We start from the raw sequence: 115343 nt of genomic DNA on the forward strand, positions 1-115343 counted from the left end.
CTGGACCCGGTCAAGCGCGAGGACGTGTGGAACATGGTCCGGTCGCTGCTCGACTCCGGCGTGACCGTGCTGCTCACCACCCAGTACCTGGACGAGGCCGACGCGCTGGCCGACGAGATCTCGGTGATCGACCACGGCTCGGTGATCGCCCACGGCACCCCGGCCGAGCTGAAGCACAAGGTCGGCGGCCAGACCATCGTCGTACGCCCGTCGGACCCGGGTCGCTTGGACGAGGTCGACCGGCTGCTGCGCGAGACCACCGGGCACGAGACCGAGTCGTCCGGCCGCGGCGTGCTGACGGCGCCGGCCGACGACGACCGCGTCTTCACCACCCTGGTACGCCGGCTCGACGAGGCGGGGATCGGCGTCATCGAGCTGTCGCTGCGCCTGCCCAGCCTGGACGAGGTCTTCTTCACCCTGACCGGAGCGCCCGTACCGCACCAGAACGCGCACGACTCCCTGGAGATGGCCGTATGACCACGATCACCCTCGACGTACCGGCCGGGCGGCCGTTCGGGCTGCTGCGGCACAGTCTCGCCCTCGGCAAGCGGAGCCTGATCAAGACCCTGCGTACGCCGGAACAGCTGCTCGACGTCACCCTCCAACCGGTGATCTTCATCCTCGTCTTCGTCTACCTGCTGGGCGGGGCGATCGCCGGGTCGACGCACGCGTACCTGCAGTTCCTGCTGCCGGCGATCACCGTGCAGACGTTGATGTTCGCGTCGATGGCGACCGGCACCAATCTCAACAGCGACGTCAAGAAGGGCGTCTTCGACAGGTTCCGCAGCCTGCCGATCAGCCGGGCGGCACCGCTGGTGGGCGCGGTCTTCGGCGACCTCATCCGGTTCGTCGTCTCGATCACGGTGTCGTTCGGCTTCGGTCTGATCATGGGCTTCCGGTTCCAGACCAACCCGGTCGAGGTGATCGGCGCGATCCTGCTGATGCTGTTCTTCGCGTTCTCGCTGTCATGGATCTTCGTGCTGGTCGGCGTACTGGTGCGGGAGCCGGGGGCGGTGCAGGGCATCGGATTCGTCACGCTGTTCCCGCTGACCTTCGGCACCAACATGATGGTCAAGACCGACACCCTGCCGAGCTGGCTGCAGGCCTGGGTGAAGATCAACCCGGTCACCGACGTGATGGCCTCCGTACGCGCCCTCACGCTCGGCGACGGCCCGATCGCCGGCCCGGTCACGCACACGCTGCTCGTGTCGGCCGGCATCCTCGTGGTGTTCGCGCCGCTGGCCGTGCGGGCGTACCGCCGCCGGGCCTAGGAGTAGGAGTTCAGACGGGGTCGGCCAGGGCGAGCGCGTCCTGCCGGCCCCGTCGGCGTCCCCGCGCGTACGCGGCCGCGTAGGCGTCCGGGCCGAGGGCGACGGTGGCACCCGCGATGACCTCCCGCGCGTCGGCGTTGGACTGGTCGGCCGTGCCGCGCAACGCCTCGGACGCGCCGATGAGCTCGGCCGCCGCCGCCGGATCGCCCTGGGCCAGCCGCAGGGCCGCCGTCGCGACCGCCACGTGCGCGGCGACCGGCATGTCCTTGCCGTCCAGCGCGAACTTCATCGCCTCGCGGATCTCGTCGCGCGCCTCGTCCAGCCGGCCCTGGTGGATGGCCACGTACGCGCGCCCGCTCTGCATCAGGGCGTGCAGCTGCGGGCCGACCATGATCGCGTCCTGCAACCGTGCCTGCGCCTGGTCGTAGTACTCGAGCGCGGACGCGTGCTCGCCCGCCTGCCGGTCGATCTCGGCCAGGGTGAGCAGCGCGAACGCGGCCTCCCGTCCGTTGCGCGAGGTCGGGGTGTTGCGGGCGAGGTCGAGCAGCACGGCCCGGGCCTCGGCCACCTCACCGCGCTTGGCCCGCAGCGCGGTGAGCCAGACGAGCTGGTGGTCGGTGCTCTCGTCCGAGTTGAGCTCCGCGGCGAGCCGGACGGACTCCTCCAGCGCCTCGATCGCCTCGTCGACACGCCCCCGCTTGCCGTACGCGTCGGCCAGCGCGGTCAGCGACATCGACAGTCCCCACCGCTCGCCCTGCTCCCGGAGGAGTTCGACGGCGTGGGTCATGTCGCGCAGCATCCCGTCTGCGTCGCCCTCGTTCTCCTCGATGCTGCCGCGCATCGAGATCAGGACGGCGCGTACCCACGGGTCGGGATGGCCGAGGCCGAGCTCGATCGCGGCCAGTCCGGCCTCGGTGGCGTCGGTGAACAGCGAGATGATCGGCTGGATCAGGGCCGCGAGCGGGTGCGAGGTCGTGACGTCCACCCCGGACATGATCACCGCGAGTTCGCGGGCCCGACCCATCTGGGAGAAGTCGCCGCCGAAGGCCAGGTGCACGATGTGCATCGCGAAGCAGACCGCCCGGACGTCGGCGGGCGCCTCGCCGGGCGTGTCCAGGGCGCGTTCGAGCCACTCCGTCGCGTCGGCCCGCCGGCCCATCACGTTCCAGTAGAACGACAGGTTGGCCGCGATCGTCAGCGCCGTCGCGGCGTCGCCGGTCTCGCAGGCGTACTGCAGGGCGGCCAGGATGTTCGGCTCCTCGGCGGCCGTCAGGTCGATCGCCCGCAGCTGGCCGGCCTGGCGCAGCAAGGGTTCCAGCTCGCCGGTCAGCGCGAGGTAGTACGCCGTGAACCGGGCGCGTACCGGTTCGGCCGTGCCCTCGTCGGCCAGCCGCTCCGACGCGTACTCGCGGATGGTTTCGAGCATGCGGTAGCGCGCGGCCGTGAGCGGGCCGGTCTCCTCGATGGGCTGCAGCAGCGACTTGTCGACGAGCGCGGCGAGGAGGTCGTCGAGGTCCTCGGGGCGGCGGCCGGCGATGCCGGCGGCGCTGTCGTGGGTGATCGTGCCGGGGAAGACGGCGAGCCGGTCGGCGAGGTGGCGCTCGTCCTCGGTGAGCAGCTCCCAGCTCCACGCGACCACCGCGCGCAGCGTGCGGTGACGCGGCATGGCGGTGCGGCTGCCCCCGGTGAGCAGCCGGAACCGATCGTCCAGCCGCGACGCGACGGCCTCCGGCGGCAGCGAGCGGAGCCGGGCCGCGGCGAGTTCGATGGCCAGCGGCAGGCCGTCGAGCCGCCGGACGATCTCGATGATCGCGGCGATGTTCTCGTCGGTGACCGCGAAGCCGGGGCGCACGGCGGCCGCCCGGTCGCGCAGCAGCTGCACGGACGGGTACGCGAGCGCCTGCGCGGCCGTCAACCCGGGGGCCGGCGGCCGCAGCGGCGCGATCGGGCAGAGCGTCTCGCCGAGGATGCCGAGCGGCTCCCGGCTGGTCGCGAGGATGCGCAGATCCGGGCAGCGGGCGAGGAGTTCGTCGGCGAGCCGGGCCGCCGCGTCGACGATGTGCTCGCAGTTGTCGAGGATCAGCAGGGCGGGGCCCTCGTCGAGGAAATCCGCCAGCCGGGTCACCGGATCGCGGGGCGCCTCGACCTGCGCCACCCGCGAACCCTGGACGCGTTCGCGCAGGTCCAGACCGCGCAGGACGGCCAGGGCCAGCTCGTCGGCCTCGCCGACCGGGGCCAGCTCGACCAGCCAGATGCTCGCCGGCCGCCAGTCGGGCCCGTGCGCCGCGCCGGCGGCGACCGTCGCCGCGAGCCGCGTCTTGCCCGCGCCACCCGGTCCCACCAGGGTCACAAGCCGCCCATCGCGCAGCATCCGGCCGATGCGCTCCAGATCGTCGGCCCGCCCGACGAAGCTCGTCAGCGCGGCCCGCAGGTTGCCGCGGGCGCGTACCTCCGGGCGGGCGGCGAGATCTCCGCGCAGCAGGGCCAGGTGGGTCGCCCGCAACTCCGGGCCCGGGTCCGCGCCCAGGTCGTCCGCGAGCCGCCGGCGGGTCCGCTCGTACGCGGCCAGCGCCTCGGCCGCCCGCCCGGACGCGGCCAGCGCCCGCATCAGCAGGTCGGCGAGACGCTCGCGCAGCGGCTGCGCGGCGATCAGCTCCTCCAGCTCGGCGACATCGGCGGTACGCCCGCACGCGAGCTCCGCCTCGATCCGGTCCTCGGTCGCGGCGAGCCGGAGTTCGTCGAGGCGTACGACGGCGGATTCGGCGAACGGCGTGTCGGCCAGCGCGGGCCCCCGCCACAGCGCCAGGGCCTGGGTCAGCAGCCCGGCCGCCCGTTGTGGATCGCCGCCCCGCAACGATGCGCGGCCCTCCCGCGCGAGCCGTTCGAAGACCTCGGCGTCGACCGCCTCCGGCGGCAGGTCCAGCCGGTAACCGCCGGGCACGAGCTTGACCGCGTCGGCGGGCAGGATCCGGCGCAGCCGCGAGACGACGGACTGCAGCGCGTTGAGCTGGTCGGCCGGAGGCGCCCCGGACCAGAGCGCGTCGGCGAGGGCCTCGGTCGACACCATCCGCCCGGGCGTGAGCGCCAGCCGGGCCAGCAGTACGCGCAGCCGGGCGCCGCCCAGTTCGGCCGGCCGCCCGTCGACGACCACCTCCAGCGGCCCCAGGATGTTCACGCGCACCCTGCCACTCTCCCATGCGCGTACCAGGGCGGGTGCTCCTCGGGTACGCGCGGCGCGGGGTGACCCGGCCCGTGATCGGGGATCACGACCACGGACCGGGATTCTCCGACACCCCGCGGGGGTGTTACACCTGTGCGAGGAGCAGGATCGCGCGGAACGGGTCCCCGCTGAGCTGGGCGTGGTCCGCGTCGGCGATCAGGCTGCGCCAGTTCGCGGCGCCGTGCCCGGCGACCACCTTGGCCTGCGCCCGGTCGCGGACGGTGGCGACCAGCTCGTCGACCGGCGAACCGCCGCCCCCGTGCCCGGTACGCAGACCCCAGCCGAACGGGAACAGCGGCTGGTAGTTCGCATCGCCGACGTTGATCGGGAGCTGGCCGGCACCGGCCGGCCAGGAGACGGACAGCCGTCCGGTGAACGGCCGCCGGCCGAACAGGACGTCGGCCACGCCGCCGCCCTCGCTGCCGGGCAGCCAGGAGGCGACCAGTCCGTCGATCTCTCCGAGCCGGTCGGTGACCAGCTGCGGCCGGCCGGAGACGACCAGCACGACGCACTTGGGCAGCTCGGTGCAGACCTTGTCGATCGCCGCCTTGTCCGCGGCGGACAGTTCGAGCGACTTGGAGACCTGCTGCGACGGGGAGCACCAGCCGCACTCGGGACCGCCGACGTCGCCGTAGCCCTCCGCGTACGCGGATTCGCCGACGACCACCACGCCGACGTCGTTGCCCGTCGTCGGGGCGGACGCGTCCGCGCTGTAGGTGATCTGCGCGTTCGGGGCGTCCTCACGCAGCCCGGCCAGGATGCTGGTGCCGGGGATGGCCGGGCCGGACTCGCCCTGCCAGCTGATCGTCCAGCCGCCCGCCTGGTGGCCGAGGTCGTCGGCGTTGCTGCCGGCGACGTAGATCTTCGCCTTCGGCGAGAGCGGGAGCGCGTGGTCGTTCTTCAGCAGCACCTGCGACTCGGCGGCCGCCTGGCGGGCCACCGCCCGGTGTGCCGCGCTGCCGACCTCGTCGCCGCGGTCGGTGGCCGCGTACGGGTGCTCGAACAGGCCGAGCTTGAACTTCTGGGTGAGGATGCGGCCCACCGCGTCGTCGATGCGCGCCTGGCTGACGTGCCCGGCGTTCACCTCGCCGAGGAGTAGCTCCTCGAACTGCGGCGCGGAGTTCGGCTCCATGGCCATGTCGATGCCGGCGTTGACCGCGGTCGCCACCTTGTACGCGGTCAGCCCCCCGTTGCCGGGCGCGGACGGGTCGGGGATCTGGTGGATGCCCTCCCAGTCGGAGACGACGAACCCGTCGAAGCCGAAGTCGTGCTTGAGGGTGCCGTTGATCAGATCGCCGTTCGCGTGCATCTTGACCGGGTTGCCGACGCCGTCGTCGGTGAAGTCGACGCTGGAGAACGACGGCATGACGCTGCCGACGTCGCGCTTCTGCACCGCGACCTTGAACTGCGGCAGGTCGATCCGGTCGAAGTCGGCGCGGCTCGTGACGGTCACGCCCTGATCGATCGTGTACGCCTTCTCCCACCAGTTCTTGCCGACGTTGGCGGCCGCCTTGGCGTAGTCGTAGCCGGTGTCCCCGTCGCCCGCGAAGTGCTTGGCGGTGGCGAGCACGTGATCGCCGTCGGCCAGCTGGGCCGGCCGCGTACCCTGCAGGCCGTCGATGACCGTGGTCATCTGCACGGCCAGGGCCGGGTCCTCGCCGAAGGACTCGTAGGACCGGCCCCACCGCTCGTCGCGCGAGACGCAGATGCAGGGCGCGAAGTCCCACGGGATGCCGGTCGCCCGGACCTCGTCGGCGGTCACCGCGCCGATCCGCTGCACCAGGCCGGGGTCGCGGGTCGAGCCGAGGCCGACGTTGTGCGGGAAGATCGTCGCGCCGTAGACGTTGTTGTGCCCGTGCACGGCGTCGACGCCGTAGATCATGGGGATGTGCAGGCGGGTGGACAGGGCCTGCGCCTGGTACGAGTTGACCATCGTCGCCCAGGCCTCGGCCGTGTTCGGGGTCGGCACCGAGCCGCCGCCGGACAGCACCGAGCCCAGGTTCCAGGTGGCGACCCGGGTCGGATCGTCGACCACGGCGAGCCGCTCGGCCTGCGTCATCTGGCCGATCTTCTCTTCGAGCGTCATGCGGCCGAGCAGGTCGGCGACGCGTACGGGGATGGGCAGTCTCGCGTCGAGGTACTTGGGCTGGGCGCCAGAGGTGCGGTCGGCCTGGGCGGCCTGCGCCGGGAGCATCGCCAGGGCCAGGGCGGCGGCCGCGACGACGGTCAGCTTCCTTCGGATCTCCATCAGGGAGTGGGCCTCCTCGGTAGCGGCGCGGGCGGGCCGCGCCCCGGGACGACACAGGATGGGAGGGGAGCGACCGGGCGGTGCCCACGCAGGAATCGACTGAAGGCTATTGCGACTTCCTGCGTTAGTCAATCTAAGTATTGAAAAAAGCCCCTCGCCTCAGCTGGGGAGCTTGCGCGCCTTGCGTTCCAGGTAACGCTGCTCCGGAAGACTCGTCGTACGCTTCGCCGCCAGCAGGTACTGCTCGCGCGCACCGGCCGCGTCCCCGGCCAGCTCCAGCAAGTGGGCCCGGACGGCGGCCAGCCGGTGATGACGGGCGACCCGGTCGTCAGCATCCAGTGTGGACAGAAGCTCCAGACCCCGTTCCGGCCCGGCGACCATCGCCAGCGCGACCGCCCGGTTGAGGGTCACCATCGGGCCGGGCGCCAGCCGGTCCAGGACGGCGTACAGGCCGAGGATCTGGGGCCAGTCGATGTCGCCGGGCTGGGCGTACACGGCCGCGATGGCAGCCTGGAGCTGATAGGGGCCGGGGGTCGCGTACGGGAGGGTCTGTTCGAGCAGGCGCTCCCCTTCCGCGATCGGCGCCGGGTCCCACCGGGTGCGGTCCTGCTCGGCCAGCGGGATCAGCTCCCCCTCGGCCGTCGCCCGCGCACCCCGCCGGGCATCGGTCAGCAGCATCAGCGCGAGCAGCCCGGCGGCTTCGCCGTCGGCGGGCAGCAGCCGGTGCACCGCACGCGCCAGCCGGATCGCCTCCGTGGTCAGCTCCACCCGCAGCAGATCCGCCCCGCTGGTCGCGGTGTAGCCCTCATTGAAGATCAGGTAGAGCACGTGCAGCACCACCGCGATCCGGCTCGGCAGCTCGGCCTCGGGCGGCAGGGTGAACACCGTGCCGGTGGCCTTGATCCGCTGCTTGGCCCGGCTGATCCGCTGCGCCATCGTCGCCTCGGGCACGAAGAACGCCGCCGCGATCTCCGCCGTGGACAGACCGCCGACCGCGCGCAGGGTCAGCGCGGCCTGCGACGCGGGCGTCAGCGCCGGATGGCAGCACAGGAACAGCAGTTTCAGCGTGTCGTCCCGGCCCGCGCCGTCGTCGGCGTCCGCGGGCGGGCTCACGAGCCGGTCCGCGGGGTCCATCAGCGCCACCGACTCCTCGCGCCGGCGCCGCGCGCTGTCACTGCGCCACTGGTCGGTCAGGCGCCGGCCCGCGACGGTCACGAGCCAGCCCCGGGGATTGTCCGGTACGCCGTCCGCCGGCCACTGCAACGCGGCGGCGAGCAGCGCTTCCTGGGTGGCGTCCTCGCACTCGTCGAACGAGCCGTACCGGCGTACGAGGGTGCCGAGGACCTGCGGCGCCAGCTCGCGCAGCAGACCCTCGACGGCGTGCCCTGCGGTCACATCTCCAGCCCGGAGGCTTCCATCAGCGGCCGGACCTCGATCGCGGTGAGCTTCGCGTCGGGCAGCTGCCCGGCCAGCTCGACCGCCCGTTCCAGGGTGTCGGTCTCGATCGCGTAGTAGCCGGCGAGGAACTCCTTCGCCTCGGCGTACGGGCCGTCGGTCGCGGACAGGACGTCGTCGCGTACGCGGACGGTCGTGCTGTTGGAGGGGTCGGCCAGCGCGGCGAACCCGATCAGCTCGCCGGACTCCTTGAGCGGCTGCTGGAAGGCGTCGTGGGCGGCGAAGACGCCGTCACGCTCCTCGTCGGTCAGGTTGGCGAAGATCTCCGGGTTCATGTAGATCATCAGCAGGTACTTCATCGTGCACCCCTCGGCCGCGGCCCCCGGTACGGGCGCCTCTCACACACTGGTCGGAGCGGACGCGGCGGTCTCGACACGTCCGACGGACCAACCTAACCGCGCCGGCGCCGGTACGCCGCGGACGCCATCCGGTCGTTGCAGAGTTCGCAGCAGTATCGCTGGCGGTTGGCCCTGGTCCGGTCGACGTAGACGCAGCGGCAGGGATCCGCCACGCAGGTGCGTACGCGGTCCGCGCCGCCGTCGGCCACGACCCGGGCCAGCGCGCCGGCACACGCCACCGCCAGCCGGCCGACCGGCCCTTCGCCGCCCGTCGCGCCGAGCCGGGGCGCCCCGCCGTCGTACGCCGGGATCAGCCGGAGTTCCGCCTTGTACTCGGCCAGCAACCCGTTCAACGCCTCGATCTTGGCGGCCGGGTCGGGATCGGCGAACACCGCGTACAGGGCCGTCCGGACGCGCCGGACCTCGGACAGGCGACCGGCGAGGCCGGCCAGCTCGGGCCAGTCCAGCCGGTCGGCGAGCCGGGGCAGGCTCTCCGGGCGCAGCCGGTCCGGCGGGTCGTCGAGCAGGTCGTACGTGTTGCACAGGGCGACCGCGAGATCCAGCCCGGCATCAGGGGACGGCACCCCGCTCACCCGCGACCTCCTTCGGTCGTCCGCGCCGGCACCGCGCTCGTCCGCAGGTCAGCGAACCGACATCTTCTCCTGCTTGACCAGGTGGCGTACAGCCGCCTACCGTCATCAGTTGTCAACCTCAGTTTAGCAACTGATTACTCTGTTCGTTGGAGGTGGAATGTGCTCACTCGTACCGTCGCCTTCCTCGGCGTGGCGACCGTGCTGCTCGGCGGTGGGGCCGTCGCCGCGGCCGGCGGGAACCCCGGCCGCACCCGGCCCGGCGGCGCCGTCGTCACCGAGATCGAGATCCCCGTTCCGGGACAGGCCGCCGTGGTGGCGTACCTGGTCCGGCCCGTGACCCCCGCGCCGCACCGCAGCCGCGCCGGCGCGCTGTTCCTGCACTGGTTCGAACCCCCGGGCAGTACGCAGAACCGCACGGAATTCCTCGCCGAGGCGGTCGACCTGGCGAACCGGGGAGCCGTGGCGGTCCTGCCCCAGCTCACGTTCCCCTGGGACGGCGACCCGGCCGGCGACGCGACCGACCGCACCAAGATCACCGCACAGCTCGCGGCGGTCGAATCCGCGTACGCGTCGCTGGTGAACCAACCGGACGTGGACCCGCACCGGACCGCGGTGATCGGCCACGACTACGGCTCGATGTTCGGCGCCCTGCTGGCCGAGCGGCAGCCCTTGGTACGCGCGGCGGTGTTCATGGCCGGCGACGCGACCTGGGCGAACTGGTTCGACACGTACTGGCTGGACCTGCCCGACGAGCGGAAGGCGGCCTACCGGGCGGTGTTCGCGGGGCTGGACCCGGTGGACAACGTGAGCCGGCTCGGGGACCACCTGTACTTCCAGTGGGCGGGCCGCGACCAGTTCGTCACCCCGGCGGTACGCGCGGCGTTCAGCGCGGCGAACCCGCGGGCGAAGGTGAGCCTCTACGACCGCGCGGACCACTTCCTGACGCAACCCGCCAAGGACGACCGCGAGGCCTGGCTCACCACCCAACTCTCCCTCTGACCCCCCTCCCCTCTCCCGACGCGCCCTCTCCCCTCCTTCGGCGATCTTGCGCGAATGTCCGGGCGTATCAGGCAATCCGGACGGAAATCGAGACATTCGCGCAAGATCGCCGGGAGGGGAGGGCGGGGCGCCGGGGGGAGGGCGGCGGGAGGGGCGGGCGGGTCAGTGGAAGAGGGTGGCGACCAGGTCGCGGAAGGCGGCGTGGTGCGCGTCCACATCGGATGGACGGGTCGCCGGGCACATCAGCGCCATGTTGTGGAACGGCGTCAGCAGGACACCGCGGTTCGCGAGCCCGACGTGCAGGTAGTCCTCCAGTTCGGGATCTCCCGCCGCCGCGGCCGATCCGCCGTCGCGCGGGGCCGGCGACGCGAACCGGTACTCGGTACGCGCGCCCAGCTGCACGACCGACCACGGCAGCGCGTACTCGTCGATGACGGCCTGTACGCCGGCCGTGAACGTGGTCGCCAGCGCGATCATGTGCTCGAACGCCGACGGGGTCAGGACGTGTTCGAGCGTCGCCCGGGTCGCCGCCATCGACAGCGGGTTGCCGGCCAGGGTCCCGCCGACGCCGCCCATGTCCACGAGGTCGAGGCCGGGCAGTTCCTCGATGCGCCGGGCGACCTCCGCCGTCAGCCCGTACGCGCCCACGGGCAGGCCGCCGCCGATCGCCTTGCCGAGCGTGACGATGTCGGGGCGCAGTCCCCAGGCGGCCGTCGCCCCGCCGGGACCGGCCGAGAACGTGTGGGTCTCGTCGTTGATCAGGAGCACCCCGTGCTCGCGCGTCAGCTCGCGTACGCCGTCCAGGTAGCCGGGTTCGGGCAGGACGATCCCGATGTTGGTGAGCGCGGGCTCCATGAGGACGGCGGCGACGTCGCCGCCGGCCAGCTCGGCGGCCAGCCCGGCGAGGTCGTTGTACTCGGCGACCCGCGAGGTGATCGTCGGGTCGACCGGCGCGCCGACGTTGCCGGCCCGGCTCTGCGGCTTGCCGTCGGGGCCGACCACGATCAGCGATTCGTCGACCGATCCGTGGTAGCAGTACGAGTTCACCAGGATCTTCGGCCGGCCGGTGATCGCGCGGGCCAGCCGGATCGCCCAGCGGTTGGCGTCCGTGGCGGTCAGCGCGAAGCTCCACAGTGGAAGTCCGAAGCGCCGCGCCAGGTGCGCGCCGACCTTCGCCGCGTCCTCCGTGGGCAGCATCGCGGTCGCGCCGCCGCGCGCCTCCAGCTGCTCGCGTACCGCCCTGACCGTCGGTTCCGGCGAGTGGCCGGCCATCGCGCCCGTGTCACCCAGGCAGAAATCGGCGTACTCGCGGCCGTCGAGGTCGGTCACGCGGGCTCCGTGCGCCCCGGCCAGGTACAGCGGGAAACCCGCCGCGTTCTTGTTCATCCAGGTCATGGGTACGCCGCCGAAAAGCCGCGACCGGGCCTGCCCGTAGGCGGCCCGGGAACGCGGATGGTTCTCGGCGAACACGGCGCGCTCGCGCGCGAGGAGGTCCCGCAACCGGTCCCGGTTCATCGGGACAGCATATTCACGCTTCCTGCTGGAGCTTGCGTACGCGGAAGGCCATGATGATGTCGGTGATGCCGCGGGCGAGGCAGATCGCGGCGACCAGCACGACGAGGGTGTAGAGCGAGCGGCCGAACCGGCCGGCGGCCCAGAAGCCCAGCAGCACCTCGAAGATGCCGATGACGAGGCCGAGCCACCACGCGTCGTTCTCCGACTTGGTGAGGAACGCGAGGATGATGTCGGCGACGCCCTTGAACAGCAGGTACCAGCCGATGAAGGCGGCCAGCCAGAACACGGTCCGGCCCGGGTTGACCCAGGCGAAGATGCCGGTGAACAGGAACAGCACGCCGAGGATGGCGTGCAGCCACTTCCAGCCCGGCGCGATGAACGCCTGGACCAGTTCGGCGACGGCCGCGACGAGGATGACCGCCCCGGCGAGGACCGCGATCGAGACGACACTGCGGGAGTCGAAACCGAGGACGAACCAGCTGGCGATGATCCAGCACGGCCCCGTGATCAGGAAGAGCCACCACGGTACGCCGAGCTTGTGCGAGTTCTGTGCGCTCACTGCGGTCATGGGACAAATATGACCGGCTTTCACTGGTTACGGGGCGAAATTCACGGTTTTGTGTCGACGGTCCGTTCCGGCGGTGGGCGTACCGCGGGTTCGGCCAGAGAGCGCTCCCTGACAGGGCTCCGCCGACCGGCTCCGAAGGTCGGCGCGCCCGGCTGCCGGACAGCCGCGTACAGCCGAGTTCATCGATGTTCCCCCAGGTCATCGGCCCAGCGGGCGAGCCCGCCGAAGGTGGCCTCGGCGCACCCATTGACATCCGACCGCGTCGGTAGAATGCTCTCTCCAGAGAGCGCTCCCTCACGGAGATCGGCAGGCCGGGCGTGTCGCCTCCTGCCGAAATCTAAGCGCTGAGTGAGGAATGTCGCCGTGCGGGAAGGGACGCCCGCACGGCGACGCCTTTCCCTTTCCTGCCCGGCCGATCGGCCGCCCTGTTTCCGGGAAGCGCTCCCACATCCGAACGACTCCCCGCCTGCCCCACGGCCGAACCGTAGCGACCTCCGTTCGGCATGATTCGAGAGAGCGCTCTCTCAGATCGGTCAGCGATCAGCATCCATCGCTGAATGTTGATATGTCAGCGACCGAGGACGCGGCGGCAGTCCTGGATCAGGCCGTGCCGCTGCACCGCCAGGTAGCGCAGTTCGTCGACCGCCCGCCGGACGGACTCCGCGGCCGCCGACCGGTCGGTCCAGACCTGCCCGAGCACCGGCCACACCGCCTCGATGACCCGCTCCCCCGGCGCGCCCACCGGGACGGCCGCGAGTCCGCGTACGAGGGCGTCTATCGAGCCGGACAATCGTTCGTGCTGCTCGGCGGCGGGATCCTCGACGCCCGGAAAGCTCGCATCGTGCTGGTACGCGTACCAGGTGGTCACTACCGCGGTGGCGGCGGCGTGCACGTCGGCGGCTTCCTCGTCATCGGAGATGGCCGCCAGTTGCTCCACGTTCTCCCGGGGCAACTGCGGACCGTGATCTGAGGGGAGTATCACCGTCACATTCTCGCCCATCACAACGTTCCGCGCCCGGCTCGCGACGGGTTCGCTCCGGAATCACCCAGAATGAATCAGCCATGAGAGATCCTCACGATCTCCTGAGCGTCCCGCCGCCACAGATGATCTCCCCGGGCCTGCGAAGGGTTGCACCCGCCGGAGCCCCATCGGCGCTGGACCGGGTCTGATAGGAAGACGGAGTCCCCGGCCGGGTGATGGGGACACCCGGCCGGGGTCCGGCCCGGTGCGTTGGGCCGGCGGCCCACAGGGGCCTGACCCGACAATATTCACATCTCTAAGTATTGGCAACAGTAGGTCTACAGTAGATCCGCTCAGCCCGCCCGTTCCGCCTTCCGGGCGATGTTGCGGGCCATGCCGCCGAAGATGACCGCGTGGAACGGCGAGATCGCGCGCCAGTACAGGTGGCCGGAGAGCCCGCGCGGCAGGAACACCGCCCGCTGCTGGTAGCGGCTGCCGTCCGGCCCGTCGGCGACCCGCATCTCCAGCCAGGCCCGGCCGGGCAGCAGCATCTCGGCCCGCAGCCGCAGCAGCCGGCCGGGCTCGATCTCCTCGACCCGCCAGAAGTCGAGCGCCTCGCCGACGAAGAGCTCCTGCGGATCGCGGCGGCCCCGGCTCAGGCCGACCCCGCCGGCCAGCTTGTCCAGCCAGCCGCGTACGGACCAGGCCAGCGGGAGGGAGTACCAGCCCGACTCGCCGCCGATGCCGATGATCACGCGCCAGAGGTCGGACCGGCCGGCGTGGACGTCGCGTACGCGGTTGTCGAGGTAGACGGTGCCGCCGGACCAGTCCGGATCGGTCGGGAGTGGATCGGCGGGCGCGTTGACCCAGGCGGAACTCGCCCAGCGCGTCTCGACCTCGGCGTCGCGGATCTTCGTCAGGGCCAGCCGGACGGCTTCCCGGAAGCCCTTGAGGCCGCGCGGCGGATCCGGCACGTACGCGGCCACGTCGTGCTCGTGGCACACGGCCTCGTGGATCAAGCTGGCCACCAGCGGTTTCGCGAGCGCTCCCGGTACCGGGGTCACGAGGCCGACCCATTGCGAGGACAGCCACGGGGACAGCGTGCGTACCGGCAGGATGATCCGCGGCGGCAGGCCGGCCACCCGCGCGTACTCCCGCATCATGTCCACGTAGGTGAGCACGTCTGGTCCGCCGATGTCGAAACCCCGGCTGACCTCGTCGGGGACCGTGGCCCAGGCGAGCAGGTAGTGCAGGACGTCGCGTACGGCGATGGGCTGGATCCTGTTGTCGACCCACCGCGGCGTGACCATGACCGGCAGGCGCTCGGTGAGGTGGCGCAGCATCTCGAAGGACGCGGAGCCGGAGCCGATGATCACGGCCGCGCGCAGCGTCACGACCGGTACGCCCGCGCTCGCGAGCAGGTCGCCGACCTCGGCCCGGGAGCGGAGGTGGGCCGACGCCTCGCCGGGGCCGGGCAGCGGGCCGCCGAGGTAGACGATCCGCCGGACCCCCGCCGTACGCGCGGCGGCGGCGAAGTTGCGCGCGGCGCGGCGGTCGGTCTCCTCGAAGTCCGGCGCCCCGAGCGAGTGCGCGAGATAGTAGGCGACCTCGATCCCGTCGAGGGCGCGCGCGAGATCGTCGGGCTTCAGCAGGTCGCCCTGGACGACCTCCGCTCCGGCGGCCCACGGCACGTCGCGCAGCCGGGCGGCGGAGCGGGACAGGCAGCGGACCTCGTGCCCGGCTTCGATCAGCCGGGGCGCCAGCCGCCCGCCGATGTAGCCCGTCGCGCCCGTGACCAGGCATCGCATAAGATCAGCGTAGACGTGGTTGCGTCGGTACGCGCGTCGAAACCCGGATGGTGAAACCCGGATGGTGCGGCTATGACGGAGACGGTGAGCGCGGGCGAGGCGGCGCACCGCCTGGGCATCGCCGTCACCACGCTGCGGACCTGGGACCGCCGCTACGGTCTCGGGCCGACCGGCCACGAGCCCGGCCGGCACCGCCGCTACGGCCCCACCGACCTCGACCGGCTCGCCGAGATGAACCGGCTCACCGGGCAGGGCGTACCGGCGGCGCAGGCGGCCGCCTGGGTTCTCGGGCAGGATCGGCGGGCCGCCAGCCGGGCCGGGGGCGGCCACGCGGTCGCGGTGGGTGCCGACGGCCCCGCCGTCCGCGGTCTCACCCGCGCCGCGCTGCGCCTCGACGCCGCCGAACTCCAGGCCGTGATCAGCGCCGCCGTCGCCGCCCGCGGGGTCGCCGCCGTCTGGCCGGCCCTGCTCGCCCCCGTCCTCATCCACATAGGACGCAAGCAGGCGGAGACCGGCCGGCTCATCGAGGTCGAGCACCTGCTCTCCGGCGAGATCTCCGCGGTTCTGCGTACCGTGGGGCGGCCGGCGGGTCCGCCGCGCATCCTGCTCGCCTGCGCGGACGAGGAGCAGCACACCCTCGCCTTCGAGGCGCTCGCGGCCGCGCTGGGCGAGGCGGGCGTACCGGTCCGCGTCCTGGGCGCGCGGGTGCCCGCATCCGCTCTTCTCGACGCCGTACGCCGCACCGGGCCGGACGCCGTCGCCGTGTGGTCGCAGACATCCTCCACAGGGGACGGTTCACGGCTGCGGGGGCTGCTGGATCGGCGGCCCGCGCCGAAACTCGTCCTCGCGGCCGGGCCCGGGTGGCACACGGTCCCGCCGGAGGTGGCCCGCCCCCAGAGCCTGGCCGAAGCCCTCACCCTCCTCACCCGGTGATGCGGTGGGCGGCCAGCTTGCCGGAGATCAGGACCATCGGTACGCCGACGCCGGGCTGCGTACCGGAACCGGCGAAGACGACGTTCTCGATGGCCGGATGCAGGTTCGGGGAGCGGAACGGGCCGGTCTGGCCGAACGTGTGCGCGGCGGCGAACGGCGTACCGGCGGCGAGACCGTCGGCCGCCCAGTCGTCCGGGGTCACCACGATCCGCTCCTCGACCGCCTCGCCGAATCCCGTGTAGCCGCGCTGTTCGAGCGTCGCCACCAGCTCGTCGGCGTAGCGGTCGGCCAGGCCGTCGCGCCACGCGTACGGTGCGGTGACGAGGTTGGGCACGGGGGCGAGGACGTAGTACGTCTGCCGGCCGGCCGGGGCCGCCGCCGGATCGGCCCGGCTCGGGTTCGTGACGAGCAGCGACGGGTCGCTCATCAGCTCGCCCCGGCGGATGACCTGGTCGAACGTGCGCCGCCAGGCCCGGCCGAAGTGGATGTTGTGATGGGCGGTACGCGTGTACGCCTGCCGCGAGCCGACGTGCAGCACGACGCAGCTCGGCGAGTACCGCAGCCGCCGGCGCCGGCCGGTCGCGGGCAGCAGCGCGAGGGCGGCCGGGATGTCGGGGTTGAGCACGACCGCGTCGGCCGGGATGCGCTCGCCGGCGGTGGTGACGACGGCGGTGGCCCGGCCGTTGCGGACGTCGACGCGGGCGGCCTCGGTGCCGTACCGGATCTCGACGCCATGGCGTTCGGCCGCCCCGGCCAGCGCCCGCGGCACCGCGTGGATGCCGCCCTCCGGGTAGAAGACGCCGGCGACCGAGTCCAGGTACGCGATCACGGCGTAGATCGCGAGCGCCCGGTGCGGGGCGAGGCCGGCGTACATGGCCTGGAACGAGAAGACCCGGCGGGTACGCGGATCCGCGAAGTACCGGTCGACCCGGTTCTGCAGCCGGCCGAACGCGCCCATGCCGAGCAGCCGGACGAGGTTGAGGGTCAGGAGGTCCCGGGGCCCGTCCACGTTCCGGTCGATGAAATCGGTGCGTTCGAGCTCCCACAGCCGCCGCGCGTACGCGACGAACCGCCGGTAGCCCTCGGCCTCCCGGCGGCCGCAGACGTTCTCGATCTCGGCGGCCATCCGGTCGGGGTCGGCGATCACGTCCAGCGACGACCCGTCCGGGAACCACGCCCGGTACGCCGGATCGACCGGCCGGAGCCGCAGCCAGTCCTTCAGGTCCTCGCCGACGGCCGCGAGGGGCTCGGCGATCAGCTCGGGCATGGTCAGGACGGTGGGCCCGGTGTCGAAGGTGTAGCCGCCGACCGCCAGCCGGCCCGCCCGGCCGCCCGGGATCGGGGCGCGTTCGAGGACGGTCACCCGCCGGCCGGCCCCCGCGAGGTGCAGCGCGGCCGCCAACCCCCCGAGCCCGGCGCCGACCACGACGACATGACCGGTACGCCCGGGGACGGTTCGAGGATGTGCCACGCAGCGAACATAGCGGGAGTGCCGCTCGTCTCTTACCGGCCCGTACCGCCACACCCGGAAAGCGGGGCTGAGAAGCTTCGCTGGCGATATGGCGTAGACTCAAGAATTGCGTCGTTTGGTGAAACGATTTGGGGGATGCATGGAGTCGCGGCTGGTCGCCTCCTACGAGCGCTGCCGGGAGCTGCACAAGCAGCACGGGCGCAGCTACTACCTGGCGACCCGCCTGCTGCCGGCGGCCAAGCGCCCGCACGTGCACGCCCTCTACGGCTTCACCCGCTACGCCGACGAGATCGTCGACCGGACCGACGCGGGCGCGCCCGCCGACCGGGCGGCCGCCCTGCGGGACTGGGCCGGGCGGTTCGAGGCGGGGCTCTCCGGCGAGCCGGTCGACGACCCGATCCTGCCCGCCGTCCTGCACACGATCGAGGCGTGCGACCTCGACCGGTCCGACTTCACGACGTTCCTGCGCAGCATGACCATGGACCTCGACGTCCACGCGTACGCGACCTATCCCGACCTGCTGCGCTACATGGAGGGCTCGGCGGCCGTCATCGGGACGATGATGCTGCCGATCCTGGAGCCCGCCGATCCCGCCGCCGCCCGGGAGCCGGCCCGCCAGCTCGGGCTCGCGTTCCAGCTCACCAACTTCATCCGGGACGTCGCCGAGGATCTCGACCGCGGCCGGGTCTACCTGCCGCAGGAGGATCTCGCGTCGTTCGGCGTCGACTCCGGCGACCTGCGCCGGGCGGCCGCCGAGGGCCGGGCGACCCCGCGTATCCGCAGCCTCATCCGGTTCGAGGTCAGCCGGGCCCGGGAGCACTACGCGCTGGCCGCTCCCGGCGTACCGATGCTGGCACCGGGGTCGCAGGCGTGCATCCGGACCGCCTTCCACGTGTACGCCGCGATCCTGGACGAGGTCGAACGGCTCGGCCACGACGTGTTCGCCCGGCGGGCGGTCGTGCCGACCGCGCGCCGCCTCCGGGTCGCCGCGCGGTGCCTGCTCACCCCCGCCGGCACCCAGGTCGTCCCGCCGGTCCCTCAACCGGTCGCCGTGGGGGTGTAGATGCGTACGGCGGTGGTGCTGTTCACGCGTGACCTGCGGGTGCACGACAATCCCGCGCTGCACGCCGCGTGCGCCGCCGCCGACCGCGTGGTCCCGCTGTTCGTCCGGGACCCGTCGGTGCCCTCGTCGCCCCACCGCGACGCCTTCCTCGCCGAGGCCCTGGCCGACCTGCGCGCATCGCTGCGCCAGCGCGGCGGCGACCTCGTCATCCGCACCGGCGATCCGGTCCGCGAGGCCGTCTCGCTGGCCACCGCCGTCGGCGCGTTCGGCATCGCGGCGGCGTCGGACGTCAGCGCGTACGCGGCCCGGCGGCAGCGGCGGCTGGCGGACGCCTGCGCGGCGGAACGCCTGTCCCTCAAGCTGTTCGACTCGCTCACCATCGTGCCGCCGGGGCAGCTGCGGCCCGGCTCCGGCGGCGACCACTACAAGGTCTTCACGCCCTACTGGCGCGCCTGGCTGGCCGCGAAGCACCGCGCCGAGCTCGCCGCGCCCGGCCGGGTGACGCTGCCCGACGGTGTCGCATGTGGACGACTGCCCGGCCCGACCAGGCCCGGCGGCGGCGAGACCGCGGGCCGCCGGCGGCTTCAGGCCTGGGCGCCCGATTCCCCCGCGTACGCCGACCACCACGACGATCTCGCCGGCGACCGGACGTCGCGGCTGAGCGCGTACCTCCACTTCGGCTGCGTGTCGCCGGTCTCGGTGGCGGCCGCCGTCGACTCCGACGCGCTCGTCCGGCAGCTCTGCTGGCGCGACTTCTACCAGCAGGTGCTGCTGGGCTTCCCCGAGTTGCCCGCCAAGGCGTACAGGCCGGGTGTGCGGGAGGAGTGGAAGGCCGACCCGGAGGCGCTCGCGGCCTGGCAGGCCGGTCAGACCGGGGTTCCGATCGTGGACGCGGGCATGCGGCAGCTCGCGGCCGAGGGCTTCATGCACAACCGGGCGCGACTGATCACGGCGTCGTTCCTGACGAAGCACCTGTGGGTGGACTGGCGCGACGGCGCCGCCTGGTACGCGAGCCTGCTGCTGGACGCGGACATCGCCAACAACAACGGCAACTGGCAGTGGGTGGCCGGGACGGGCAACGACAGCAGGCCCTACCGCCGGTTCAACCCGCTACGGCAGGCCGACCGGTACGACCCCGCGGGCGACTACGTGCGCCGTTACGTCCCCGAGCTGGCGGGTCTCGCCGGCGCCGCGGCGCACCGGCCCTGGGAACATGGCGGCGCGAAGGGCTATCCGCGGCCGATCGTCGACATCTAGGGCTTTCCCACGGTGTTTCGCTCGCACCCATCCGGGTATCGGGGCAGCATCGAAGTAAGGGCACAACCCTTATGGAGGTGAGCGCACATGGCCACCCATCTGCCGATGAACCACCGGCTGCGGCCGTACTACCGGGCTGTGGCCGGGGCGACCGGGGTGTTCCTGATCGGTTTCGGTATCGCCAGCCTGGTCGCGGCCTGGGGTGATCCGTTCTTCGCCCAGGGCGACACCAAGGCCTGGGGGCTGCACACCAACCTGGCGTTCGGGGTGCTGTCGGTCGTCGTGGGGGCGATCATCCTGGTCGGCGTGATCATCGGAAACAACGTCGACCGCACGATCGACCTGGTCGGCTCGCTGGTCTTCATCGTCGCGGGGCTGATCATGCTGCCGCTCTCGCGGAGCAGCCTGAACTTCCTCAACTATGACGTCACTGCCGCGGTGGTGTCGTTCTTCATCGGCAGCGTCCTCGGCATCGCCGGCCTCTACGGCCGCGTCGGTACGCGCGACCGCCAGGAGCACGAGGACGGCTTCCGGCACGGTTCGGACCGGGACCCGGTGCGGCACAACTGGAGCAAGCTGCCGCCGAAGCGGCCCAAGGAGTCGAAGTTCGCCTGACGCCCTTCCTCAGGCGCGGTGCTTCTCGATCGCCTCGGCGATGGGGTCGAGGCTGTCGAGGATGACGCGGCCCGGGACGGCGGGGATCTTCTGGACCTGCGGCACGGCAATGGTCCGGCACCCCGCCGCCTCGGCCGCGTGTACGCCGGCCAGCGAATCCTCGACCGCCAGGCAACGCTCCGGGGCCACCCCGAGCAGGCGGGCGGCGGTCGCGTACGGGAGCGGATCGGGCTTGTGCCGGACGACGTCGTCGGCGGTGACCGTGACCCGGAAATACGATCGGCCGAGCACGTCCAGCGCGGGTTCGGTCTTCTCCCGGTCCGAGGACGTCACCAGCGCGCACGGCAGCCCGGTACGCGCGACCGCGTCGAGCAGCCGCCGCGCACCCGGCCGCAGCTGGATGCCCGCGACCGCGATCTCCTTCTCGACGGCCGCGCCGATCAGGTCCTTGACCTCGGCGTAGTCGGCACCGCCCGGAATCGCCGCCAGGACGACAGCCATGATCGTCTCGACCGATCCACCGGCCAGCAGGTCCTCGTCGATCGGCGGCGCGCCGAGGGCGGTCGCCACCTTCTGAATCGCGATCAGCCAGTAGCGCTCGGTGTCGACGAGAGTCCCGTCCATGTCCAGCAGGAAGGCGTCGACGTCGGCCATGAGATCCGGTTCCACGGCCGCCACCTTAGCGCCTCGATCCCGCCGGGCCTCGCCTGCTGGGTTCCGCCGCCCCAAGATCCCGCTTGGATCACGGTTGTCACCCGAATCTTGGGCCATGATTCGGGTGCTTTCCCTGATCCAAACGGGATCTTGGCGCGTGTGGGCTTGCGGGATCTTGGGGCGCGCGGGAAGCGGGCCGGGGAGGGCTGGTCAGGAGCCGTAGATCTCCAGGGCGTAGATGCGGGTGACGGCGGCGCCGCCCTGCTCCCCCGCCGAGACGTCGAGGCGTACGTAGCGGGCTGAGCGGGCGGCGATCTGGTGCCAGGTCACGCCGTCGGCGTTCGCGGTCACGGTCACCGCGGTCGACCAGGTCACCCCGTCGACGCTGGTCGAGATCGCGTACGCGCGGGTGTCGTAGGCAGCGTCCTCACCCCCGGTCACCGCGTGCCGCACCACGATCCGCTGCACCGTCGCCGTCCGGCCGAGATCCACCTGCGCGGTCACCGGCGCCGCGCCCGAGCACCACTTGCTGTTGCCCGCCGTCGTGCCGTCGACCAGGTTCGCCACGGCCTCCGCGGTCGCGCACGGCGCGCTGCCCGTGACGGGCCGCCGGAACGCGAGATCTTCTCCGGCGTACGCGCTGTGCCGCTCACCGAGGACGATGTCGTCGAAGTAGCCGCGGAACTGGCCGGTGGCGGCCGGCTGGTCGTAGCCGATCCGGATCTGGTCGATCGTCTTCCCGGCGGCCACCGCTCCGATCTGCGAGCGGACGTGGTTCCACTGGTTCACCGCGAGATGCCCGCCCTGCCCCTGGAACTGCGGGTGTACGCGTACACCGAACTGGTCGACCGCGCCCGAGTCGCGCAGCGCGCTGCCGTCGGTGAAGAAGAGGTCGACGGCCGCGTACGTGCCCATCGCCTGCTGCGGATAGATCCAGTAGGACAGCTCGGTCGCGGCCGACACGGGCAGGTGGACGTCGAAGATCCGGGCGTACGCGTACGACTGCGTCGCGCTCGTGTCGTTGCCCGAGTACATCAGCGCGCGTACGCCGCCGTGCGCGGTCTCCTGCCGGGGACCGGCCTCCATCGCGGTGAGGGCGCAGCAGTAGCCGCCGACGTTCACCGCGTTGGCGATCGAGTCCGACCACGTCGGGACGGCGTCGACGCCCGCGCCCTGCTCGAAGCCGCTGGTGAACATCGGGGCGTCCCGGCCGTCGTCGAGCACCGAGGCCACCGCCGGAGCGAAGATCGCGGCCATCTTCGCGTACCCGGCGTCGGAGGGGTGCAGGGTGTCGGCCAGATCCGCCGCGGTCAGCGTACGCATGTCCACGAAACGCACCTTCTTGCCGGCGGACGCGCGGGTGGAGACGAGACCTGGGACCGCGGCGTTGAAGGTGTCGATCCGCGACTGGATCGCGGCGTCGTTGGCCGGGATGAGCGAGGCGACGATCACGGTGGCCTGGGGCAGGTCGGCGGTGATCTGGTCGATGAGCGCGCCGAGCCGGGCCGGCGCGGTGCCCACCTGGTAGTTCTGGTTCATGTCGTTGGTGCCGATGTGCAGCGTCACGATCGAGGGCTGGTAGGTCGCGAGCCAGCCGTCCAGGCTCGCCGCGATCTGGTCGATCCGCCAGCCCGAATGTCCTTCGTTGTCGGGGTCGGGCAGGCTGCCGGACACCTGCGAGCCGACGAAGTCGATCGCGTGCCCGACCTGGCGTACGAGGGTGGTGTAGAGCGCGGCCCGATAGCTGGAGCTGGTCGGCGAGCCGACGCCGTAGGTGATGGAGTCGCCCAGCGGCATGATCTTCACCGCGCCGCCGGCCAGGGCGGCCTGCGCCGTCGACCTCGACGCGGGCGGGGCGCTCGGCGGGGCTGACGGGGCGGCGTGGGCCGGGGTCGCGATACCGGCCAGGGCGAGCGTGAGCAGGAGGATCGCCCCGGGCAGGCGGGAGAGACGAGGCACGGCGGCCTCCTTCCGGAGTGGGAGCGGCGCCGTGACAACGTTGTCATGGGCACGCAAAGTATCGACATTCTTCGACACATGTCCGGACGGGTCAAGAACGTCGGTGGTTCTGGGTACCGTGACTGCATGGCCAAGGCCGACGAGGAGCGGGACGGCGTACCGCTCACCAATCTCGATCAGGAGCTGTTCGCGGGGGCCGGCGCGACCAAGCGCGACCTCGTGGACTACCTCGACGCGATCCGCGACCGGATGCTGCCCTACCTGCGCGACCGGCCGCTATCGGTCATCCGGTCGCTGCGCGGCCAGGATCCGTTCATGCAGAAGAACCTGCCGAAGTACACGCCGGACTGGGTCGAGCGCGCCTCCCTGTGGGCCGACAGCTCCCACCGCCAGGTCGCGTACGCGTTGTGCAACGACCGCAGGACGCTGCTGTGGTTCGCCAACCAGCGGGCGATCGAGTACCACGTGACGCTCGGCCGGGCCGCCGCCCTCGATCACCCGACGCATCTCATCCTCGACCTCGACCCGCCCGAGGGCGCCCCGTTCGGCACGGCGGTCGCGGCGGCCCGGCTCGTCCGCGAGGTGCTCACCACCGCCGGGCTGACGAGCGCGGTGAAGACGAGCGGGTCGAAGGGCGTACACGTCTTCGTGCCGATCGACGAGCGGGCCGGCATCGAGGACGTGGCGGCGGCCACCCGCGCGGTCGCGGCCCGGGCCGAGCGGCTCGACCCCGGCCTGGCGACGACGGCGTTCATCCGGGAGGACCGGGAGGGCAAGGTGTTCCTCGACTCGACCCGGGCCGGCGGCGCGACCGTCGTCTGCGTCTACAGCCCCCGCCTGCGCCCCGGTACGCCGGTCTCGTTCCCGGTGCCGTGGGACGACCTCGACGACGTGACGCCGGGCGACTTCACCATCCACAATGCACCGTCACTGCTGGCGGACGGCGACCCGTGGGGAGCGGCGCTGCCCGAACCGCAGACGATCCCGGCGGACCTCATCGAGGAGGGGCACACGATCCCGATCGCCCGGGTCCAGGCCATGCACGAAGGGAAGCGGCGCGCCCGCGCGGCCCGCGAAAGCTGAACCCGCCCGCCTGCCGCGACCGCGCCGCCAAGATCCCGTTTGGATCAGGGAAATCACCCGAATCTTGGGCCATGATTACGTGCGGAAACCTGATCCAAACGGGATCTTGGCGAGCCGCGAGCAGCGCGGGATCTTGGGGGCGCGAGCAGCCGGCTGGGGTCAGCCGCGGGACAGGTAGACGGGGGTGTCGGTCACGGTGAGGCGGGCCGTGCCGTCCGCCACGGCCACCGGGACGGCCGTGCCGAAGGCGTCGACCGCCGACGCCGGGCCCTCCCAGGGAAGGGCCACCGAGACGGCGGGCTCGTCCTCTCCGTCGAAGGTGTCGCGGCGGTCCCAGATGATCCAGACCTGGCCGCGCTCCCGCCGTTCCGCGACGAAGACCCACGCCGCATCATCCATCCGGCGCACGGACTCCACATCGGACAGCAGCTCGGCCAGCCGGGCGAAGGCGTCGGCGGCGGGGCTGCGTACGGAGAGGGTTCCGTCGAGCAAGGGCAGCCGGCCGAAGAGCAGGTCCATCATCTGGTAGGGATCGTGGAACCCGGCGATCTCGGGGGCGAGGTTCCAGTACGCCGTACGCCGGATCCCGCTCGCCAGCGCCAGCACGGTACGCACGACCACCTGCCGGGCGTCGATCCGGTCCCGTTTCGCGGCCAGGTCCGCCGGGGCGTCCGCCATCAGCATGCGCAGCCGGGGCGGCAGCTTGTCCGCGCGGGCGTACAGGCTGCGCAGAGCGCGGCGTTCGGGGGTCTCGGTCGACGCCCGTTCGGCCAGCTCGGCGGTGCTCTGCGACGAGGGCGGCACGTCGGCGGTGAACGCTTCCGCGAACACCTGGGCGAGGATGTCGTCGAGCTCGGGGAACTCGAACAGCAGCGGGCCGCCGTGCTCCCCGGCGACGATCGGCTTCTCGTACCCGTGCCGGGCCATGATCTCCCGGGCGGTCGCCACGAACTCCGGTACGCGGTACGGGTCGGCGTACAGGTGGACGTCGAAGAGGTCGAAGGAGTCCCGGGAGAGGGCGGCGACCCGGTCGAAGAACTTCCGCGGCTCGCCACCGGACAGGGCGTCGTACCCGCAGCCGCCCAGAACGACCAGGGCCGCCGGGTCGGCCGAGCAAACCGCCTCGTGGAAGACCGCGAGCTGGGCCGCGTACTCGTCGGCGGTTCCGGCCCAGAGCAGGCCGGTGTTGCTGGGCTCGTTGTCGCACTGCCAGAACCTGATCCGGCCGGCACAGCGCTGCGCGAGGCGTCGGATGCTCTCGGCGTACACCGGGAGGGAAAGAGCGGGCGACGGGGGCAGGAAGTCGGTCGCGGACCTGGTGGCCCACGGCGAGCTGGAGCAGACGGTGAGCCAGAGCTCGGTGTCGCCGTCGAGCTGCGCGAGCAGCGAGTCGACGGTGCTCCAGTCGTAGCGGCCGGGTTCCGGCTCGAACTGCGACCAGTAAAGGTAGGCCCGCACGAGCCGGGCACCGAGGGCTCGTGCCGGCGCCACGAAGGGTACGGGCGGGGCGAACAGGCCGTAACTGATGCCGCGCACGACACCGAGGCGGGTGTCCTCCATCATCGTTCCTCCCGAGGTCGGCGGCTCCCGCGTGATCATCAGAGCGGAAGTATATGACGTATACGAAGACTATAGCTCGTATACTCGACCCGTGACCGTGATCTGGAACCAGCCGCCGCCCCCGGCCCGGCAGCGCACGCTCGGCCGGGCGGAGATCGTCGCGGCGGCGGTCGCGCTCGCCGACGAGCAGGGCGCGCCCGCGATCACCATGAAGGCGGTCGCCGCGCGCCTCGGCCCGGTCACGCCCATGGCCCTCTACCGCTACGTCCACAGCAAGGACGGCCTCGTCGACCTCATGCTCGACGCCGCCACCGCCGGCGTCCCGGTCCCGGCCGCACCCGGGCCGGACTGGCGCGAGGACCTCTTCGAGCTCGCCGTCGCCACCCGATCCATGATCACAACGCATCCCTGGTACGCCGAACTCGTCCACACGCGACCGCCGGCCGGACCGGCCACGATGCGGCGTACGGAGTTCATCCTGCGGGTGCTGGCCGGGCAGGGACTGGCCGTCGGCGCGGCGATGACGTACGCGGCCCTGCTCGACCGGCACGTCTACGGCAGCGGGCTGCAGGAGGCGCAGGAGGCCCGGTTCAACGCGGCGCACGGCATCGACAGCCCGGCGAAGCTGCTGGCCGCGATCGAGGAGGTGCACGCCCTGGCCGTGGCCGACGGCACGGTGCCGCTGCTCACGAGCTGGCTGGCGGCACCGAGCGGCCCGGGACCGGCGGAACAGTTCGAGCTCGGGCTCGCGATGATCCTCGACGGCATCGCGGCCAGGCTGCGGCCCGGCTGGTGATCAGCGGAAACGGGTGATGGCGACCGGGATCAGCCCCTGGTCGCGGACGCCCGCGCGCAGGTGCTCCAGGAGCGCGCCGAGACTGGCACCGTCGCCGACGGCCGTGACGTCGACGGCCCACAACCCGGCGGGACCGACCCGGCGCAGATCCCACAGGTACTCGTCGCCGCCGAGCTCGTAGCGCGCCGAGCCGAGCACCCGCGGGTCGTCCCGCAGCGTCATGGGCCAGATCATCGTGAGGTTGACCAGCCCGTCCGGGGACAGTTCACCGGTGCACAGGATCCGGTAGACGCGTACGCCCTCCTCGGCCGCGGTGAGCCGCAGCGGCTCCTCCACCGGCAGGTCGTAGCGGGTCATCAGGCTACGCAGGACGTCCTCGGCGGGCAGCGCGCACACGCCGGCCGCGTCCGCCCGCTTGATGGGGGTCGCGGCCGCTGTGCGGCGGATCTCCCGGCTCACCTCGGCCCCGCCGGACCAGCCGGTGCCGGGGTACCAGACGGCCGCGTCCACACCGAGGGTCGTGTGATCGGTCGCCAGCGCGTACGCCTCGACGAGGAGGGCACCGCCGGGGACGGCGTAGTAGTCCAGACGCATCCGGCCAGATTAGCCCGGATCGGCGGGCGACGACGACATAGACATACGTTAGTGGGAGCGCTACCATTCTCCCGAATTGCGACGTTCCACGCCGATCACCGGACGTGCCCGCTCCCAGCGCTCACCGGGACGCCAGCGATTCGGCCTTCGTGGGGCGTGTCCGCTCCCGGCGCCCACCGGGAACACACCACTGTGGAGGATCTGCATGTTGTCCCGCAGAACCGCCGTCCTGATCGCCGCGACGAGCGTGGCCGCCCTCTCCACGGGCTTCCTCGCCGTCACGGACGCCCAGGCGGCCACCGGATGCCGCGTCGACTACGCCGTCACGAACTCGTGGGCGGGTGGTTTCGGCGCGAGCGTCACCATCACCAACCTCGGCGACCCGGTCAACGGGTGGAACCTGGGCTGGACGTTCACCGCCGGGCAGACCGTGACCCAGATCTGGAACGGCGCCGTCAGCCAGTCCGGCTCCCAGGTCACCGTCACCGACGCCGGCTACAACGCGGCCATCGCGACCGGCGCGAACACCGCGTTCGGCTTCAACGGCAGCTGGAACAACTCGACCAACCCCGCACCGGCGACCTTCACCCTCAACGGAGTGGCCTGCACCGGCGCGCCCGCCTCGGCGTCACCCTCCGCGCCGTCGTCGCCCTCCGCGTCCGTGTCACCGTCGGCGTCCGCGTCACCGAAGCCTTCGCCGTCGCCGTCGACCTCACCGCCGCCGTCGACCAACGGCAAGCAGATGGAACGGCTCAACCGCGGGCTGATCAGCGTACGCTCGGGCAGCGGGAACCTGGTGAGCTGGCGCTGGCTCGCCACCGACCCCGACAACGTGGGCTTCAACGTCTACCGGGGGACCACCAAGGTCAACTCGTCGCCGATCACCAACGCGACCGACTACCTGGACTCCGGCGCAGCGGCCGGGGCGGCGTACACGGTCCGGGCGGTCGTGAACGGGGTGGAGCAGGCATCCTCCGAATCCGCCCTGCAGTTCGCCAACGGCTACCTCGACGTGCCGATCCAGAACCCGAACTCCTCGCTCTACTCGGCCAACGACGCCAGCGTCGGCGACCTCGACGGGGACGGGCAGCTCGACATCGTCCTCAAGTGGGACCCGTCGAACTCCAAGGACAACTCGCAGGCCGGCGTGACCGACGTCGTGTACGTGGACGCGTACAGGCTGAACGGGCAGCGGCTCTGGCGGATCAACCTCGGCCGCAACATCCGCGCCGGCGCGCACTACACCCAGTTCCAGGTCTACGACTACGACGGGGACGGCAAGGCCGAGGTCGCCATGAAGACGGCCGACGGCACGGTCTCCGGCACCGGGCAGGTGATCGGCGACGCGAACGCCGACTACCGCAACTCCGACGGCTACATCCTGTCCGGCCCCGAGTACCTGACCATGTTCAACGGGCAGACCGGCGCGGCCATGTCCACGGTCGGCTACGTCCCGCCCCGCGGCACCGTCTCGGCCTGGGGCGACAGCTACGGCAACCGGGTCGACCGGTTCCTGGCCGGCACCGCGTACCTCGACGGGAAGCACCCGAGCCTGATCATGTCGCGCGGGTACTACACGCGTACCGTGATCGTGGCCTGGGACTTCCGCAACGGCGCCCTCACCCGCCGCTGGACCTTCGACTCCGACGTGTCCGGCAGCCAGTACAAGGGCCAGGGCGACCACCAGCTCGCCATCGCCGACGTCGACGGGGACGGCAAGGACGAGATCGTCTTCGGTGCCATGTGCATCGACGACAACGGCTCTCCCCTCTGGAACACCCAGAACGGCCACGGCGACGCCCTGCACGTCGGCGACCTCATCCCCAGCCGGGCCGGTCTCGAAGTGTTCAAAGTGGACGAGGACGGCACGAAGCCGTCCTCGTGGCTGGCGGACGCGCGTACCGGCCAGGTCCTCTGGACGACGACGCCCAACGGCGACAACGGGCGCGGCGTGTCCGACGACATCTGGGCCGGCAGCCCCGGCGCGGAATCGTGGTCCGCGGCGGACGGGAGCCTGCGCAACACCGCCGGCACGGCGCTCGGCCGCAAGCCCGGCTCGACCAACTTCCTCGCCTACTGGGACGGCGACCCGGTACGCGAACTCCTCGACAGCACCCACATCGACAAGTACGGGACGTCGTCCGACACCCGCCTGCTCACGGCATCCGGAGTGCACTCGAACAACAGCACGAAGTCGACGCCGTCGCTGTCGGGCGACCTGTTCGGGGACTGGCGGGAAGAGGTGATCTGGCCGACCACCGACAACACGGCACTGCGGATCTACTCGACGCCGATCACGACCGACCGGCGGATCACCACGCTGCTCCAGGATCCGATGTACCGGGTGGGGCTGGCCTGGCAGAACACGGCCTACAACCAGCCGCCGCACACCAGCTTCTTCATCGGGGACGGGATGGGTACGCCGCCGCGACCGGTGATCTACCAACCGTGAAGTCCCGGAAAGTCATGATCACGCGCTAGGCCGCCAACCGGCCGTCCGGGTCGCGCTCGCCGAAAGGTCGTCTACGGCCGGGTGGGCACGACCCGGGCGCCCTGTTCCCGCCCCGCGGGCGGACGGGAAGCCAGTCCTGGCATCGCAGGTGATCGCTCGGCGATGATGACCTGGAACGCCCGGGAGGTGACGACCGTGTCGATGATCGACACTGTGCTTTTCGACGTCGGCGGTGTACTGACCTTCGATCCGTGGGAGACGATGGTCCTGACGCCGACGCAAGGACTCGCGGACCGGCTGCGGATCCCACGACCGACCGCCGAGGCCGCCGGCGTCCGGCTCTGGCCTCGTTTTTCACTCCGAAGTGCATCCGAGGCCGACTACTGGCGGCAGTTCTCGGCCCTGGTCAATCGGGATGTCGAGATGGACATCGTGGCTTCTGTCCGGAAGCTGATAGTCGCCAACCCCTGCACGGCGGAGGCTCTTGCCATCGTTCAGAGTCGAACGATGCGATGGGGCGTCATCTCGGACAACACGGCCTTCTGGTTTCCCCAGCAGCTGGCTCTCCTCGGGATTTCCATAGAGGACGACGCTCTGACGCTCCTGTCCTACGAACAGGGAAGATCCAAGAGCAGCGAGGGCATCGGGCTCTTCGAGCTGGCCGCAGAGAAGACGGTCCCGCGGCGCACCTTGGTCATCGACGACCGCGACCACAATCTGCGGCGCGCGCAGGCAGTCGGGTTCGCTACCGCCCGATACTCGTTCTACGACGATCCCGACGGCCGCGGCCTGCTGGAACTGGTCAAGAACTCCACGGAGTAACCATGACGGAAGCGAGCTTGCCGCCCACTCCCCGGACGCCCGCCACCGTGGCCGAGGCCGTTCCGCCGAGCAAGTCGCCCCGTGCGCTGGACGCGATGCTTGCCGAGTACTCCTCGCTGCGGACCGAAAGCCTCGCGTCGATCACCAATCGCATTACGGTGGCGAACTTCGCGTTCGGCGCGGTGGCCGTGATCGTGGCCGCGATCCTGGCCAACCCCGAGCCGAATCTGACCAAGGGCCTCATAGCGGTCTTCTTCGTCCCGCAGATCGCGAAGGCCGGCCTGCTCATCTGGCTCGGCGAGTACGAGCGGTCACAGCGTGCCGGCAAAGCGATCAGCAGCCTCGAGACCAGAATCAACGACGAACTCGGTCGCGGTGAGCGCTCCAAGGCGATGAGCTGGGAGAGCCGGTTGATCGATGGGGGAACGCACATGAGCTACCCCTACAAGTCCGCGATCTACCTGCTCCTCGGAGCCGGTTGGGCCAGCACGTTGTTGGGCGTCTACAACGTGGCCTTCTCGACCCACCATCACATAGGCGCCTTCGGGGCAACCGGTCTGGCGGTGGTGCTCCTGATCGGCGCGGCCGTCCTGGAGACCCGCTTCCGACGATTCGTCTACGCGAAGTGGGATCAGATACGAGCGTCCTACAAGAAGGATGCCCCCGATCCTCCGATCCTGTGAGTGGACGTCACCGGTCGAGGCGATGGTTGATCGGGCGCCCGCTCGGGCCGGAGTACTCCGTGGGGGCGAAATGTCCCGGATGGCCGGCGGCCTCGACGACCACGTAGAGGTCCCATTCCCCGTGCCCGTTCTGGGCTGGACGAGCCCGGAACACCGGATCGAGCGCGCATCGGCACAAGCTGAGAAGATCCTGCCCACCTTGCTCGGGTAGCCTGCGGCATATGACCAACGGGGAGCGCGACTACGACGATCCGCTGCAGCGGCTGGCCGCGGAGGAGGACTGGGACCGGCGGGCGCGGGCCGTCGAGCAGGACGTCGCCCGGCAACGCCGCAAGGCCGCCGTACGCGGAGCCGCCACCTTCCGCCGCCGGTCGGTACGCGTACCGGGGAATCCGCGGGGGATCTCCTGGATCTTCGTCGCGCTGCTCGCGCTGACGGGCGGGAGCGCGTACACGCTGTGGGCGGGGCTCGGGCCGGCGCAGCTGTCGATGTTCGTCTTCATCCTGGCGGCGTGGCTGGTCTCGTTGTCGTTGCACGAGTTCTCGCACGCGCTCACCGCGCACCGGGGCGGCGACGACACCGTGGCCGAGAAGGGCTACCTGCGCCTGAACCCGTTGAAGTACGGGCATCCGGTGTTGACGATCATCCTGCCGCTGATCTTCCTGATGGCCGGCGGGCTGCCGCTGCCGGGCGGTGCGGTGCTGATCGAGAGCCACCGGCTGCGGAGCCGGTGGCGGGATTCGATGGTGTCGGCGGCCGGGCCGCTGATCAACATCGTGCTCGCGGCCGGTTTGCTGACCGCCGTCGCCACCCTCGGTCCGGACGCCATCTGGACGCTGGCCGAGCCGCATGCCGCGTTCTGGGCGGGACTGAGCTTCCTCGCGTACCTCCAGGTGGCGGCGGCCGTGCTCAACCTGCTGCCGATTCCGGGCATCGACGGCTACGGCATCATCGAACCGTTCCTGCCCGACTCCGTACGCGCCACGGGGCGGAAGATCATGCCGTTCGGCGTGCTGCTGTTCTTCCTGGTGCTGTCCATCCCGTTCCTGCGCAACGGATTCAGCGATCTGCTCCAGTCGATGGTGGACGCGGCCGGCGTACCGGTGAACGGGGTGGCGTACGGCGACCTACTGTTCGAGTTCTGGCGGTAGCCACGCCGGGTCCCGGCCGACGTAACCCAGGAACCGGTCGAACTCGGCGGCGTCGTCCGGCACCGGGAACATCAGGCCGAACGCCTTGTTGGGCCGGTTGACCGGGAACTCGCGCATGATCGCGTACGCGTCGCGGACCAGGTCGGCGTCCGCGGCCACGGGTACGCCGATCGACACGCCGACGTCCCAGCCGTGGATGACGAAGTCCACGATGTGCATGCTCAGCGCGGTCCGCGCCGGGACCGTCCCGAACCCGAAGACCTCCATCTTCTCGGGGAGGTCCGGCGCCTCCCAGGCCGCGGTGACCAGGGCGGCCGACTCCGCGTACGCGGGAAGGGTCTCATCGGTGACGAGGTCCCAGATCTCGCCGCCCACGGGCCGGCCCGAGGCGGCGGCCGCGAAGCCGACGTTGTGGGCGGTCATGTGAGCGAGCAGCTCGGCCACGGTCCAGCTGCCGCAGGGCGTGGGCTTGCCGAGGTGCTCGGGGCGGACCTGGGCGACGATGTCGCCGGCGTACGCGAGAGCGCGCCGATCGAGCGCGAACCGATCCATGCCCCGAGCCTATCCGGCCGACGATCACCCCAGTCGTCGACCGCCCGTCTGCTCGATCCACAGCGGCCTGCGCCTTGGCTTTGTCCCGACTGTCCGATGTGCGGATTCGGGATCCGTAATGCTTCGGATCTTGGGTAGGGCCGGATTTCTACAACTCAGCCGCCGTGGATCACATCCAAGCCGCCCCCTGCCGCCGATTGTCCGCGATGCGGGAAGGATCTTCCGCCAGATGAACCGCAGTCGCCGTTTCCTTGATCGTTTGCGGCTGGGGTGTCATTTCCGGCCCACCTTGCATGATCGTTTACGCGTCCGGTGTAACCAGGAGCCTTCTACGTACTCCGGAACCGTAAACGATCATGCAGTAGCCGGCCGATTTCACACCTCACCCGTAAACGATCACTCCCTCCAGGACCGGGACTGGGACCGGGACCGGGACCAGGGCCAAGGCCAGGGCCAGGCCGGGGCGGACCGATCGCCGAGCGCCCCACTCTCCGACGATCTTGCGCGAATGTCTCAAATTTCGTCCGTAATGCCCGAAAAGCCCGAACATTCACGCAAGATCGCCGCAAAGAGCAGCCCGGGAAGGCGGGAGGGGCGGGTCAGTGGGCGGTGAGGACGGTGCCGTCGAGGTCGTCGTCGTGGTCGACGGTCGCCGTGAACCCCGCCCCGCGCAGGATCCCGAGCGCCACCCCCGACTGTTCCACGCTCGTCTCCACATGGAGGACGCCGCCCGGCGCCAGCCACCGCGGTGCCGTCTCCGCGAGCCGTCGCAGGTAGTCGAGGCCGTCCGCGCCGCCGTCGAGCGCGACCATCGGTTCGTGCAGGCGTGCTTCGGGCGGCATCAGCGCCACGGCGTCGGTCGGAACGTAAGGCGCGTTCGCGACCAGGACGTCGATGCGGCCTCGCAGGTCCTCCGGCAGAGCATCGAGCAGGTCGCCCTGGTAGACCGGAACATCCAGGTTGCGCCGGGCGCACGCCACTGAGGCGGGGTCGATGTCCGCGGCGTACAGGTCGATGTCGCCGAGGGTCAGCAGCGCCGCGCCGACCGCGCCGGTGCCGCAGCAGAGATCGACCACCACCGCGCCCGGCCGGAGGCTCGTCGCGGCCCGCGCCACCAGGAACTCGGTCCGGCGCCGCGGCACGAAGACGCCCGGCGCCACGAAGATCCGCAAGCCGTGGAACTCGGCCCAGCCCAGGATCTGCTCCAGCGGGTCGCCCGCCACGCGGCGCCGCACCATCTCCCGCAATTCTCCGGGCGTACGCGCGGCCGCGTGCAGCAGGTCCGCTTCGTCCTCGGCGAAGACGCAGCCGGCGGCCCGCAGGGTCGCGACGGTGGCGGTGGGGTCGGCATCGGAGAGGCTCACGAGTCGATCACTCTAGCAACCCCAATTACCCGGCATTCCGGGCATCGTTGGGAACATCATGAGGCACTGGTGGCGTGTGGTCGGGGCGATGGCGGTCGTCCTGCTGGTGGGGCTGGGCGTACCGGCGCCCGCGTGGGCGGCGACGTTTCCGATCGACGAACCGTTCAGCGGCGCGACGACCAACAATCCGGACTGGGTCTTCACCGACCAGGCGCACCTCACGAACGAGGGCGACGGCTGGCTGCGGCTGACCAGCGCCAGCCCCACGTTCCAGGCGGGCACGGCGGTGCTCAACGACGCCTTCCCCACCGACCTCGGCGTCACCGTCGAATTCGAGTACGCGACCTGGGGCGGCACCGACCTCGGCGGCCACCGGGGCGACGGGTTCTCGTTCTTCCTCATCGACGGCACCTTCCCGCCCTCGATCGGGCAGTCCGGCGGCGGGCTCGGGTACACCGGCATGCAGGGCGGCTACGTCGGGGTGGGCTTCGACGAGTTCGGCAACTTCTCCGGCGGTCTCGGCGGGCCGGGCCAGGCGCCGGACACGATCGCGATCCGCGGCTCCTACGCGGCCACCCCGAACTGGGCCTGGCTGACCAACGCGCCCGGCCCGGGCGGGACCGTCGAGACCGGTGACCGCGCCGGTTTCCGGAAGGTACGCATCACGATCACCCCGAACGCGCCGCACGAGACGATGATCTCGGTGCTGTCGAACCAGGGCGGCGGCACGGACCTGGAACCGGTGATCACCGATTTCAACGTCGCGACAGCTCCCGGGCAGCCGGTGCTCCCGCCCACGTTCAAGCTCGGCTTCAGCGGTTCGACCGGCGGCGCGACGAACAACCACGAGATCCGCAACCTGCGCGTGACCGTGCCGACCGATCTCGCTATCACGAAGACCGGTCCGGCGACGGCGAACCCGCGGCAGCGGATCGCGTACACGCTCACGGCGACGAACAAGTACCCGAACCCGGTCTCGGGCGCGCGGGTCACCGACACGCTGCCCGCCGGGATCACCGACGTCCGCTGGACCTGCACGGCCGGGGCCGGCGCGGCGTGCCTGCAGGCGTCCGGCAGCGGCACCGTGGACGTCCCGGTGTCCATGGAGGAGAACACGGGCGTCACCGTCACGGTCACCGGGACGGTTCCGGAAGAGGCGGCTGAGACCACCATCCACGACTCCGCCGAGATCGTGCCGCCGGAGGACCGTACGGACCTGGATCCGAGCAACAACACGTCCACGTGGGACACGGACGTGAACCCGTTCATGGATCTCGTGACGGCGAAGGAGCTCACCAGCACCTCGCCGCTCGTCTTCGGCAAGTCCGCCGCGTACACCGTGCATGTGGTGAACAAGGGGCCCGACGTGGCGCGCGGGGTCGTCGTGACCGACGACCTGCCCGCCGCCTTCGCGACGGCGAGCGCGCCGGGGTGCGCGCTGAGCGGGCGGAAGCTGACCTGCGAGGTCGGCGACCTGGCCGTGGACGAGACGCGGACCTTCGCCGTCACGGCCTCGGTGACCGGCGACGCGGACGCGTGCCGCGGGGGCGTGACCCAGACGGCGACGGCGGCCGGCACGAACTCCGACCGTACGCCGGACGACGCCACCGCCTCGGTCACGACGCCGTGCACCGTGCCGATCAACGCGGCCGTGACGATCCCCGTCACCGGTACGCCGCTCCTCCCGCTCCTCTACGCGGGACTGGCCCTCATGGTGCTCGGCGCCCTGCTGCTGTACGCCCTGCGGCGCGGCTGAGCTCAGGCGGCCGCCTCGCGGGCGAGGGCGGTGAACTCGGCCCGGCCGCCCGCGAACAGGAAGTCGGAGTTCTGGGTGAGCGCGATCGCGGTGAGATCGAGACTCGGATCGTTGAACCAGACCGTGCCGTAGCCGCCGTCCCAGCCGTAGTGGTTCGGGACGGCGGCCATGCCGAGCCCCCAGCCCTTGGGCTCCAGCAGGAGATCCGCCGAGGCGATCTGCTCGCGGGTCAGGCGGTTGGTCGTCAGCGCCGCGACCGACGCCTCGGCGAGCAGACGCCGTCCCTTGTGGACACCGTTACGCGCCAGCAGCCGGCCGAAGGCGAGGAAGTCGTCGGCGGTGGACAGCAGCCCGGCCGCGGCCGACGGGAACACCGGCCGGTCGAGCCAGTCCTGCGGGGGTGAGGCCGGCTGCAGGGTCACCTTGCCGGTCGCGAAGTCGGTCATGTAGTAGCCCGGGATCCGCCCGATGTTCTCCGGCGCCGTGAAGAACCCGGTCTCCGTCATGCCCAGCGGCTCGAAGAGCTTGTCCCGCAACAACTCCGGCAGCGGTACGCCGGCCGCCCGGGCCAGCAGCACGCCGAGGACGAGCGCGCCGGTGTTGTACTGCCACCGTTCCCCGGGCTGGTACATGAGCGGCAGCGACCCGAAGAGCTTGATCCACTCATCCGGCGGGTGCGGCGTACGCGGGTCCGGCTCGGCCAGGGTCAGCCGCATCTCCTCGGCCGCCGTCACGATCGGGAACCGCGGGTTGTACTCCGGTTCCATGAGCAGGCCGTGGCCGAGCCGGAAGGTCAGCAGGTCCTCGACCGTGATCGGCCGCCGGGCGGGCACGGTCTCGTCGAGCGGCCCGTCCACCCGCGCCAGTACGCGCCGGTCCGCCAGTTCGGGCAGCAGCCGGTCGACCGGTTCGTCCAGAGTGAACAGTCCGTCCTCGACCAGCATCAGGGCGACGGTCGCGACGACGGGTTTCGTGAGGGACGCGATCCGGAAGACGGTGTCGCGGGCCATCGGGCGCTCGTCGCCGAACGCGTACGCGCCGATGGCGTCGACGTGGACCTCGTCGCCGCGGGCGAGCACCGTCACGAGCCCGGGCAGTTCCCCGCGCTCGACCCGGCCGGCCAGGGCGTCGTGCAGCCGGGCGAGCCCGGCGGAGGTGAAAGCCTCGGTCATCTCCTGACCGTAGCCTGACCCGGGACGGTCTTCAGCGCTTCCTTCACCTCCGCGGCGGGTACGGGGTGGACCGGATCGTCGTCGTTCGCGAAGTGGTGCGCCCACCGCGCCGCGTCGAGCACCCGCAGGAAGGGCACGTAGCGCAGCTCCAGGGTGAGCAGCACCAGCGCCGTCGCGACGATCGCGATGAGAGTGTCACCCTGCCCGGCGGCCGCTCCGATCGCGGCGCAGGCGAGGATCGCCGCCGCCGTGGTCACGCCGTGCACCACCGGGTACGCGATCTCGCCCTGCCGGAACAGCACGCCGGCCCCGATGAAGCCGACGCCGGTGATGGCTCCGGTGAGGATGGTCGGCGCCCCGTTGGCCGACAGTACGCCGATCACGGCGGCCCCCGTGCCGATGAGCGCGAAGGTGCGGTCGCCCGCGACGGAGCCGCGCAGCTGCCGCTCGAAGCCGAGGACGAACGAGAGCACGAAGGCGAGCAGGACGTGCAGGCCGATCAGAACATGGGCGTGGGAGAGCATGGGCCGATTCCACTCGGGGTACCGGGCCGGGATCAAGCCACCGAACAGGCATCATCGGTGACGATTCCCCGACCGTCCGCGTGGGTAAGCCCGCGGACGGGAGGTGACCGTCGATGCTCACACAGTACGAACGAGACCGTCTCGCGGAGATCGAGCGGTTTCTGGTGACCGAGGACCCGGCCTTCGCCCGGCGCATGCGTACGCCGAGACGGCCGGTGTCCCTCGTCCTGCTCGCGGTCGCGCTCTGGGCGGCCGCGCTGATCGTCTCCGTCCTCGCCGGCGTGGTCGCCGTGGTGGTCACCCTCGGCGTCCTGATCACGGTGGAGGTGGGCTGGCAGCTGTACCGCCGAGCCCACCGCGCACCGTGATCCCGCTCAGCTCGGCGGGTTGGACGAAACCCCGAACACCGCCCGGGCGGCCGCCGAGATGAAGCGCTCGATCTCGCTGCCGAACGGGTTCTCGTGGACCATGTAGGTCCAGGTGGTGGAGGGGCGCACGAGGCCCTCGTCGTCCGGCGTCCAGCCCTCGCTGAGATCCGCCTCGGCGAACGTCTCGACCGTCTTGGTCTGCGTGTCGTCCAGGAACTCCTTGAACGCCGGGATCGCGACCCGGTGGAACTCGTCGAGCGGGTCCTGCCGGCCGAGCGCCCGCAGGTGCACGCCCTCGCGCACGTCGGCGAGCATCGCCAGGTGGTCGGCCCAGCCGCGGTCGAGGTGGGCCAGCCCGATCAGCCGGGCCGCCTCCTCCGTCCGCTCCTCGCCGAGCAGCTCGACGACCTCGTCGTAGCGCTCCTTGTCCGCGTCGCGTACCCACTGGGCGGCCAGGTCGCCGGCGAGGATCTCCAGCCGCCGGAACGCCAGCTGCTGGCGCTGCCGCTCGATGAGTACGCCGTACCGCCAGGTGTTGCGGTGGATCTCGAAGGCGACGCCCTCGGAGACCTTCTGGGCGTGGCTGACGGCACGGTCCACGGCCGGCCCGGTCATCCGCCCGTCGCCCGCGGTACGCCCGTCGAACGGCTCGCCGTTGCGCACGATCAGGGTGTCCTCGGGGCTGACGAAGAAGACCGAGCCGCCGGGGTCGCCCTGCCGGCCGGCGCGGCCGCGCAGCTGGTCGTCGACGCGGCGGCTGTTGTGCCGGCCCGACCCGATGACGAGCAGGCCGCCCAGGTCGACGACGGCGTCCCGGTCGGTCTCGCCCCGGCCGCCGAGCCGGATGTCGGTACCCCGGCCGGCCATCTGGGTCGAGACGGTCACCCGGCCCAGGCCGCCGGCCTCGGCGATGATCTTCGCTTCGCTCGCGTCGTTCTTCGCGTTGAGCACGACGCACTCGATGTCCTTGGCCCGCAGCGCGGCCGCGAGGCGCTCCGACTCGGCGACGTCCAGCGTGCCGATGAGCACCGGCCGGCCCACCTCGTGGGCGGCCGCGACCTCGGCGATGATCGCGTCTTCCTTCTCCTCGGCCGTGACGTAGACCCGGTCGGCCTCGTCGATGCGGATCGAGGGCGTGTTCGGCGGGATCACGGCGACCTCGAGGCGGTAGAACTCCCGCAGCTCGTCACCGATGTTCACGGCGGTACCGGTCATGCCGCAGACCGTCGGGTAGAGGCCGATGAACCCCTGCACGGTGATGGTCGCGAGGACCTCGCCCTCGGCGGTGGGCGTCAGGCCCTCCTTCGCCTCCACCGCCGCCTGCAGGCCGTCCGGCCACCGGCGGCGCTGGGCGATCCGGCCGCGGAAGCCGTCGACCAGCTGCACCTTGCCGTCCCGGACGATGTAGTCGACGTCCAGCGTCAGCAGCGCCCGCGCGTGCAGCGCCAGGTTCACCGCCGTCAGCTTCTCCAGGTTCTCCGGGGCGTAGAGGTCGATGCCGCCGTACGCCTTCTCGACCATCAGCGCGCCGGCCTCGGTCAGCTGGACGTTGCGACCGTCCTCGATCCCCTCGAAGTCCCGGCCGGGCTGCATCGCGGCGACGAGCGTGGCCGCCGAGGCCGCCGGGGAGACCGAGTCGTCGAAGCTGCCCGCCAGCACCAGCGGTACGCGTGCCTCGTCGATGAGCACCGAGTCGGCCTCGTCCAGGATGAGCGTCGGCAGGCCGGGCATGACCTCGTCACCGGCGTCGAGGACGAGTTGGTCGCGCAGGAAGTCGAAACCGACCTCGCTGACCGATACGTAACAGACGTCCCGCGCGTACGCCTCCAGGCGCTCGTCGTGGGTGCTGTCCTCGCCGACCGAGCCGACGCTCAGGCCGAGCAGCCCGTAGACCGGGCCCATCCATTCGGCGTCGCGGCGGGCGAGGTAGTCGTTGACCGTGAGGATCTGCACCCGGGAGCCGCGGGCGACATAGCCGTACGCGGCGATCGCGGCCGCCAGGGTCTTGCCCTCGCCGGTGGCCATCTCGACGATCGTGCCGGCCAGCATGGCCATGGCGCCGAGGAGCTGGACGTCGAACGCCCGCTCGTCGAGGGCGCGGCGGCCGGCCTCGCGGCCCAGCGCGCAGATCTCGACGAGGTCGTCGTCGTCGATGAGGACCGCCTGACGGCGGCTCGTGGCGTCGGTGTACGCCTCCATGTCCGTTCCGGCGCCGCTCCTGTGCACGTCGGCGGCTTTGGTGAGGCGTTCCCGCAGCGCGCCCGCGCGCTCGGTCAGCTCCTCGTCGGACAGCGCGCCGAGCTCCTCCTCCAGGGCCTCGATCCGGGGCAGGAGTGCCTCCGAGGGCGCGAGGCTGACGGTGGCTCCGGGGCGCTGCATGAATGTCTGCAGCTTCTGCTTCAACTTGTCGGCGAGACCCATGCCACACACAGTACCGAGCCTTCCTGGAAACGACCGCCCCCGGCCGGGCCAGTCCAGCGACCGGGAACGATATGACCCCTCCCCCGCCCTCCCGTCCGCTTCGCCCGCCCAAGATCCCGTTTGGATCACGGTTGCCGCCCGAATCATGGGCCAAGATTCGGGTGATTTCCCTGATCCAAACGGGATCTTGGGGCGGGGCACGCGGGAGCCCGAGCGGGGCACAGGGTGCCCCGGGGGTTCACAGGCGGGGGTCGACGGGTTCGGACTCGCAGGCGAGGACCGCGAACACCAGCTCGTGCACCCGCCACGGCGGCGTACCGGGGCGGAGGGCTTCGAGGCCGAGGGCGTGCTCGCGCAGGGCCAGCCCCCGCTTGCGGCCCAGGCTGCGGCCGCGCAACCGGTTCAGCTGGGCCTCGGCCGTGTAACCGGGCCCGTAGATGATCCGGAGGTACTCGCGGCCGCGTACCTTGAGGCCGGGCTGGTGCAGGCCGCGGCCGGCCCGGGCGGTGAGGCCCGCGTACGGCTTGACGACCATGCCCTCGCCGCCGGACTCGGTCAGCTCCCGCCACCACGCTGTGACGCGGTCGGCATCCTCGGCCGAGCGGGTGTCGGCCACGATCCGGCGGGTCGGCGTGAACAGCCCGGGGTCCGCCGCGACCAGCGCGTCGGCCTGTTCGAGGTGCCAGCCGTGGTCGCGGTCGGCGTACCCGCCCGCGGACGAGGCCAGCACCATGAACGGGGCCAGCGTGGTCGCGCCGGGCGGGCCGACGTAGCGCCGGTACGCCTCGGCGAATGCCGTGACCTCCGACAGCCGCGTACGCAGATCGGCGCCGAGCCCCCCGACGTCGAGTCCCCGGGACCGGGCCGCCTCGACGACGTCCAGGGCCGCCGGCAGGACCGCCCGGCCGGCCGCGCCGACCGCCGCGTACTGCCGGATGAGGGTTTCCGCCTTGGCCGACCACGGCAGGAGCTCGCAGTCGAGCAGCAGCCAGTCGCAGCCGAGGCTGTCCCAGAGACCGGCCCGTTCGACCGCGGCCCGTACGCCGCCGAGCAGTTCCTCGGTGCGGCCGGGCTCGAAGAACGGCCGCCCCGTACGCGTGTACACCGCCCCGGTACTGCCGTCGTCCACAAAGGAGCGGGCGGCGACGTCCCGGTCCTTGCAGACCAGGACGACCGCGCGCGAGCCCATGTGCTTCTCCTCGCAGATCACGCGCTCCACGCCGGCCGACGCGTAGTCGGCAAGGGCCGACGTGGGGTGCTCCAGGTAGCCCTCCACACTGGACGTTCCAGCGGGCGCCATCGTCGGCGGCAGCCAGCGCAGCCAGCGCGGGTCGACGGCGAACCGGCTCATGACCTCCAGCGCGGCCGCCGAGTGCTCGGCCTGCACGGTGATCGTGCCGGTCGCCGTCTCGACGTGCCGCCGCCCGGTGACGCGCTTGAGCTCGAAGGCCCGCGCGGCGGCCGGTACGGGGGCGGCCGGCGGCTTCGCGGGCGCGTAGTGCTCCCGCAGCGCGGGCACCGAGACCAGCTCCCGCTCCGGGTAGCGCAGCGCCGTCAGCGTGCCGCCGAAGACGCAGCCGGTGTCGAGGCAGATCGTGTTGTTGACCCACTCCGGCTCGACCGTCGGCGTATGGCCGTAGACGACCGTCGCCCGCCCGCGGTAGTCGTCCGCCCACGGGTAGCGCACGGGCAGGCCGTACTCGTCCGTCTCGCCGGTCGTGTCGCCGAACATCGCGAACGCGCGCACCCGCCCCGACGCGCGGCCGTGGTACTCCTCCTTCAGACCCGCGTGGGCCACCACCAGCCGACCCTCGTCCAGCACGTAATGGCTGACCAGCCCGTCGAGGAAGGCCGGCAGCCCGTCGACCGGGTCGGCCTCCAGCTGCGCCAGCGTCTCCGCGAGGCCGTGGCGTACCTGCACCTCGCGGCCGTGCAGCTTCTTCGCCAGCTTGGCCTCGTGGTTGCCCGCCACACAGAGCGCGTGGCCGCGCTCGATCATGCCCATCACCAGCCGCAGCACTCCCGGGGAGTCCGGGCCGCGGTCCACCAGGTCGCCCACGAAGACAGCGGTACGCCCACCGGGGTGCACCGCGTCCACCGGCCGCCCGGCGGCATCGGCGACCAGCTCCCAGCCGAGCTTGACGAGCAGCTGGGACAGCTCCTCCGCGCAGCCGTGGACGTCGCCGACGATGTCGAACGGGCCGGTCAGGTCCCGCCGGTCGTTGAACAGCTTCGCGTACCGAAGCTCCACATCGGACAGCTGCTCGGGGCCGAGGACGGCGACCTTGCGGAAGCCCTCGCGGGCCAGCCCGGAGATCGAGCGCCGCAGCTCGCGGGTCTGCCGCCGGACGACCTCGCGGCCGAACAGCCGGTCGGGCCGCGCCTGCGTACGCTCCCAGCAGAGGGATTCGGGCGTGTCCAGGACGACGGCCACGGGCAGGACGTCGTGCTCCCGGGCCAGCTTCACCAGGGAGGCACGGGCGTGCTTCTGCACGTTGGTGGCGTCGACGACGGTCAGCCGGCCGGCCCGCAGCCGCTTGGCCGCGATGTAGTGCAGCGCCTCGAAGGCGTCGCCCGTCGCGCTCTGGTCGTTCTCGTCGTCGGCGACCAGGCCGCGGAAGAAGTCGCTCGACAGCACCTGGGTCGGCAGGAAGTGCTCCCGGGCGAAGGTCGACTTGCCGGAACCGGTGGCGCCGACGAGCACGACGAGCGCCAGCTCCGGAATGTCCACTGTGGTCGTCATCGGTTCTCCTCCCGGATGAACAGGGCCAGCTGGGTCGGCGTACCCAGGTCGGGGTCCTCGTCGCCGACGCCGCTCAGCTCCACGCGGTACGCGTACTCCTCGGTGATGCCCGAAGCCCAGGCGGCGAACTGCGCGCGGGTCCACTCGAAGCGGTGGTCCTCGTGGCGGTGACCGCCCTCGGGCAGCGACTCGTAGCGGGCGTTGTACTCGACGTTCGGCGTGGTGACCACGACGGCGCCGGGGCGGGCGTGGCCGAAGACGGCGTCCGCGAGCGCGGGCAGTCGCGGCTCGTCGACGTGCTCGACGACCTCCATGAGCACGGCCGCGTCGTAGCCGCGCAGCCGGTCGTCGCGGTAGGTCAGTGCGGTCTGCAGCAGCTTCACGCGGGCGCGCTGGCGGTCCGGCAGCCGGTCGAGCCGGATGCGCCGGGCGGCGATGTCGAGCACGACCGGCGACACGTCAGCCCCGACGATCTCGGTGTACCGCTTGTCCCGCAACAGATCCGCGACGAGCGCGCCCGGACCGCAGCCGAGGTCGAGCACGCGGGCCGCGCCGGTCGACGCGAGCGCGGCCAGCACGGCCGTCCGCCGCAACGCGTTCAGCTTCGGCTTTCCGCTCTCCTTCTCGGGGCTCTCGTCCACCACCTCGGCGTCGTCGGGCGCCAGCTGGGACAGGGCACGGTCGGTCAGCGCGCGGCTGTGCGCCAGGTACCGCCGGACGATCAGCCGCCGCTCGGGGTGCTGGGAGAGCCACCCGTCCCCGGCGCGTACCAGCTTCTCGATCTCGTCGGGGGCGACCCAGTAGTGCTTCGCGTCGTCCAGCACGGGCAGCAGCACGTAGAGGTGATTGAGCGCGTCGGCCAGGCGTACGCGGCCGGTCAGGGTCAGGTCGACGTAACGGCTGTCGCCCCACTCGGGCAGCGTCTCGTCCAACGGGATCGGCGTCGCGGCCACCTGCCAGCCGAGCGGCTCGAACAGGCGTACCGCCACCTCCGGGCCGCCCTTGCAGCGCAGCACCGGTACGCGTACCGCCAGCGGGATCGCGATCCCGGCCAGGTCCGGCCGGTCCTTCGAGGTGCCGCGCAGGGCCGACCGGAACGACCGGTTCAGCGCGGCGGCGAGCAGGCTGGACGCCGCGTACGGGCGGTCGTTGACGTACTGGTTCAACGACTGCGCGCCGTCCCAGCGGCCCTTCGCCTCGGCCAGCTTCATCGGGTCGACCTCCAGCAGCAGCGCGGCCGTGCATCGTTGCGCCGACGCCTCCGGATAGAAGACGGTCGCCGTGCCCCAGGGCAGCTCGAACGGCTGCACCCGGTCGGGGTGCTTGACGAGCAGGTAGCCGAGGTCGGTGGCGTCGGGCAGGATCTCCGGGTCGCGCGTGGCGGTGAGGGTCAGTAGCACAGGATCATGGTGGCAGCCGCGAACACCGCGCCCAAAACGGTTTTGCCCAGCTCAACGGGGCCGCTATGGTGGCCGCGTGATGCACGACGGCGAGGTTCCCACCGACGTATCGCTGGTCCGCCGCCTCCTCGCCGGCCAGTTCCCGGCCTGGGCCGCGCTGAGCATCGAGCCCGTCGCCTCGGCCGGCACCGACAACGCGATCTACCGCCTCGGCGACGAGCTGTCCGTACGCCTGCCCCGCATCGGCTGGGCCGACGGACAGGTCGCCAAGGAACGGGAATGGCTGCCGATCCTGGCGCCGCACCTGCCCGTCGCCGTGCCCGAGGTGGTCGCGGTGGGCCGGCCGACCGCCGAGTACGCCTGGGACTGGGGTGTCTACCGCTGGCTGCCCGGTTCCCCGCCGACCTCGCCCGACCCGGCGCTGGCCGCGGACCTGGCCGGATTCGTGCGCGCCCTCCGGGCGGTCGACCCCGTCGGCGCCCCGGTGGCCGGTCGCGGCAAACCTCTGTCCACACGCGACGTCGGCGTACGCGGAATCCTGGCGGACTGGCGGCAGGAGCACGACGCCGCCCGGCTGCTGGAGCTGTGGACGTCCTGTGTGGACGCGCCCGCCTGGACCGGCCCGCCGACCTGGAGCCACGGGGACCTGCTGCCCGGCAACCTCCTGGTACGCGAAGGGCGGCTGAGCGCGGTCATCGACTTCAGCCCGGCCGGGGTCGGCGACCCGGCCTGCGACCTCATTCCGGCCTGGGCGTTCTTCGACGGGCCCGCCCGCGCCGCCTACCGGGAGGCACTGGACGTGGACGACGCGATGTGGCGGCGCGGGCAGGGCTGGGCGCTGGCCTTCGCGGTCACGGCGCTGCCGTACTACGTGGTGACGAACCCGGTCCTCGCGGGGATCGCCCGCACAACCCTCGGCAATCTCCTCGCCTGAGCCTCCATGATCTGGTTTGGATCAGGGAAATCACCCGAATCATGGTCCATGATTACGTGCGAAAACCTGATCCACACGGGATCAAGGGCGGGTCAGGCGGGTTCCCAGAGGAGGAGCTGGCGGTGGTGGCTGAAGCCGTTGCGCAGGTAGAAGTCGACCGCGCGCCGGCCGGAGTGCACCGTCACGTGCAGCAGGTCCCTGGCCCGCGCCTCGGCCAGGATCGCGGCCATCAGCGCCGCACCGACCCCCTGGTTGCGGTGCTCTTCGCGGACCATGACCGACTGGACGTCGCCGTACCGGCGCTCCAGCGAACCGTTGCCGGGCACGCGTTCCGCGACGAGCAGCCAGGCCGCACCGATGATCTTCCCGTCGACCTCGGCGACGAACGGCAGGTACGTTTCCGCGTGGTCGGCGACCCATTCCGTGAACGCTGCGACCTGGTGCGCTTCGATGTCGCGCAGTTCCGCGAGCGCCGCCGCGTCCGCCACACCGCCGATGCGTACGATCATCCGCCGGAGTCTAGATCAAGATGCGGTAGCCCACGCCGGGCAGCGTCGTGATCACGGCCGGCGGCCCCAGTTTGCGGCGCAGCCGACCGATCGTCACCGTCACCGTGTTGGTGAACGGATCCGCGTTCTCGTCCCAGACCCGCTCCAGCAGCATCTCCGCGCTCAGGTACGCCGGGCTCGCCGAGAGCAGCGCCTCCAGCAGCGCGAACTCCTTCACCGACAGGTCCAGCGGGCGGCCGTCGCGGGTCGCCGTGCGGCGTACCGGGTCGAGTTCGAGGCCGCCGGCGCGCAACGTCCGCGGCTGCGCCGACGGCCGCCGCCGGGCCAGCGCCCGCACGCGCAGGACCAGCTCCGGGAAGTGGAACGGCTTCGCGAGGTAGTCGTCCGCGCCGAGGGTCAGCCCGCTGACGCGGTCGCCCGGCGTACCGGCCGCGGTCAGCATCAGCACCATCGGCCGGTCCGCGCGCTCCGTGATCATCTGGCAGAGCGTGTCCCCGTGCAGGCCCGGAAGATCACGATCCAGGACCACCACGTCGTACGCGACGAGATCCACTTTGGCCGCCGCGGCCAGCCCGTCGAACGCCAGGTCGACGGCCAGACCCTGATCGCGCAGGCCCTCTGCGACCACCTCCGCGAGGCTGCGCGCGTCCTCGACGACGAGTACCCTCACCGCGCCTCCTCAGGTGAGGCGGGCTCCGCCCGGCTCGGCTGGACGATGCGGGGCAGCAGGACGACGACCCGCAGGCCGCCACCCGGCCGCGCGTCGAAGACGACCTTGCCGCCGTGCGCCTCGACGATGGCGGTGACGATGGACAGGCCGAGCCCCGATCCCGTCCCCGTACGCTCGATCCCCAGCCGCTCGAACGGCCGCCCGAGCCGGGAGACCTGAACCGGGTCGAGGACCGGGCCGCCGGACTCGACGACGAGGCGGACGAACTCGCCGGATGCCGTGGCCACCCGCAGGAACCCGCCCTCCTCGTTGTGCCGGATCGCGTTGTCGACGAGATTCTCGACCATCCGCAGCAGCAGGATCCGGCTGCCCTCGGTACGCCCGCCGTGCAGCGAACTCGCGTCGACGGTCAGGTTCCGGGCGAGGATGTCGTCGGCCCTGGCCGCGATGGCCTGCCCGGCCAGCCCGCCGAGGGCCAGCGGCTCCCGGTCCGCCAGGGCGCCGTGCTCGGCCCGGGCGAGCACCAGCAGCCCGTCGAGCAGCCGGTCCAACCGGTCCAGCTCGGTACGCGTACGGGCGGCCAGAACGGCGGTCGCGTCCGGGATCGGCTCCGGTTTCGCCATCGCCACGTCGACCGCGGCGCGGACGGTCGCCAGCGGCGTACGCATCTCGTGGGCGGCGTTGGCGACGAACCTGCGCTGGGCCGTGAACGACGCCTCCAACCGGCCCAGCAGTCCGTCGATGGTGTCGGCGAGATCCTTGACCTCGTCGTCGGGCCCGGCGATCGCCAGCCGCGCGTCGAGGTTCTCGGCACCGATCGCCCGGGTCATCACGGTCAGCGTACGCAGCGGTTCCAGTACGCGCCCGGCGACGATCCACCCGACGGCGACCGACGACAGTCCCCAGAGGATGAGCAGGAGCAGGCAGACGCCGAGCAGCCGCCTGGATCGCCCGGTCCCGGCCGCCGCCAGCAGGTTGACCAGGATCAGCAGCACCGCCCCGCTGAGGAAGGACGCGCCTGCGTAGAGCAGCGTGAACCGTTGCCGGACCGGGCCATCCGTGGGCGACATGCGTCCAGGATGCCGGTCGCCGCCTAACAGCGGCATGACAGCGCCGGCGGGCGGCGCGGGGTCAGCGGACGGAACGGTTCCAGGCGATCGAGAGGACCACCCCGCCGACGGTCAGGAGCAGGCCGGCCAGCACGAACCACACCGTGATCTCGACGTTCCTCTTCTGGACGACGATGTTGCGCGGCAGGTCCCGCAGCACCTTGCTCAGCTGCCCGGCGTCCTCCGCCCGGAAGTACTTGCCGCCCGTCGTGTCCGCCACCTTGTTCAGCGCGTCCTCGTCGATCTCCTGGCTGCGGGGGCCGCCCCCGCCGAACCGGCCGCCGAAGCCGCCGAACCCGCCGAAGTTCCCGCCGCCGTCCGCGATCTGGTCCGGCGAGCACACGAACGGCGCCGGGGTCGTCGTGCCGAAGCCGATCGTGTAGACGCGTACGCGCCGCGCCTGCGCCTGTTCGGCGGCGGTGACCGGGTCGACGCCCTGGGTGTTGACCCCGTCGGTGAGCACGATGATCGTGTCGGGTTCGAAGCCGGCCGCCGACGCGACCCCGTCCTTGTCGGGGGTCAGGGTCACACCGGTCGGCGCCACGTTGGGATTGATCTCGGAGATCGCGTCCAGCGAGGTCAGGATCCCCTGCCCGATCGCCGTCCCGCGAGCCGTACGCAGCGTGTCGATCGCGGCGATCAACGCGTCCGTGTCGGTGGTCGGCGCGACGACCAGCCCGGTGATGCCGGAGAAGGCGACGATGCCGATCTTCGTACCCCGCTGCGCCTTCACGAACTCCGTCGCGGCCGCGCGGGCCGCCATGAGCCGGTTGGGCGAGACGTCGGTGGAGCACATCGAGGTCGAGACGTCGATGGCGAGCAGGATCGAGGTCGCGTTGGAGGGCACCTCGACCGTGGCGCGCGGCCGGGTGGCCCCCGTGCCCAGGGCGACCAGCCCGACGGCGAACAGGATCAGCGGTACGCGCCGCTTCCAGCTCGTCCGGCCGGGGACGGCCGCGCGGATCAGGGCGATGCTGGAGACGCGTACCGCGAGCCGCTTACGCCGCCGGTTCGACCACCACCGCAGCGCGAACAGCAGCGGCACCGCGAGCAGCGCGGCGAGGGCCCACGGCCAGGTGAGCGACATCAGACGATCCTTCCGTACGCGCCGATCATGAGCGCCCCGCCGATCGTGAGCAGGAGCAGCCCGGCCGCGCCCAGGAGACCGGTCAGCTCGACCTTCTCCGGTTTGGCCGTGAGCCGCAGGTCGATCGATTTGTGGATCTGGTCGAGGTCGGCCGCCGAGCCCGCCGGGTGGTACGCGCCGCCGGTCTGGGTCGCGACGGCGGTCAGCAGGTCCTCGTTGAGCGCCGTGGCGACCTGGTAGCCGTCGACCTCGACGGTGGTCCCCTGCTTCGTGCCGATCCCGACCGTCTCGATGCGTACGCCCGCCGTGGCGGCCAGGGCAGCGGCCGACTCGACGTCGGGACCGGACCGGCTCTCCCCGTCGGAGAAGAGGACCATCGTGGCCGAGCCCCAGTAGCCGAGGTCGGGCGGGGCCGCCCCGGATTCCGCGTCGGGCAGGGCGACCGGGTGGCCGACGATCGCGCCGAGCCCGGCCAGGATCGCCTGGCCCAGCGAGGTGCCGCCGCTCGGCGTGAGCCGGTTGATCGCGCCGAGCGCCGCGCCGTGGTCGGCGCTGGGCGGCTGCGTCGTCAGGCTGTCCTGGCCGAAGATGACGACGCCGACGTCCACTGTGTCCGGTTGCGCCTTGACGAAGCCGGTCGCCGCCTCCTGCGCGGCCGCCAGCCGGGTCGGCTTCACGTCGTCGGCCGCCATGCTCTTGGAGACGTCGACGACCACGATCACCGTGCCGGACACCCGGGGCAGCGAGATCGTCGCCTCGGGCCGGCCGACCGCGATCAGCAGCAGCGGCAGCGCGACCAGGAAGAGCGCGTACGGCACGTGCCGCCGGCGCCCCGGACCGGCGAACACGAGACCCTGGGTACGCAACGCCTCCGAGCGCTTCTGCACCAGCATCACGTACGCGGTCGCGCCGGCCGCGGTGACGAGCGCGGCGATGAACCACATGATCGGGTAGGCCAGCGTCATCGGCGTCTCCGGTGGGAGGTGCGTACCATGTCGATCAAGGCGGCCACCAGGTCCTGGTCGGTGGTGATCCGGTGGGCGGTGACCCCGGCCCGGCCCAGCGTCTCGGCCAGCCCGGCCTCCCGCGCGTCGACCTGGGCGGCCAGCCGTTGCCGCAGCAGCGGATCGCTCGTGTCGACGAGCACCTGCTCGCCGGTCTCGGCGTCCTCGACGATCACCAGGCCGACGTCGGGCAGGTCCAGTTCGGCCGGGTCGACCAGGCGTACGACGACGACCTCGTGGCGGTGGGCGAGCCGGCTCAGCTCCGTCTCCCAGCCCGGCTCGCCGAGGAAGTCCGACAGCACGAACACCAGGCTCCGCCGCCGCGCCGCGGTCGCCGCCATCCGCACCATCGCCGCGAGGTCCGTCGTGGTCGCGGTCCGCTTCGGCCCGGTCGCCGCGGACCTGTCCAGCTCATGCGCGATCCGAAGAGCCTGATTGCGTCCCGTACGCGGAGCCAGCACGAGCCGGTTGTCGTTGTCGAAGAGGATCGCGCCGACCCGGTTGCCGCCCTGCGACAGCAGCCGGGCGAGGCAGATCGCCAGCTCGTCGAGGGCGGCGTGCTTCGAGCCCGCCATCGACGCCGACCGGTCGCAGACCAGCCAGGCGGTCAGGTCCCGTTCCTCGGTGTACTGCCGCACGTAGGTCTCGTCGAGCCGGGCCGTGACGTTCCAGTCGATGTGGCGTACGTCGTCTTCGGGGGTGTATTCACGCAGGTCGGTGAAGTCGATGCCGACCCCGTGCCACGCCGTCCGGTACGCGCCCTGCAGCCGCCCGTCGAGGCGGCGGACGACCTGCCACTCCAGGCGGCGCAGCAGCCGGTCGGAGGCGGCGGTCATGACAGCCGGCTGTGCAGCGCGGGCTCGGGGACGGGCAGCGACGACAGGATCCGGCTGAGGATCACGTCGGGGGTCACCTCGTCGGAGAGCGCCTCGTAGGACAGCACCAGCCGGTGGCGGAACACGTCCATCGCGAGATCGGTCAGGTCCTGGGGGACGGCGTAGTCCCGGCCGCGCAGGAACGCCAGCGCCCGGGCGGCCAGCACGAGGTTGATCGACGCGCGCGGGCTCGCCCCGAACGTGATGTACCGGGCCAGCTGCTGCTGTCCCACCAGCGCCGGTTGCCGCGTGGCGGAGGCGAGGCGGACGCTGTACTCGATGAGGGCCGGGTCGACGTAGACCTCGTCCGCCTGGCGCTGCAGCGCGACGAGGCGCTCGGGGTCCACGATGGACTGGATCTTCGCGACCGGGGTGAGGGCGCGCTCGACGACCACGAACTCCTCGGTCGGCGTGGGATAGCCGACGATCACCTTCATCATGAACCGGTCGATCTGCGCCTCGGGCAGCGGGTACGTGCCGTCCGACTCGATCGGGTTCTGCGTGGCCATCACCAGGAACGGCTCCGGTACGCGGTGCGTCTCGCGCCCGATGGTGACCTGGTGTTCCTGCATGACCTCCAGCAGGGCGCTCTGCACCTTGGCGGGAGCCCGGTTGATCTCGTCGGCGAGCAGCAGGTTGGTGAAGACCGGGCCGAGCGAGACCTGGAACTCGCCGCTGTGCTGGTGGTAGATCCGGGTGCCCACGATGTCGGCCGGCACCAGGTCGGGCGTGAACTGCACGCGGTGGAACTGCCCGCCGACCGCCTCGGCCAGCGACTTGACGGCCAGCGTCTTCGCCAGTCCCGGTACGCCCTCCACCAGGATGTGCCCGCGGGCGAGCAATGCGACCATCAGGCGCTCCAGCAGCGCGTCCTGCCCGACGATCGTCTTCTTGACCTCGTAGAGGACCTGTTCCACGAGGCTCCCAGCGGGCCCGGTGGCGGATGCGTTCATATTCCGTCCTAACTGGAGTCTGTTACAGCTGGGGCGGCCGGCCGCCGCCCACCGCCGAGCCGATGGGAACGGCGAAGCCGATCCCGATGAACGTCTTCGCGTCGGTCGGGTTGGCCAGCGCCACGACGATGCCGACGGTCTGCCCCCGCATGTTCACCAGCGGCCCGCCGGAGCTGCCCGGGTTGACCGCCGCGTCGAACTGGATGAGCCCCTTGAGGTCGCCGGCCTCGTCGGTCGAGACCGCCCGCTCCAGCCCCGACACCACGCCGGTCGTGGTCGTGTCGGCCAGGGCCAGCTGGTTGCCGATCGCCACGACCTGGTCGCCGACGGCCACCCCGCCGCCGATCGTCGCCGGGACCACCACCGACGGCAGGGTCTGCGGGGTCAGGGTCGCGATGTCGCTGGCCGGCACCGAAGACGCGATCGTCGCCGGGGACGTGCTGCCGTCGGCGTACGCGATCTCGATGCTCTGGGAGTCCTTGACCACGTGCAGGGCGGTCATGATCGTGCCGTCGGCGTTGACGACGACCCCGGTGCCGCCGGCGGACTTGCCGCCGGAAAGGTGCGAGGTGATCGCGACGACCGAGGGCAGGAGGGTCTGGTAGATGTCGCCGACGGTCGGCGGCGCGGACGCCGACGGCGAGGCGGCCGGGCGCGGCGCCGTGGCCGCGGGCCGGCCGGCCGCGCCGGCGCGGAAGGCGACAACGGCCGTGACGACCAGCGCGACCAGCACGATCGCGACGACGAGGGGCTTGCCGAGGGGTACGCGAGGCCTCCGCATCCTTCGAGACTACGGCGGCTGCCTCAAAGTTCGGTATGAGTCGCGGGCGCCAACCGGGATCGCGGCCCGTGACGGATGCGATGCTGTCCGCCATGACCGCACCGGCCGCCGCCGCGAACCTCCTCGAACCGCAGCGCCGAGCGGACTGGTTCGAGCTGTTCTTCGACCTCGTCTTCGTCGTCACCGTCAGCGTCCTCGCGCACGGGCTGCACGGCGATCCGGGCTGGGCGGCGTACGGGACGCTGCTGGCGCTGTTCTTCCCGGCCTGGTGGGCCTGGGTCAACCTGATGCTCTCGGTGAACCTCTTCGGCGCCCGGTGGACCCGCGCCCTCCTGCTCGCGGCCATGCCCGGCCTCGGTCTCATGGCGGCCGCCGCCCGGGCCGGGCTCGGCTCCCGGGCCTGGGCGTTCGCCCTCGGGGCCGCCTGGGTCCGACTGGTCACCTTCGCGATCTGGTGGACGCGTACGCGCCGGGAGCTGGCCGGCATCCCCTGGTGGCGACCGGTCGTCTACGGCGGGCTGACGGCCGGACTGTGGACGGTGTCGGCGGTGGTCCCCTCCCCCGCCCGGTACGCGCTCTGGGTCCTCGCCCTCGTCATCGAGATCGGCCTGCTGACCTTCCGCCGGGGCCAGCCCGCCGACCTCTACGGCCGGCTGTCGGCCGAACACCTCGTCGAGCGGATCGGCCTGTTCCTGGTCATCGTGCTCGGCGAGGCGGTCTTCGGCGTGGTCACCGGACTGGCCGAGTACTTCACCGGCCCGTCGGCCGCGGCCTCGTTCGGCGGACTGGCCGTCGCCGCGATGCTCGCCGTCGGCTTCTTCAACTGGGGCGCGGAGACCGCCGAGCACGGCATCGCCGGCGCACAGTCGCGCGGCGCCGAGGAGATCATGCGCGAGACCGTGCTCTACCTGCCGTTCGTGCTGATCAGTTCGGTGACGGTGCTCGCGGCCGCGCTGGCCGAGGCGGTCGCCGAGCCCGGGCACACCCTCCCGGCCGGCCACCGGTACGCGTTGACCTTCGGCATCATCGGCTACTACCTCACGAACGCGGCCATCTCCCGGCGGCTCGGCGCGAACGGGACCGACCTGCTCCGCTGGGTCGTGCCGGCGGTCCTGCTGCCGCTGCTGATCGTGCTGCCGCTCGCGTACGCGAGCCCGGCCTGGGTCGCCGCCCTCGCCGCCGGAGCCGTCACCGCCGCCATGGTCGCCCTCGCCAACCTCAACGCCCGCCGCCCCCGCCCATAACCCCACCCCCGCTACCTGCCACCCCGCCCCCGCCCCTGCCGCCCCGCCGCCCTGACTTCGACGATCTTGCGCGAATGTCCGGGCCTTTCGGGCATTCATCGCGAAATTCGGGACATTCGCGCAAGATCGTCGGAAATTCAGGCGGGGGACTGCCAGGTGCAGACGCAGGCCTCGTTGCCCTCGGCGTCGGCCAGGACCGTCCACGATGGAGCGTACTCGCGGGTGAGGATCCGGCCGCCCGCCGCCACCGCGGCCGCGATGCGCGCCTCCGCCTGGTCGTGGGCCACCCACACGTCGACGTGGATGTTGTTGCGCTGCGTCCGGGCCTCGTCCGTCTGCTGGAAGTACGCCAGCGGTCCGCGCGTACGCGGGTCGATCAGGTCCTCGCCGCTGTCCGCCCGGTCGTCGTAGCCGAGGACAGCCCGCCAGAACGGTAGCACCTCGGGGATCACGAGGGCGTCGATCGACAGCTGGATCGTCTGCGCCAGTTCCGGGGCCGCGGCCAGCCCGGACTCCTTCGCCACGGCCGAGATCCGGCGGGCCAGTTCGACGTCGCCCTCGCGCAGCCCGTACTGCGCGGCCGCGATGGTGATCAGGCGCAGCGTGACGGTCGCGTACCGCAGGTCGATGTCGGGGTGGTGCTCGTCGAGGCCGGGCAGGGCGCAGATCGCCTGGACGAACCGGGCCCCGGTGGCGAGGTCGCCGGTCCGGAAGACGGCCACCGCCCCCTCACCGACGACGCGCCAGTCCTCTACGCCGTCGGACTCGTGGAACTGCCGGGGAGTGATCTTGTCGGTCATGATCCCACTATCCCCCGAATTCCCGACATCCCTTGTCGTATACGTCGGCGAGTATGGGAGGCATGCGCGCCAGCCGGATGATGTCCCTGCTCCTGCACCTCCAGGTCCGCGGCCGGGCCAGCGGCAACGAACTCGCCCGGCTGCTGGAGGTCAGCGAGCGCACCGTCCAGCGCGACGTCGAGGCGCTCGTCGCGTCCGGCGTACCGGTGCGGGCGGAGCGTGGGCCCGCGGGCGGGTACCGCCTCGACGGCGGCTACCGCACCCGGCTCACCGGCGTCGGCCTCGACGAGGCCGGCGCGCTCGCCTTCCTCGGCCTGTCCGGCCCGGCCGAGCAGCTCGGCCTCGGCGAGATGCTGGAAGGCGCCCGGATGAAGGTCTGGGCCAGCCTCACCGGGGAGGCCCGGGCCCGCGCCGGGCGTACCGCCGAGCGCTTCCATTTCGACCCCCTCCGCTGGTACGCGACGGCCGAACCCGTACCCCGCCTGGTTGACCTGGCCGACGCGGTTTGGCGGGATCGTCGCGTACTCCTGGAATATGTGAAGAACGGGCGGGCCTCGACCCGGAAGATCGACCCGCTGGGGTTGGTCCTCGCCGGCGGCGACTGGTACCTGATCGCGCTGAAGGCGGGTGAGCGGCGTACCTACCGCGTGTCGAGGGTGAAGGCGGTGACGCCGACCGACGAGCCGATCACCCGGCCGCCCGGCTTCGACCTCGCGGCGACATGGGCGCAGGCGCGGCGCGACCTGGAGGCCGAGCCCACCGCGATCGAGGTGACCCTGCGCGTCGCGGCGCGCATGCTGCCGCGGCTGCGCCGGTTGGTCCCGTCGCACGGGCAGAGCCGGATCCCGCTGACCGCGACGGAGGAGGTGGAGCTGACCGTCCCGTTCGAGGACCGCCTGTACGCGCTGTCGGCGATGCTCAGCCTCGGCTCGACGGTCGAGGTGCTGGCCCCGGCGGACCTGCGGGCGGACGTCGCCGACGAGATCCGCCTGATGGCCGCCCGCTACTGATCCCGGGGACGGCGGCGCAGCAGCAGCGCGGCGCCGAACAGCAGCATTCCGAAGACCGCGACGAGCAGCCCGTAGATCCGCCCGCTGTACGCGATCGCGTCGTTCCCGTGCACCAGCAGCCGGGCGGTGCCGGTCGGATCGGTCCTCCCGCCGAAGTCGATCGTGGCGTGGTGGTCGACTCCGGCGGCCGTCCAGTCCACGGCACACGTCTGCGTATGCGTGGCCTTGCTTCCGGACCCGGTCGTCGACAGCTTGCAGGCGCTGACGGTTCCCGTGGCGGTGTCCCAATTCCAGCTTCGCAACTGGTATGCCCCGTATGCGAAGATGACGACCGCGATCACCATGAGGGCGAGTCCCATGCCCCGGCGCTTGCTGCTGAAGTCCACAGGCCATGCTCGCATTGGCCGATGATGTGCCAGGATCGGCCGATCGGGCCGTCCGCCCTTCTCGCATCGGGGCGACCTGGCCGACTCCGTCTATCGTGTTCGGGTGCGTCCCTCCGTAGCGAAACTCGCGATCCTGCTGCTCACGGCCGGTGGCTTCCTGGCCGCCTGCGGCAAGGACACCCCGTCCGCGACCGCCGGCGAATCCCCTTCCCCCGGCGTCTCCGCGTCGGCCGGGCTGGATGTCCCCGTCGCCGCGGGCTCCGCCAGCGCCGCCCCGACCTCCTCGCCGTCCCCGTCCCCGTCCGCGTCGAAGAAGCCCGCCACCCCGGCCGGCTGGCCGAACGCGGACACGACCGGCGTACAGGCGGGGGTGACGCTGACCAAGCGCAGCGGCGAGATCCTCGTGAAGAAGTCCGGCACCGTCATCCAGAACCTCGACCTCAACGGCGACGTGCGGGTCGAGGCCAACAACGTGACCGTACGCAACGTGCGCATCCACAACAACAGCGGCGACTCGGGCCCGACCTACTGGGGTGTCGTGCAGTGGATGGGCTACAGCGGCCTGGTCGTCGAGCACGTCGAGATGGTGGGCGCGAGCGGGCAGGAGCTGACCTCGGGCGTGACGAACTTCGGGGGCATGGTCACGGTCCGCTACTGCGACATCGCCGGCATCAGCAAGAAGGCCGTCGACACCCCGCAGGGCCTGATCGAGGAGAACTACCTCCACGACCCGCACTACTTCAAGCAGGCCGACTACGAGATCGACATGATCCGCGCGACCGGCGGCCCCGCGCCGGGGACGAAACTCGTCGTCCGGCACAACGTGATCCTCAACCCGCAGCCCGCGACCAGCGCGGTCGGCATCTACACCGACGGCAAGGACGTCGCGCACGACATCCTGGTCGAGAACAACCTGCTCGGCGGGGGCGGCTACACGCTCTACGGCGGCGGGGCGAGCGACGCGACCTACAACGTCGTCATCCGCAACAACACCTTCAGCACCAAGACCAAGGGCACCTTCGGGCCCGGCGTCTTCTTCAACTCCCACGGTCGCGGCAACGTGTGGTCGGGCAACAAGTTCGACAACGGCAAGACGGCGTACGCGCCGTAGCCCTAGCCCTTCTCCCATACGGGAACGGATTCCAGGCCGCGGGCCGCCCGGGCGCGGTCGGTCAGCTCCTGGATCAGTCCGGTCTTCGCCCGCGTGTAGTCCGGCGCGGTCGCGAAGGCGTACTTGGCCCGGCTGTAGCGCTCGGCGTCCTCGGGATGCGCCCGCAGATGGTCCCGCAGGATGCGCTGATTGCGGTGCGGCCAGGTCGCCGTCTCGACCACGTGCAGGATGTGCGTACGCCGCCGGTCCGGAGCGCGCCGGATGAGCAGCAGCCGGTCGAGCATGCCGTTGAAGCGCGGCTCGTAACCGAGCCCGTCCAGCGCCACACCATCCACAGTCGACAGATCATCGACGGCGGCCATGAGGTCGATCGTCGGCTTGGCCGACATCCCGGGGACCGCCGTGGAGCCGATGTGCTCGATGTCCACCAGCACACCCCCGAGCACGCCCCGGATCTCCGCCATCGCCGCCCGGGCCTGGTCCGGCCACGCCGGGTCGTACGCCACGATCTCGATACCCTGCACGGCCCCATCCTGTCAGGTTTCCGGCACTCCCCCAGGTACGCGGTCAGGCGTACGAGTGATGCACGTGAACGAATATTTACGTGAGTGTATTCATGGCGTGCCCTGGAGGCATGCGCTGGTTCATCACTGGATGCTCGTCCGGCCTGGGCCGGGCCCTCGCCGAGGGTCTCGCCGCCGACGGTGAGCACATCGTCGCGACCGCCCGCCGGCCCGAGGTACTCGCCGATCTCGTCGCCCGGTACCCCGACACCGTCCTCGCCGTCCCCCTCGACGTCCGCGACGCGTACGCGTGCGAGAACGCCGTCGCCACGGCGATCAACGGGCTCGGCGGGATCGACGTCCTCGTCAACAACGCCGGATACGGCCAGTTCGGGGCGGTCGAGGAGGTGACCGACGAGCAGCTGGCCGACCAGTTCGCCACCAACGTGTACGGGCCGTGGCGGCTGACCCGGCTGGTCCTGCCGCACTGGCGCGAACGGGGTACCGGCCGGGCGCTGTTCGTCTCCTCGGTCGCCGGCACGATGCCGTTCCCGGGCCTGTCGGCGTACACGGCCAGCAAGTTCGCGCTCGAAGGGATGGCCGAGTCGCTCGCCCAGGAGGCCGGCCCGCTGGGCGTCAAGGTGAGCATCCTGCAGTGCGGCGGCTTCGCCACGCCCTACGGCAAGCACCTCACCGAACCGGGACTGCACGCGAGGGTGTACGACCAGGCGTACGGCGGCATGCTCGACGCGATGCGCAACCTCGAAGTGCTGCCCCAGATCAACCAGCCGTCGGTCTTCGTCGACGCCGTCCGCAAGGTCGTGACGACGGCGCAACCGGCGCTACGCGTACCGGTGGGGCTGGACGCGCCGGGGGCGCTGACCGCGGCGCTCGAAGCCCGCCTCAAGGAACTCCGCGACAACTGACTCCCCTTTGATCCTCCACCCCCTTGATCCCGTTTGGATCAGGGAAATCACCCGAATCTTGGGCCAAGATTACGTGGCGATCCCTGATCCAAACCGGATCAAGGAGGAGGGGCAACGGACCGCAAGGCGAAATTCGGTCGCCGGCGGGGGCGCGGCGCGGTCACGCTGAGCGGCATGGGAATGCTGGACCTCATGGCGCAGCGCGTCGCCGCCGGCCAGATCGTCCGGTTCCGGCCCACGGGGAACTCGATGGTCCCGCTGATCGCGAGTCGCGACCTGGTCACGGTCGAGCCGGTGAACGCGGGCCGCCTGGAGGCCGGGGACATCGTCCTCGCGAAGGTGGCCGGAACCGTGTACCTGCACAAGGTCTCGGCTGTCGATCACGCGAACGCGCGGGTCCAGATCAGCAACAACCGCGGTCGTGTCAACGGCTGGACCAACCACGCCCGGGTCTACGGCATCTGCACGAACGTGGCGGGGACGGCTCGCCCGCGACTCAGCGGCAAGACCGCACCCAGCTGACCGCGTACGCGAATCTCATGATCAAGTACGACGGTCGGGCGGCGAGTGTCAGCGGCCGTCGAGCGCGTCCAGCGCCGCCGGGTCGAGCGACGCGTACGGCTGGTCCACCTTGTAGTCCACCCAGGTCTTCTTCGGCAGCGTCACCAGGTCCACCTCGATCCGGGCGTTCTGCGTCGTGAAGTCGCCGCCCCGCTCGTACATCACGATGAGCGGTTCGAACGGGTCGGGCAGGTCCGGCCGGACGATCTCCGGATGCTGCGCCAGCTCCGCGAAGTGCAGGGCCCACGCGCAGGTGCGGCTCGCGTACCAGGTGAGGTCCTCGGTGGTCCGGGCGACGAGGTCCGCGTCGGCCCGCACGTCCGCGTCGATCGCCGCCGCGACGTCGAAGAACGGCCACTCGGGCGTACGCTCCAGCCGCTCCGCCCACCAGGCCGCCCGCCGGAGGTATTCGCGCATCAGGGCGACCCGGGACCGCGTACGCGTGAAGTCGCCGCTCCAGTCGATCCGGCCGATCCGGTACGCGAGTTCCGGCGGTGTCGCGGTCATGGTCAGCCTCCCTGTGCGGCGCGGACGACGTCGTCGAGGTTCGACAGGTCGTCTGCGATCGTAATGCCCGGATGATCCTTGCCGAGCCCGGGCCAGTGCGCGAACGGGTCCCGTTTCGGGTCGACGAGCGGGGACAGGTCGTGCGCGCCGTGGTGGTCGGCGGTCGGCCAGTTCAACCCGTCCTCGTCGTACGCGCCGGGATCGCTGGACCGGTAGGGCAGGCCCTGGTCCATGAGGCTGCTCTCGACGTACTCGTGCGACAGCAGGCGCTTGAACTCGGCGCTCTCGGCGTCGCTGAGGGATCCGTTGCGCGCCTTGGTCCACAGGTCGGCGATGCGTTCGTCGGCGGTGAAGTTGCCCCGGCCGACCTGCCCGGGACCGGTCGGCACGTCGTGCTCGTCCACGAACAGGTGCTGCTTGACCTTGTCGATGATCGACGGGTCGACGCCGAGGTTGTCGGCGATGGCGCTCACGTCGCCGGTGTCGTTGCGGATCCGCTCGTACGCGAGGGCCGCCGCCGGATCGGGGTCCTCGACATATCTCGCCCCGGACCAGCCCGGCGTGTCGACGCCTGGCTCGTGCTTGAGCGGGTCGCTGCGGCCGAGCTTCTTCAGCAGCGTACGCAGCTCGGTCAGCAGTTCGCCGAGCTTGTCGACGAGCGGGCGCAGGCGCTTGAGGGAGCGCAGCAGTGCCTCGATGAATCCTTTGATCTTGTTGACCCACTTGGCGACCAGGGCGGTGACCTGGCCGATGACGACCGGTGTGCCGAGGCCGAGGGTGAGTCCCTCCTCGGCCAGCCACTGCGGCAGCCGGGCGGCGAGGGTCGCGATGAACTGCGCGATCAGGTCGCGGACGATGCCCCGGACCAGGCCGACGAGCAGCCCCGCGCCCTCGACGGCATAGGAGATCGCGTTGGTCGCCTTCGAGATCCCTTCCAGCGCCTGCAGGTGGATCCCCGCGTGCTCCCGGTACGCGTCGCCGGAATCCCCGACCCACTGGGCGGTCTCCATACGCACGGCGTCGGCGAACTCCTCCCGCGCCTGATCGGTGAACTGGGAGACGTTCTTCCACGTCTGCGCGTGCGCCGAGATCTCGTCAGGGTTGCCGGCCAGCCAGTCGAGGGCTTCCTTCAACGGTTTGAGGTGCTCCATCAGCCAGGAGACGCCCCACGCGACCAGCGAACCGATCGGGTCGATCGCCATGCCGAGGATGTCCAGCGCGCCGCCGACCCCGCCGAGCGTGCCGTCCACCCAGGAGTGATTGTGAATGCCGCTCGACACCTGTGCGACGTCTTCGACGAGGCCCAGGCCGGTGTACCAGGTCGTCGACGAATGCGCCTGCGCCACCAGCGGATTGGCCACGGTTCCCCCTCCCCCGTCCTCACCGCGACCATAGCGCCGACCGTCTATCCCGTCAGCCCCTCACCGTCCACCTGTGGATAACTCCGGACGATCTAGAGGCCGGCGGCGATCGTCGCCGCCCCGGCGACCGGGACGTCCCGGCTGAACAGGTGGAACTCGGCCGCTTCCGCCCGCTGGCCGATGCGGTCGCCGATCATGGTGGTACGCATCGCCTCGTAGCAGCCCGATTCCTGCAGCTGCTCCTGTGTGTAGCCGGCGGTGCACAGCACGAGCGCCTTGCGGGCCACGACGCGCACCGGCCGGTACGCCCAGCCGACCGTCCACACGCGATCGAACCAGCCCTTCATCAGCGCGGGGCAGTCGTTCCACCAGACCGGGTACACGAACGCCCACACGTCGGCGGCGGCCAGCCGTTCGTGTTCGAGCGTGACGTCAGCCGCGACCGGCGCCCCCGCGTCGTACGCCGATTCCCGCGCGTACTCCCCGGCGCTCAGGTCCGGGCGGAAGCCCATCGCGTACAGGTCGCTGAGGGTGTGGGAGTGGCCGGCGCCGGTCAACCCCCCGACGAAGGAGTCGAGCAGGTCGCGGGTGAAGCTGCGGCCGGCCGGATGCGCGTACACGATGTGGACGTTGCTCACCCGGTCAGTGTCGCTCAGGCGGGGGCGGACCGGCGGCGCACCGCGTACGCGACGAGGACGAAACTCAGCACGATCAGGACGGGCCAGGGCCACGCGCCTGCGTCGGGGAGGACCCGCGCGGACAGGATCATGAGCAGGACGCTGACGACGAAGCCGGCCAGGGCCACGGCCCAGGGCCGGTCGAGCCGCAGCAGCAGCGCGGCGCCGAAGGTCACGGCGGTCGCGATCGCCGCGACGACCAGCAGCCCGCGACCGATGTTCGCCAGGCCGTCGGCGGCGACGATCCGCAGGGTGACCGCGCCCGCGACGGCGAAGACGAGGCCCGCGGCGGCGCCGCGGGCGATGACGGAGATCGAGCTCGATGGCATGCGGGCATTATCGCGGCGCCGGCCGGGGCGGGCCGTCCACCGGACGGCCGCACCCCGGCGCCGAGCGGGCGCGGGCGGCGGCCCCTCAGGCCATGAGCGCGAGGGTGATCGCCACCGGGATCAGGTACAGCACGGGGAAGGCGACCGTCTGGTACGACCGCGCCCGCAGCACGGTCACGACCGCCCCCAGGAAGTACGCGATGAGGCACACGGCCGCCGCGATGCCGACGGCCGGCACGGCGAGCCCGACGAGCAGGCCGAGCGCGCCGGCCCCCTTGGCGATCCCGAGCGGGGTCCACCACGACCGCGGTACGCCGTACGTGACCAGCGGGTCGACGACGAAGGGTGCCCGGCGCAGCAGCGAGAACGAGGAGAATCCGACCCAGAGGGCGGTGAGGGCGGTGAGGACGGTGACGACGGCGGTGGTGGTCGACATGAGGAGCTCCTTCGGCGTTGGTCTTCACTTCCGTGACCCCCGCCCGCGCCGGAGTGTGACCGGAGTCGTCTGGATCACACCGCCAACAGCTCGCGTACGCGTTCCGCGAAGGCCCGTGGATGCGTCAGGTTCCCGTTGTGCCCGCCCGGGAAGGACTCGGCCGGCCGGCCGAGGCGATCCGCGAGCGCGAGCCCGGCCAGGTAGTCGAACCCGTCGGCCGGGCTGCGCTCCCCCACCGCCGGGATCACGGGCGCGTCCCGGGCCACATCGGCCGGCGTCAGCGTGTCCGCCAGCGCCGCGTCCAGGTCCGCCGTCAGGAAGAACTCGAAGTTCGCCGCCCGCTGGTCGGTGAACGGGAACGCCGTCACCCCCGGCTCCGTCGCCTGGTCGCGCGGGTCGATCCCGAGTACCGCCGCGACCCGCCCGGCCGCCGCACGCCACCCGCCCGTCTCATACGCGACGCGTACGCTCGCGAGCTTGTCGCGGGCGATCCGCTCCTGATCCGCCGCGAGGAACCGCACCGCGATCGGCTCGTGGGCGATCAAGGTCCGCACCGTTCCCGCGTACGCGTGGAGCATGTGCAGGCCGACGGCGGCCCCGAGGCTGAGTCCGAGCATGAGGACGGGCTTGTCGGTGACGGCCCGGACCACGGCGGCGGCGTCCGCGGCGTGCCGGCGCAGGGTGATCGGCAGCCCGGGATCGGTCACGACGCTGCGCGACAGCCCCCGCCGGTCGTACGTGACCACGGTGAACTCCCCGGCGAGCGACCGCACGAGATCCACGCTGCGGTCGGCGTCGCCCTCGCCGCTCTGCGAGATGAGCAGGACCGGCCCGGCTCCGGTGACCTGGTAGTGGATGCGGGCGCCTTCGACGATCAATTCGGTCATGCCCCGACCATAAAGCATCAATTTTGATGCATCAAGAATGATGTACTCTGGATCACGTGAGCCCCGTGGAACTGATCCTGCTCGGCCGGACCCTGATGAAGATCGGCGAGCAGGCCCTGCCGCCGGCCGCCCCGGACGCCCCGCGCGGCGGCGAGCGTACGGTCGTCGTGGTCATGTCCGACGTCTACCAGCACCCGGAGACCAGCGTCGTCGAGGTCGCCCGGCGTACGGGACTGCCGCAGAGCGCGGTCTCCACCGCCGTCGCCCGGCTGCGCGAGGTCGGCTCGATCGTCGCCGAACCAGACCCGTCCGACCGCCGGCGGCAGCTATTGCGGCGCAACCCCGAACTCACCGCGCGCCGCCGCGAGGTGGCCACGGCCCGCATCGACGAGGCGCTCGCGACAGCCCTCGACGAGCCGGCTCAGCTGGGAGCCGTCCTGGCCGCCCTGGAGATCCTCGGACAGCACCTGACCCCGGAGGCGATCGCCCGTCTCCGCCCACAGTAGACAGACATTCGTCGATGATGGTCGGGTTGCCCCTACCTTGATCCCGGGGGTCTGCGGTATTCCGGCGTACCCGTCTCTTTCAGCACGCTTGTCCCATGACCGAGACGATCGCAGCACCCTCGCCGATCACCGCCCGCGGCAGTGACTTCGCCCGGCTGGCCGACCGCGTACGCCAGGCCGGCCTGCTCGAACGCCGTCCGGCCTACTACGCCGTGCGGATCGGCCTGGTCGTCGCCGCGTACGCCGGCGCCTGGGCGGCTTTCGCGCTGCTGGGCGACTCCTGGTTCCAGTTGCTCGTCGCGGCCGCCCTCGCCGTCGTGTTCGCCCAGGTCGCCCTGGTCGCCCACGATCTCGCCCACCGCCAGGTCTTCGCGAAGCGCGGGCCCAGCGAGGTCGCCGGGATGATCGCCGGCAACCTCGGCATCGGCATGAGCTACGGCTGGTGGATGGACAAGCACACCCGCCACCACGCCAATCCGAACCACGAGGAGCACGATCCGGACGTCTCCCCCGACATCCTGATCTGGTCCGAGGACCAGGCCCGCACGGCGACCGGAGTGGCGCGCCGGGTCGGGCGGGTCCAGGCGTACATCTTCTTCCCGCTCCTGCTCCTGGAGGGCCTGAACCTGCACGTGTCCGGGGCGCGCGCGCTGCGCCGCGGCGGCCAGCGGCATCGCGCCGCGGAGATCGTGCTGTTCGCGGCCCACGTGCTCGGTTACTTCGCCGCGGTGTTCGCGGTCCTGCCCGCCGGCAAGGCGATCGCCTTCATGGCCGTCCACCAGGCGCTGTTCGGCCTGTACCTCGGCTGCACGTTCGCGCCCAACCACAAGGGCATGCCGATGGCCACCGACGACCTCGACTACCTGCGCAAGCAGGTCCTGACCTCGCGCGACGTCCGCGGCGGCGGCATCCTGGACGTCGCCCTCGGGGGCCTCAACCACCAGATCGAGCACCACCTCTTCCCGAGCATGGCGTCGGTCAACCTCCGCAAGGCCAAGCCGCTCGTACGCGATTTCTGCGCCGAGATCGGCGTTGCCTACCACGAGACCGGGCTGGTCGAGTCGTACTCGATCGCGCTGCGCCACCTGCACCGGGTGGGAGCGCCGCTGCGCCGTCGGGCCTAGTGCCAGCGCCCGGCGGCCAGCCGTTCGAGGTGCCCGATCCGGGCCGCCAGCCAGCCGGGCACCTTCTCCTCCTCCAGCGCGTACGCGACGTCGCCGGCGATGTGGGCGGCGTCGCGCAGTTCGCATTCCGCCCGCAGGACCAGCGGATCGGCGCCCGTCAGGTCGACGATCGCCCCGAGCACGGCGCCGAGGTGCGGCCCGCTCGTCACCGCCAGCAGGATCCAGTCGTCCGCCGGTACGCCGTACCGGGCCCGTTCGAAGTCCAGCAGCGCGGACACGTCCGGGCCGTCGACGAGCCAGTTGCCCCAGTCGGCGTCCGCGTGCACAGGTGTCGCGGCCGGCCCGTCCGACGGCGCGGACGCGGCGATCGCGCGGAGCCGGTCGACGAGCCACCGCGAGACCACGGCCGCCCGGTCGATCCGCTCGATCTGCTCCAGGAGCGCGGCCCGGCCGACGAATCCCTCGTGGACCGGGGACTTGCGCAGCGCCTGTTCGACCTCGCCGTCCGGGGTCCACCGGTGCAGATCGTGCAGGCGCCGGACCGCCTGTTCGGCCCACCGCCGGGCGGTCGCGTCGTCCGCTCCCGGCAACCCCACTCCCGCGCGTACGCCGGGCATGCGGGTGAAGACCGCGTAGCGGATCTCGGTGCCGGCGAACTCCGTGCGGCCCGCGGCGATCAACGGCGCGCCGAGCCCGGCGGGCAGCCGCGGGGCGAGTGTGACCTCCAGGTCGAGCCGGTCGTGGATGTGCGCCCCGATCAGCTTCACCGCGATCCCGGCGCCGAGGAAGACGTAGTGCGACATGCTGTCCGCCGTCGTCAGCGGGCCCGGATCGCGGCCCAGCACCTCGGCCGCGATGTGGTGCGCGGCATCGCGGGCCCGGTCGAGATCTTCAGGGGTGGCGTCGAGGCGCCGGGGCAACTTCATCGATCCTCCTTCGCGTCCGGCCGATGCTAAGCCGCCGGGATCGGGCCGCCGCGGCGCTCGACAGCCGGAGAAGCCCTGTACGCCAAGCGAACCCACATACGCGTAGTCCCCTATGAATCATGGGGCTAACTCGCTTGTGCGTCGCGTTCGCATGACTTCGCCGAGCCAGGGGGTGTCCGCGTACCGGGCGCGACGCCGTGATCTGAGTCACCGCGTACCACAGGAAGAGTCGGGTTTAAGAAAATTAAGATCCACGGCTTGAATCCTTAAGATTCTCAAGGTACAAATAAATCATGACGGCACGGACCATGGACTGGCAAGAACTGACGAACCTGACCCGCGGGCAGCCCTTCGTCGTCGAGCGCGTGCGCCTCGCCAACGGCGTCGCGATCGAGGGCGCGTTCGAGCCACCGCAGCTGGGCCAGCTGAGCCTGGAGGACCAGGTGTTCGTCACGGCCTTCGTCCGCTGCCACGGTTCCATCAAGGAGATGGAGCGGATCTTCGGGGTGAGCTACCCGACGATCAAGTCACGGCTCAACCGGATCGCGCAGCTGCTCGACTTCGTCGAGACCGATCCGGCGCCGTCCCGGGCCGACGTCATCGACCGGCTGCGCCGCGGCGAGATCGACGCCCAGCAGGCACTGCGCGAGTTGGAGGGTCGCACATGATGCCGCAACTGCTGACCGTACGCGTGAACCGGTCGCGAGGCCGCCGCCCGATCCGGATCTGGGTGCCGGTGCTTCCCGTCGCGCTGATCCTGTCGCCGCTGCTGATCCTGGCGGTCGGCGTGGTCGCGGTCGCCTGCGCCGTCTACCGGATCAGCGTCCTGCGGGCACTCGGCACGAGCTGGCGGATCCTGTCCGCCCTGCCCGGCACCCGGCTGGACGTGGCGACCGGGAACACGGCGTTCCTCGTCAGCATCCGGTAGCCCGCGGGCGACCGGTGAACCATCCATCGGAGAACGGAAGAGAGAGGTGCACAGTGGACGAACAGCGCAAGGACATCCTGCGGATGCTCGCCGAAGGCAAGATCACCGCGGACGAGGCGGACCAGCTCATCGCCGCCCTCGAACGCGACCAGCCGGCGTCGGCCGGCCCGGGGTCGGCGGCCGGGCCGAAGGGCCGGCTCAAGTACCTGCGGGTGGTCGTCGACGCCACCGAGGACGGTACGCCGACCAAGGTCAACATTCGGGTTCCGCTGCAACTGCTCCGGGCCGGCGTACGCCTCGCGGCGCTGATCCCGCCGCAGGCCCTCGGGGAGGCGAACGCGCAGCTCAGCAAGTCGGGTGTGCCGATCGACCTGACCCAGCTCAAGCCCGAGCAGCTCGAAGAGCTCATCGAGGCCCTGGACGAGATGACGATCGAGGTCGACCAGCCCGACACCAAGGTGCGCGTCTTCTGCGAGTGAGCACCGTCCGGATGATCGGACGGGCCCCCGGGAAGGTGCTGGAACACCTCCCCGAGGGAGTGCCCGCAAGAGCGGAGACACTTTTCCACCGGATCGAAGTCTAACCGAACACACCGCTCCGGCCAGGGGTTGCCGAACAGGCGCCCCTGGCCGCTGTGCGTCCGGATCCGGGCCGGGTGCGGTGTCAGGTGCCGTGTCAGGTGCCGTGTCAGGATCGCGTCAGGCCCGCGACAGGGCGCCCCCCGATAGTTCCTCCCATGACGAACTCGGCGATCGCGGTCTCGGGACTGCGGAAGGCGTACAAGGACAAGGTCGTGCTGGACGGCATCGACCTGGAGGTCCGCGCGGGGACGGTGTTCTCGCTGCTCGGCCCGAACGGGGCGGGCAAGACCACGACGGTGAACGTGCTGACGACGCTGATGAAGCCCGACGGCGGCTCGGTACGCGTCGCCGGCCACGACGTGGCGACCGAAGCCAAGGCGGTCCGCGCGGCGATCGGTGTCACCGGCCAGTACGCGGCGGTGGACGAGCTGCTGAGCGGGCAGGAGAACCTGCAGCTCATGGTCGACCTGAGCCGGGGACCGGCGAAGGACGGCAAGCGGGTCGTCGCGGACCTGCTGGAGCGGTTCGAGCTGACGGAGGCGGCGCAGAAGCCGGCCTCGACCTACTCCGGCGGGATGCGCCGCAAGCTCGACCTGGCGATGACCCTGGTCGGCTCGCCGCGGATCATCTTCCTGGACGAGCCGACGACGGGGCTGGACCCGCGCAGCCGCCACACGATGTGGTCGATCGTCCGGGGCCTGGTGGCCGACGGCGTCACGATCTTCCTCACCACGCAGTACCTGGACGAAGCCGACCAGCTCGCCGACCGCGTCGCCGTGCTCGACCAGGGCCGCCTGGTCGCGCAGGGCACCCCGGACGAGCTCAAGCGCCAGATCCCCGGTACGCACATCCGCCTGCGGTTCACCACCGCCCACGAACTCGACGCCGCCGCGCGGATCTTCCCCGGCGCGACCGCGGACCCCGACGCGCTGGCCCTGCGGGTGCCCGGCGACGGCGGCACCAAGTCCCTGCGCGCCCTGCTCGACCGGCTCGACGAGCACTCCCTCAGCGCCGAGGAGTGCACGGTTCACACCCCCGACCTCGATGACGTCTTCCTCGCCCTGACGGGCCACACCACGGAGGCTGCGAAATGAGCGCCCAGTCCCACTCGCTGGTCATGCTGCGCCGCAACGCCAAGCACATCGCCCGCAACCCGACCTCGGTGTTCAACGCGGTCCTCATGCCCATCGTCATCATGCTGATGTTCGTCTACATGTTCGGCAACGCGTTCAACGTCGGCGTCAAGTACATCGACTACGCGACGCCCGGTCTGATGCTGCTGGCCGTCTGCTACGGCCTCGGCGGGACCGCCACGGCGGTCAACGCCGACATGACCAAGGGCATCATCAACCGGTTCAAGGTCATGGACGTCTCCCGCGGCGCGGTGCTGACCGGGCACGTCGTGGCCAGCGTCCTGACGAACCTGGTCGCGATCGCCGCCCTCGTCGGCGTGGCCTTCGCGCTGGGCTTCCGCCCGGCCGCGGGCCTGACCGACTGGCTCGGCGCGGTCGGCCTGGTCGCCCTGCTGGCGTTCGCCGCCGGCTGGTTCACCGTCGCGCTGGGACTGTTCGCGAAGTCGCCCGAGACGGCCGGCATGGCCGCGGTGCCGCTGGTCATGCTGCCCTTCTTCAGCAGCGCGATCGTCCCGGCCGACAAGATGGGCCCGGGCCTGCGGGAGTTCGCGAAGTACCAGCCCTTCACCCCGATCATCGAGAGTCTGCGCGGCTTCCTCAACGGCACTCCCACCGCCGGCCACGTGATCCCCGCCCTCGCCTGGTGCGTCGCGATCGCCCTGGTCGGGTACCTGTGGGCGCGGTCCACCTTCGCCAAGCGCGCGTGACCGCCTGCTGGGCCGCCTCGGCGTACTTCATGTCGCCGAGGCGGCTCCGCGCTTCGTCAGGAATCCGCGCCGCGCAGACCCAGCGGCGCGAATTCGTGGTCCTGCCAGATCCGCCGCGATCCCTCCTCGGGATACGCGGCGACGACCGGCTCCGCGTCCCAGATCCGCGTGAGCCGCCCTTCGCTCTCGTACGCCGGCCAGCCGGGATCGCCGCCCGCCGCGAACGCCGTCCAGGCCGCCCGCATCCGCGCCGACAGCTCCACCGCCGCCGCACCCGGGCCGTCGCCGATCAGCATGGCCGGCCGGCTGCCCGTCAGATTGCCGAACACGAGCGGCACGTCGAGCCCATGGCAGGCGCCGAGTACGCCGCCCAGGCCCGGAGCGCCCCACGCCAGCTCGTAGAGGTACGCCCGGCCGCCGCCCTCGACCTGCGCCTCGGCGAGCCGCAGACTCGGCATCCGAAACAGCCAGTCCGAGTGCACCAGCTCGAAGAGCTCATCCGCGCCGGCCCGCGGGTACGCCGCCCGATACCGGCGTACGCCGTCCGGGCCCGGGCCGAAGACGCGCAGCGCGAACTCCGCCTGTTCCGGCGTCACCTGACCGAGATACCCGGTGAAGAGGGTGAACAGCCGATGCTCGTCGCGGGTATGCCCGGCCAGCAGGTCGACCTCCCGCCCGGCCCCCGCCGCCAGCGCCTGCCACGGCGTGACGGGCAGCACCTCGCCGTCGACGACGGGCGCGAACAGGATCTCCCGCAGCGCCGGCCGCCCCCAGCGGGCAGCCTGACCGCTCATCGTGGCGGAGACCGCGTCGGCGGCGAGGACCAGCATGGCCGGATCGACGGCGGCGAGATCCTCGGTCGTCGGGCGCAGGCCCAGCTCCCCGGCACAGGCCGCCGCGATGTCCGCGGCCAGCTCCGGCGCGAAGAACGTGCCCGGCATGCTCTGGACGACGGCCCTGCGCAGCAGACCTCTCGCCCGGGGCATGGCCAGCAGCGCGGCCACCGATCCGCCGCCCGCCGACTCCCCGAAGACGGTCACGTTCGCCGGGTCACCGCCGAAGGCGGCGATGTGGTCGCGTACCCAGTGGAGGGCGGCGACCTGGTCGAGCAGGCCCCGGTTCGGCGGCGCCCCCGCGATCTCGGCGAAGCCCTCGATCCCGAGGCGGTAGTTGAAGGTCACCACGACGACGCCGCCGCGGGCCAGGTTCGCGCCGTCGTACTCCGGCCTGTTCGCGGCACCGATCGTGTACGCGCCGCCGAAGATCCAGACCAGCACCGGGAGGTGCACGGCCCGGCCGGGATCCGGGGACCAGACGTTGACGGTCAGCCAGTCGCCGCCCTCCCCGCCCTCCCCGCCGTCGTCGTCCGTCTGCGGAGGCGGCGGTCCGAACGCCACCGCCGGGCGTACGCCGTCCCAGGCGAGGGCGGGTTGCGGGGCCGCGAAGCGGTGGGCTCCGACCGGCGGGGCGGCATAGGGAATGCCACGGAAGACGGCGACACCGCTCTCCCAGCTTCCCCGCAGAACACCGGCCGGTACGCGTACCTCGGGTGTCATCGTCCCCCCTCGCCCGCATGCCGTGCTTTCGCGCAGAGGCCGCGCGCTCTCGCAGCGAACAGCGACATCATCGCGTCGCCCGGCCGGGGTCCGCCAACCTTTTACGGTCGCGTCGTGCTCAGTGCCGCGATTCCTTTTCCGCTCCCCGGAGGTCTACCTGTTGCACCGAACACCCCGAGAGAGGATCGCACCGATGAGCAGCAAGGCGGATTCCACCGCGACCCGTTCGTTGAGCCGAGCCTTCGCGAGCACCCGGGCCGTACTGGCCGAGGTCCGGCGCGACCAGCTGGACGCACCGACCCCGTGCGTTTCGTGGGACGTACGCGCGCTGATCAACCACTTCGTCGGCTCGGCCCGGTGGGGCGTCTCCGCCGCCGCGGGCGCCGGTTACCCGGCGACGGACGAGGACTACGCAGCCGGTGACTTCCTCGCCGCCTACGACGACGGCATCACGGCGGCGCTGGCGGCCTTCGCGGCCGACGGCGTCCTGGAGAAGCGGATCGACCTGGCGTTCGGCGAGTTCTCCGGTGCGGATCTGCTGAACATGGTGGTCCGGGACCAGTTCACGCACGGCTGGGACCTCGCCCGGGCCGTCGGGCACGCCACGGACCTCGATCCCGAGCTCGCGGACGAGCTGCTCCACCAGGCCAGGATCGACATTCTCGACGCCTATCGTGGAGCCGGTGGCGAGGCCGCCTTCGGACCCGTCGTCGAGGCTCCCGCCGGCGCGGGCCCGGCCGACCGGCTGGCCGCCTTCCTCGGCCGCGCCCTATGACCGGAGGATCCCTTTGAGCTCTGCCGGACCCGACGCCCCCGACAGCGAGGCTTTCGTCGGCGCCACCGAGCCGTTCCGGCGGGAGCTGCTGGCGCACTGCTACCGCCTGCTCGGCTCGGTCGACGACGCCACGGACGCGGTCCAGGAGACGTACCTGCGGGCCTGGCGTTCCTACGGCACGTTCGAGGGCCGGTCGTCGGTACGCACCTGGCTGTACCAGATCGCCACCAACGCCTGCCTGACCGCGCTCGGGCACAGCAGCCGACGCGTACTGCCGTCCGGCCTCGGCGGCCCGGAAGCGGACCCCGCGGCCGCCCCGATACCGGCCGAACCGGGTGTCAGCTGGCTTCAACCGGCGCCCAGCGCGCTGCTGAGCTCGGACCAGGCCGATCCCGCCGCCGTCGTCCTCGCCCGCGAAGACCTGAGGCTGGCGCTCATCGCCAGCCTGCAGTATCTGTCCGGCCCGCAGCGGGCGGTGCTCCTCCTGCGGGAGGTGCTGTCCTTCCCCGCCGCCGAGGTCGCCGCCATGCTCGGCACCAGCACGACGGCGGTCAAGAGCACCCTGCAGCGCGCCCGCGCGAGGCTCCGCGAGATGGCCCCCGCGGCCGAGGAGATCACCCGGCCCACCGAGCCGGCCGCGCACCGGCTGCTCGACCAGTACATCTCGGCCTTCCAGAACGCCGACGCGCCCGCTCTGGAACGGCTGCTGTGCCGCGACGCGACTCTGGAGGCCACCCCCTTCAAGACCTGGTTCGCCGGTAACAAGACCTGCGTGCCCTATCTCCGCGACCACGTGCTGGGATCGCCCGGTGCCTGGCTCATGCTGCCGACCAGCGCCAACGGGCAGCCCGCCGCGATGGCCTATCTTCGTGATCGGCATGGCAGCCACCAGGCGTACGGAATCGTGGTCCTCACCGTCACGAGCGCCGGGATCAGCCAGATCTTCTCGTTCCACGAGCCCCGCCTGGCCGCCGTCTTCGGCTTCCCGCAGGCCGTCAGCCCACCGTGACAAGACCCATAAGCGCAGGCCAGACCGCGTACGCCGGGCGCGGGTATGGTCGTCGGATGCGCGTGACGGGCACGGTGGCGGTGTTGCTTCTCGGCTGGGCACTGTCGGGGTGTTCGGGGGGTTCCGCCGCTCCCGCGACCCCCGTGGCGGTCGCCCCCACCCCCACGCCACCCGCCGCCTCGGCGCCCGCCTCCCCCAGCCCGTCGCCGAGCCGCATCGGACAGGCCACCGCCGCGCCCCGGTGGCTGGGTACGCGAGTCCTCCCGGTCGGGCCCGACGGGTTCGCCGCCGCCCGCAAGACCCCGGCGGAGCTCCGCGACCGGTCCATCATCACCGTCGACGACCTGCCTCCGCCGACCGACGGCCGGTTCCACTCGACGATCCAGCGGGTGCCGGCCGGCGTACTGGCCCGGTCGAGCTGGACCCAGAGCTGCCCGGTGGCCGCGGCCGACCTGCGCTACGTCACGGTCACGTTCCGCGGCTTCGACGGGCTGGCGCACACCGGTGAACTGCTGGTCAACGCGCGGGTCGCCACCGATCTCGTCACCGTGTTCCGCCGGCTCTACGCCGCCGCGTACCCGATCGAACGGATGCGCATCTCCAGTGCCGCCGAACTGAACGCGCCCCCGACCGGCGACGACAACACCACCGAGTCCTTCGCCTGCCGACCCGTACGCGGTCAGAAGAGCTGGTCGCAGCACGCGTACGGGCTGGCAGTGGATGTGAACCCGTTCCAGAACCCGTACCACAAGGGGGACGTGGTGCTGCCGGAGCTGGCCACGGCTTACCTCGACCGGGCGGACGTCCGGCCCGGGATGGTGCAGCCGCGCAGCACGGTCGTCCGCGCGTTCGAGGCCGTGGGCTGGAAATGGGGCGGGGACTACGCGTCGCTGCGGGACTACATGCACTTCTCGGCGACCGGCGGCTGACGGTACGCGGGCCGGCGCCACCCGACCCGCGTCCGACGTGGACGGAACTTCAGGATCTCAGTACTTCGTGTAGGTGACCGAGTCGTAGCGGGCGGTCAGCGGCGTACCGGGGTAGCTGAACGGGCCGAGCCAGCCGTCGACGCCGATGCCGGGCCAGAGGTTCGCCATGATGCGCTGCGGATGGGTGGGCAGCGGGCCGCGCGATCCGGTCTCCTGGTGCACGAGGCGGCCGTCGACGAACCAGTTGATCGTGCCCTGGTTCCACCATTCGAAGGCGTACGTGTGGTAGCCGGCCGAGGCGTCGAACCCGAGGTTGATGATCGTTTCGTGGCCGCCGACGCCGTTGGTGAAGTAGTTGGTCTGCATCTGGGTGGTGTTCTTGCCGAGGATCTCGACGTCGATCTCGTCCCAGGGCTGGTTGTCGCTCGGTCCCGTGTAGGTGAAGAACGACGTCACCGTGCCGGCCCGTTTGACCGCCGTCATCCGGGTCTCGAACCGCCCGTACGCGTACAGGTCGGTGGTGCGGAACTCCCCGGAGGCGTAGGGCTTGCCGGAGCAGCCGCCCGGGCACGTGGCGGTGTCCAGGTTGATGCCCATGACACCGCCGTTGAACCAGACGTGGTCGGCCCGCCAGCCGACGTTGAACATGCTGCCGTTGCTCCAGCCGTCGGACTTGTACCAGCGGCTGGTGTCGAACGAGCTGAAGCCGTCCGCGAAGCTGCCGCCGATGGCCGCGTACGCGCTGGTGGAGATGTCGACGGCGCCGGCGGAGGCGGCAAGGGCGAGAGCCGCGGCGAGGACGAGGGTGCGGGTGAGGCGTTTCATTGCTGCTCCAGTTTCCTGGGGCGACCGCGGGCAGCGGTACGCCACGGACGAGGGCGATGAGCTGGAAGGGCTTCCAGTCATTTCCAGCGGTCCGGCGGCGTCACGGGAAATGATGAACATACATCGATGAGCTGTCAAGACTCGCTGCCCGCAACCCGGCCTTTACACGTCGGCAAGACGCAGGTAGCTTCCAAAACTGGAAGCGCTCCCAGTTTGTGTCACGTTCTCCCGGCCGGCCGCGGTGGTCACGGCGGCGTCACGCAGGTGGAAACCTGCGGCCGGCCGGGAGGACGCCCAAGCCCTCAGTGGCGCACGAGCGTCCGCGTCGACCCGCGGACGACCAGGCGGGTCGGCAGGATCAGCGGCGTGGGCCGCGAACCATCCAGAATGGACAGCAGCATCCGGGTCATCTCCGTGCCCAGCGCCTCGACGGGCTGGCGGACCGTGGTGAGCTGAGGGTCGGTGTGCTGGGCCGTCGGCAGATCGTCGAAGCCGATGACGCCGACCTCGCCGGGGACCGCCCGGCCGGCCGCCCGCAGCGCCCGCAGCGCGCCGGCGGCCATGTTGTCGGACGCGGCGAAGACCGCGTCGAGATCGGGATGTTCTTCGAGCAGCCGGGCCATCGCGGCGGCGCCGCCGGCCTCGGAGAAGTCGGCGTGCTCGACCCGCCCCGCGGGCAGGCCGGCCACCGCCATCGCGTCCTGGAAGCCGCGGTAGCGCGCTTCGGCGACGTCCAGGCTGAGCGGCCCGGTGATGGTGGCGATCCGCCGGTAGCCCGCCTCGACGAGGTGCTCGGTGGCGAGCCGCGCCCCACCCCGGTTGTCGGTGTCGACATACCACCGGGGCTCCGTACGCAGCGGCCGGCCGCCGAACACGACCGGCACGGCGCTCTGCTCGGCGAGCCTGGCCAGCGGATCGTCGCCGTGCAGGTTCATGAGCATGATGCCGTCGGCGCGCCGGGAACGGACGATCTGCTGGAGCTTGGCGGCGCCTTCGGGCCGGCCGGCCAGCACCAGCGTGAGCGTGAAGTCCGTACGCTCCAACGCGACGCTGATGCCGTAGATGACCTGCGCGAAGAACGCGTCGGCGAAGATGCCGGGCACGTCGGTGGCCACCGCGAGCACCACCGCGCCGACCCGGTTGGTCGCCAGCGCCCGGGCGGACGGATTGGGGACGTAGCCGAGTTCCCGGACCGCCCGCTGCACCGCGGCCCGCTTGGGGGCGCTGACGTTGCCGGAGTTGTTGATCGCCCGGGACGCCACCGACCGCGACACCCCGGCCCGCAGTGCCACCTCGTCGAGGGTCGGCGATCGGTCGGGCGGCGCGGCGTCCATGAGGCGGTGACCGGCCTTTCGTCGCGGGACATCAGCGGGACCCATCGTAGAGCAGGCGTGACACCGCCGGCGCGGACAGCAGCTCTCCCTCGGATCGCCGCAGGTGGAAGCGCTTCCGGTCGCATCCATCCGCTCTCGCCATTGACAGTGTCGGGCGGATTGGCCACGATGCAGGCTACAAACTGGGAGCGCTTCCAATCATTCCCAGTACGCCCTCAAGGAGACCCGATGCGCATACCAAGACGGCTACTCGCGTCATTGGCAACGGTGGGCCTGGTTGCGGCCGCCGCGGCACCGGCGGCGGCCGCCCCCCGCTCCGGTCGCCCCCGCCCACCGCACCCTCCCCGCCGGCACCCGGTTCTACGTCGATCCCGCCGCCGGCGCCGCCCAGCAGGCCGTAGCCGACCTGCGCGCGGGTGACACCGCCGACGCCCTGCGGATGGCCGAGCTGGCCACGTGGCCGCAGGCGATCTGGATCGACAACGGAACCCCCGCGCAGATCGGCACCCAGGTACGCAAGATCATGGCCGCCGCGCGGCTGACGCGTACCGTCCCCGTCCTGGTCAGCTACTTCATTCCCGGACGTGATTGCAGCCTCTACTCCGCCGGCGGTGCCCAGTCGTCGGCCGAGTACCGCGCCTGGATCGCGGCGTTCGCGGCCGCCATCGGGGACGGCAAGGCGGTCGTCATCGTCGAACCCGACGGCCTGGCCCTGCTGCCCAAGGACTGCGCCGGCGACATCGACCCGACCGGCGAGCTGACCGCGCAGCGCCTCGCCGACCTCAAGGCGGCCGTCGGCCTGTTCGGCGCCCAGCCGAACACCTCGGTCTACCTCGACGCCGGCAACAGCGGCTGGCAGGCTGTCGGCACGATCGCCGAGCGCCTGGTGCAGGCCGGTATCGACCAGGCCCGCGGCTTCGCCGTCAACATCTCCAACTACTGGCGTACCGACCAGAACACCCGGTACGCCTCCTGGGTCGCCAAATGCATCTGGTGGTCGACCAGCGGCCCGGACTGGGCCCGCGGGCACGCGGACTGGTGCGCCAGCCAGTACTACTCGGCCGCCGCGCCCAACGACGGCCAGCCCGGCAACGCGGTCGTCTACGAGGACGCGACGACCTGGCACTGGACCGACGCCTGGTTCGACCAGAACGTCGGCACCCCGCCCGCCGACCAGCTCACCCACAACATCGTCGACACCAGCCGCAACGGCGTCGGCCCCTGGACGGCCCCGGCCGGCAAGTACACCGACGCCGAGACCTGGTGCAACGCGCCCGAGCGCGGCATCGGCGCCCGGCCGACCGCCGACACCGGCCTGCCGCTGACCGACGCCTTCCTCTGGATCAAGACCATCGGCGAGTCCGACGGCAGCTGCAAGCGCGGTACCGCCGGACCGGTCGACCCCGAATACGGCGCGGTCGACCCGGCCGCCGGCGCGTGGTGGCCCGACATGGCCCACTGGCTGGCCCGCAACGCCTCGCCCGGCCTCACCTTCAACCCCCACCTGCTGCCCTGACGCTGTCTTACGCGAACGGCGGGGCTCCCTCCGGGGCTCCGCCACCAGACTCGTTCACCCACAGTAATTGGCTCATAACGCATTTCGAATAAGGCGATTCAATCCGCGACTACCCACAGTAATTGGCGCGTAACGCATATCGACTAATGGGTGGCGACTCAACGGCGGAAAGACTGTGTCCACTGTGGATGTGACCCCGATCACACTGTAGCCGGGCGCACCCATCGCAATGATCATGGCGACGCGGACGGCGAGGTTTCCGCCCGATCGTCCGCTAATTTTGTGCGGGTATATCCACTAGGAATACGATAGGGAGCTTCACGAGGTCTTCGACCGAAATCTCCGGCTCGACCCGGCCGCCCCTTCGCATCCGGAGTTCAGCTTCGCCACAGTCACCGCGACAGATACTTCGAGGTCAGCCGGGTAATTCCAGCTCCTATCGTTGTCGGCATGCGACACGACAACGACGTCCACGCCATGACCCGCACCCGTGCCAAGGCCGCCAACTTCGTCCGTGCCCACCTGTCGACCACCCGCCGCACCGCGGCCTACGGCCTAGTCGCCGCGGTCGGCGCCGGGGCGCTCGTGATGTCCGCCGGCGCGGCCACCACCCACGCCGCCACCACACCCTCGGCCGCGACCACCCAGGCCCTCGCCCCCGTCGCCACGCACGCCGCCGCCACGTCCACGAAGGCAGCCGCCGCGACCGCGACGAAGCCCGCTGCGGCGGCCACGACGAAGGCCGCCGCCGCGACCACAGCGAAGGTCAAGGCCACCGTCCCCCACCCCAGCACCAAGGTCCTCAAGGTCAAGTACCAGGCCCAGCCCAACTACTACTGGTGCGGCCCCGCCGCCACCCGCAACGCGCTGAGCGCCTCCGGCCACAACGTGACCATGGCCAGCCTCGCCCGCCAGATGGGCACCACCGAGGCCGGCACGAACAGCGCGTACGACATCACCGCCGCCCTCAACAAGGTGGTCGGCGGCAAGGCGTACACCACCACCGAGCTCTCCAACCCGACGGTCACCGCCAAGCAGGTCGCCGCCCTCCAGCGCGACGTCATCGCCACCATCGACGACAACCGCGCGGTCGTCGCCAACGTCGCCGGCACCGCGACCGACGCCGCCGGCGCGTCCCACAGCTACGAAGGCGGCCACTACATCGCCGTCAACGGCTACCGCGACAACGGCCGCCAGGTCGACATCGCCGACTCGGCGGACCCGTCGCAGTCGCACTACTGGATCGACACGACGGATCTGGCGCAGTGGATCGCGACCCGGGGCTACAGCCACTGAGGCAGCGTTTCGTCTGTAGCGATTCTTGAATAGTTCAGGGCCGGTCTTCCCCCAAAGACCGGCCCTGATTCGTTGTCGTCAACGGCTGGCCGGCTCGATCGCATCGAGACAGGCTGGACCACACGGCGCGGCGCGGGACAGCGGGTGGCCTGATCAACGGGGGTTCCTCGCGATCGCGGCGGCGATGCGACGCGCCTCTGGTCCGTGCTGACGCAGGGTTCCCTCGATCGCCGGCCAGAACCCGGTGAACCACAGGCCTTCCATGGCGGGCTGGGACTTGCCTGTCCTGGGCCGTCCGTTCTGATCGAGAATATCGAGATGGCCGAGCAGCTCTTCGAGGCCTGAGCGGTAACCGGTTGCGACGAGGAGGACGTCGGGCTCGACGCGAACGCCGTCCCGCAGGACGGCTTCGTTCGCGGTCAGGTGGTCGACGTCGGCGACGATGCGAAGCCTGCCGGCTGTGAGGTGGCCGACGAACCCTTGGTCGACGGCGGCCGTCACCCCGCTGGTACGCATCCGGCGGAAGGGTCCGTCTTTCGGGGCGGGCAGGCCGTACGGGCGAAGGTCGCCGAACGCGCGCCGGGAGATGCTGCGGGCCAGACCGTCTCGTAGCCGTTCAGGCAGATGTCGAAGTGCGACGGTGACGGGGTGTAGCGGCACTCCCCACAGCTGCCGCGGCAGGATGTTCGGTGTCCGACGGACGGACATCCACAGCTGGGCCACCTGGTGGTCGACCAGGTGCCCGGCGATCTCGACGGCGGAGTTGCCGGACCCGATCAGAAGGACGCGGCGCCCGGCGAGGTCGGCGGCCCGCCGCAGGCGACTCACGTGCATGACCGGCTTGCGGAACGCGGCCAGGCCTGGCAGGCCGGGCAGCCGGGGGATGCGGTCGCCGCCGGTGGCCACGATGACGTTGGCCGCATCGTAGGTGCCGGCCGTCGTGACCACCTGCCAGCCGTCGGCTGTGGGCATGACGTGCTCGACTCTGACCGTGCATCGGACGTCGAGAGCGTTCCGGTCGGCGTACCGCTCCAGGTAGGCGATGTAGTCGTCGCGGCTGACCCAGCGGCCCGCGGCCCGGGGAATGCGCAACCCTGGCAGGTCTGACAGCCATCGGATGGTGTTCAGACGCAGATCCTCGTGCCGCTGCCGCCAGGACGCGGCGACACGGTCACCCTGTTCCAGGACGATGCAGTCCACATTGCGCTCTTGCAGCGCGGCCGCCACGGCGAGCCCCGCCGAGCCGGCACCGATGATCACTACCGGCGTGTTCACCCGGCCACCCCGGTATCCGTGGCGCGGTGGCCCACGTAATGGATGCCCGTGGGCTGGATGTCCCCGGCGTCGATGGCGGCCTGCTCGTCGGCCATGGCGGCATCGAGGTCGGCGAAGAAGTACGGCGTGTAGGTCAACTGGCTCGTCTGGAAGGTGGAGGTCAATGCCTGGGTGATGGCCTGGCCGGTATGCAGTCCTTCCTCAGCCGCCCAGGTACGCAGATAGCCGGCCCAGCCGACGTTCGCTGCATGCCATCGGTCGTGGTGGTGCTGAAGCCATCCGGGCTGGGCCGCCCCGACCGGCAGATGGGCGAAGCACCACTGGGCGGTCTGATCGTCGAACCGTTCCCAGGCCCATTCGATGACGATCAACGTACCGCCGGGGCGCAGGCTGTCACTGATCCGGCGGGCGACGGCCTCGATGCCGTCGACGTGGTGCAGGGAGGTGCAGGCGATGATCGCGTCGACCGGGCCGTCGAGGGCATGATCCTCGAAGCGGCTGCGGCGGTAGCCCGGTCCTTCGGGCGCGTACGGGTCGATCCCGACCGCCGCATAACCGTCCGTACGCAGCGCGGGAATGAATCCGCCGAGTGGGCCACAGCCGATCTCCAGCACCCGCGACGGTGCGGCCGGCAGGTGCCGGCGGACGAACGGCCAGGTCTCGGCGAGCCAGCGTACGTCGCCGGTGGTTTCGTGCATGGTTGTCATCAGTGGCTGCCTTTCGTTGGTTGCGGGACGAGCGCTGTCGCGGTCGGGTCGGGGCGCAGCAGGACGAGGGTGAGTACAAGGCCCAGCAGTGCCAGGCCGGCGCACGCCGCGAAGCCGGCGCGTAGTCCACTGAGATAGGCGGGGCTCGTCACGGCAGACTCGGCTCCGGTGACCGTGGCCGCGAGGGCGAGGACGGCGGTGACTCCGAGGCCGGACCCGATGCGCTGAGCGGTACTGACGATCGCCGCCGTCACGCCGGCGTCGGTGGACGCCACCGCGGTGACCGCCGGAGCGGTGACCCCGACGAATGCCGCCGGCAGGCCGACGCCGAGCAAGAGTGCGGGCGGCAGCACGTCCGCGAGATAGTCCACAGTGGATGGCAGGGCGGCGAACCAGCCGAGTCCGGCTGCCTGGAAGGCGAGCCCAGCGGCCAGCACCGGGCGAGCCCCCAGAATCTTCAGCAAGCCGGGAATGAACGTCCGAGACGCGACCAACGCGGCCGCCGCGACGGGCAGGACCGCCAGCCCCGATCGCGTCGGGTCGTAGTTCTGGGTTTGCTGCAGATAGAGCGCCAGCAGTGCGAACGCGGGAACGTGCGCAGCGCCGACCAGGGCGTTCACGACTGCCGATCCAGTCACAAGACGTACGCCGAACAGCCGCAACGGCATCAGCGGGACCGAAGTGCGCGCTTCGATGACCACGAAGCCGGCCAGCATCACCAGCGCGGCCACGAGCAAGCCCACAGCGGCCACGCGCGTATCCCGGTCGGCGATCGCAGCCACCGCGTAGCCGAGCATCAGCAGGCCCGCGGTGCCGGCAACCGCGCCGGGCAGGTCGAGCCGTCCGCGCGCACCCGCCGGCCGTGCCAAGTCCGCGGGAAGCAGCCGGTTGCTCCACGCCAGGGCGAGCACCCCGACCGGCACGTTGATCAAGAAGATCGAAGGCCAACCGAGGGCCTGCGTGAGCAGTCCGCCGGTGGCGGTGCCGATCGCGGCGCCCGCCGCGCCCATGGCACTCCAGACCCCGAAGGCACGGCGGCGCGCCGCCGGTTCGGTGAAGGCCCGCGTCAGCAAGGCGAGCTGTGCGGGGATCAGCACCGCGCCGCCGATGCCTTGCAGGGCGCGGGCGGCGATCAGCAGCCATGGCGTCGTAGCCAGGCCGGCGGCCGCCGAGGCCAGCGTGAACAACGTCAGACCCGCACGGAACATGCGGCGAGCTCCGAGCAGGTCGGCAGCCCGGCCACCGACCAGCATGCAGCCGCCGAATGCCAGCAGGTACGCATTGGTGACCCAGCTCAGCCCGGCCTCTCGCAGGTGCAGTCCCGCACCGATCTGCGGCAGGGCGATGTTGACTACCGAGGTGTCCAGGAAAACCAGGAGTTCCACGGCAGTGATCAGCACTAGAGTTCCGCTACGACCCATCAACATGCGGCCAGCCATGAGACCTCCCACTTGACTAGAGTTCGACTCTAGTGAGAATTGCGCTAGAGTTGCGTTCTAGTCAACGTGGGGAGGGTCACCGTGACCGCCGGCCCGAAGCATGGAGCACGCGCGGCGAAAGCAGCCGCCACCCGCGAGCGCATGCTCAAGGCAGCCCGCCAACTGTTCGTCGAGAACGGCTACACCGCCACGAAAATGCAGGCCATCGCGGCCGAAGCAGGCGTCGCGGTCCAGACTCTCTACTTCACCTTCGACAACAAGCGGGCGATCCTCAAAGAACTGCTCGACGTGGAGGTCGCGGGCGACGCCCTGCCGATCACATCCCTCGATCGCCCGTGGGCCGCTCAGGCGCTCGCCGCCCCGCCGGCCGACATGCTCCGGCAACTCGTCGCGAAGACCGCCGAGATCCACGACCGGGTCGCCCCGATCCTGGAAGTCGTCCGTTCCGCGGCAGCGACCGACCCGGAGATCGCCGAACTCTGGCAGACCAACATCACGCAACGCCACACCGTCATGGCAGTGTTCACCGGCGCGCTCGCGGCCAAGGGCGGTCTCCGCGGCGGAATCAACGCCCTGCGAGCGGCCGACGTCGCACTGGCGATCATGGCACCAGAGATCTATCTCCTGCTCACCCGTGATCGAGGGTGGAGCGAGCAGGAATGGGCGGAGTGGGCCGCCAGCACCCTCGCCCGTTCACTACTCACCGAATGCAGCTAGAGTCATCGATCGACAAGAGTCGTAGGCTTGCGTATTTTCGCAGCTCATTCGGCATGCAGATAGGTGGGCCCAAGGCCGCAGAGTGCTAAGCCCATCCTTGTGACGGGCGAACCGCTGCCTGCTCGCTTGGCTCGGTCACGGCGAACAACAACGTGGCCGTCTAGCATTTAAGCTGCGGTGGCTCTGCGCATTCTCTGCCACCAGCCGGGGATCACGGACTTGCGACAAGGATCGGAAGGAGCAATCCTGGCGGCCTCGAGTTTCTGTTCGAGAGCCTCCAGGCCGTGCTTGTGCTTGAAGTTGCGCTCGGCCCGAGTGATAGGCAACAGCCACAGGATCCGAGCGTGGCCCTCTGGCAATGAGCACATCTCCAAGCTTGGCCCCCACAGGTACGGGAGGCTGACGACAAGGAACCTGCAGGCCGAACCTCTGATCCACGGTCGACCGATCGGCACGGTGTGACCATGGTCGAGGGCGAAGCTGCCGCCTGCGGCATGATAGTAGGCGGTCATCGTCAGGGTCTCGATATGCCGAGGATCATGGTCCGGCGCGAGCAGGACGAACTCCAAACCATGGCCATGATGCTGAGTCGCATCCCAGAGGCCCGCCGTTACGTATAGCCAGCCGCCCTCCTCGCGTGTCGGCGCCAAGCGGATCATGTGAAGACCAGGAACTCGCTCGTAGATCGGCCCCTGAGTAGCTGGCAGGACCGTCAGTTCACGAGCCGGGAAGCGGGCAGCCAAGTGGTCACGAACGACCGCGGCGGCGGGTGACAAGTCATGATCCATCGCGGCATCGTGCCACGAGCCGTAGGCGGGGCTCTTGCCGCAGTGAACCCGGATGGTGATCGGTTCGGATACTGCGACAACTGACATCGCGTTTTCGCAGCCAAGTACCAAGTGTCGACCGGATCCGGCAGAACCCGAACCGCATTCGCGCCGTTCAAGGGGCCAACTGTGACGGCGTCAGCGGTGAGGTCGGCCGGGGCATGGCCGCGCACCACGATGCAGCCCTCCCACACACGCGGGAGGGCTGCATCGTGGTGCCGTCAGACGAGCTCAGGCACGTGCAGGTGGGCCATCGCCAGCTCGAACTCCGCGACCTCGATCACCTTGGCATTGGCCTGCTCCGCGACCTGGGTGCGCAGGCTTGTCCCCATCTGGCGGGTACGCGCGACCGCGTCGGCGTCCTCGTAGACGACCGTCGCGCATGCCAGACCAGTGTCCTGGTTGACCAGCAGGCTGGCGCTGCAGAAGCCGGTCAGGTCGTCCAGCTCCGGAGTTATCATCCGGAACGACTCGATGGCGTTGTCGAGGTTGGCCGGCGACCCCTGAAGCCAGGACAGCCGCGCACACGCACCTTCGGGTGCCGCGTGATACCTGTGCATGAGCGGGATCTCCCACTCCTGGATCAGCGGGTCCTTGGCTCGCATTGTGCTGATCAAGCGTTCGCGCAACCCCGTGACCTGGTTGGCGCTCGCGCGCATGGTCTCCATGGAGCGCCATGCCGACGTCGCGATACAGCGCCCGGTCTCGCGCTCGGCAAGGCATGACAGTCCGATACAGCCGTCGATCTCCATCATCGCGGGCATCAGCTCGGTGTTCATCAGCGTGATGGCACGGTCGATCGACGAAGGATTCGCAGCAACCGTAGTTGAACGTGCATACATTTCTTCCGCCCCCTACCGATTTCGGTTCCCCTCAGAATGTCTCGTGGGACGGTCACCCGTATCCAACTTGGGAAACTCTCGGGCGGCGTACCGCGATGATGGCTTTTGAGCGCTCGAGAAGGGCCTGCCGTCTCTCTACGGTCGGCAGCGTGGGACAAGTTGATCATTTACGTGGGGCGCGAGCCACAGCATGCCAAACATCGACGCGCATCGTCGACGCACCGCTTCTGGCCAAAATTGCACGTCATCGGCGCCGATGACACAGCGGACTCGGTGGTCTCGTCTCAACATCTTTCCGGGGCTCCGCGGCAGCGCCCCGGAATCTGGCATGAGCCGGACCGCTTCTTCGATCTGGAAAGTGGCGAGAGCCTCTATTCATACGAGTGGACCTTGGTCGGACGCGATACGACGCTGAACAGTCTTGTTGAGTGGCTTGTCGAGGACGAACGTACGGCCGCGATTCTCGACGGTCGGGGCGGCATCGGGAGTCGCGATTGCTGCGTTCGTTTGCATTCTGCGGCACTGGAGTATTCCTACGTGGTGCGTTTCCTCGATCGTTCGGCGTTCGTGCAGCCGGAGGACATCGAGGTGCTGCCGCCGAGTGACCGCCATCAGGGTTGGAAGTGCCTCCGCGCTGCGCCGTTCGGGAACCTCACGAGGTCTCCGACCGGCGCAGCGCGGAGGCACTTGCCGCATCGCCGGAATCAGCAGTAGGGAACGTCCCAGTACGTCGTCGGTACCACGACATTGCCGGACGGCCCGTTCATCGCGTAGATGACCTGAAATCCGGAGTAGTAATTCGCCTGGCACAGCTCGAACGAACTCGACGGTACGCCGACCGGCCCCGCGTAATACCTGTACGAGCCGTGGTCGTCCATGTAATTGTTGCTGTGATTGGCGATGTAGACCCGCATGTACTTGGCCACGCCGCTGTAGCTGCCGTAGGCGTCCAGCTGGGCACAGCCGAGGTTGCCGGCCTTCCACCAGCGCACGTTGGCCACCAGGTTGCCGGCGGAGTCCTTCGCCGGAATGCTCACCGCCGCGTAGTTGGCCCAGTTGCCGCACGACGAATTGGTGGAGGCGTACGCCGCCGGGGCCGCGACAAGAGTCGCGGTCAACGCGGCGGCCCCGACGATCGCCGCCGCGACGATCGATCGAAACTTCGGGAATCTCGTGCCGAATCGCATCCTGATCTCCTTAGTACGCGATAGGGATATCGCATTGATCAGGATGCTAGGCATCGAATTTCGCGCATTCCCAAGATCGGCCTCCTCTTCAGACGTTCGTTACCGCGACGAGCAGCCACCGCAGGCTTGCTGCTCAACCCGTGGCGGCAGGTAACGAACGGCAAAAGATGCAGTCGGGGCGATGGTGGGTTCCACAGCGGACCGCCTCTTGGTTATCGTGGACGATGCTCACGAATCCGCCGGTGTGGTCGCCACGGTCGCGGGCATCCGCCGCAGTCGGCCCACTGCGAAGATCTTGCTAGTGCAACGTGAGAGAGCCATTCAACAGATGGATGTCGATGGAGTCGGCCTGCCTCGGCGGTGATCCACTCATGATGCGTCGCGAATGGACGCGACTGCTGTGCGCGGGTAGATCTTCTGGTCTGTGACCATAGAGGAGATTCTCGCCGACCGGCCATCGCGGGTAGAGGTTATGACGGGCCTGGCAGCCGATCATGTCGATGAGTTGGTGTTGCTGGTGTATGCCGAGATTGGCTTCGTTTCCGGGCGGCGTCGTGCGGTCGGTCCGTACCGAGCGGTGGTCGTGGTGCTGCTGTACCTGCGGCACAATCTTTCCCAGGCGCTGCTGGCCGAGCTGTTTGGCTGCTCGCAGCCTACGGTGTCGCGGCTGGTGGGCCGGTTCCTGCCGGTGATCACCACGGTCCTGACGCCACATGCCGACCAGGTCGCCGAGCGGGCACTGCGCTCCACGGTGCGCGTCGACGGCTTCCTGGCCCCGACCGGCGACCGCCGCGTCAACACCTACACCTCGGGCATGTACTCAGGAAAGCGTCATCGGTGCGGCTTCAACGTGCAGATCGTCACCTCCTGGCGGGGGCGCCTGGTCATGACGAGCCGGCCGCTGCCTGGCGCTACCCACGACGCCCGAGCATGGCACGAATCCGGTCTGGCGCAGCGCTTCGCTGGCCGACTGCACGCCGACGGCGGCCCCGGCGGCTTCGCCGACACCGCATACACCAGCACCGGCCTATGCGTACCTGACCGCAAACCGAACCGCCAACCCCTGACCGCATCGGCCCGCGAGTTCAACAGGCTGATCGCCTCCCGGCGGGCCAGCGTCGAACGCGTCATCGCGCACCTGAAGAACTGGAGGATCTTGGCCCCTGGTTATAGCGGCATGCTCGAGCGGTTCCCGCCGTACCTGGACGCCGTCACGAAACTGGAGATCTACAGAACCTCATGACCAACTATCGAACAGGTCCTAGTCATGCAGGGTGCTGCGGTCGAGCGCGTGTTCGGCGCTGGCGCGGTTGGTGATGCCGGGTGCATCCAGCCAAGCGTTGTCGAGGTGGCCCATCCGCCATCTACCGGTCGGCGCGGCCAGGACGACGGCGTCCTCGTAGCGTTCGTCAAGAAGCGCCAGGACCAGGTGCAGGATCACGTGTTGGCGGGTGCCGGTGATCCCGTCGGCAAAGGCGGCGATTTCGCCGCGCAGACCGCGGCCGTGTTCGGGGAAGAGTCCGGCCAGCCGGGCCAGCTGCAACTGCACCGCCGGTGGCTGGGCTGCCCAGGTGGCCAGTAGGCTGCCAACCTCGGCACCGACGGCCTCATAAGTCCGCAGTACCTCAGCGCTGGCCGCCGGCGCCCGGCGCTGGATCGCTGCGCGGTCTGCGTCCAGGATCAATTCGGTGGCGACCCCGCCGGCCAACGCGAACAGCCAGGCGGTCAGATCGCGACGGTGGGCCGCGACGCCGGTGCAGCGTGCCAGTTCAGCCAGGAACGGTACGGTGACCGCGGCCGCGTCCCACAGGTCACCGGAGTTCGTCAGCAGCTCGGTCACGGCTTCGAGGGCGTCGGACCAGCCGTCGGAGTCGCCGCTCGCGTCGATTGCGGCCAGCCGCCGCAGCCGGTCGGGGATCCTCGCACCCGTCTCGCCCACCGCCGCGATGCTGGCCCAGTCGATGACGTCGAGCCCGGACAGGTCAGGTTGTCGGCGCTCAACCAGGTCTGGCGTCATCGACAGGTGCGCCTTCGGCGGCGTCACAACGGGGATCAGCGCGGGCACCGGGGGTTGGACCCCGGGCCGGTCCAGCATGATCGGCAAGGGCTTGGGGCGGGCATGCGGCGGATTGGCCCCGGAGCCGATCATCTCGGGGATGCCTCCGAACGGTCGCGCGATCGTGACCGCCGCCCGCTCCAGTACGCCCTGCGCTTCCACACCCCGGAACGGGCCATAGGAGCGGGCTGATACCGCCCACGATCCCTTCCCATTCGGATATCCGTCAACCCGGGTGAACCCAAATTGCGACAATTCGAGCGCCAACGCCTGCGCCGAGACCTCATCCGCGATGCTGAATCGGATCGACCACTTTTCCACACGCTCGCCCACAATGCCCTTCCCCGCAAGAATCTTCTGTGTGGTCACAGGTCAGAAGAATGACCCGCCCATGGCCGTTGCGTCCGTTCACGTTACGCCACAAGTGGATCACCGCCGAGACTAGCCAGTTCATCGACGCTTGCCTGTTGAATGGTTCTCTGACTCTGGTTTCGTTACTTCGCGTTGTTGTCGACGAGTTTCTTGACGCTGGTCTGGACCCAGGCGACTTTGGCGAGGATCTCGTCGGCGGTCGCGGTCCACGCGAACGGTGCCGCGTCGGTGTTCCAGTGGGTGATGTAGTCGTGGACGGCGAAGACCAGGGCGTTGACGGAGCTGAACGTTCCGCGGCGGATGGCCTGGCGAGTGATGATCGAAAACCAGGTCTCGATCTGGTTGAGCCACGACGAGCCGACCGGGGTGAAGTGGAACGTCACGTTCGGATGCTTGGCCAGCCACGCCTTCACCGCAGGAGTGTCGTGGGTGGACAGGTTGTCCAGCACGACGTGGATCTGTTTGCCCGCGTGGGGTTTGACGGCCCTGCGTACGAACGTCAGGAAGTCCGCGCCCGTCCGTCGTGGGTAGCAGTCACCGATCACCTGACCGGTCGCGGTGTCCAGGGCGGCGAACAGGTTGGTGGTGCCGTGCCGGCGGTAGTCGTGAGTACCGTTTCTCGGTCACCCCGAAATCCAGCGGCAGCAGTGGCTGTGTGCGGTCCAATGCTTGGATCTGGGTCTTCTCGTCGATGCACAAGACGACCGCGCCGCCGGGCGGGTCCAGATACAGGCCGACGACGTCGGCGACCATGTCGGCGAACGCCGGGTCACGCGACAGCTTGAACGTGCCCGACCGATGCGGACGCAAATCGTTGTCCTGCCACACTTTGGCCACGTAGTGCCAGGACACGCTGATGCCCTCGACCCGGCGCAGATAGCCGGCCAGGGTCCGCGTCGACCAGTGCGTCAAGCCCGTGCTGGTCGGCGGGGTAACCCGGGTCAGCGCCACGATCCGCTCCGCCGTACCGGCCGGCACCTGAGCTCGCGGCGCGGCATGCGACTCATCGGATAGCCCCGCCAGCCCCGCGTCGGCGTAGCGGGCCAGCCACCGGTCGACCGTCGGTAGCGACACCCCGGCCAGCACGGCTGTCTCGTTGCGGCGGCGGCCTTCGGCCCGCCACAACACAATCCGAGCCCGCGTCGCGATCGTCGCCGGCACATCCCGACTGTTGATCAACGCCCGCAACTCCGCGACCTGATCCTCCTCAAGCTCAACCCGCACAGCTGAGACTAACGAGCATCAGAAGATAACGGAACCAGGGTCACAATGCGCTAGTACGGCGCAGCGGCCTGCCACCCATTCGCCTACATGACCTGAGGCAGGGCGCCGCGACCATCGCACTTGCCGCAGGCACGGAGATGAAGGTCGTTCAGGAGATGCTCGGACACTCGACGATCGTTCTGACCTTCGACCCCTACTCCAGCGTCCTGCCGGAGGTTGCACGCGAGGCAGCGGAGGCCGCCGTGCGGCTCGTGCCACGCAAGGCTCGGGGATCGGGGCTCACCTCGGGCCCACATGAGCCAACAGATCGAGATCAGACGATTACGAAGATCGCCTAAATCGGAGGTAACGCCAGCTCAAGGCGTGTACGCAGGAGTGGGGCCGCAGCGTCAGAATGCAAAAACAATCATCCCGGTAACCGGGCACCCGCTGCCGGTACGAATGGCCGGGTTTCGTCTTCATAATGATCATCGATGAGCGCTCGCTATCGGGACGCGAGGGACGTCGACGAAACCATCCTATCCCTGGGTGCCGCCATTCCCAGAGCAGCTGCCAGAGGTACGCCCGATCGGCATCGAAGCCTGCCACACCGGTCAGTTTCCTTCCGCCGAAAGCCCGCGCCGACCGCCCCCGTCGGTCCGGCCGGTGAAGCAAGGATGCCCGCCGGGACACTCCACAAAGGTCGAAGTGGAACGCTATGGAACATGGTGGGAAAGTCGGACGGTGGCCAAACGCCAAACGACGATCCATTTGGCGAGATCGGGGCGATCGACGAGGTTCAGACCATCGGCGAACGCCTGGCGGCCCTGGACCGTCTGCGGCACACCGCCGCCCGCGGGACCGGCCAGGCCCGCGTACCACTGCGGGACCTGGCCGTGTCGGCCGGCGTACCGCTGAGCAGTCTGAGCCACTATCTGCGCGGGACCACGTTGCTGCCGTCCGACGCACTCGACGCCTTGGTGCTCGCGCTGGGAGTGGCTCCCGCCGACGCCCGGCGCTGGGCCGACGCGTGAGACCGGGCCAGCGGCGGCCACGAACGTGCCCGGCCATCGGCCCAGCAGGCCGCTGGGAGCGAGGTCCGGCGACTGCTGCCACCGGACACCAGCGCTTTCTGCGGCCGGAACGAGGCACTCGCATGGCTGGACGAGACTCAGCGCGCCCAGCCCGGCGCACGGGCGTCGTCTCGGCCATCGCGGGCACCGCCGGAGTGGGCAAGCCCAATACCCAACTGTGACACTATTTCGCGAGAGCGATTCGTTCCTTTTGTCCTATTTGTATTGCCCTTTAAAGAGAAACCTTGCGGATTGCAGCTATAGGTTGCGGGTGATCTTGTGCGAAGCCGTTGTCGTGCGGGCGGGTTCCACGGTGCTCAGGTCGGGACCGCGTTTTCTGCGAAGGGAACGCGTTGGTCAAACTGTTATCTATCTCTGCGTAGTTTTCGAGGACGGGCAATCTGGACGAGTTGGAAGCGTAGTCACGGAAACGACGCGTTGGCGTCACGGTGCGTGACGAATCTTCTCCATTCTGGTCGCTGGGCCGTCTGATGGGCCCCGAAGTGTCGCATGTGTGTCCTACGCTCCCGGCATCCGAACCATGATCGGTGACGGGGTACGGCTGCGGTGCTGGAACACCGCAGCCGCTGCGTCCTCTCACCAACCTGCCTAGGAGGATCATTTGAGGACTCGGTTCATGCTACACAGCCGCAGAGGGCTGCGAGCAGCGTCGATCCTGCTCGCAGCCACGGCGGCGACGACCTGGTTGACACCGCAGGCACCTGCAGTGGCGGCAGTGGCCATCCCGCACACCGCGCTAGCCCCCGACTCGGTTCGCGAGTCAATGGAGTACCTGAAAAAGTCGTATGGGATCTCAGATGCGGAAGCGCTGCGTCGTCTGGAGCTTCAGGCCGACGCCCAATCCCTGGCGGAGAAGCTCGGCAGCGACGCATCTGACGCGTACGGCGGCATGTGGATTGACCAAGACAACGGCGGTCGCCTCGTGGTCTTTTCTACGAACCGTCCTTCCGTCGATCCGTATGTCCGAGGTATGGCCGACAACGCGCACGTTGACGTCCAGCTGGTCAGGCACTCCCTACAGGAGTTGCGGGCAGTCATGTCCCGTCTCAACGCCAAGAGCGGCGTCGACGCCTCCAGCGTGGCGACTTCGATCTTCATTCCGGCTATATCGATGATGGAGAACCGCGTCCTGCTGCAACGCCGCGACTGGATCGCCGACGCCAAGGCGCAGGGAACCTTGGCACAAACCACCGGCGTCCCGGCCAAGCTGCCCGCCACGGCCGCAGCGCGGGCCAAGGCTGTCACAGCCGAACTCGCTGCAGGTCGGGCAGCCGCTGCGTCGGAAGCGCCTGGGTTGGTGGAGGAGCGGCAACTGAAGCAGCCGCAGCAGTACTTCACGCCGTACGTGGACTGGGGCTATTGCCACCCGCTCTACTGCTCGACGGCGTACGGGCCGATGCGCGGCGGCCTGCGGCTGAACATCAAGCGAGACAACGGCACCTGGGGCGGATGTACGAGCGGCTTCAACGTCCGTTCCACCGGCGGCACCACATACAACAACTGGGCGTGGGTGCTGACCGCGGGGCACTGCACTGTCGGCAAGACCAACAACACCTACATCCACCACAACGGCTACAACATCCTGAAACAACACGCGCCGAACCCCGCGCTGGAGGTCAACTCGTTCCCGGTCGACTTCGTGATGCTGCCGTACATCGACGCCAGCTACTCGCAGACGTGGCTGGACAACTTCACGGGCAAGAACCGCGTCATGAAGTATTGCCGCAACGGCGGCCAAGACAGCGACTCCGACACGCCGTGCGGCACCCAGGCCACCACGGCGAACCAGTACATCACCGGCTACCACTCTCTCGATCAGATCACCCCGGGCTGGGTGGCCTGCGCGAGCGGAACAGCCACCAGCACCACGAACTACGCTGACTCCTACTTCACCGGTCACTACGACAGCGACAACGCCGGATACCTGGTCGGTACTCGATGCGGCAGGGTCATCGACCCGCTGGACGGATCGACTATCTGGACCGACATCTGCGCCCGACCGGGTGACAGTGGCGGCCCGTTGTTCAGCCAGGTAGACCAGACCGCGTACGGCATCCTGGAGGGCAGCTACCAAACGACGCGAACAGGCGCCTGTTACTCCGGAGAGATCAACAACTACATCCCGATCAGTAGCGGCGCTGGCACGTACTGGGGTGTTTACGAATACTCGAACAACGTGGCCGGAGCCACCTACCGCGTCATCACCTCCTCGGCTGGATGACACCTCGTGGATGTGCTGGGAGCCCTGCTCCCAGCACATCCACGGCCCACAGCACGCAAGCCCACACCAACAGTCCCTGGAGGACCTGAATGCGCACACTGGCAGCTCGGCGGATCACTGCCGTTTGGCTCACAGCGCTGATCTCCGCGCTCGGCGCCGGCCACTTTGGCACCTGGCTGTGGGACTTCGTGCGAGGCAACACCGTCACCGCAACCGTGAACTCGTGCCACCTCCAGTACGGTTGGAACGAGACCCCCTACGCTCAATGCATCGGCGATTGGCACCACAGCACTGACCTTGGCGGCGGCAACGTCAGCACAGTCGCCTCCGGGGCGATCCTGGGCGTCGACGTGGACCCCCTAGCCAAGACCACCACCGAAGACGGCAAGCTGTCGGGAGACTATGCCGGTGACTACTTCGCCCGCCTCAACAGCGGTGGTGCCGTCGTAATCCCACGCTGGCACGTCATACTCGGCCCCCTCTTCCTGCTCACAATGGCCGTCAGCGGCGGTCTCGTCCTACTCCATCTGCGCAGGACGCACGATTAGTGGTACTTTGGTGACATAAGCGGCTTATGGGGTTTTCATGATGTTAGGAGTAGTTCACCGGGGCTGGCAACAGGAGGTTCTTGGTGACTGCTCGTCTGCTATGTCCGCCGACGGCGGCGCCGCTGGATGCGTACGCCGTCTATTTGATGAGTTGTTCGCCTCGCTGGTGCAGCGGCGCGGGTTTCGTGATTACCTGGCCGGGTTGCTGGCGCCGCGGGACCGCAACAAGACGCTGACCGCGCCGAGTGGTTCTCAGCCATCGGTACGATCGCCAGCGTCCTCGTCGTCGGTCTCGGACTCCGCTGGAAATTCGCCGCCGGCGGCAAGACGACGAGCGCGCCGAAGCCAACCAGGCCAGGCTTGTCACCGTTCGCTCCGATCGCTGGACCGGTCGCGACGAGACGAATGCCCCGGCCGCTCACTTGATCATTCATAACCACAGTGAAGCACCGGTCCATCACGTTGACGCGGGACCGCTGATCGCCGACCCAATCGGCCGTCACACCATCCGCGTGCTTGGCAATCTGACCTGTAGCCAACAGCTATATGTCCTCGAACCGAGCGGAGAACGCGACGCATACTACTGGCCAGACCGTCAGCCGATCGAAGATCCGCACGCAGTCACGTGGATCACCTTCGTCGACGCTCGAGGACAGAAATGGGGGCGCATCGACAACGGCGAGCCGCGCAAACTGCAACGACAGCCGACGACGTCGAGCCTCTGGCCTGGCTCAGTCCAAATGTGAAACGCGCCGGGTTTGCTAGGGGCTACATGGTTAGGTAGCCGCCTCGGTGAGACTTCGATCGAGTTCGCACCGTGAAACGCTTCCGGGCCGCGGGCCACAGCATACGAAAACGTCGATACACGTTCCCCGCGCAGCGTTGCCCGTCAAGGTCTCCGGGACGAGGCAGAGCCGACAAGTCAGCGCCTGACGAGCCCCGTCCCTCGTTCGCACTGTGAAACCGTTACGGAAGCCCAGGCTCAGCATGCGAAAGACGTTGATACACGGTCCTCGCGAAGCGTTGTCTGTCAAGGTCTCCAGGAGGCGGCAAGCGGGCACGCCAATGCGCGAGCAGCTAGGACGGCGCCTCCCGGGCGGATTCCCGGATCCGTCCTATTCCGGTGACAATCACGAAGGGATGTCGGGAGCCTCGGCTGGTGGGTCGTTGGCAAGCGCCAGCCGCCACCGGCGCCCATCGATCACCGCGACCGGCTCGGAAGCACTGTCCTCGGCGGGTACGACGCGGACACTCATATATGATCCCGGCTCTTCCAGAGAAAGACCAAGATCGGTGGCGATCCCGCGATGATTGGCGTACGCCGAGCCGAGTACGAGATAGCCCTCTTCCTTGAGTGCGCGGCGCGCATCCCGCACGCGTTTGGCGCTGTCCGTCTGCGTCACCAGGGTTGCCACGACTGTTCTGCTGATGGGTCGGCCCGGCACCCGGCGAAAGAATTCGTTGAGCCTGCGCTGACCCGGCGTGGTGCCGAGTATCGCCTCACGGTCGCGAGTGGGCAGGTGAAGCAGGGTGTTCTCCGGCAGCGAAACATCTCGGTGCAGCCACTGCAGCGCGGCGCGACCGTCGGCCGACAAGGCTGCCTTCCCATCCCGGTTGCCACCGGCCCGCAGAATGTCGGCGGTCACCCGGACGAGTGCCACCGAAACTCGTGACTCGCCGTCATCGCCGGTCACGAGGAGGCAGAGACCCGAGTCACGCCGAGAGAATAGCCAGTCGGACCGCCGGGAGAACTTGACATCGAAGGCGATACCAGCCAGTTCCAGATCCGATCTGCCGCCACTGACGAGGGAGAACTCTCTCATGAGTTCCAGCTCGATGCGGGCACTCAGCGAGCTCTTCTCGATTCTGGTCATCTGCTCCCAGGAGAACCGGCCAGTGTGCTGGCCGTCGTACATCTGGTCCAGCGACCGCCGTAGGACTGCGGCGAACCTCGTTCCGTCGGGGTCCAGCCGGAGCAATGCCCTGGCCAACGCTTCGAGGTCCGCGTCCGGTTCGCCCGGCTGGACAGGCCTTTGGGGTTCGGCCAACGCCACCGCGGCCGGATCCGACCCGTACGCCAGCCGCTCGGCCCGCCGGCTGTGCTCAGCAGGCTCCCACCGGCGGCGGGCTGCGGTTAGCTCCTGCATGGCCTCATCGCGCTCCTGCTCCGCCCGGCGCACCGCCTCGCGCAGTCGGGTCAGCTCAGCTAGGTCCACCTCCCGCGTGTCCTGCCGGCTCTGCTCGATCAACTGCCGCTGGACCTCCGCACGCAGTTGGGTCTCGGCCAGAAGATCGTCCTTGGTGTTCTCCAGCTGGTCCTTCAGCCGGCTGAGATCCCGGCGAAGGCGGGCAGCCTCATCCTGGCGCCGGTCAGCGGGTGTGGCGGTGCTGCTCGCCTCGCGCTGGAGGTTCTCGGCATGAATGAGTGCCCGTTCGCGGCGGGCGGCGGGCGTGGTGATAGTGACGATCGCCTTGATCAAATCGGTCTCCGACACGAGGTTCTCCCCGTTGAGTCGGCGTTGCAGTACTGCGTGACTAGGCACGCCGCGTTTGTGAGTGAAGTTCTCCGGGGTGAGGCGCTCGCGCAGCGCCCGCACCGAGAGACCCGCGTCGGTCAAGCACCTTTGTAGGAACTCGGCGAGCCGGTTGATCTCCTCGGTCTCGCCCGCAGGTCCCTGTCGGCGCCGCCCCGGAACCCCTGGCATCTGGCTCCTTTGTCTCGAATGTTTGTCTCGCTAAAACTTTAGTTGTCTCGAACAATACTTGCAACCTTAGGCCCATCCCTGAAGGCTCTTACCTGTCACGGCAGCAAGACAACGGACCGAGGGCAGGGACACGGATGCAGAACAATCAGATGTACGATCTGGCCGCGCTGGTCGCCATCCTTGGCACCGTAGGCGCGCTGGCCCTCACCGGCCAAGGTGCCGAGGTGCTCGGCGCCGCGGCGGTCGCCTCCAACTCGATTTTCGGGGCGTGGAGACAGCGCCAGCGACGCCCGGGCTCGTCCGGCAAGGGCCGCCTTGGTCAGCGGGCCGATGGCCACCGTGTCGCTGCTCGGCGGCCTGACCGACGGCCCCACACCATGATCTCGCCTCGCGAGATCGCCGATGTCGCCGGCCGTGGCAAAGACACCAGGGATGGGAGTCCGGTGGACCTGATGGCTGGATGTTCGGCTGGTCCGAAGCCATGCAGCCGCCCGGACGCAAGAACTCACCCTTGACGTTCGGAAGGGGGCTGCCATACCGGCAGCTTCAGCTAGGAGCCTGCCTCGAATTTGGTTTACTCTCGGGCTGGGCAGCCCCTACGCAGTCTTGCCGCGGACCACTGCATGGGAAGACGTCGATACATCTAGCCGGAAAACTGTTGCCCGTCAAGACGTCCAGAACCCGGAGGCGCCGAAGGCGGAACTCCTGACGAGTTTTGATCGAGTTCGCACTGTGAAGCGCTTCCGGGTCCCCGGGTCCAGCATGCGAAAACGTCAATACATGTTCCCCGTGAAGCGCTGCCCGTCAGGGTCTCCAGGACGAGGCGAAGTCGACAAGCCAGCGCCTGACGAGCCCCATCTCGCGTTCGCACCGTGAAACCGTTACAGGGCGGACGGGTACTCGAACCGCGACCGGGGGATTATGAACTTAGTTATTACCCTGACGGCGAATGCTGCGAAGTGTAGGCGGGTGCCTATCTATACAGGTAGGCACCCGCCTACGTCACGATCAGTTCCAATGCGTGACGGCGGCTGTCGGATCGTCCGGGCGCACCTCGGGCGCACCCTCAAGCGTCACCCCGCGACACGACTTGTCCGGAGTGCCTGGCGGTGCGCGTCCGCTCGGCTGTACGTCATCTGGCCAACCGATGATCACACTCAGCCGTTGCGATGCGCCCGCTCCACCACCTCGTCCTCGCGCAACGGCCCGGTGTGATGACTTAGGCAGATCGGCACCTGGATCTTGCTGAAGCTCGTTCCCTCGCCGGCCGAGTAGAAGGTGCCCATCGGAAGGCTGCCCAGATCCTTCAGGTCGGCATTGCGAGACTGCGCCATCATCTGGGCCGCTTCGAGCTGAGTCTGCGCTGTCAGGCGGCCTATGAACTGGTTCGCGGTGTTGCCAAGCGCCTGATTGTTGATTCCCTTGGGCGCCTGGGAGGCGAGGACCACACCCAGGCCGTATTTGCGAATCTGCCGGATGATCTCGACGGTGCTGTCGGTGCTGGGGGTGGAGGCGCCGGAGGGTACGAAGTTCTGTGCCTCGTCCATCACGAGCAGCCCGCCAAGGGGGCGGTCGTTGGTGGGGTTGGCGCGGAACCAGGAGAACAAGGCACCCTGCAAGCGGCTGACGAACCGCGCCGATCCCTCTCGCGACAGGCCGACAAAGCTGATGACCGAGATGCGCGCGGACTTTCCTGCGGATGGTGTCAGCAGTACGCCAGGATCGACGGGCGTGCCCGACTCTCCGAACAGTGGGTCCGTGTCAAGCGCCGCCTCCAGAGTGTCTGCCATCTGCTCGGCCAATTTGCGGGTCCGAGTGTTCACGATGTCGGCTGGGGCGTCACCGAGCATCTCGATCAGCCCGGCTAGGTTCCTGCCGCCTTCGCGGGCGTATCGCTCCAAGGCCCGGCTCAGCACGCCCAGCTGCTGGGTAGCCCGACCGCCGGTCTTACCTATGCCGGCTTGCGGCGCCAGCGCGGCAATGGTGGCGCCCAGCAGCCGCTTGAAGTCATCCTCGTCCCCGAGCACCGGGCCGAAATCGGGGAGCGGGTGAAAGCTCAGTGGACGCCCGCGGTTCAACCCGGGTGTCCAGACCACCACCTCGGTCTCAGCGAAGTAACGCTGCGCCTCGCCTTGGTGAGTATCGGTCCACCCCCTTGGCGCGTCCGGCCAAGGGTCGCCGAGTCGGCCAAGATCGTCATTGGGGTCCAGCACGATGGCAGATATGCCTCTCATCGCACACTGCTCGACGATGCGCTTGACGAGCACCGTTTTCCCGGATCCGGCCGCGCCGATCACTACAGCGTGCTTACGGAATTGCTCAATGGCAACGGTGAACGGTCGGCCGCCCCGAGTAGTGGCGCCCAGGATGACGTGCGAACCACCCGGGTAGATTTCGGGAGCCCCCACCGCGCCGCGCTCATCCAGATCACCCTCCATCAGGCCCTCGGCATCTGCATCCGCGGTGCCCACCGCGATGTCGTCATTTTCCGTTGGCGCGCCGAGATACGGCTGCAGATCGCTCACTATCGCGGCGAACACCTCCGTACGCGCCGCGGGGTGCTGCTGCCGCAACCAGACGTCCAGGCCGGAGCGGTGACTGTCGAGCATGGTGTGCAGAGCGGCGAACGTGCGCAGATCAGCCGCTCCGATCGGTAGCGCGAGGCCACCACGAGCGAGGAAGTCGGCTTTGATCTCATCGGTCTTGGTGCCACCCGGATACGTGGTGTTCCGCAGCAGAAACAGGCTGCGGCTAGGAAGCCCTGTCTCCAATCCGGCTTCCACGACCGCGTTGTGCATTCTGGTCTGCGCCGCGCGGGCATTGTCTGTGGCGATCGCACGGAAGGACCAGTGCAGCTCGTTTTCGGTGGCATCGTCAAGGATGTACCGGAGCCGTGCGTGCAGCGCTGCCTTGCCGCCGAATTCGGTTTCCACTACGAAGCGGGACTCATCTCCGCCGAGCTCCTTGATCAAGCAGCGCAGCCCGGCGCCGAGGAGCGCGGGAATCGTCCCATCCTCGTTCGCCTTGTCGAGAGGCCCTATGTCATCGGCTGCGGCGCGGAGCTTGCTAAATTCCTCGGTCAGCACGGCGAGCTCGGTGGCGGGGACGGTTCGCGGGGAGATGTTGGCCCGGCTTCCCGGAGCCAGCGACAGCAGCTCGGTGACAGCGCCGCTCTCCAGACAATTTGCGATGTGCTCGGCGACCCGGATGAGCAGCCGCCGCGGCGTATACCGGTGAGGCACTCCGGCGAGTGCCTCCGGCCGTATCGGCCACGTCTGATAGGGCGGCGTGAACTCCACCGACGCGTAGCCGGCACGGAAACGGTTGCCGATGATCGCCGCCGCGGTTGCCTCGTCGCGGATTTCCCCCAGGGTCGGCAGGACGGTGAAACGATCGAGGGCTGAAAGTATCGCCGCGTGACTGATCTTTCGCCAGGTGTCAGGCTGGCATGCGATCACCATGAGGGTACGCCGAGCCTCCTCCCGCATGTCCATCAAGCCCGCAGCGATATCGTTGCTCAGCCGGATAACAGCACGGCTCTCGCCGGACGCCGCTGAGGCCAGTGACGCCTCAGACGCCGAGACCAGGTTGTCGAGCTGATCGAAGGCGAACACCAGCGGCCCGACCAGGGCGAAGATGCGGGTGAGGTCGCGGAGCACCAGTTGCGCCGGTCGCTGTCGGGACGATAACCCCCACGCCGCCCGCTGACCCAGGTCCTCGTCGTTCAACGCCAGATATGCCTTGCCGATCTCAACTGCTTCTCCGGACGACGCGATCAGCGCGAGTGCACGGGCCGTATCCGCGGCCTCATTGCCCACCTGCCGATCCAGTCCGCGAATGCCGTGCACGAACGCGTCGAGGTGCGTACGAGTTAACGCACGCTCGCCCGTAATGGCGGCGCGGGTCGCCTCGTCCAGCTCCGACAGCCGAGAAAGCTCGGCCAGCAGGTACACCAGCTGTTCCTGGCCGCCGTCGTCTTTGCGATACAGGCCGTCTACGAGGCTGCCGGTCGCGCTTTCCCAGAAATCACAACCGGTCACAAGCTTGATATAGAAGAAGAATCCACCACGCGCCTGGATTTCCTGGCGCGTCCAGCCGAGCAGGTGCGTCTTGCCCGACCCTCGTTCGCCAAGCGCGACGGCAGCAGTGGGCGCATGGTCACCATCGAGTGCGTTCATTGACCGGGCCAGCCGGGCGGACACTTCTGGGTAGAGCGCGTCGACGTGGTAAGACGACAGCGATGCCCAGACCTCGTCCGGCGTAGGCGCCGTGCTCACGTGCAGCGCGCCGAGCGCCTCGAGTTGCCGGTTCATGCCTTCCCGATCCTCAACAGGTGCCGAGGCTCACCACCGATGTCTACTGCGGCCTCGCGATCGTGCGCCGTGAGTGACTTCTGGTTAAGCTCTGCCATCAGGTGCACGTCGGGCTGCTCGATCATCCGGTCAAGCTCGGCGTCCACCACCTCGCGGGCAACACCTTCCAGCCACGGGCGCAACACTGACAGCTTGATCCAGCTGTTTGGCCCACGGCGTACGGTCAGTTCCGCGTACGCCGCGCGTATCCAATTCTCGATGTCTGGCTGGAAGAACTCTTCGAACTTTATGCCCGACCGCGCGAGATGCTGGCCGATGTTCTCCAGAACTGCGTACAGCACACCCGCCGGGAACTTTGAGTTATCCGGCCGTCCGGCAACGAGAGCCGATTCGCACCAGCTGCGGCCGGCCGGGGCGAGCCGATATGTGTTCACTGCGCCACGCTTCTTCTTGGCGACTCGTTCGACACTACGGTTAACCTGCCGAAGTACCTTCGCATCGATTTCCAGGCCCGCGACATCGCGTAGTTCCCTGTTCGTCACGGGCCGGGCGACCACCATGAGCGCGAAGAGCGACGCCTGCCCCCGGACAGTCAGATCGGCTGCCACAACATTCCTCCTGACATCGGATGAGATGAGACAGTTCAGAGTGCGAAACCCCGCTCGGGCACCAACTCCACCCGACCGGTAGTGCTGGACAACTCGCCCGCGACCGTGATCACGAGCCGCTCGCGGTGGGCGGCGATGGCCCGTTCATAGTCAGCCTGAGAACCAAGGCGCACCCAGACCGCCCGCCGAGATCGTTGAAGATGCGCGGTGCGCAACTCGCCACGTACCTTCATGCGCCATCGGTCTTCACTTGCGGCATCGTCGTGGAGACCCTCGACGATGCCGGTTACTGTCGCCGGGCCTGAAGCATTCAGGCCACGCAGGCGCTCGGCAGCGGCCAGCAGGAGCGAGCCTGCGGTCTCCGGGAATGCAACCGACTGAGATGTAGCGTCTAGTGGCCGTGCCCGTGCCCAGCGAAACGTGATCTGAAAGGGTTCGTCGTGTCCCGAGCCGGACAGCTCGCTCAGCGCCCTACAAAAGTCCGCCGAGACTCCCGCAGTCACCGTCTCGTCAAATGCTGAGGGATCTTGCGCTGCCACCGCCGTCTGAACCGCACTGACCGCTTCCAGCATTTGAACTACGACCGCGCGGCCGCCCACCGCCTCGCCGCCGGGTACGCCTGCTATCGCGTCGGTAGCTAGGCGTACCTCGAAGATGTAGCTGCCAGCACGCGACGGGCCCAGTTCCGCTGCACGCAGGATGTCTGTCACCACACTCGGCGGCCGCCCCGCGAACGCGAAGTGGGGACCCTGCAGCACTGTCCGCGTAGCCGCGCCCAACACGCCGCGGACACCCTGCAGTGCCTTTGCACCGGACGTCAGCGGCGTGTACCCAGGGTCGCGCCCGGCTGGGAAGGTGTGAAAGAACTGCCTGTCCGCGTTTGGATGAGCAATGTCTCCGGCGATGTCGTCGGCCGGCCGGTCCTCTACAACAGACAGACAGCGCAGGATCTCCCGCAAGCGGCGGTCGCTGTCACCCATGCCATCCCGGCCTGGTACCAGCACTTCGTAGTCGTCGGCAGTACGCCATATGCTGGCGCCCTGCCACCCATGCGGGTCACGTTCCCATCCCATGTCGGCCAGGTAGCTGACGATGTCGCCGACCCGTAATAGAACCTTCATCGCGCGATCTACCAGACCGACTGGGTCTCGGTGAGCCTGCGCAATGTCGTCGCCGTGAGCACATTCGCGGTGGGCACCTTCACTGGGTGCTTGCGTTTCCGATCGGGATTGGCGATTGGCTGCTCGTCACGCAGCGACACAAAATAGCCGAGGTTGCGGAGCAAGATGCCATCCATCGTGGACGTCGCGTATTGCCTGCTATCCGTCGGAACGCAGATGACGAACAGGAAGCGGGGCACGGTGTAATCCGGACCTGCGAGCTGGCTGAACTGGCTCTCGCTGAGCCCCCGATAGACCAAGTTACCGGACGTTCCAGCAGGCTGACTCCAGGTCTTCACTTGCGCCTCGATAGCAGGCGAGTACACGCGCCCGTGGCGGCCGGTGGCACGAAATCCCAAATCGACCCCGTCGACGTCGAGATCTTCCTTGAAGACGATCAGACCAGCGGCGGAGGCCAGCACACGAACATAGTCCTCGCCAAACTTGCCCTGATGCTGGTTCGCATCGAGCATACGGCTTCCTCCCCGACGTGACGTACGGTAGCCCGAAGCCTACGAGACGCTTCGACGCCTGTCAGCACCGAGAGAGGTGGATATCTACGGTTTCCAATCGATAGGAACGAAGATTTGGACAGCGATGGAGCGACCCATCTGCTGAACCGCTCGCCCCCAGAACACGGCATCCTGCAGTTACGACACCCTGGCGAGCCGTTCGCGAGGCGAGCTGCGCCGGGCTGCCGCTGCCGGTCCGCCACCGGCTAGCGCCGAATATTTCGCCGCCTACCGTCACTGGATCGTGGCTGTGGACCTCTGCCCTTCGGCCAGACCGCGACCACGATCGACGTTCGCCCCTTCGGTGTGATCGGGTCATGTCGAGACCGAGCCCTACGGAGGTGGCCTCGATGGGCTCACGCCCACGGACGAGACTCCAAGTCCCGCACCGCACCAAGACGACAGGGTTACTGAATTGCAACGGACGGTCACACGACGACCTGCACAGCACATCGTTGTCAGACTTGACAGAAACCATGATGGTCAACGACGAGCAGGAGTGGGGAGCGTTGTCGAACGATCGGCGAGGTCGGCAAGTCATCGTGGACGGTCCAGATGGCGTCCGAACTCTTCTCGAGCGCATGGCACGTCATATGGACGGGCTCGTACCTGCAAAATCCTGGAGCGAGGTCGAGCAACAAGCACCCTCGATAATCCGTCACCACGTCGACGAAATGAAGCGCCTATTGCAGGGCCAGGATTTATTCGATGTGCTCGAACTCGTGCGGCAGCATGAGATACCAATCACATTAGCCGGGCATAGGGAAAGCGAGTCGCAAGGCATTGCCGCAATTATCGATATAGTTGCTCTAGTGGCGCTCGGTGTCGGCCAAAGAACGGCGCCCATCAACAATGGAACCACTCCCTCAGATCCCCCATACCCAAACCAGATAATTGAACCGCTATGCGCCCTTGCCCGCGATATTTTGAAGCTTGCCGCACTCATGAGTTTCTCGCTGATGGCCAACCCCAGCTATGGCCCTCTGGTCGAGCTGGCTAGCCAACTCCGTGGTGCCGAGCAGATGATTCGCGGCAAACACTACCAATCGATCGGAATTGAACTAAACCGCGGCATTCTCGATGCACCGCAGATAGCTTCTCTTCTGAAGGCGAATGTCGGCTTTACCTACGATGATGTAAGGTCAATTTCCGACGCAATAAGAGCCTGGTACGCGGGTGGCAAGAATTCCCTAATAGATCGGATCGGCGATGCGTCGATGCGGTACGGCCAGGCTGAACCACCACCAGACGACCTTGAATTATTGCGGCAAGCGTTTTCAGATCTTTTCATAAGTCCTGGTACTCACAGTTCATTCACCGCTGCCGACCTGGCCGAAATCAGTGGCGTCACACAAGACAGGATCTTGAGCGCGCTACAGATCTTTAGCAGGAACCTCGGCGGAGACTCTGAGGGTCTCATTACTGCGTTTGTCAATGGCCGAAACCCCCTGGCCGGCATTGACATTATCGGCGACGGATCTGGCAACTATCTCATGCTCCAGAATGGCGTACAGATCGATCATGTTCGAAGGTTGCTGGAGTCGCGGATCAAGGCCGCGGGAAACGGCAAGGCATGGGATCAGTATGGGCGGCGGCGCGACGCCTTCGCGGAAGAGAAGGCTGGTAGTACCTTGGCGAGTCTGCTAGGTATGCCAGAGCCAACTTTCGTGGGCCTAAAGTACCTCGCACCATCGAGCAAGGACTGCGAATGCGATCTGAGCGCTTCGTCCTCGAATCCCCGCGAAAATACGCTGCAAACCGAGGGCGATGCCCTGTTCATAGTCGAAGACGTGGCCATATGTCTTGAAGTCAAGGCTGGGGCGATCACCGACAAAGCCAAGAGCGGCAATGTTCAACGAGTTGCCGAGGATCTTAAGAAGACGATCGGCGAGGCAACAACACAGGCCCAGCGACTGGAATCACTGCTATTAGATAATCACGGATTGTGGCTTGCCAATGGAAAGTGGCTTGATCTCTCTGGTGTCCGTGAGGTCAGATCAGTCGTCGCTTGTTTGGATGACTTCGGCCCTCTTGCCATTGCAGCAGATGCCCTCGTCCGGGCAGGACTGCTCGGAGGTTCGTCAATGCCATGGATTGTCTCAATCCATGACCTGGCGGTAGTTGAGAAGGTAATAGACGACCCGGCCTCATTCCTACTTTACCTACGGAGGCGTACCGAGCCGTCGGTCGCGAAGCTCGTCGCCGCTATCGACGAACTGGATGTGTTGATGTGGTTCTTACACGGGGGCCTATACTTCGAAGCCGACCCCGATGCACTCTTTCAACGCTTTCCAAGGTCACCAATGCCAACGAGTCGGGATCGTACTCGCTATCGGGAACAGATCGTCACACGAGTCGGAACTCTCACCGACAAACTTGATGCGTGGATGTATTTCGAAGAAGGTATAAGCAGTTTGCCGGCACCAAAGCCAACGCGGGCCGAGAATCCGATGATTCTAGGGTTGGTCAAGTCTATGCAAAACAGCCGCTCGCCCGGTTGGTTGCGAAGCGGAGCCGACCTTCTGAATCTTTCCTCCCGAACCCAAACGGCACTAGTAAATGACCTCAAGAAAGTCGTTGAGCAGACTCGCCGCGATGGCGACTTCCACAGCGTGTTTTACGCGTTCATGGGCGCCTGGGGCTACTCGCTGATTATCATAGCAACGCAACCGCGCTCGTATCCCACGGCGCGGAACCGCCTGTCCACGTATATGGCAGCGAAGAAACACCAACTCCAGGCCGATCGGGCAGTCGGGTTTCTCATCGACGAACAGCATCAGGTCGTTGGAGTAGAATATCGAAACGATCCCCCAGGAGAAGATGCGGACCTCGATGAGCTAGTTGAGCGCATGCACCTGGTACCCGTAGAGCGAATGCGCAATACGTTGGCTCCATCACCTAAGAGGCTGACGCCACGCAAGCCGAAAAAGGGATCGAAATCACATCGGAAGAAAAAGTAGCGTAGCGTCAATGAGATGGTATCCATTCTATTGCGCAGCGTCATCAAGATCGCTGCTGTCCCACCTGGGGTGGGGTTGCTAGTCACTGACTCGCGGCGTCACGCTAGGATCAGTCGATTCTGCATTTGCTCGGCGATAACTGGAGAGCGTGATCAGACCACCTGATCAGTCGCGAGTCGAAGCGCCTCAGCCCAAGGAAACGTGGGCAACCGTTCCGCGCCTCGTCCCGGCACATGCGGCTCCCAACCATATATAGGACCGGTGAGCACCCTGATTCCCTCAGCTTGCAGGGCAGCGATTGAGTTGCCGAACGGCGGCCGCCTTGCCAGAGCAGAGTTCACAAACGGGACGATCACTGTTGGCACGCCTCTACCAATCAGTTCGGCAGCCGATGCCAATGCATAATTGTCTGCGATTCCTGCTGCGATCTTGTTTATGGTGTTGAAGGTTGCGGGTGCGATGATAAGTGCATCCGCCGCTGCGGTCGCCCGGCTATTTGATATCGTAGCCTGGTAGCTAGTTTTCACTGGACGCCCGGAGATTTCCTCCGCCAGCGCTAAGTCGAAGAAGTCCAGTGATGCGGGCGTAGCAGTAACAGCAGCACTCCAGTTACGCTCTTGCGCCAGCCTCAGAAGCTTGGTGGCATCCGCCGCTGGCGCGGCTCCGCAGACGACGATTTGAAGATGCCCGTCGGTCACAGCGGCACCCCCGTTGACCTGGCGAAGTCCGCAACCTCTGTCCGGGAACTCCCGTAGGACAGCGCGGCGAGATCACCCACCAACCGGTGAACTGTGGATCGCGCTCGGATCTCTTCTGGTGCGATCTGGTAGGCCGTACGTAGGGCAGCCAATGCCTTGTCCCTCCTGCCCCACTGCGCGTACGCCTGGGCAACGTCGACGAACAGCCGCGCCTTCCGCTCAGGCAGACGGATCGCCTGAAGGGGCAACTGCCGCGCGTACTGGATCGCCGTTCCGGCGTCGCCCAGCGAGAGCGCCACAGCCATCCGGTGTTGCAGCACGTTCGTAGGCCCAAACCCGGTCCACCGCTCGTTCCCATCATGGCCGAGCATCTGGGCCGCACGTTCCGCCTCATCGAGCAGCGTTATAGCCGTGTCCCTGTCCTCGGTTCGAGCGGCCGCGATCGCTGCACGAAGCAACAGCGCCCCGTACACTGCCACAGACTCGGCGCTGGCGAGGCCCGTGGCACCCTCCAACGCCTCCCCCGCGCCTTGAGCGAAGTCAACGGCGGTAGCCGAACGCCCGTTGCTCATGAGCGCGTGCGTTGTCAGCCGAGCGCTCGCAGCCACAGCGATCGGATCTCCGCTGGCAGCCGCGCTCTGCGCGCAGCGCTCCGCCGCGACGAGCGCCATCGGATTGTCGCCAAGCTTGAGGAACACGCTGCCGGCCACGTGATAGGCCTCTGCAGCGAGAGCACGGAGCCCATCACGCTCGTCCAACGACGCTGAGCTGCACGCGGCATCAACTTGCGGCAAAAGCGTGACGAGGTGGCCCAACGCCTGCTCGTAATGGCAAGCCTGGTAGGTGCCTTTGGCCCGTCTGACGCTCTGTGAGAGCTCGGACCGAGTCGGGAGTTCCAGGTTGCCGCCGTCGCGCCCAGGCGCCAGCAGGGTCATCACGAGCTGATCTGTCGCGACGGCACCAGCCGCCGAGTATCTGAGAACATCTCTACGAAGCACGTCGTCACCTCGATCGAAGAGTCTGCCCGCAACTCTATCGGCCGACGCCTCCACGTCCGCGGTATCGGACGCCGAACTCGGCTCAACAGACCGAGCGACGTACGGATGCCCTTCCTGGACAAGGGAATCAGGCACGATCAGGCGTTGACCCGAGGGTGTCGTCGTGGCCAGCAGCTCGGCTTCGGCCCCAGAGATGTGACGTCCGGCCTGAAGAAGTCTGGCTGCGTCGTCGCGGGCGTCGTTGAGCAGCTCCGCTAGGTCGTCCACCGAGACCGCCAGCGCCTGCGCCAGGCGAGGACGATGCCACGGCTGCGGGCCGGTATCCCCACGCTCCCAACGAACCACCGTCGAACGGTCGACTCCGACACGCTCCGCCAACCGCTCCTGGCTGAGACCGACCGCCTTCCGTCGCTGCGCGAGCCGCTGGCGTCTCATCATGATCCCATCCGTAGGGCGACATCGATTTCCTACGGATTCATTTAGCCAAATCAGAATGCGCGTTGCAATGGCGATGCGCCATTTCTGCGCCATTCCCGCAATGTGGTTCCCGTCCGACCGCTGTTTGGCTGTTCTGGTTCCCCTACCTGGCAGATCATGGCGACGGACGTTCCTACCACTATGGATCAGGGACTTCACACCGCCTCCGGACGAGGCTTGTCCGGATAGATCGTTACTGACGATAGGAGGCGTGTGTGACTCGCCTTTCCAAACTCGACGGATTTTCATCGGAACCACCGCACGAAGTCTCCAAGAGGCGGATCGGCTTGACCCCGACCTTCCCGCTTCCGGAGGCCGCGACGGAGCTTGCCGCGACCGCCATCGCTCTGGGCCGGTTCAGATCCACGCGTTGGTCGACCGACACCGAACATCTCCAGCACACGCTCGACGTTCTCCGGTGGGAATGGAGTCGGCCGTGCTGACCTCGCGTACCAACGTCCGGCTGCGGAAATGCATGCTCGCCGCTGGCGTGACCTACGAGGATCTGGCGAACGTCGCCGACGCCGATCCCAAGACGGCTCAGCGCTGGGTCTACGAGGGGCGTACGCCTCGACGACGGCGTGCCGAGCGCGTAGCTGCCTTTCTGGGAGTGGAACTGTTCTGGCTCTGGCCGCATCTGTCGGACCTGTCTTCCTGGGAGCGGGAGGGCATACGACAGGGCTGGCAATTCCGCTTCCGCGCCGACGACCTTCCGTCGTCCTTCCTTCGGCAGACGGTCTTCGCTGCCAAGTCCCGGCTCTGGGTTCTCACCGACAGCAACTGGCTGCTTGCCCGGCTGCTGATTCCGGATTACCTCGCCTCACTGACCCTCCAAGCGGGCGATTCTCCTCGGCTCCTGCTCTCGCCGCAGTTGGTACAACCGCATCGCGACATGCCAGCCAACGCCGAGGTCCGTACGCATCCCGGAGTCCACAGCACCTCCATCATCCGCATGGATGGCTTGATGATGGTCGTCCCCGGCGGGCTCGGCCTGGAGACGGCGGCCAGCCCGGTCCTGTTCCTTTCCCGCGCCACAGACGAGAAGCCTTTCGACTCCTTCGCCGACGGTTTCCAGCGGCTCTGGGAATCCTGTCCGCCGAGCAACGGCAGGGCGAAGGCGACCGGCGGCGACTGACAGACGCGAGCGAGGCACCTGACAAGACCTGTCACGATCTAACAGCCGAGGTCAGCAGCGTCCACGGTCGTCGATAATCGCTCCACAGCCGGCGGGCGATGCACCTACGCTGTTCTTCTCGGCCATGCTGGCCGGCTGCTCGGCCTCGGGAGTGCGGCGCGGGCAGGCGAGGCGCCGACCGCTCGGATATCAGCGGTCCAAGGAGGCCCTCCCTCACTCCCGCGCGACGCTGTGGAGCTGTCGTCCGGGCCACGGATCATCCCACCCCGGAACCCCGGTGAATCCAGGGCCGTCGCGTGTACGCGGCGGCCCTGCGGCGTACCGGGATCCGTGTCGGTGTGCCGATCGTCGTCGACAAGACCGTCCCTCCGGAAAGTGCCCCGCTCAAGCGGCCCCGTTTCGTCTGACAGACCAGGTCAGCGGCCTGACAGGCGGCTGCGGATGGACGCAGAAGACCCAACGGGTCTCCTCCCTCCCAGGGGTAAGGAATTCCTCCAATCGAAGGTGGCTATGACCAAACACATCACCCACGATCCGGTCCTACGGCTCCAGCATCAGCTCACGCAGCGCGATTGGCGGCTGCTCGGCTGGCTTCACGATCACCGAGTACTGACGACGTTTCAGATCGCCAACGCGCTGTTCCCGACGCTCAACTACGCGCAGCGACGCCTCACCCAGCTCACCGGCCTCGGTCTGCTCGAACGGTTCCGGCCGTTCCGGCTCCAGGGCGGCAGCTACCCGTACCACTACGCGCTCGCGTACGTGGGCGAGCTTGTGGTTGCGGCTTCGCGAGGTATGCCGCCGCCGCGACGGGCTGACTCAACGGCACGGCTGCACCGCATCGCAACGAGTCGCAACCTCGACCACCGGCTGGGGATCAACGACTTCTTCACCGGCCTGGCCGGCTACGAGCGCAAGAGGGAGGGCGCTCAGCTCCATCATTGGTGGCCCGACACGCGACTGGAGAGGTTCACACCGCCGGGAACGACAGCGTTCGGTTATCCGCAGGCGGACGCGCTCGGTGTCTGGACCGAGGATCGACAGACGGTCGTCTTCTACCTCGAACACGACACCGGGTACGAGGCTCTGACCGTGCTGGCCGACAAGGTACGCCGATACACGGAATTCCACCGTCGAGGCGCACCTGCCTGGCCAGTGCTGTTCTGGCTGCACTCCACGGTTCGCGAGCAGCACCTCCACCGGCGGCTCGCGGAGACAGCAACGCGCTTCCCGATCGCGACAGCGGCTCGGGACCGCCTCGACGGGCGTACGCCGGCAGAAGCGATCTGGCGACTCGCGAGCGGTGCGCCGACGCTGCTGCGACTCGCAGCGCTCCCCATGCCGACTCCAGCCGACCTGGCGGCGTTCGACACAGAGACCCGCTCATAAGACGTGGAGACCCGCCGGTGAGAAGCAGGCGCGGCTTGACATTTGTCGCAAATGGATGGTCGATCTATAGGTACCCATCCACCCGTATTTGATCATCAAATGGCCCGGTCAGCGGGCCGCGAAAGGAGCGCCATGGCCTCGAACCGCACCTGGCCTGCCCAGGTTGATCGCCAAGGAGCTACATGCCAGCACCTGAGCCGAACGAAGACCTCGGCCAGCCGGAGAAGAAGCCCACGCGTCGTGGCACCCGCGACCGACATGGCCGTCACGAGCCGTCCGCCACCCGGCAGCCCGGCGAAGGCCCGCGTCGCCGCAGAGACGATCCGCGGTGGACTCTCGGACCGCCGAAGACCGTCCCCATGACCCCGGAGCAATACCAACGAGCGGTACGCGCCTGGGCTGCACTCCTCGCCGCGTACCGGGCACGGCAGCGACCTGACAACGACTGACATCCCTGATCACGGCTGCGGCTGGACGAGTTCCGGTCGCAGCCGAGCCGTCCCTGGAGCGTGAAGACATGGCCAAGAAGAAGCCCATCCGACGCCGCGACGCGATCACACCCGAGTCCCTCCTCCGCGTGGCGATATACACACGGAGGTCGACCGACGACGAACACCAGCCCTACTCGATCGAGGCGCAGACCCACCGGTTGGAAGCGTATGTGGCGAGTCAGCCGGGCTGGCAGATCAGCGCGAGCTACACCGACGATGCCTCCGGCGCGACGCTCGACCGCCCGGGACTGCGTGACGCTCTGACAGCTGCCCGCGACCGGCGATTCGATCTTCTGCTCGTGTACCGCCTCGATCGGTTCAGCCGTCGCATCGCCGACCTCGCGAACCTCATGGACGAGCTGGATGCCGCGGGCGTGCACTTCCGGTCGGCCACCGAACCGTTCGACACGTCCAGCGCGGCCGGCCGCTTGTTCGTGCAGATGCTCGGAGCCTTCGCGGAGTTCGAGCGCGAGGTCATCATCGATCGCGTCATCAGCGGCATGGAGCGCAAGGCGGCCAAGGGCGAGTGGACATACGGCCCACGCCCCTATGGCTACACCGTCGACCCCACGACACAGCGCCTGTTGCCCCACCTCGACGAGGCGCCGGTGGTTCGCGAGATCTTCGAGCTGTACGCGCGCGTCGGCCTCGGCACGCGGGCGATCGCCGAGCGGCTGAACACGCAGGGCAGGCGTACCAAGAACGGCAAGCCGTTCTCCGGGCACACCGTGATCAGAATGCTCGTCAACCGGCTCTATCTGGGCGAGGTCGGGTTCCGGGAGGTCGTCGTTCCCGACGCGCACGAGGCGCTTGTCGACGAGGATCTGTTCCTCCGATGTCAGGCCGTCCTCAGCAAGCGGACCGATCCGCACTCATCGCGAGCCGCCGCGAACTCCGACTACCAGCTCACCGGCCTGATCACCTGTCCCGAATGCGGACACGGGTACGTTGGCACGTCCGCGACCGGCAAGCTCCGCCGCTACCGCTACTACACCTGCTTCAGCCGCGCCCGCTACGGCACCGCAGGCTGCACCGCCAGCCGCATCGACGCCGACCTCCTGGAGCAAGCGGTCAACCGAGCGCTTCTCGACCTGCTGGCCGACACCGATCTGATCATCGACGTCGTCGAGGCCGAGTGGGCGGTCCGCGCCCAGGACACGGCCAAGCAGCGCGAGGAGCTGGCCGGCATCTCCGGCCAGATCGCCGCCGCCGAGACCGCCGTCGACCGCTACCTCGCCGCGTTCGAAACCGGCGCCCTCGACGAGCGCACCTGCGGCCACCGCATCCGCGATCTTCATATCAAGATCGACCAGCTCACGGTACGCCGAGACGAACTGACAGCTCTCGTACAGTACGACCAGGCACGCGTACGCCCGGAAGACATCGCTCAAACCCGAGCGGAGCTGGCTCACGTGCTGGAGCATGGGGAGAACGGAGCGAAGAAGGCGATCATCGAGGCGCACGTCGCCGAGATCAAGATCGACGGTCGGGATCTGATCCCTACATTCATGGTCCCCTATGAATTTCGCACAGGGGGCCAGGTTGTGGGGCGGGCGGGGCTCGAACCCGCGACCGAGGGATTATGAGTCCCCTGCTCTGACCGGCTGAGCTACCGCCCCGGCACAGCGCCTCCGGGTACGCCCGGGGGCTCGCGTGCGCCTAGCGTAGCCGGACTGTCGCGCCGATTTCACCCGCCATCCCGTCGCTGCCGCGCTTTACACCCTCGGGTGCCCGCGCTATAGTGGAATGGAACGTTCCGTTCTGCAGGTTGAACAGCACCGCGAGCAAGGGAGACACCCATGACCACCAGCGGCTTCAGCATTCTCGACCGGGCTCACGACGCACTGCGCAGTGCGACTTCCGGCGTACGCGACTGGGGTGTCGGGTCGCCGTGCGATCAGTGGACGGTGGCGCAGGTTCTGCAGCACGCGGCCGGCGACCAGATCGCGTACGCGGCGGCGATCACGGGTGGGGCCGGGCCGGCGGAGAATCCGTTCACGCCTTCGGGGCACATCGAGGGCGAGCCCGCGGCCCTGATCGAGGAGGCTATCGGGCGGTCGGCGGCGGCGTTCGCGACGTTGAGTGCCGGGCAGGCGGATGTGCCGACGCCGATTCCGCCGCATGCGATGAGCGCGGAGATGGCGGCCGGGGCGGCGGCGATGGACGCGGCTGTGCACGCGTGGGACATCGCGGTCGCGACCGGGCAGGCGTCGCCGCTGGACGATGATATGGCGGCGGAGCTGCTGCCGGTCGCCAGGGAGCTGGTCGAGCCGCTGCGGGGGTGGGGCGCCTTCAAGGCCGCGATCGACGCGCCGGCCGCCGGGGCCGCGGCGGAATTGCTGCTCTTCCTGGGCCGCCGCCCGGAGTGGCAGGCCTGAGCCGGCCGCCCGCGGCTCGGGTGCGGACTCGGCCGCACCCGACCCCTGATCCCGTTTGGATCAGGGATCGCCACGTAATCATGGGCCATGATTCGGGTGATTTCCCTGATCCAAACGGGATCAGGGGGGTTCCGCCCGCGGAGCGCGGCGGCTTCCTGCGGGATCAGGGGAATTTGAGCGGGCGGAATTCAGCCGAACGGTGCACTCCCCCGGCCCCACGGCGGACTCTTGTCGGCGTACTGTGACCGGCAGACTCCTTGAGCATCGTGGATGTCCCATGAGGAGGAAGAGTCGTCGCCGATGGACCTGAACGACAACGGCACACTGGCCGGAATCGCCGGCACGGGCCGGTTCGACCTGGGGACGTACTTCCTCGCCGCACCACCGGCGGCACCGGTGGCCAACGCCTATTGGGTACGCTTCCACGGCTCCACGATCGGCGTCGCCCTCTCGTTGATGAAATACGCCGCGGAGCGGGTCGCGTACGCGGATCTCGGGCAGTTGACCGAGGGCGAGAAGACGATCCTGATGCGGCACCGCGCGAACGGGCAGCCGATCTTCTCGGCCGGCGCGGCGGCACCGATCCAGTCCCGGGAGTTCCTCGGGGCCCGGCAGGCGTGGCTGGATCTGCGGGTGGCCCGGGGCGTACTGCTGGATTCGCAGCAGGCCGACGGGTTCGACTGGGACGTGCCGGAGGCCGTCGGGTCGGCGTTCTCGGCGGTCTCGGTGTGGGCGAACCGGCTGTTCGGCGAGCGGGACGGGCTGGAGAAGACCGGGCTCGGCGACGGCTCGACGATGGGCTACGTCATGCTCGCCGGCGAACGGGTCACCACGCGGCTGCTGTGGGAGTGCGCCGCCGCGATCGACGCGTACCTGGGGATCGAGCAGGGGGATCCGGCGCATCTGCAGGGGTCGGCCGGCGCGCCGCTCCGGGCGCTCGCCAAGGCTCTCGAATTGAGCCAGGACCATCTCGTCCCGGCGCTCGTGACGACGCTGGCCCTCATCGACTTCGCGGTCAACCCGCCGGTGCCGCCGTTCCTCACCAACGAGGAGGCCAAGACGCTGCAGTGGCGCGACATCTATCCCCCGCTGCGCTTCGCCCGGGCCTGCAACGGGGTGAAGAAGGTCGGCGTGCTCAGTCGCGTACCGGACGACGAGGAACTGCGCATCTATCTCGAACACGTACGCGACGCCGCCGGGCTGCCGCGTACCAACGGCGCCGGGGTGTTCGCCGGGCGGTCCCCGCACTACGATCTCGCCGCGCCGTTCGTGTTCGGCAGCGTCAAGCCCGGTTCGCTGGACGCGGACTACCAGGCGTACATCGCCTGGGCGCAGCAGCGGCTGTGGCGGCTGCGGGACGAGCATCCGGCCGCGATCGCGTACCTCGGGGTGCACGGGCGGGAGATCAAGGAGGCGGGCGGCTGGTTCGAGACGCCCTATTTCGGCAGCGCGCAGGACGTGTACCGCTGGTCCGAGGACCTGCCGCAGGGGGTGGCCGCCCAGTACGGGGTCTCGGTCGCGCTGTATCAGACGCTGCACGATCTCGTCTCCAATACAGGGCCGCTGCGCAGGCACTTCGTGCCGCCCGCGAGCTATCCCGCCGACTTCTGGGACGGTATCGAGAACTCGGTGAAACGCAGCTTCGGCGAACTGCCGTCCTGAGCCGAGGACTGTCCTATGCGGACTGCCGCTGTACGCGTACTGCCAGGATAGCGACGAGACGCGCGGCGACGGGACCGGCGACGGCGAGGATCAGCACGTAGGCCGCCGCCAGGGGACCCAGCTGGGGCGCGGTGCCGGCGGCGACCGCGAGACCGGCGATGACGATGTTGAACTCGCCGCGCGGCAGCAGCGCGGCGCCGGCGCGCAACCGGCCGGGGCGCCCGATGCCCGCGCGGCGGGCGGCCCACCAGCCGGTGGCCATCTTGGTCAGCACGCCCGCGAGCGCGAGCAGGAGCGCGGCGCCCGCGACCGGCGGCAGTGCCTGGGGGTTGGTGTGCAGGCCGAAGAAGACGAAGAAGACGGCCGCGAACAGGTCCCGCAGCGGCAGCAGCAGCTGGCGCGCGGTGTGCGCGAGCGGGCCGGACAGCGCGATGCCGACCAGGAAGGCGCCGACGGCGGCCGAGACCTGCAGCTTCTGCGCGATTCCCGCGACCAGCACGGTCAGGCCGAGCACCTTGAGCAGCAGCACTTCCTCGCTGGGCGAGGCGACGAACCGCTCGACCAGGTGGCCGAACCGCAGTGCCACGATCAGGATCACCGTGATGGTGGCCGCGGCGATGCCGAGCGTGACCGCGCCCAGCAGCAGGCTCGCGCCGGCCAGCAGGGCGGTGAGAATGGGCAGGTAGACGGCCATCGTCAGGTCTTCGAAGACCAGCAGCGAGAGCACGATCGGCGTCTCACGGTTGCCCAGCCAGCCGAGGTCGGAGACGACCTTCGCGGTGATGCCCGACGAGGTCACGTAGGTGATGCCGCCCAGCGCGACCGCCGCGACCGGCCCCCAGCCCAGCAGCAGCGCGGCGATCACGCCCGGCGCCGCGTTCAGGACCAGGTCAACCAGGCCGCCCAGCCAGTTCGTACGCAGCGTGCCGACCAGCTCCGGCGCCGTGTACTCCAGACCCAGCGTGAACAGCAGCAGGATCACGCCGATCTCCGCGCCGGTCGCCGTGAACTCCTCGCTCGTCGTCAGCGGCAGGATGCCGCCGTGCCCGAACGCCAGGCCCGCGAGCAGGTACAACGGGATCGGCGAGATGCTCCACCGCCAGCTCACGGCCGCGAGCAGGCCCAGCCCCAGGATCACCGCACCGAGCTCGACCAGCACGCTCGCTTCGTGCATCAGCCTGCCCCGAGCAGATCG

General features: G+C 69.4%; 106 protein-coding genes, 1 tRNA gene and 1 pseudogene (2 of these 108 cut by a window edge). 47 read left to right on the top strand and 61 right to left on the bottom strand.

All coding sequences use genetic code 11. From position 1 onward, the window contains the following. On the top strand, positions 1-477 hold the final stretch of the coding sequence (locus tag G401_RS42660; protein ID WP_051365982.1) for an ATP-binding cassette domain-containing protein. The gene continues 495 nt to the left of window position 1, outside the view; the window shows 477 of its 972 coding nt (coding positions 496-972); its start codon lies off the left edge, out of view; its stop codon occupies positions 475-477. Next, positions 474-1271 (top strand): ABC transporter permease, encoded by a 798-nt coding sequence (locus G401_RS0101275; RefSeq protein ID WP_027341076.1) that lies wholly within the window; start codon positions 474-476, stop codon positions 1269-1271. Before G401_RS42660 ends, G401_RS0101275 begins: the two co-directional genes overlap by 4 nt. A gap of 10 nt (positions 1272-1281) precedes the next feature. On the opposite strand, the gene G401_RS0101280 is transcribed toward G401_RS0101275, so the two are convergent. The 5 genes from G401_RS0101280 to G401_RS42670 form a co-directional block, all read right to left on the bottom strand. Beyond that, entirely contained in the window at positions 1282-4452 is a 3171-nt protein-coding gene (locus tag G401_RS0101280) for a BTAD domain-containing putative transcriptional regulator (protein ID WP_027341077.1), read from the bottom strand. 124 nt (positions 4453-4576) lie between these two features. Continuing rightward, on the bottom strand, positions 4577-6739 hold the full coding sequence (locus G401_RS42665; RefSeq protein WP_064741649.1) for a glycoside hydrolase family 3 protein: 2163 nt from the start codon (positions 6737-6739) through the stop codon (positions 4577-4579). Positions 6740-6898: 159 nt separating this feature from the next. Then, positions 6899-8134 carry an RNA polymerase sigma factor gene (locus G401_RS0101290; RefSeq protein WP_027341078.1) on the bottom strand — a complete coding sequence of 412 codons (1236 nt, stop codon included), beginning with the start codon at positions 8132-8134 and terminating at the stop codon, positions 6899-6901. Continuing rightward, the gene (locus G401_RS0101295; protein ID WP_027341079.1) at positions 8131-8493 is read right to left on the bottom strand and encodes a YciI family protein; all 363 of its coding nucleotides are present in this window, start codon (positions 8491-8493) and stop codon (positions 8131-8133) included. The genes G401_RS0101290 and G401_RS0101295 overlap by 4 nt, the downstream gene beginning before the upstream one ends. A gap of 92 nt (positions 8494-8585) precedes the next feature. After that, positions 8586-9125 (bottom strand): CGNR zinc finger domain-containing protein, encoded by a 540-nt coding sequence (locus tag G401_RS42670; protein ID WP_051365983.1) that lies wholly within the window; start codon positions 9123-9125, stop codon positions 8586-8588. Between the two features lie 159 nt (positions 9126-9284). Between G401_RS42670 and G401_RS0101305 the strand changes: the two genes are divergently transcribed. Beyond that, positions 9285-10124: an alpha/beta hydrolase family protein gene (locus G401_RS0101305; RefSeq protein WP_027341080.1), complete on the top strand. Its 840-nt coding sequence runs from the start codon at positions 9285-9287 to the stop codon at positions 10122-10124. A 162-nt stretch (positions 10125-10286) separates the two neighbouring features. Here G401_RS0101305 and G401_RS0101310 read toward each other — a convergent pair whose 3' ends face one another. The 4 genes from G401_RS0101310 to G401_RS0101325 form a co-directional block, all read right to left on the bottom strand. Then, positions 10287-11639 (bottom strand): transaminase, encoded by a 1353-nt coding sequence (locus G401_RS0101310; RefSeq protein ID WP_027341081.1) that lies wholly within the window; start codon positions 11637-11639, stop codon positions 10287-10289. 13 nt (positions 11640-11652) lie between these two features. Beyond that, positions 11653-12207: an HdeD family acid-resistance protein gene (locus G401_RS42675; protein ID WP_051365984.1), complete on the bottom strand. Its 555-nt coding sequence runs from the start codon at positions 12205-12207 to the stop codon at positions 11653-11655. A gap of 568 nt (positions 12208-12775) precedes the next feature. Further along, positions 12776-13189, bottom strand: coding sequence for a hypothetical protein (locus tag G401_RS0101320; RefSeq protein WP_157545175.1), 414 nt, complete (start codon positions 13187-13189; stop codon positions 12776-12778). Positions 13190-13521: 332 nt separating this feature from the next. Further along, entirely contained in the window at positions 13522-14976 is a 1455-nt protein-coding gene (locus G401_RS0101325; RefSeq protein WP_027341083.1) for an SDR family oxidoreductase, read from the bottom strand. A gap of 72 nt (positions 14977-15048) precedes the next feature. Here G401_RS0101325 and G401_RS0101330 point away from each other — a divergent pair, with 72 nt between their 5' ends. Further along, positions 15049-15909 (top strand): MerR family transcriptional regulator, encoded by an 861-nt coding sequence (locus tag G401_RS0101330; protein WP_027341084.1) that lies wholly within the window; start codon positions 15049-15051, stop codon positions 15907-15909. Here the strand turns inward: G401_RS0101330 and crtI are convergent. Beyond that, positions 15899-17380, bottom strand: a complete 1482-nt coding sequence (gene crtI / locus G401_RS0101335; RefSeq protein WP_027341085.1) for a phytoene desaturase family protein — start codon at positions 17378-17380, stop codon at positions 15899-15901. The genes G401_RS0101330 and crtI overlap by 11 nt on opposite strands. Positions 17381-17519: 139 nt before the next feature. Here crtI and G401_RS0101340 point away from each other — a divergent pair, with 139 nt between their 5' ends. The 3 genes from G401_RS0101340 (at position 17520) to G401_RS42680 (ending at position 20315) form a co-directional block, all read left to right on the top strand. Continuing rightward, complete coding sequence (locus G401_RS0101340) at positions 17520-18443, top strand: phytoene/squalene synthase family protein (RefSeq protein WP_027341086.1); 924 nt, start codon at positions 17520-17522, stop codon at positions 18441-18443. Further along, positions 18444-19700 (top strand): cryptochrome/photolyase family protein, encoded by a 1257-nt coding sequence (locus tag G401_RS0101345; RefSeq protein ID WP_027341087.1) that lies wholly within the window; start codon positions 18444-18446, stop codon positions 19698-19700. It abuts the gene before it with no gap. Between the two features lie 87 nt (positions 19701-19787). Next, complete coding sequence (locus G401_RS42680) at positions 19788-20315, top strand: DUF308 domain-containing protein (RefSeq protein WP_051365985.1); 528 nt, start codon at positions 19788-19790, stop codon at positions 20313-20315. A 9-nt stretch (positions 20316-20324) separates the two neighbouring features. On the opposite strand, the gene G401_RS0101355 is transcribed toward G401_RS42680, so the two are convergent. Continuing rightward, positions 20325-20984: an HAD family hydrolase gene (locus G401_RS0101355; protein WP_169734124.1), complete on the bottom strand. Its 660-nt coding sequence runs from the start codon at positions 20982-20984 to the stop codon at positions 20325-20327. A gap of 195 nt (positions 20985-21179) precedes the next feature. Continuing rightward, positions 21180-22928 (bottom strand): GDSL-type esterase/lipase family protein, encoded by a 1749-nt coding sequence (locus G401_RS52220; protein ID WP_051365987.1) that lies wholly within the window; start codon positions 22926-22928, stop codon positions 21180-21182. A 126-nt stretch (positions 22929-23054) separates the two neighbouring features. Here G401_RS52220 and ligD point away from each other — a divergent pair, with 126 nt between their 5' ends. Next, entirely contained in the window at positions 23055-24011 is a 957-nt protein-coding gene (ligD, locus tag G401_RS0101365) for a non-homologous end-joining DNA ligase (RefSeq protein WP_027341089.1), read from the top strand. A gap of 159 nt (positions 24012-24170) precedes the next feature. On the opposite strand, the gene G401_RS0101370 is transcribed toward ligD, so the two are convergent. Further along, complete coding sequence (locus G401_RS0101370; protein ID WP_169734119.1) at positions 24171-25610, bottom strand: hypothetical protein; 1440 nt, start codon at positions 25608-25610, stop codon at positions 24171-24173. 52 nt (positions 25611-25662) lie between these two features. On the opposite strand from G401_RS0101370, the gene G401_RS0101375 reads away from it, so the two are divergent. Beyond that, on the top strand, positions 25663-26367 hold the full coding sequence (locus tag G401_RS0101375) for a TetR/AcrR family transcriptional regulator (protein ID WP_027341091.1): 705 nt from the start codon (positions 25663-25665) through the stop codon (positions 26365-26367). Here G401_RS0101375 and G401_RS42690 read toward each other — a convergent pair whose 3' ends face one another. Next, complete coding sequence (locus G401_RS42690) at positions 26368-26961, bottom strand: hypothetical protein (protein ID WP_051365988.1); 594 nt, start codon at positions 26959-26961, stop codon at positions 26368-26370. It lies immediately after the preceding gene. A 205-nt stretch (positions 26962-27166) separates the two neighbouring features. Here G401_RS42690 and G401_RS0101385 point away from each other — a divergent pair, with 205 nt between their 5' ends. From G401_RS0101385 to G401_RS42695, 4 genes are all read left to right on the top strand, one after another. Beyond that, on the top strand, positions 27167-29413 hold the full coding sequence (locus G401_RS0101385) for a rhamnogalacturonan lyase family protein (protein WP_027341092.1): 2247 nt from the start codon (positions 27167-27169) through the stop codon (positions 29411-29413). Between the two features lie 162 nt (positions 29414-29575). Then, positions 29576-30235, top strand: coding sequence for an HAD family hydrolase (locus tag G401_RS0101390; RefSeq protein ID WP_027341093.1), 660 nt, complete (start codon positions 29576-29578; stop codon positions 30233-30235). 2 nt (positions 30236-30237) lie between these two features. Continuing rightward, positions 30238-30918, top strand: a complete 681-nt coding sequence (locus G401_RS0101395; protein WP_034590381.1) for a hypothetical protein — start codon at positions 30238-30240, stop codon at positions 30916-30918. Between the two features lie 221 nt (positions 30919-31139). Continuing rightward, the gene (locus G401_RS42695) at positions 31140-32069 is read left to right on the top strand and encodes a site-2 protease family protein (protein WP_051365989.1); all 930 of its coding nucleotides are present in this window, start codon (positions 31140-31142) and stop codon (positions 32067-32069) included. Here G401_RS42695 and G401_RS0101410 read toward each other — a convergent pair. Further along, positions 32046-32621 carry a TIGR03086 family metal-binding protein gene (locus G401_RS0101410; RefSeq protein WP_027341096.1) on the bottom strand — a complete coding sequence of 192 codons (576 nt, stop codon included), beginning with the start codon at positions 32619-32621 and terminating at the stop codon, positions 32046-32048. The two genes, G401_RS42695 and G401_RS0101410, sit on opposite strands and share 24 nt — an antisense overlap. A gap of 599 nt (positions 32622-33220) precedes the next feature. Beyond that, positions 33221-33985 carry a putative protein N(5)-glutamine methyltransferase gene (locus G401_RS0101415; RefSeq protein ID WP_027341097.1) on the bottom strand — a complete coding sequence of 255 codons (765 nt, stop codon included), beginning with the start codon at positions 33983-33985 and terminating at the stop codon, positions 33221-33223. 58 nt (positions 33986-34043) lie between these two features. Between G401_RS0101415 and G401_RS42700 the strand changes: the two genes are divergently transcribed. Next, positions 34044-35741: a lectin-like domain-containing protein gene (locus G401_RS42700; RefSeq protein WP_084556687.1), complete on the top strand. Its 1698-nt coding sequence runs from the start codon at positions 34044-34046 to the stop codon at positions 35739-35741. A gap of 2 nt (positions 35742-35743) precedes the next feature. Here G401_RS42700 and G401_RS0101425 read toward each other — a convergent pair whose 3' ends face one another. Together G401_RS0101425 and G401_RS42705 are read right to left on the bottom strand one after the other, a co-directional pair. Further along, a complete protein-coding gene (locus G401_RS0101425; RefSeq protein ID WP_027341098.1) occupies positions 35744-36913 on the bottom strand; it encodes a serine hydrolase domain-containing protein in 1170 nt (389 codons plus the stop codon). Next, positions 36910-37437 (bottom strand): MgtC/SapB family protein, encoded by a 528-nt coding sequence (locus G401_RS42705; protein ID WP_051365991.1) that lies wholly within the window; start codon positions 37435-37437, stop codon positions 36910-36912. The genes G401_RS0101425 and G401_RS42705 overlap by 4 nt, the downstream gene beginning before the upstream one ends. A 113-nt stretch (positions 37438-37550) precedes the next feature. On the opposite strand from G401_RS42705, the gene G401_RS0101435 reads away from it, so the two are divergent. Further along, on the top strand, positions 37551-37805 hold the full coding sequence (locus tag G401_RS0101435) for a DUF3040 domain-containing protein (protein ID WP_027341099.1): 255 nt from the start codon (positions 37551-37553) through the stop codon (positions 37803-37805). 6 nt (positions 37806-37811) lie between these two features. On the opposite strand, the gene secA2 is transcribed toward G401_RS0101435, so the two are convergent. The 3 genes from secA2 to G401_RS0101450 all read right to left on the bottom strand — a co-directional run bounded on the left by secA2 (position 37812) and on the right by G401_RS0101450 (position 44369). Further along, a complete protein-coding gene (secA2, locus tag G401_RS0101440; RefSeq protein WP_027341100.1) occupies positions 37812-40226 on the bottom strand; it encodes an accessory Sec system translocase SecA2 in 2415 nt (804 codons plus the stop codon). A gap of 238 nt (positions 40227-40464) precedes the next feature. After that, positions 40465-42969: a polynucleotide kinase-phosphatase gene (locus tag G401_RS0101445; RefSeq protein WP_027341101.1), complete on the bottom strand. Its 2505-nt coding sequence runs from the start codon at positions 42967-42969 to the stop codon at positions 40465-40467. Continuing rightward, positions 42966-44369 carry a 3' terminal RNA ribose 2'-O-methyltransferase Hen1 gene (locus G401_RS0101450; protein ID WP_027341102.1) on the bottom strand — a complete coding sequence of 468 codons (1404 nt, stop codon included), beginning with the start codon at positions 44367-44369 and terminating at the stop codon, positions 42966-42968. Before G401_RS0101450 ends, G401_RS0101445 begins: the two co-directional genes overlap by 4 nt. A gap of 79 nt (positions 44370-44448) precedes the next feature. Between G401_RS0101450 and G401_RS0101455 the strand changes: the two genes are divergently transcribed. Further along, on the top strand, positions 44449-45303 hold the full coding sequence (locus tag G401_RS0101455) for an aminoglycoside phosphotransferase family protein (RefSeq protein WP_034590508.1): 855 nt from the start codon (positions 44449-44451) through the stop codon (positions 45301-45303). Between the two features lie 92 nt (positions 45304-45395). On the opposite strand, the gene G401_RS0101460 is transcribed toward G401_RS0101455, so the two are convergent. The 8 genes from G401_RS0101460 to G401_RS42710 all read right to left on the bottom strand — a co-directional run bounded on the left by G401_RS0101460 (position 45396) and on the right by G401_RS42710 (position 52291). Further along, entirely contained in the window at positions 45396-45812 is a 417-nt protein-coding gene (locus G401_RS0101460) for a GNAT family N-acetyltransferase (RefSeq protein WP_034590382.1), read from the bottom strand. A 10-nt stretch (positions 45813-45822) separates the two neighbouring features. After that, positions 45823-46482: a response regulator transcription factor gene (locus G401_RS0101465; RefSeq protein ID WP_027341105.1), complete on the bottom strand. Its 660-nt coding sequence runs from the start codon at positions 46480-46482 to the stop codon at positions 45823-45825. Next, positions 46479-47552, bottom strand: coding sequence for a HAMP domain-containing sensor histidine kinase (locus tag G401_RS0101470; RefSeq protein WP_027341106.1), 1074 nt, complete (start codon positions 47550-47552; stop codon positions 46479-46481). Before G401_RS0101470 ends, G401_RS0101465 begins: the two co-directional genes overlap by 4 nt. 61 nt (positions 47553-47613) lie before the next feature. Next, positions 47614-48678, bottom strand: a complete 1065-nt coding sequence (locus G401_RS0101475) for a VWA domain-containing protein (RefSeq protein WP_027341107.1) — start codon at positions 48676-48678, stop codon at positions 47614-47616. Then, positions 48678-49643: a VWA domain-containing protein gene (locus tag G401_RS0101480; RefSeq protein ID WP_027341108.1), complete on the bottom strand. Its 966-nt coding sequence runs from the start codon at positions 49641-49643 to the stop codon at positions 48678-48680. Before G401_RS0101480 ends, G401_RS0101475 begins: the two co-directional genes overlap by 1 nt. After that, positions 49640-50518, bottom strand: coding sequence for a DUF58 domain-containing protein (locus G401_RS0101485; RefSeq protein WP_027341109.1), 879 nt, complete (start codon positions 50516-50518; stop codon positions 49640-49642). The genes G401_RS0101480 and G401_RS0101485 overlap by 4 nt, the downstream gene beginning before the upstream one ends. Further along, complete coding sequence (locus G401_RS0101490) at positions 50515-51510, bottom strand: AAA family ATPase (RefSeq protein ID WP_027341110.1); 996 nt, start codon at positions 51508-51510, stop codon at positions 50515-50517. The genes G401_RS0101485 and G401_RS0101490 overlap by 4 nt, the downstream gene beginning before the upstream one ends. Positions 51511-51532: 22 nt before the next feature. After that, the gene (locus G401_RS42710) at positions 51533-52291 is read right to left on the bottom strand and encodes a S1C family serine protease (protein WP_034590383.1); all 759 of its coding nucleotides are present in this window, start codon (positions 52289-52291) and stop codon (positions 51533-51535) included. Between the two features lie 92 nt (positions 52292-52383). Between G401_RS42710 and G401_RS0101500 the strand changes: the two genes are divergently transcribed. Continuing rightward, a complete protein-coding gene (locus G401_RS0101500) occupies positions 52384-53535 on the top strand; it encodes a low temperature requirement protein A (protein WP_169734125.1) in 1152 nt (383 codons plus the stop codon). Between the two features lie 137 nt (positions 53536-53672). Here G401_RS0101500 and G401_RS0101505 read toward each other — a convergent pair whose 3' ends face one another. Continuing rightward, positions 53673-54335, bottom strand: coding sequence for a VOC family protein (locus G401_RS0101505; RefSeq protein WP_027341112.1), 663 nt, complete (start codon positions 54333-54335; stop codon positions 53673-53675). Between the two features lie 62 nt (positions 54336-54397). On the opposite strand from G401_RS0101505, the gene G401_RS0101510 reads away from it, so the two are divergent. After that, positions 54398-55345, top strand: a complete 948-nt coding sequence (locus G401_RS0101510; protein ID WP_027341113.1) for a helix-turn-helix transcriptional regulator — start codon at positions 54398-54400, stop codon at positions 55343-55345. Here G401_RS0101510 and G401_RS0101515 read toward each other — a convergent pair. Next, complete coding sequence (locus G401_RS0101515; protein ID WP_157545178.1) at positions 55339-55746, bottom strand: hypothetical protein; 408 nt, start codon at positions 55744-55746, stop codon at positions 55339-55341. The two genes, G401_RS0101510 and G401_RS0101515, sit on opposite strands and share 7 nt — an antisense overlap. Before the next feature lie 88 nt (positions 55747-55834). On the opposite strand from G401_RS0101515, the gene G401_RS42715 reads away from it, so the two are divergent. Further along, on the top strand, positions 55835-56842 hold the full coding sequence (locus tag G401_RS42715) for a right-handed parallel beta-helix repeat-containing protein (protein ID WP_034590386.1): 1008 nt from the start codon (positions 55835-55837) through the stop codon (positions 56840-56842). A gap of 2 nt (positions 56843-56844) precedes the next feature. On the opposite strand, the gene G401_RS42720 is transcribed toward G401_RS42715, so the two are convergent. Continuing rightward, the gene (locus G401_RS42720; protein WP_027341115.1) at positions 56845-57366 is read right to left on the bottom strand and encodes a GrpB family protein; all 522 of its coding nucleotides are present in this window, start codon (positions 57364-57366) and stop codon (positions 56845-56847) included. Between the two features lie 110 nt (positions 57367-57476). Between G401_RS42720 and G401_RS42725 the strand changes: the two genes are divergently transcribed. Continuing rightward, complete coding sequence (locus tag G401_RS42725; RefSeq protein WP_051365992.1) at positions 57477-58271, top strand: SDR family oxidoreductase; 795 nt, start codon at positions 57477-57479, stop codon at positions 58269-58271. A gap of 174 nt (positions 58272-58445) precedes the next feature. After that, on the top strand, positions 58446-58793 hold the full coding sequence (locus G401_RS42730; protein WP_051365993.1) for a S24 family peptidase: 348 nt from the start codon (positions 58446-58448) through the stop codon (positions 58791-58793). Between the two features lie 48 nt (positions 58794-58841). On the opposite strand, the gene G401_RS0101540 is transcribed toward G401_RS42730, so the two are convergent. The 6 genes from G401_RS0101540 to G401_RS0101565 form a co-directional block, all read right to left on the bottom strand. Continuing rightward, positions 58842-59339, bottom strand: coding sequence for a hypothetical protein (locus tag G401_RS0101540; RefSeq protein WP_034590387.1), 498 nt, complete (start codon positions 59337-59339; stop codon positions 58842-58844). A 2-nt stretch (positions 59340-59341) separates the two neighbouring features. After that, complete coding sequence (locus G401_RS57005) at positions 59342-60700, bottom strand: WXG100 family type VII secretion target (protein WP_051365994.1); 1359 nt, start codon at positions 60698-60700, stop codon at positions 59342-59344. Between the two features lie 92 nt (positions 60701-60792). Beyond that, positions 60793-61338, bottom strand: a complete 546-nt coding sequence (locus tag G401_RS56585; RefSeq protein ID WP_051365995.1) for an NAD(P)H-dependent oxidoreductase — start codon at positions 61336-61338, stop codon at positions 60793-60795. Between the two features lie 14 nt (positions 61339-61352). Continuing rightward, positions 61353-61706: a hypothetical protein gene (locus tag G401_RS56590; RefSeq protein WP_027341117.1), complete on the bottom strand. Its 354-nt coding sequence runs from the start codon at positions 61704-61706 to the stop codon at positions 61353-61355. 85 nt (positions 61707-61791) lie between these two features. Next, positions 61792-62142: a DoxX family protein gene (locus G401_RS0101560; protein ID WP_027341118.1), complete on the bottom strand. Its 351-nt coding sequence runs from the start codon at positions 62140-62142 to the stop codon at positions 61792-61794. Positions 62143-62216: 74 nt separating this feature from the next. Then, positions 62217-63029, bottom strand: coding sequence for an alpha/beta fold hydrolase (locus G401_RS0101565; protein ID WP_034590388.1), 813 nt, complete (start codon positions 63027-63029; stop codon positions 62217-62219). 56 nt (positions 63030-63085) lie between these two features. Between G401_RS0101565 and G401_RS0101570 the strand changes: the two genes are divergently transcribed. Together G401_RS0101570 and G401_RS0101575 are read left to right on the top strand one after the other, a co-directional pair. Beyond that, on the top strand, positions 63086-63535 hold the full coding sequence (locus tag G401_RS0101570) for a MarR family transcriptional regulator (RefSeq protein ID WP_027341120.1): 450 nt from the start codon (positions 63086-63088) through the stop codon (positions 63533-63535). A gap of 95 nt (positions 63536-63630) precedes the next feature. Continuing rightward, on the top strand, positions 63631-64659 hold the full coding sequence (locus G401_RS0101575; RefSeq protein ID WP_034590389.1) for a fatty acid desaturase family protein: 1029 nt from the start codon (positions 63631-63633) through the stop codon (positions 64657-64659). Here the strand turns inward: G401_RS0101575 and G401_RS0101580 are convergent. Beyond that, positions 64656-65585 (bottom strand): phosphotransferase family protein, encoded by a 930-nt coding sequence (locus G401_RS0101580; RefSeq protein WP_027341122.1) that lies wholly within the window; start codon positions 65583-65585, stop codon positions 64656-64658. The two genes, G401_RS0101575 and G401_RS0101580, sit on opposite strands and share 4 nt — an antisense overlap. Positions 65586-65878: 293 nt before the next feature. Here G401_RS0101580 and G401_RS0101585 point away from each other — a divergent pair, with 293 nt between their 5' ends. The 5 genes from G401_RS0101585 to G401_RS0101605 all read left to right on the top strand — a co-directional run bounded on the left by G401_RS0101585 (position 65879) and on the right by G401_RS0101605 (position 68934). Next, the gene (locus G401_RS0101585; protein WP_211240638.1) at positions 65879-66253 is read left to right on the top strand and encodes a DUF2089 domain-containing protein; all 375 of its coding nucleotides are present in this window, start codon (positions 65879-65881) and stop codon (positions 66251-66253) included. Next, positions 66250-66513: a hypothetical protein gene (locus tag G401_RS0101590; RefSeq protein WP_027341124.1), complete on the top strand. Its 264-nt coding sequence runs from the start codon at positions 66250-66252 to the stop codon at positions 66511-66513. Before G401_RS0101585 ends, G401_RS0101590 begins: the two co-directional genes overlap by 4 nt. A gap of 53 nt (positions 66514-66566) precedes the next feature. Beyond that, complete coding sequence (locus G401_RS0101595; RefSeq protein WP_027341125.1) at positions 66567-66992, top strand: SHOCT-like domain-containing protein; 426 nt, start codon at positions 66567-66569, stop codon at positions 66990-66992. Between the two features lie 257 nt (positions 66993-67249). Next, positions 67250-68188: a daunorubicin resistance protein DrrA family ABC transporter ATP-binding protein gene (locus tag G401_RS0101600; protein ID WP_027341126.1), complete on the top strand. Its 939-nt coding sequence runs from the start codon at positions 67250-67252 to the stop codon at positions 68186-68188. Continuing rightward, the gene (locus tag G401_RS0101605) at positions 68185-68934 is read left to right on the top strand and encodes an ABC transporter permease (protein WP_027341127.1); all 750 of its coding nucleotides are present in this window, start codon (positions 68185-68187) and stop codon (positions 68932-68934) included. The genes G401_RS0101600 and G401_RS0101605 overlap by 4 nt, the downstream gene beginning before the upstream one ends. A gap of 56 nt (positions 68935-68990) precedes the next feature. Here G401_RS0101605 and G401_RS42745 read toward each other — a convergent pair whose 3' ends face one another. Continuing rightward, entirely contained in the window at positions 68991-70490 is a 1500-nt protein-coding gene (locus G401_RS42745; RefSeq protein WP_034590390.1) for a carboxylesterase/lipase family protein, read from the bottom strand. 193 nt (positions 70491-70683) lie between these two features. On the opposite strand from G401_RS42745, the gene G401_RS0101615 reads away from it, so the two are divergent. Genes G401_RS0101615 through G401_RS0101625 form a run of 3 tightly spaced genes read left to right on the top strand, consistent with a single transcriptional unit; the run spans position 70684 to position 73203 of the window. Continuing rightward, complete coding sequence (locus tag G401_RS0101615) at positions 70684-71265, top strand: TIGR03086 family metal-binding protein (RefSeq protein WP_051365996.1); 582 nt, start codon at positions 70684-70686, stop codon at positions 71263-71265. A gap of 13 nt (positions 71266-71278) precedes the next feature. Next, the gene (locus G401_RS0101620; RefSeq protein ID WP_027341129.1) at positions 71279-72274 is read left to right on the top strand and encodes an RNA polymerase subunit sigma-70; all 996 of its coding nucleotides are present in this window, start codon (positions 71279-71281) and stop codon (positions 72272-72274) included. A gap of 56 nt (positions 72275-72330) precedes the next feature. Further along, entirely contained in the window at positions 72331-73203 is an 873-nt protein-coding gene (locus G401_RS0101625) for a M15 family metallopeptidase (RefSeq protein ID WP_027341130.1), read from the top strand. A gap of 57 nt (positions 73204-73260) precedes the next feature. On the opposite strand, the gene bglS is transcribed toward G401_RS0101625, so the two are convergent. Together bglS and G401_RS0101635 are read right to left on the bottom strand one after the other, a co-directional pair. Further along, a complete protein-coding gene (gene bglS, locus G401_RS0101630; RefSeq protein WP_027341131.1) occupies positions 73261-74028 on the bottom strand; it encodes a beta-glucanase in 768 nt (255 codons plus the stop codon). A 302-nt stretch (positions 74029-74330) separates the two neighbouring features. Beyond that, positions 74331-75362, bottom strand: a complete 1032-nt coding sequence (locus tag G401_RS0101635; RefSeq protein WP_027341132.1) for a LacI family DNA-binding transcriptional regulator — start codon at positions 75360-75362, stop codon at positions 74331-74333. A gap of 277 nt (positions 75363-75639) precedes the next feature. Between G401_RS0101635 and G401_RS42750 the strand changes: the two genes are divergently transcribed. Together G401_RS42750 and G401_RS42755 are read left to right on the top strand one after the other, a co-directional pair. Continuing rightward, positions 75640-76878, top strand: coding sequence for a glycoside hydrolase family 6 protein (locus G401_RS42750; protein WP_084556695.1), 1239 nt, complete (start codon positions 75640-75642; stop codon positions 76876-76878). A gap of 588 nt (positions 76879-77466) precedes the next feature. Beyond that, a complete protein-coding gene (locus G401_RS42755) occupies positions 77467-78174 on the top strand; it encodes a C39 family peptidase (RefSeq protein WP_084556737.1) in 708 nt (235 codons plus the stop codon). Between the two features lie 153 nt (positions 78175-78327). On the opposite strand, the gene G401_RS42760 is transcribed toward G401_RS42755, so the two are convergent. Genes G401_RS42760 through G401_RS42765 form a run of 3 tightly spaced genes read right to left on the bottom strand, consistent with a single transcriptional unit; the run spans position 78328 to position 81595 of the window. Next, the gene (locus tag G401_RS42760) at positions 78328-79449 is read right to left on the bottom strand and encodes a flavin-containing monooxygenase (protein WP_034590392.1); all 1122 of its coding nucleotides are present in this window, start codon (positions 79447-79449) and stop codon (positions 78328-78330) included. After that, positions 79446-80156, bottom strand: coding sequence for a class I SAM-dependent methyltransferase (locus G401_RS0101655; protein ID WP_084556699.1), 711 nt, complete (start codon positions 80154-80156; stop codon positions 79446-79448). Before G401_RS0101655 ends, G401_RS42760 begins: the two co-directional genes overlap by 4 nt. After that, the gene (locus tag G401_RS42765) at positions 80156-81595 is read right to left on the bottom strand and encodes an MFS transporter (protein WP_211240639.1); all 1440 of its coding nucleotides are present in this window, start codon (positions 81593-81595) and stop codon (positions 80156-80158) included. The genes G401_RS0101655 and G401_RS42765 overlap by 1 nt, the downstream gene beginning before the upstream one ends. 81 nt (positions 81596-81676) lie before the next feature. Here G401_RS42765 and G401_RS0101665 point away from each other — a divergent pair, with 81 nt between their 5' ends. Beyond that, complete coding sequence (locus G401_RS0101665) at positions 81677-82312, top strand: TetR/AcrR family transcriptional regulator (protein ID WP_027341134.1); 636 nt, start codon at positions 81677-81679, stop codon at positions 82310-82312. A gap of 167 nt (positions 82313-82479) precedes the next feature. Here the strand turns inward: G401_RS0101665 and G401_RS42770 are convergent, their stop codons facing one another. Both G401_RS42770 and G401_RS0101675 read right to left on the bottom strand, forming a co-directional pair. Then, a complete protein-coding gene (locus tag G401_RS42770) occupies positions 82480-83100 on the bottom strand; it encodes a suppressor of fused domain protein (RefSeq protein WP_064741650.1) in 621 nt (206 codons plus the stop codon). 260 nt (positions 83101-83360) lie between these two features. After that, entirely contained in the window at positions 83361-83918 is a 558-nt protein-coding gene (locus G401_RS0101675) for a hypothetical protein (protein WP_051365999.1), read from the bottom strand. A 222-nt stretch (positions 83919-84140) separates the two neighbouring features. Here G401_RS0101675 and G401_RS55520 point away from each other — a divergent pair, with 222 nt between their 5' ends. After that, positions 84141-84695, top strand: coding sequence for a hypothetical protein (locus G401_RS55520; protein WP_157545184.1), 555 nt, complete (start codon positions 84141-84143; stop codon positions 84693-84695). Here G401_RS55520 and G401_RS0101680 read toward each other — a convergent pair. Continuing rightward, positions 84686-85168 carry a hypothetical protein gene (locus G401_RS0101680; RefSeq protein ID WP_027341136.1) on the bottom strand — a complete coding sequence of 161 codons (483 nt, stop codon included), beginning with the start codon at positions 85166-85168 and terminating at the stop codon, positions 84686-84688. The genes G401_RS55520 and G401_RS0101680 overlap by 10 nt on opposite strands. A gap of 424 nt (positions 85169-85592) precedes the next feature. Here G401_RS0101680 and G401_RS0101685 point away from each other — a divergent pair, with 424 nt between their 5' ends. Continuing rightward, on the top strand, positions 85593-86411 hold the full coding sequence (locus tag G401_RS0101685; protein WP_157545187.1) for a transposase family protein: 819 nt from the start codon (positions 85593-85595) through the stop codon (positions 86409-86411). A gap of 18 nt (positions 86412-86429) precedes the next feature. On the opposite strand, the gene G401_RS0101690 is transcribed toward G401_RS0101685, so the two are convergent. From G401_RS0101690 to G401_RS58215, 3 genes are all read right to left on the bottom strand, one after another. Then, positions 86430-87593, bottom strand: coding sequence for a hypothetical protein (locus tag G401_RS0101690; protein WP_157545190.1), 1164 nt, complete (start codon positions 87591-87593; stop codon positions 86430-86432). Positions 87594-87718: 125 nt separating this feature from the next. Then, on the bottom strand, positions 87719-88174 hold the full coding sequence (locus G401_RS58210) for an IS630 family transposase (protein WP_322787710.1): 456 nt from the start codon (positions 88172-88174) through the stop codon (positions 87719-87721). Further along, positions 88131-88820, bottom strand: coding sequence for an IS630 family transposase (locus G401_RS58215; protein ID WP_064741651.1), 690 nt, complete (start codon positions 88818-88820; stop codon positions 88131-88133). The genes G401_RS58210 and G401_RS58215 overlap by 44 nt, the downstream gene beginning before the upstream one ends. Positions 88821-88879: 59 nt before the next feature. Here G401_RS58215 and G401_RS42780 point away from each other — a divergent pair. From G401_RS42780 to G401_RS55525, 5 genes and pseudogenes are all read left to right on the top strand, one after another. Then, positions 88880-89158 (top strand): annotated as a pseudogene (locus tag G401_RS42780) (site-specific integrase); the annotation flags it as partial. Between the two features lie 366 nt (positions 89159-89524). Next, positions 89525-89833, top strand: coding sequence for a helix-turn-helix domain-containing protein (locus G401_RS0101705; protein WP_027341139.1), 309 nt, complete (start codon positions 89525-89527; stop codon positions 89831-89833). Between the two features lie 766 nt (positions 89834-90599). After that, a complete protein-coding gene (locus G401_RS0101710; RefSeq protein ID WP_157545193.1) occupies positions 90600-92114 on the top strand; it encodes a chymotrypsin family serine protease in 1515 nt (504 codons plus the stop codon). Positions 92115-92203: 89 nt separating this feature from the next. Then, on the top strand, positions 92204-92662 hold the full coding sequence (locus G401_RS0101715; protein ID WP_027341141.1) for a hypothetical protein: 459 nt from the start codon (positions 92204-92206) through the stop codon (positions 92660-92662). Positions 92663-92907: 245 nt separating this feature from the next. Beyond that, positions 92908-93408 carry a hypothetical protein gene (locus G401_RS55525; RefSeq protein WP_157545196.1) on the top strand — a complete coding sequence of 167 codons (501 nt, stop codon included), beginning with the start codon at positions 92908-92910 and terminating at the stop codon, positions 93406-93408. 384 nt (positions 93409-93792) lie between these two features. Here the strand turns inward: G401_RS55525 and G401_RS54380 are convergent, their stop codons facing one another. The 5 genes from G401_RS54380 to G401_RS0101740 all read right to left on the bottom strand — a co-directional run bounded on the left by G401_RS54380 (position 93793) and on the right by G401_RS0101740 (position 101921). Then, a complete protein-coding gene (locus tag G401_RS54380; protein WP_169734127.1) occupies positions 93793-95280 on the bottom strand; it encodes a NaeI family type II restriction endonuclease in 1488 nt (495 codons plus the stop codon). Positions 95281-96524: 1244 nt separating this feature from the next. Further along, positions 96525-99680, bottom strand: a complete 3156-nt coding sequence (locus G401_RS0101725; RefSeq protein WP_027341143.1) for an ATP-binding protein — start codon at positions 99678-99680, stop codon at positions 96525-96527. After that, the gene (locus G401_RS0101730) at positions 99677-100288 is read right to left on the bottom strand and encodes a hypothetical protein (RefSeq protein WP_027341144.1); all 612 of its coding nucleotides are present in this window, start codon (positions 100286-100288) and stop codon (positions 99677-99679) included. Before G401_RS0101730 ends, G401_RS0101725 begins: the two co-directional genes overlap by 4 nt. A gap of 35 nt (positions 100289-100323) precedes the next feature. Continuing rightward, positions 100324-101409, bottom strand: coding sequence for a hypothetical protein (locus G401_RS0101735; RefSeq protein ID WP_027341145.1), 1086 nt, complete (start codon positions 101407-101409; stop codon positions 100324-100326). An 8-nt stretch (positions 101410-101417) separates the two neighbouring features. Next, entirely contained in the window at positions 101418-101921 is a 504-nt protein-coding gene (locus G401_RS0101740) for a DUF4365 domain-containing protein (protein WP_027341146.1), read from the bottom strand. A 503-nt stretch (positions 101922-102424) separates the two neighbouring features. On the opposite strand from G401_RS0101740, the gene G401_RS55530 reads away from it, so the two are divergent. Then, positions 102425-104920, top strand: coding sequence for a hypothetical protein (locus tag G401_RS55530; RefSeq protein ID WP_157545199.1), 2496 nt, complete (start codon positions 102425-102427; stop codon positions 104918-104920). Positions 104921-105072: 152 nt separating this feature from the next. Here G401_RS55530 and G401_RS54385 read toward each other — a convergent pair whose 3' ends face one another. Then, positions 105073-105618 carry a flavoprotein gene (locus tag G401_RS54385; protein WP_084556702.1) on the bottom strand — a complete coding sequence of 182 codons (546 nt, stop codon included), beginning with the start codon at positions 105616-105618 and terminating at the stop codon, positions 105073-105075. Then, positions 105615-107147 carry a helix-turn-helix transcriptional regulator gene (locus tag G401_RS0101745; protein ID WP_169734128.1) on the bottom strand — a complete coding sequence of 511 codons (1533 nt, stop codon included), beginning with the start codon at positions 107145-107147 and terminating at the stop codon, positions 105615-105617. Before G401_RS0101745 ends, G401_RS54385 begins: the two co-directional genes overlap by 4 nt. 382 nt (positions 107148-107529) lie before the next feature. Here G401_RS0101745 and G401_RS0101750 point away from each other — a divergent pair, with 382 nt between their 5' ends. The 3 genes from G401_RS0101750 (at position 107530) to G401_RS54395 (ending at position 111694) form a co-directional block, all read left to right on the top strand. Next, complete coding sequence (locus tag G401_RS0101750; protein WP_157545202.1) at positions 107530-108228, top strand: hypothetical protein; 699 nt, start codon at positions 107530-107532, stop codon at positions 108226-108228. Between the two features lie 510 nt (positions 108229-108738). Next, on the top strand, positions 108739-109617 hold the full coding sequence (locus tag G401_RS0101760) for a replication-relaxation family protein (RefSeq protein WP_027341149.1): 879 nt from the start codon (positions 108739-108741) through the stop codon (positions 109615-109617). Positions 109618-110134: 517 nt separating this feature from the next. After that, the gene (locus tag G401_RS54395; RefSeq protein ID WP_084556738.1) at positions 110135-111694 is read left to right on the top strand and encodes a recombinase family protein; all 1560 of its coding nucleotides are present in this window, start codon (positions 110135-110137) and stop codon (positions 111692-111694) included. On the opposite strand, the gene G401_RS0101770 is transcribed toward G401_RS54395, so the two are convergent. Next, positions 111654-111727: transfer RNA gene (locus G401_RS0101770), tRNA-Ile, on the bottom strand. The two genes, G401_RS54395 and G401_RS0101770, sit on opposite strands and share 41 nt — an antisense overlap. A 180-nt stretch (positions 111728-111907) precedes the next feature. Between G401_RS0101770 and G401_RS0101775 the strand changes: the two genes are divergently transcribed. Then, positions 111908-112486: a TIGR03086 family metal-binding protein gene (locus G401_RS0101775; protein ID WP_027341151.1), complete on the top strand. Its 579-nt coding sequence runs from the start codon at positions 111908-111910 to the stop codon at positions 112484-112486. A gap of 270 nt (positions 112487-112756) precedes the next feature. Then, positions 112757-114148 carry a hypothetical protein gene (locus tag G401_RS0101780; RefSeq protein WP_157545205.1) on the top strand — a complete coding sequence of 464 codons (1392 nt, stop codon included), beginning with the start codon at positions 112757-112759 and terminating at the stop codon, positions 114146-114148. 13 nt (positions 114149-114161) lie between these two features. Here the strand turns inward: G401_RS0101780 and G401_RS0101785 are convergent, their stop codons facing one another. Beyond that, complete coding sequence (locus G401_RS0101785) at positions 114162-115322, bottom strand: cation:proton antiporter (protein WP_027341153.1); 1161 nt, start codon at positions 115320-115322, stop codon at positions 114162-114164. Further along, on the bottom strand, positions 115322-115343 hold the 3' portion of the coding sequence (locus G401_RS0101790; RefSeq protein WP_027341154.1) for a cation:proton antiporter regulatory subunit. 461 nt of this gene lie beyond the right edge of the window; 22 of the gene's 483 nt are visible here — the last part of the coding sequence; its start codon lies off the right edge, out of view; it ends in the stop codon at positions 115322-115324. Before G401_RS0101790 ends, G401_RS0101785 begins: the two co-directional genes overlap by 1 nt.

This window comes from Hamadaea tsunoensis DSM 44101, from assembly GCF_000428945.1.
Taxonomy (GTDB): Bacteria; Actinomycetota; Actinomycetes; order Mycobacteriales; family Micromonosporaceae; genus Hamadaea; species Hamadaea tsunoensis.

Coding starts and splice junctions, on each gene's coding strand:
- G401_RS0101615 (WP_051365996.1), top strand. CDS start 70,684: ATGAGCAGCAAGGCGGATTCCACCGCGACCCGTTCGTTGAGCCGAGCC.
- G401_RS0101515 (WP_157545178.1), bottom strand. CDS start 55,746: ATGCGAGCATGGCCTGTGGACTTCAGCAGCAAGCGCCGGGGCATGGGA.
- G401_RS0101310 (WP_027341081.1), bottom strand. CDS start 11,639: ATGAACCGGGACCGGTTGCGGGACCTCCTCGCGCGCGAGCGCGCCGTG.
- secA2 (WP_027341100.1), bottom strand. CDS start 40,226: ATGGGTCTCGCCGACAAGTTGAAGCAGAAGCTGCAGACATTCATGCAG.
- G401_RS0101445 (WP_027341101.1), bottom strand. CDS start 42,969: ATGACGACCACAGTGGACATTCCGGAGCTGGCGCTCGTCGTGCTCGTC.
- G401_RS0101655 (WP_084556699.1), bottom strand. CDS start 80,156: ATGACAACCATGCACGAAACCACCGGCGACGTACGCTGGCTCGCCGAG.
- G401_RS0101605 (WP_027341127.1), top strand. CDS start 68,185: ATGAGCGCCCAGTCCCACTCGCTGGTCATGCTGCGCCGCAACGCCAAG.
- ligD (WP_027341089.1), top strand. CDS start 23,055: ATGGCCAAGGCCGACGAGGAGCGGGACGGCGTACCGCTCACCAATCTC.
- G401_RS0101330 (WP_027341084.1), top strand. CDS start 15,049: ATGACGGAGACGGTGAGCGCGGGCGAGGCGGCGCACCGCCTGGGCATC.
- G401_RS0101745 (WP_169734128.1), bottom strand. CDS start 107,147: ATGGCGCAGAAATGGCGCATCGCCATTGCAACGCGCATTCTGATTTGG.
- G401_RS0101385 (WP_027341092.1), top strand. CDS start 27,167: ATGTTGTCCCGCAGAACCGCCGTCCTGATCGCCGCGACGAGCGTGGCC.
- G401_RS0101760 (WP_027341149.1), top strand. CDS start 108,739: ATGACCAAACACATCACCCACGATCCGGTCCTACGGCTCCAGCATCAG.
- G401_RS0101635 (WP_027341132.1), bottom strand. CDS start 75,362: ATGGACGCCGCGCCGCCCGACCGATCGCCGACCCTCGACGAGGTGGCA.
- G401_RS42725 (WP_051365992.1), top strand. CDS start 57,477: ATGCGCTGGTTCATCACTGGATGCTCGTCCGGCCTGGGCCGGGCCCTC.
- G401_RS42690 (WP_051365988.1), bottom strand. CDS start 26,961: ATGCGTCTGGACTACTACGCCGTCCCCGGCGGTGCCCTCCTCGTCGAG.
- G401_RS0101590 (WP_027341124.1), top strand. CDS start 66,250: ATGATGCCGCAACTGCTGACCGTACGCGTGAACCGGTCGCGAGGCCGC.
- G401_RS0101775 (WP_027341151.1), top strand. CDS start 111,908: ATGACCACCAGCGGCTTCAGCATTCTCGACCGGGCTCACGACGCACTG.
- G401_RS0101785 (WP_027341153.1), bottom strand. CDS start 115,322: ATGCACGAAGCGAGCGTGCTGGTCGAGCTCGGTGCGGTGATCCTGGGG.
- G401_RS0101600 (WP_027341126.1), top strand. CDS start 67,250: ATGACGAACTCGGCGATCGCGGTCTCGGGACTGCGGAAGGCGTACAAG.
- G401_RS42745 (WP_034590390.1), bottom strand. CDS start 70,490: ATGACACCCGAGGTACGCGTACCGGCCGGTGTTCTGCGGGGAAGCTGG.
- G401_RS42665 (WP_064741649.1), bottom strand. CDS start 6,739: ATGGAGATCCGAAGGAAGCTGACCGTCGTCGCGGCCGCCGCCCTGGCC.
- G401_RS0101490 (WP_027341110.1), bottom strand. CDS start 51,510: ATGAACGCATCCGCCACCGGGCCCGCTGGGAGCCTCGTGGAACAGGTC.
- G401_RS42770 (WP_064741650.1), bottom strand. CDS start 83,100: ATGGATCATGACTTGTCACCCGCCGCCGCGGTCGTTCGTGACCACTTG.
- G401_RS0101340 (WP_027341086.1), top strand. CDS start 17,520: ATGGAGTCGCGGCTGGTCGCCTCCTACGAGCGCTGCCGGGAGCTGCAC.
- G401_RS0101460 (WP_034590382.1), bottom strand. CDS start 45,812: ATGATCGTACGCATCGGCGGTGTGGCGGACGCGGCGGCGCTCGCGGAA.
- G401_RS42675 (WP_051365984.1), bottom strand. CDS start 12,207: ATGACCGCAGTGAGCGCACAGAACTCGCACAAGCTCGGCGTACCGTGG.
- G401_RS42710 (WP_034590383.1), bottom strand. CDS start 52,291: ATGCGGAGGCCTCGCGTACCCCTCGGCAAGCCCCTCGTCGTCGCGATC.
- G401_RS0101565 (WP_034590388.1), bottom strand. CDS start 63,029: ATGACCGAATTGATCGTCGAAGGCGCCCGCATCCACTACCAGGTCACC.
- G401_RS0101585 (WP_211240638.1), top strand. CDS start 65,879: ATGACGGCACGGACCATGGACTGGCAAGAACTGACGAACCTGACCCGC.
- G401_RS42765 (WP_211240639.1), bottom strand. CDS start 81,595: ATGGCTGGCCGCATGTTGATGGGTCGTAGCGGAACTCTAGTGCTGATC.
- G401_RS0101715 (WP_027341141.1), top strand. CDS start 92,204: ATGCGCACACTGGCAGCTCGGCGGATCACTGCCGTTTGGCTCACAGCG.
- G401_RS0101560 (WP_027341118.1), bottom strand. CDS start 62,142: ATGTCGACCACCACCGCCGTCGTCACCGTCCTCACCGCCCTCACCGCC.
- G401_RS0101540 (WP_034590387.1), bottom strand. CDS start 59,339: ATGACCGCGACACCGCCGGAACTCGCGTACCGGATCGGCCGGATCGAC.
- G401_RS0101345 (WP_027341087.1), top strand. CDS start 18,444: ATGCGTACGGCGGTGGTGCTGTTCACGCGTGACCTGCGGGTGCACGAC.
- G401_RS0101425 (WP_027341098.1), bottom strand. CDS start 36,913: ATGACCGAGGCTTTCACCTCCGCCGGGCTCGCCCGGCTGCACGACGCC.
- G401_RS0101505 (WP_027341112.1), bottom strand. CDS start 54,335: ATGACCGACAAGATCACTCCCCGGCAGTTCCACGAGTCCGACGGCGTA.
- G401_RS0101740 (WP_027341146.1), bottom strand. CDS start 101,921: ATGCTCGATGCGAACCAGCATCAGGGCAAGTTTGGCGAGGACTATGTT.
- G401_RS0101275 (WP_027341076.1), top strand. CDS start 474: ATGACCACGATCACCCTCGACGTACCGGCCGGGCGGCCGTTCGGGCTG.
- G401_RS0101705 (WP_027341139.1), top strand. CDS start 89,525: ATGGTGGGAAAGTCGGACGGTGGCCAAACGCCAAACGACGATCCATTT.
- G401_RS56590 (WP_027341117.1), bottom strand. CDS start 61,706: ATGCCATCGAGCTCGATCTCCGTCATCGCCCGCGGCGCCGCCGCGGGC.
- G401_RS0101295 (WP_027341079.1), bottom strand. CDS start 8,493: ATGAAGTACCTGCTGATGATCTACATGAACCCGGAGATCTTCGCCAAC.
- G401_RS0101390 (WP_027341093.1), top strand. CDS start 29,576: ATGATGACCTGGAACGCCCGGGAGGTGACGACCGTGTCGATGATCGAC.
- G401_RS0101485 (WP_027341109.1), bottom strand. CDS start 50,518: ATGACCGCCGCCTCCGACCGGCTGCTGCGCCGCCTGGAGTGGCAGGTC.
- G401_RS0101510 (WP_027341113.1), top strand. CDS start 54,398: ATGCGCGCCAGCCGGATGATGTCCCTGCTCCTGCACCTCCAGGTCCGC.
- G401_RS0101680 (WP_027341136.1), bottom strand. CDS start 85,168: ATGCGATTCGGCACGAGATTCCCGAAGTTTCGATCGATCGTCGCGGCG.
- G401_RS0101725 (WP_027341143.1), bottom strand. CDS start 99,680: ATGAACCGGCAACTCGAGGCGCTCGGCGCGCTGCACGTGAGCACGGCG.
- G401_RS42680 (WP_051365985.1), top strand. CDS start 19,788: ATGGCCACCCATCTGCCGATGAACCACCGGCTGCGGCCGTACTACCGG.
- G401_RS0101470 (WP_027341106.1), bottom strand. CDS start 47,552: ATGTCGCCCACGGATGGCCCGGTCCGGCAACGGTTCACGCTGCTCTAC.
- G401_RS0101455 (WP_034590508.1), top strand. CDS start 44,449: ATGCACGACGGCGAGGTTCCCACCGACGTATCGCTGGTCCGCCGCCTC.
- G401_RS0101500 (WP_169734125.1), top strand. CDS start 52,384: ATGACCGCACCGGCCGCCGCCGCGAACCTCCTCGAACCGCAGCGCCGA.
- G401_RS42700 (WP_084556687.1), top strand. CDS start 34,044: ATGAGGCACTGGTGGCGTGTGGTCGGGGCGATGGCGGTCGTCCTGCTG.
- G401_RS0101625 (WP_027341130.1), top strand. CDS start 72,331: ATGCGCGTGACGGGCACGGTGGCGGTGTTGCTTCTCGGCTGGGCACTG.
- G401_RS0101395 (WP_034590381.1), top strand. CDS start 30,238: ATGACGGAAGCGAGCTTGCCGCCCACTCCCCGGACGCCCGCCACCGTG.
- G401_RS42730 (WP_051365993.1), top strand. CDS start 58,446: ATGGGAATGCTGGACCTCATGGCGCAGCGCGTCGCCGCCGGCCAGATC.
- G401_RS0101675 (WP_051365999.1), bottom strand. CDS start 83,918: ATGAACACCGAGCTGATGCCCGCGATGATGGAGATCGACGGCTGTATC.
- G401_RS0101580 (WP_027341122.1), bottom strand. CDS start 65,585: ATGAAGTTGCCCCGGCGCCTCGACGCCACCCCTGAAGATCTCGACCGG.
- G401_RS0101575 (WP_034590389.1), top strand. CDS start 63,631: ATGACCGAGACGATCGCAGCACCCTCGCCGATCACCGCCCGCGGCAGT.
- G401_RS42705 (WP_051365991.1), bottom strand. CDS start 37,437: ATGCTCTCCCACGCCCATGTTCTGATCGGCCTGCACGTCCTGCTCGCC.
- G401_RS0101735 (WP_027341145.1), bottom strand. CDS start 101,409: ATGAAGGTTCTATTACGGGTCGGCGACATCGTCAGCTACCTGGCCGAC.
- G401_RS42695 (WP_051365989.1), top strand. CDS start 31,140: ATGACCAACGGGGAGCGCGACTACGACGATCCGCTGCAGCGGCTGGCC.
- G401_RS0101410 (WP_027341096.1), bottom strand. CDS start 32,621: ATGGATCGGTTCGCGCTCGATCGGCGCGCTCTCGCGTACGCCGGCGAC.
- G401_RS0101780 (WP_157545205.1), top strand. CDS start 112,757: ATGTCCCATGAGGAGGAAGAGTCGTCGCCGATGGACCTGAACGACAAC.
- G401_RS54395 (WP_084556738.1), top strand. CDS start 110,135: ATGGCCAAGAAGAAGCCCATCCGACGCCGCGACGCGATCACACCCGAG.
- G401_RS42755 (WP_084556737.1), top strand. CDS start 77,467: ATGTCCGCCGGCGCGGCCACCACCCACGCCGCCACCACACCCTCGGCC.
- G401_RS0101475 (WP_027341107.1), bottom strand. CDS start 48,678: ATGTCGCTCACCTGGCCGTGGGCCCTCGCCGCGCTGCTCGCGGTGCCG.
- bglS (WP_027341131.1), bottom strand. CDS start 74,028: ATGAAACGCCTCACCCGCACCCTCGTCCTCGCCGCGGCTCTCGCCCTT.
- G401_RS0101325 (WP_027341083.1), bottom strand. CDS start 14,976: ATGCGATGCCTGGTCACGGGCGCGACGGGCTACATCGGCGGGCGGCTG.
- G401_RS0101370 (WP_169734119.1), bottom strand. CDS start 25,610: ATGATCACGCGGGAGCCGCCGACCTCGGGAGGAACGATGATGGAGGAC.
- G401_RS0101480 (WP_027341108.1), bottom strand. CDS start 49,643: ATGACGCTGGCCTACCCGATCATGTGGTTCATCGCCGCGCTCGTCACC.
- G401_RS0101435 (WP_027341099.1), top strand. CDS start 37,551: ATGCTCACACAGTACGAACGAGACCGTCTCGCGGAGATCGAGCGGTTT.